This window comes from Microcoleus sp. B3-D7 (genome assembly GCF_036705305.1).
Classification (GTDB): domain Bacteria; phylum Cyanobacteriota; class Cyanobacteriia; order Cyanobacteriales; family Microcoleaceae; genus Microcoleus.
In genome coordinates, this window is the sequence record NZ_JAUBUE010000003.1 from 130,973 (window position 1) to 246,315 (window position 115,343).

Consider the following 115,343-nt stretch of genomic DNA (forward strand, 5'->3'; position numbering starts at 1 on the left):
GTGAAAATCACTAACTCTTTGCCAGTAATGTCAGGATTTGAACCGCTTACACCGTCAAAGTTAGTCCTCGTCAAATTGCCGAAAGCGCTCGCGCTAAACTCGAATTTGTCTACCCCAGAGGTAAAGTCAGTAATCGTATCACCGCCTTCGCCTGTTGCTTTGTAAACAAACAGATCCGCACCAGAACCGCCAGTCAGAATATCTGCACCGCTGCCGCCGCTGAGGATGTCAGCAAACTCAGTACCAGTGACGCTGTTAGCATCAGCATTTCCGGTAAACAAGACAGGAGTGGTGAAGTTGTAACCGCCAGCACCTGAACCGAAATTGTTAACTCCGGTCGGGTAAGTGTTCCCAACAGCAGTTAAATCAACAACGCTGCCTGAGTTGGTAGTAGTACCAGCAGGAGAGGCGATCGTACCTGTAAATACAAAGTCCGCCGTTCCCAGATTGCTAGCAGCCGTACCCAAGGAAGCAATAAGCGTCGAACCACCTGCCACTGTACCGTTCGAGTCAAAATACAACACAGTCTCGTTCGACGCATTCGTAAAGGCGAAGAAACCAGCAGTTGTAGAATTGCCCAGGGCTTTAGCTTGTGCAGCTTCCAAAGAGGCATAACTGCCGCCTGTGAAAATCACTAACTCTTTGCCAGTAATGTCAGGATTTGAACCGCTTACACCGTCAAAGTTAGTCGTAGTCAAATTGCCGAAAGCGCTCGCGCTAAACTCGAATTTGTCTACCCCAACAGTAAAGTCGGAAATTTTATCGCCGCCTTCTTTAGTTGTCCTGTAAACAAACAGATCCGAACCAGTGCCACCGCTGATGACATCCAAACCGACGCCGCCGGTAATGGTATCGTTGCCGTCGCCGCCCTTGAGGCTATCGTTAAAATTGCTGCCGACAATCTTGTCATCGCCTGCTAAACCATCGTAATTAACTGGGGCCGGAGAAGTGGTGAAATCCACATTGTCAGGGCCGGCAGTACCGACAGGAATATTTAGTGGCGGGCCCGTGAAGACAAAGTTACTGAGTTGCAGGCGAATGCTCGCCGAGAAACTGGTGACAACTTCAAAGCGCCCCTCAACAGAAAATACCAGTACGGAACGGCCGGTCTCGGCATCTATAAACTGACAGAAAGTAGGCACGTCTCCGTTGCCACCCAAAGCTACAAACCGCGCTTGCAAAGACGCGATGCTGGTAACAGTGATATCCGTGGTGAAGTCGAGCAAATTAGCGCTGCCGATCGACCCAACAGCAGTAGTAGCAGTAATATCCAGTCGGGTCAAGCTAGAAACGGTGAGATTACCAAAAGCTGCCGTAGAAAGCTCTAAAAGATCGCCATCGACCTTAAAGTCAGTAATTAAGTCAGCTTCTGCAACTGTTTGAATCTGTTGGCGGGAAGTGCGGTAAACATAGCGATTGTTTCCATCACCCCCACTTAGAACATTGGTTCCGTCGCCGCCTTCGATCGTGTCATTGCCCTCATTTCCAGTTAATGTGTCATTCCCAGGACCGCCTCTTACTGTGTCATCGCCGATGCCACCGTCGATATCGTCATCGTCAGCGTCGCCCTCGATATCGTCATTGCCAGCGCCGGCTTTAACTGTGTCCTTGCCGCCGCCGCCGATGATTGTGTCGTTGGCCTGACCGCCTGTAATGTTATCGCCAGCATCGCCGCCTTCGATGTCGTTATCCAGCGTCGCAGAACCGACAATAACTTGAGGTGCTGTATTGCCACCAAAATCAAACAAATTTTGCTCGATATTCAAGCTAAAACGCTGGTCGATGAGAGGTCTTTTGCCGTTGGTAGCTTGAAAACCAAAAGTAGCCGTACCTACAAAACCTACTGCCGCTCGGAAAGTTACCCTGCCTGCGTTAATGTCTGCTTGAGTGAAGGTAACACCCGGTTCTGTTACGGGGACTCCATTAACAAGTAGTTGCCCGGTTGTAGCAGGGGGCAGCTCGGTTAGCGTGAAGGTTATGCCGCCAGGACCTTGCTCGGGATCGACAACACTCAACAAGTCAGGAGTAATAATTACCTCGCCGCCGCTGGAACCAGCAGTCAGGGTATCATTAGCTTCCACTTGCGGAGGGTTAGAAATCGGAGTTTGAGTTGGAGTTGGACTTGGAGTTGGGCTTGGAGTGGGAGTTGGAGTTTGAGGATCAACTCCTAAAAAGTCGCTAGCATCGATCTGCGTTGCCCTGACCTTCAACAATCGCGCCAGCGCGACGTTATTGGCCCGAATTTCGGTATCGTCACCGGCTTGTACAAACGTCAAGTCGGTAAATTTCAAGTCGCCACGCAACTGAAACTTGTCCTTGCCATCTTCGTAGTCAGTGATGACTGCACGGCCGTCGCTGGGAGTGGTAGGTTTACTCAGGACATAAACGTCATCTCCAGCACCGCCTTCGCAGGTATGGTTGCCAGTACCGCCCATCAGCGTATCGTTGCCGTTGCCGCCCATCAGCGTATCGTCGCCGTTGCCGCCGCCGCTAACGCTGTCGTCGCCGTCGCCGCCGTCTGCCGTGTCATTGCCGTCGCCAGTAACGAGGGTATCCTTGCCGGCACCGCCCATCACGCTGTCGTCGCCGGCACCGCCCATCACGCTGTCGTCGCCGTCGTCGCCTTCACACTTGTCGTTGCCGTCGCCGCCCATCAGGGTATCGTCGCCGGTGCCGCCGCTAACGCTGTCGTCGCCGTCGTCGCCTCCACAGTTGTCGCTGCCGGCACCGCCGAGCACGGTATCGTCGCCGATGCCGCCGCTAACGCTGTCGTCGCCGTCGTCGCCTCCACAGTTGTCGCTGCCGGCACCGCCGCTAACGGTATCGTTGCCGTCGCCGCCGCTAACGTTGTCGTCGCCGTCGTCGCCTCCACAGTTGTCGCTGCCTACACCGCCGCTAACGGTATCGTTATCTTTGCCGCCGTTAATGGTATCGTTGCCTGCGCCGCCCTCACAATCGTCGTTGCCCTGATCGCCCCTGACGACATCGTTGCCTTCGTCGCCCTCACAATCGTCGTTGCCTTTGCCGCCATAGACGGTATCACTGCCGGCGCCACCCTTAACGTCATCATCTCCTTCGTTGCCGTTGGCCAAGTCATCCCCGTCATCGCCTTCGCAGGTGTCATTGCCGGTACCGCCAAAAAGGCTGTCGTTCTCTTTACCGCCATTAACCTTGTCGTTGCCTTTGTCGCCCTTAACCTTGTCGTTTCCTTTGTCGCCCTTTATTACATCGTCGTCCTCGCCGCCCTCGCAATCGTCGTTACCTTTACCCCCGAAGATTGTATTTTTTCTGCCACGGTTTCCTTTGATTGTGTCTTCGCCTTGATTGCCGAATATCTCCTCGTTTTCGTCGGTGGCGACAATTAAGTCATCGTCATCGCTACCGAGGACGGTTCGGCGGCGGGGAGGGATGTCGCTGCCATCGTCGAAGTCATCGTCATCTATGTCGCCCACACCTTCTTCTAGTACGCCGGTAGATTCCGCCATTTGGCTGTCATCAGCAGCACCTGTTTCGGGTGTACCGTTAGACTGATCCGGAATTAAGGCGTTAATGTCGGCGGTGTTTTCGCTGAGCGCTGCGTCAATTAAGTCCTTTAACTTCTCATCGGAAGGAGGGCTGTTGTTGCCTAAATCCACCCCGTCACCGATGGGGATCGGTGTAGTAAACAACTTGGGATCTGTCTCTGTCATCTCAGGAATTCCTGTTTCATCTTGTTGAAAGGCAAAAAGTGTTCCCTGTTCTTCTTCAAGTAGTTCCATCGTTGATATTTCCAAAAAAATGGTAAGCTTCTTAGAATCAATTTATCAGCAAACAGGACGCTGCAGAAGATTGTTTTTTTAACTTCATGCTTTCGCCTGCTATAGGAGCTGGTTTCCTCATCTTTACTATTATAGATGCCACTTAAACGGCAAGGTTTTTTTCGCTCTGTTGCGAGTTTTATATTCTGCAATTGCCTACCAAAATTAATTGATCCGCAACCTACACTGTAATTACTGCGCCGAAGCGCCGAGCATTTGAGATGTTCTCGGTAATTTCTACAGTAAGCTGGACCGAAGGGCCCCTGATTGTAGATTATCTACGTAATTTCTACAGTGAATTAGCTGAACTTAAACTCGCAACTGACAACTCCTAAATAACTACCCAAAACCTGTATCCCCCCAAATTTTTCCCTTGCATTTTTTCCGAGCTTGGCTGGGTGTATGGAAGTTTTGTAACACTCCCAGCTTTGACAAATCCTTCCCTGACTTAGGATTTGAATCTCTTGACTAAACGACTGCACGCTTCTAATTTTAGTTCCCGATGATTAATTAGAAATTTAGATAATTCGCCCGGGCAAATATTTGTTCTAATTTTTAGTTGCACAATTTTTTCTCGATTCTAGGAAACATCGCGAACTGAGAAAAAATTTTTTTCGGATCAATACTAAGAATTCTGCCAAAATATATCAATCTCAAGACAGATTGCAAAAAGTGCCAAAAAGTAGTAAAGGGGCAGAATTCGTTTTTGGTGACAGTTGCAAGCTCGATCTGCATTTTGAGCGGGGACGACCCACGGCGAGGCTGCCCAACCCTGTTGTTTTGTAGAGGCTTTGTTACCAAATCCAATAATTCTCCGAGAAACCGGCCTGATGAGGCTTAATCCTCTAGATGCCAAAAATGATGGTTGCTGGAGAGTACCGGAATAATTTGATTGCCATTGTATTGTTGAGAGTTCTTGGCTGCTTACGTTTATTTTTGCTGCTTAACTTTAACTAGATTAAGAGAGTTAAATTAAAATTTTTCTATATCATAAAAGCGGAAAATTAGCAATAAGTTATTGGCAATTATCGATGGTCAACTATCAATTACCGATCGCCACTGAGGTCTTAAGGATGAGGGCGGAGGGCTTACGGATGAGAACCCAGGGCTGACCAATTAATTAATTGACACAAAATCAAGATTACACATGGGGGGTTGGTGGTAGAGGATAAGCGGTAAAGACCGATCGACCGATCGCCAAAAAAAATAAAATACTCAACTTTCCCTGCGATATTACCCTGAAACCGGTTGGCGAGAGCCGAAGTAATTTTAATAAGAACTAGAGATCCGCCTGGTAAAGTGCCTCCAATTTAACTTTACTCAGCAATGAGAAACTCAAGTTCACGACGAATCTAAAGGGGTCTGCGGTAGAGGTGCAAAATGTTAAAGATACAAAGATTGCAGAAAATTCGGCTTTCACCGAGCCACAGGGCAATCAAAACTAATAAACTGTTATTAAAGTACAACTTTTATATCCTCAAAGTGTTTGAACAAATATATATGACCCTAGCGATCGCCCGATCGGGGGAAGCGCATTCAGAAACTTTGATTGAAAAAGTAAAAATTATTTTGCCGATCGCTATTGCTAGCCGCAAAAACGCAGGCAAATTCAGAATTAAGGCGGGAGGGCGCTAAATCCGTGAGCCAGGAATTTCAACTCTCAGTCACTCCAGTTGGAGACGACGAATATCTAGTGCGGACAGAAAGGGTTGCACCCGGTGTACCCTTAGCCGAACAACAAGTCCGCTGGCCGATCAATGAATGGCTTGCACTCTCTGCTCAACTGATGAACGACCCGCTGGTGGGCTTGCTCCAAGGAAAAGCAGTACAGGGAAGCAGTTTTGCTGGTCGCGGGATCTCCCGTTCGGGACACAACTCAGCGCCGAATTTAGTAGCGCTCGGGCAACAATTATACAGCGGGCTGTTTCAAGGAAACTTGCGCGATAGCTGGACTTGCGCTCAAGGCATCGCCCAGCACCGCCGAGAAGTGCTGCAACTGCGACTCGGACTCAAAGGCCGGCGCTTGCCGCGGCTGCCGTGGGAAGTTCTGCACGCCGGCGATCGCCCTTTGGCAACCGGCACCGATGTCGTGTTTTCTCGCTACCAACCAGGTACAAGTTTGTTCAAACAAACCCGGATACTGCCTAGTAGCGGGCCGCTAAAAATTTTAATGGCGATCGCCTCTCCGAGCGATCGAGACAGCTTGCAGCTCAAGCGAGAAGTGCTCCACCTGCAACAAGAACTCCAAAACCGCACGGGTAATCCTCTCAAAAACAGCCCCCATTCCCCGGAAATTCAACTGACGATTCTCGAACAGCCCGATCGAGAACAACTTACCCAAGCCTTAGAACAAGGACACTACCAAGTCCTGCACTACGCAGGTCACAGCAACTTAGGTTCCAGAGGTGGCGAACTCTACCTAGTCAGCAGCCGCACCGGCTTAACCGAAACCTTGAGTGGCGACGACTTAGCTGGATTGCTTGTTAACAACGGTATTCAGATGGCCGTGTTCAACTCCTGCCGCGGCGCCTACGGCGACCCCTCCGATCTCGCGGACGACAGCCCGGAACGGAACTTAACCGAAGCTCTAGTGAAGCGGGGCATTCCGGCAGTGCTAGCAATGGCAGAAAGCATCCCCGACGATGTAGCCCTAACTCTGACGCGGTTGTTTTACCGCAACCTCAATCAAGGCTATCCAGTTGATCTCAGCCTGAGCCGGGCCAGAGCTGGGCTAATTTCTGCCTACGGTTCTCACCAGCTATACTGGGCTTTGCCCATTCTCTACCAGCACCCGGACTTTGACGGCTATTTGATCGGCGCCCCAGCCCACAGCGCGACATCCGGTTCTATGGTGCACATAATCGCGTCGGGAACGCAACCGGCGCTCGCGGGTACAGAATGGAAGGCTCCGTCTTCGGTTTCGGCGATCGCCCCATACCCCCCAATCCCAGCAAATCGATCGCATGAGTCAGACAATTCTGACGGCGAAGTCTGGGAATATTTTCCCGACCAATTAAAAGATCGCAGGGATTGGGTTCACCAGAACGATCGACCCGATGCTACTAATTCACCAAACTCACCGACGGCTTCGCCGTCCTCTATTCCTAATTCTGAGTGTTCGGCGATCCAAGCAACTCACGCCGCTGCAGCGACTCAGAAACCGTTAAAAAAACCGGGGTTGAAAAAATCTGTCGCCCTGATGCTTTGCTTGTTCCCCGTTGCTTTGAGTGCTGGCTTTTTTGGGTGGCGGTACTCGAACCAGCGAAGCACGAAACCAGAAGAGTTACTGCCGGCGGTACGGACTCCCCTGTCGCAAAATTACCTGCAACAACGTCACTAAAAGCGATCGCCCACTGGAATGCGGAATTTAGACCCTCTTGGCCTGGCTCCAAACTGGGTGGGGTTTTTGCTGGCCATTCGTTATAGGCTCCCGCTGGAAAAGTGATCAAAAGTATGCTGCTCGATCGAATCTCGGACTTACCTTCATCAAGCCGGTTTTTACCGAAAATAAGCAGTAGCGCAACCAAGCATCTAGGAAGAAACCGGGTTTCTCGTCGAGAGAGTAAGTCCGGGACTGCTTGATATGAAATTCGTCAGTCGATTGTAGATTTTAGACTTCGGCTTGAACCCTGAGTCGAAGGATTTGAGATTTTAAATTTACTCGACAGACAAATCTGGGAACTGGAACAAGACTCTAAAATTTTGATCTCTCCACGACAGGAGTCGGTGGCTTGTATATGTTTTTGGGCGGGCTGATTCGGCAGCAGGAGCATTAGTCATTCGGTACAAGACAATAAAAGCCACAGTTGCAACCATTAAGAAGGTCTTCACCGTCAGCGCGCTTGCTATATTTCACAATAATTAATTATGGAAGTGCCTGTGAGTTTGACGCGCCCCTCCAGTTGGTACATAAATTTTGAGAGTATGGCAGTTTACAGGCCACGAGTCGAAACCAATACATTTCCATCGAAACTCCATGCCGGGAACCGCCACTAATTTGTAGTGCATCAAACATTTAAGCAGTTGTGCATTTAACTCGGTCTTTTTCAATTCCCCTGTGGAAATAACCTCAAATTTTCTGGATTGGGGCCGGAGGAGGAGGATTTTCCCGAGTTCCCCCTAGAAATCTACAGAGTCCTGGCGAAGTGTTAAGAGTCGCGAAGCAATCTCACCCGATCAAAACTATTCCCCTCTTAGTGGCTGCCCGATGTTTCTGCCGCGCCCATTGAGTCGGGTTTTAGCTTAAACCCGTTCAAAGAAGAGGTGAAATTTCCTTCAATTTTTACCTAATTGCCTTCCCCACACTGCCTTCTGTGGAAGTTATATGCTCAACACCTTAATAGAAGATTGCTCGTTGGTATTTGGGGTTTTGAGGGGATTTCCAGCCCGAAAAATAGAATTTACAAGTAGCTGGCAGTGACATTGAGAACAAGTGCTGCCTCGTCTTGTTGAGGTAAAAGTTAACCCCGCGCCGGTAAATGCTTTCGGCAGATTTGCAGTGGCCGCGTTCTAGGTATTTCCATTCAGGGCTGTCTTATTTTGACCTTGACCGCAGACACAATCGCGGATTGGTGAATGCAGGGAACAGACTTTAGTGTAAAAAAGTAAAGCATTTAATTTGCGACAATAATTCCCCGCGCGATCTGTCCGAGGCTTACACAAGCATTTGGGCCGCGAGGTGCAAATTGATCGGCCTTCGAGCATCCTTACTTGCACCCCCGGTCTTGAGACCACAGAAATTTATCCAGAATCTTAATATTCAGAATTCTTAGTATTGACAGTGAAACAAAGTTAATCTAATGTGTTGTAATTGATATAAGTAAAGTCCAATAAGCGAGGTACGGTCAATGGCAGAAACAGCTACAGCACCCTTAACAGGAAAAGGTCTGCTTCAAAAAATCAAAGGCAGTGATTTGCCACGCAGAGAACTTGCAAAGCTTTGCGGCTACTTCACGGTCAGCAAAAGTGGAGAAACCCGGATTAATCTGGCTGAGTTTTACGATGCAGTGTTAGCTGCTAAGGGCATTGAGCTAGAGAAGTCTAAAGCAGACGGACGCGGGCGAGAAGCGAGTTATCGAGCTAGCGTTCACAAGAATGGTTCGATCGTGATCGGGGCAAATTATACCCAAGAAATGGGATTAAAGCCGGGAGACGAGTTTGAAATTAAGCTCGGATACAAGCACATTCGCTTGATTCAGATCGATGTGGACAGACCGGATGTGGATGTGGATGATGAAGAGGAGGATACAGAAGAATAGAGGCGATCGCGATGCAGTCAGCCGATAGCAAGGCGACTGGATTTGGCTTCGCTACACGAGTATTTGCGCGCCACCCTTCGATTTAACTGATGAGCTGTCTTGACTATTTCTATTTTCTCTTGTCCCGCAAAGACTACAGTGCCTCTGAACTTCGCAAAAAGGGGCAAGAGAAAGGTTTTGGCAATGAGGAAATATTGGAGGCGATCGCGCAAATTCAAGACCGCGGCTATCAGTCCGACACTCGCTTGGTGGCAAACTCGATCGCCTCTGCAGCAGGCAAATACGGGAAGTCGGCCATCAAGCGCAAGTGCCTGCAAAAAGGAATTACCAACGATTTGTTCGAGCAAGTCTGGGAAGAAGAAATTGCCGAAAATCAGGACTCCGAAGCAGAAAAACTGGCCGAATTAAAAGCCAAAGTCATGCGGAAATACAAGATCGATACTTGGGGTAAAGCAGATCCGAAAACCAAGAGCAAAGTCTTGAATTACCTGCAATACAGGGGCTTTAATGCCTTTGAAATTTGGCGACAGTGGCAAACAGAAGAAGATGACGAGTAAATAGTAGGGCCACGCAAATAGGTGCGGCCCAGATAGGCAAGCACAACTACACCGCTGCCGACGGGGCTAAAGTGTAAGTTCTGAGTTTTTGTAAATGTATGTCAATCCTCAGCGTTGACTAAATAAGATTCGTACATCTGCCGGTGTCTGGCTAAAAGCTCGAGATATTTATCGTTGATTTTAGCCAGCATCCATTTTTCTTTAAAAATGGCGGCAGATTCTGCTTTCACCGGATCTGCTTGTAGGGGCAAAATATCTTTTCGAGCTGCGGTTTGCTCTGCAACAGACTTCAGCTTCTGAGGGTTTTGCTGGTATTTTCGACCGCTTTTGTGGTTGGCGTAGCGACGCGATCGAGTATACCCCATCTGCAAGAACTTGCGGGCCATATCGGCTCCCACAAAATCTTCACGATCGAGATACTCTAAAAACAAGGAGTAAATTTTGCTGCTGGACTCCCTGGCAATTTCAGGAGTCTTAAATCTCCAGAAAGGCAGAATTTCTCCTTTGTAGGGTTCCACCAACAGCACTCCCTGTTCTCCTTTCCCTACCCGATAAAGTTCAGGGTGCTGTCGAAAGTCGATGTTCTTAAAATCCAAAGAGTAGTCGAACTGCTTCATCGGGCATTTTCTGTTCTATCGGGAACTATAGAAGCCCGGGGTTTCCCTTCGTCTGGTTGGGTATAAACCCAGGCCCAAGCAATCAAGACGGCTTGAAAAGGCAGCCTGAACCAATACAGTAATTGGTTGTGGGGAATCCCTTCTATGGGAATGTTGTTGACGGCTTGATTGATATTAGCTGGAAACACGGCAATAAACAAGGCAATTAATCCCCACGCCGCCGCCCTGCTCACAGGAGGAACTAACAGCCCAATTCCCCCCAAAATCTCGAAAAAACCGCTGATATAAACCAAGGCTTCCGGGTAAGGAAGCTGGGGTGGCACAATTCTGATAAAAGGTGCGGGTACTGCAAAGTGCAGCACGCCTACAATACTGATAGCTACTGCGAGAATAACTCGCCAAATTTCTTTTTGACTTTTCATGGGCAAGGGGAAATTAATAACTGTTAAAGTGCTGCGATAATGCTTGCCAAAATTCGCTATCTGCGAGCGATATGACAATAAAACTGAGGCCCAAAAATTCCAGCTTTCCGGCTTTGTCTGCTCTTGCTGATGGCTGTAACGATTTTATTTCGTATAAACACCAGGTTTCTGGGTAACTCCCAGACAATTTTTCACCCCCCCAAACTGGAGGAAGTGAGAACTGGAATCGAAGGCCTGGGCGTTGACTGCCAAAAACAGATAGCGCACATTTTGATAACAAGATTTTAATGTCTAGTGCCCTGTTGCTGTCTCTATCTTCGGGTAGTGAAACATGATTTTTGTTCCGGCTTTGGCTTCGTCACCAGCCAAACCAGGGGGGGATTTTCTTCATCGACAAATGCACCATCGCTTAACATTAAATAAATCATCGCCGCAATTGATGAGTGCGATTGCTGCTAAATTTGACCTAGCCTTCCAGGCGCTTCCCTAACCTTCGGGAACCCTAGCGGGAAGATAGCTTTGCTAGCCCGTACCTTGAGTAGCCCAATTAAGGCGAGTAATTTGTCAAGAACTTTTAGAATTATTTAATATTTGCGCTTTTAGAATTATTGGGAGAGGCAATTCGGGAACGCTCTGTAATTAAAATTACTATCTAAAGTTTGAATTTTGTCAACTTCCGACAGATGTTATAATGAATGAAATTATTGAATTTGCTAAAAAGTCGATCGTCGTAGCAACTCCCCAACCATCCTGCTGGAATTCAAAATAAGTCACCAACGGCAGGAACTTTTTAGCCACCACATTATTCAAAAAGATTGAGCCTCCAAGCGCTGTGTCATTTTTATCTACACGCAATCAATCACCGACGACCATGAACACCTCAATAAACACCTCTAAATTTGGCATAAACCGGATGCTGCGACAATCGCTGTTGCTTGGCATCTTTTCTGCAGCAGCTTTAGCTAGCGGATGGGCGCCCGGTTTGTACACACACTCCCCAAACCTCGTTTTCGGAGCAGCAGCCCAAGCTCAAGAAATTAGCAGCGAAGAAATTACTAGCTACGCTCGTGCTGTGTTGGCAATAGAACCCAGACGGGTGGAAGCTTATAACGAAATTAAAGGAATCGCTGGGGGCTCGGTTCCCAGAGTAGTGTGCAACGAAACTCAGGAAATAAATAGGTTGTCTGGAGGTGTTCGCGGCATCGCGGTGAATTACTGCCAACAAGCTAAAAAAGTTATCGAAACCAATGGTTTGACAGTTAGTCGCTTCAACCAGCTTACTTTGCTCCAGCAAGCGGACCCGGCAGTCAAACAGCGAATTCAAGCCGAGCTCCTGCGACTGCAACAAGCGGGCAATCAATAAGCTTGATGGTTTGAGTCTTTCTTCCTCTCCCGTTCTATTAGACTTCTCCATAAAAGCTTGTTAAGGGCAGGCAGGATGCCTAACCGCTACCTCCCCCCAACAATATATTGGAGATTTAAATTGTTCGAGTTCCTAGACGGTAGGCAAAATTTTTTGAAAAAAAAGCGATCGTCTGTGTTCAAGTGCTTGACAAAATAACATAAATTTGGTAATGAGACCAGAACGGGAGCGGTCAGAGAGATGAATATTTTTCAACGGGCTGTAAATCGCAATGAGATATAGCGATCGCCAACACGATTAAGACGTTTTTAATTTCTGAAACATGAGCTGAAGATTGGAAGTTCAGTCTTCCTTATTCCTTCGGCTATAAAAAAGATATTCCTCAAAAACTCAAGTTCAAGTGAATTGCTCTGAGGAATAGAATATAAAAATGCTAACCTTCACAAAACATTTACCTGCAAATCCCGATGCTGTTGTCAGCTTTACTGTACCAATGACAGCGGACGATCGCACTCGCAGTCGCCACCGATTCGAGACAGAAACGGGGGAAAGGCTGCACCTGAGTTTGCCCAGAGGTACGGTACTGCGCGATCGAGATTTATTGCAGTCGGAAGACGGTAGCTGTTTGGTACTGGTAAGTGCAAAACCAGAACCGGTGCTGACAGCGCGGGCTTCAAGTCCGCTGCTACTGATGCGGGCGGCTTATCATTTAGGAAACCGCCACGTAGCTTTAGAAATTGCCGACAATTATTTAAGACTTTCTCCCGACTCTGTGTTGCAGGGAATGCTCGAAAAAATGGGTTTGGAAGTAACAGAGGAAATTGTGCCGTTTCAGCCGGAAATGGGCGCTTACGGGCACAGCCATTAGATTTTAGATTTTAGATTTTAGATTTACTCCCACCGATGAGTCCGAGTGCTTATGACTAAATTGCTTTCGGCCATTAAAGAAGCAAGAAGTCAACAGTCAACAGTCAACAGTCAACAGTCAATAGTGAACAATCAACTTTTATCTTTGTTGCAGCTAGCTTTTGCACCTGTGGGAGCTTATAGTTATTCTGAGGGAATCGAAAGTCTGGTAGAAACCGGTGCGATCAACAGCGAGATTACTTTGAGGAATTGGTTAGAAAATTCGCTGCAATTCGGGGCTGTGCGAGTAGAAGCCGCTGTGGTGGTACGCGCTTTGAGGGCGGCACAGATTGGGGATTTGACCGCTTTGAGTTACTGGAATGCTTGGGCGACTGCTGCTAAAGAAACTGAAGAATTGCGCTTGCAAAGTTGGCAAATGGGGCGGACTTTGGTCAGGTTGCTGCTGGATTTGCGTGAAGCGAAGCTATCCCGCAGGGAATCGCCCGTAGCTTCTGGGTTAACCACAATTGTAAAAGAATTCGTGGAATCTGGCAGCAATCAGTGCAATTTTGCGATCGGCTTTGGCATTGCCGCCGCCAACTGGCAGATAGAAGAGGAAGCGGCCGTGTTAGGATATTTGTACAGTTGGGCTGCCAATTTGGCGAGTGCGGGGGTGAAACTGATTCCCCTCGGTCAAACAGCCGGTCAACAGTTGTTGTTAGATTTGCACTCGCAAATTAGCTGTACGGCCCAAGAAGTTTTAAAATTAGAAGATGATGATATTGCTAGTTGCAGTTGGGGGTTAGCCCTAGCTAGTATGGCGCACGAAACTCAGTACACTCGGCTATTTCGGAGTTGAAAATCAGAAAATCTAAAATCTAAAATCTAAAATCGCTATGGGTGCTTTTCGTCTAGGAATTGCTGGGCCGGTTGGTTCGGGAAAAACTGCTTTACTTGATGCTTTGTGCAAGGCGCTGCGGCAGCAATACCAGATTGCTGTAGTTACTAATGATATCTATACTCAGGAAGATGCCCAGTTTTTGGTTCGGAGTCAAGCTTTGGAGAGCGATCGAATTTTGGGCGTAGAAACGGGAGGCTGTCCCCACACAGCCATCCGCGAAGATGCTTCCATTAACTTAGTAGCGATAGAAGAGTTAGAACACAAATTCACTGATTTAGATTTAGTCTTTGTAGAAAGCGGCGGCGATAACTTGGCTGCCACTTTTAGCCCGGAGTTAGTAGATTTAACAATTTACGTAATCGATGTTGCAGCAGGCGATAAAATTCCGCGCAAAGGCGGGCCGGGAATTACTAAGTCGGATTTATTAGTAATTAATAAAACAGACCTCGCACCTTATGTAGGAGCAGATTTAGGCGTGATGGAACGGGATACGAAAAAAATGCGAGGCGATAAACCTTTTGTTTTTACTAACTTGAAGACTCAAGAAGGATTAGAATCAGTAGTTAATTTCATCCGCTCCCATATCGCGTAAAACATCAGTCTTCATCTGCGTTCATCTGCCTTCATCTGCGGTTAAAAATCATAAAAAATATCACCTCACCACCAATTGTTTGACCAAATTAGCCAAACGTTCTGTACTGTCTCTCACTGCTAGTTCAGAAGCTGCTTGAGACATTTTTTCCAAATATTCGGAATCTCTTAACAAATACAACACTTTGCTTTGCAACACATCTGCTGTCAGTTCGCTTTGACGGAATACCACGGCGGCGCCGGCTTTAGCAAATACTTCCGCATTAAATCTTTGGTGGTCGTCAGCGGCGTGAGGAAAAGGAATTAAAATAGAAGGTACTCCCGTCACTGCTAATTCTGTCAGAGCACTCGCGCCCGATCGACTAATTGCTAAATTTGCTCGCTGCAACAAACTCGCCACATTGTCGTAAAAGGGCATCGACAAATATTGCTCGTGTTTCAAACTCTCAGCATCCGGGTCATTATTTCCGGTGAGGTGAACCACCCAAGCACCCGCCTCAAACCAAGCCGGAGCACACTCGCGCACTAACTTATTGACTGCGACAGCACCTTGAGAGCCGCCCATGACTAAAATTACAGGTACACTGTCAGGAATTGGCAAATTTAGAGGTTGGCGAGTCAGGAATTGCGATCGCACCGGTGTACCAGCAACCACAGTTTTGGCGCGGGGTAAATGCTGGGCTGCTGCTTCAAATCCGATCGCCACAGAAGTGCACAAAGGACTAAACCAGCGCGTCACCTTCCCCGGAATTGCATTAGATTCGTGGAGAATTACCGGCAAACCCAAAGAACGGGCCGCTAGAATTGCCGGTGCTGCGATGTAACCCCCGGTAGTAAAGACTCCCTGAAAATTTCCCGCTTTGAGCAACTTCCGCACCTGAAGGATCGATCCGGCGAGCCCGCCCAAAATTCGCAGTGTACCGAGCCCAAATCCCTGCTGAAAGCCTTCAACGGCGATCGTGTGGAGGGGGTAAAGGGATGAAACTAACTGGGTTTCCATGCGGTCTGGGACTCCTAGCCATTCGATCTGACAGTCGTTCAACTGCCCAGCGGTGGCGATCGCGGGAAATAAATGTCCACCAGTGCCGCTAGCTGCAACCAACAACCGGAGGGGGGCTTTTGTCAAGGTATTTGTTTCTTTTTTTACAAGTACAAGTTCCACAGGTCGATCAATTTTATATTTGAGGTTTTAGATTATTATGCTTATTATTCCGGCAGTTTCAGCCAATTTTGAATCAGCCATCTAAAATTAGATTGTGCCGTGTCCCTGCTTCCGTTGTCAGTTTTCGTTGCAGGCGAACAGTTGCCCAAGCTACGACCCCTGACAAATAACCAAATTATCATCTAATGCGTAATTTTTTGAATTTAGTGCCAAGTGCATCTGAGTATTTTTCCAGCCCTCGGGACAAAAAACCCGATCGGGCGATCGTTTTTGGCTTTAACTGCGGGCAGTCGATCGCTCAAATGTTGTTATGTTTAACAGTGGTAAGTGCTGGCGTGCTGCATCAAGGTGCGGCAAGAGCGATCGGTGCGATCGCGGCGACTCCCCGAACGATCGCCCAAACCCCTGCAAATGCGCCTGCCCCACTCACAAAAGTGCTAACAGAAATTGACGCAGCGGCCAACCGGCGTGATGTCAAAGCAGTCATGGCATTTTACAGCCCGAGTTTCACTCATTCTGACGGCTTAAACAGCCAAAGCATGGAAAAAGCCCTCACCCAACTCTGGGATCGATATCCGAGTTTAAATTACCGCACCGAGATCAAATCTTGGAAAACCGAAGGTAGCGCGATTATCGCAGAAACCATAACTACAATAGCCGGCACTCAAAAAAAGGATGGCAGAGAATTAACTCTCAAAGCTACCATCCGTTCCCAGCAGCGCTTTGAAGGTGAAAAAATAGTTAGTCAAGAGATTTTAGCAGAACAAACTCAGCTTAGTTCTGGGCAAAATCCTCCCACAATTCAAGTTAATTTTCCGGATCAAGTTAAGGTGGGCGAAGAGTACCATTTTGATGCCATTGTGCGAGAGCCGATCGGCGATGATATTTTAATAGGGACTGTTTTGGAGGAACCCATTACCGAAAAAACCTTGTTTAATCCCTCAGAAGTCGAGCTGGAGTTGTTAAATTCCGGGGGAATTTTTAAAGTAGGTAAAGCTCCGGCTACGCCCGAAAATCGGTGGGTTTCAGCAGTTTTGATGCGACAAGGCGGAATTGCAACAGTTAGTGTGCGATTGCGGGTTGTCAAATAATAAAATAGGTGTTATGGGTTATTTGGGTAATTTCTGTAGTGGCGGTTTAAGTAAAATTTCTAACACCAATGAGAGTACAAGTTAAACCTGCCTCTACAATAATGATGGTTAATTGACCAGACTTAATCTTATACCAACTAAAATTTTTTCCCTCTTCCCTCTTCCTTCTGATTATTAAAAATGATTTCTATCCAAAACCAAATTGTTTTCATTACAGGTGCGAGTAGCGGTATCGGAGCAGCCTGTGCCAAGATATTCGCCAAAGGAGGAGCCCAACTAATTTTAGCAGCCCGCCGCCTTGAAAAGCTCGATCGACTGGCAAACGAACTTGTAGAAACAAAATTGATTGCGTCGGCGAACGAGATTTATTTGCTCGAATTGGACGTGCGCGATCGCCTGCAAGTGGAATCGGCGATAACTGCGCTTCCCGATGCCTGGAAAAGCATCGATATTCTGATTAACAATGCGGGATTGAGCCGTGGTTTAGACAAACTGCATGAAGGCAACTTTCAAGATTGGGAAGAAATGATTGATACCAATGTTAAAGGCTTGCTTTACATGACTCGCGCGATCGTGCCGGGAATGGTAAACCGAGGCCGCGGTCACGTAGTGAATATCGGCTCCATAGCAGGTCGGCAAGCTTATCCGAAAGGTAATGTTTATTGCGCTTCTAAAGCAGCAGTGAGAGCTATTTCCGAAGGGTTGAAACAAGACCTTTTGGGAACACCCGTGCGCGTGACGGAAATAGAGCCGGGTTTGGTGGAAACAGAATTTAGCAATGTCCGGTTTCACGGCGATGCAGAAAAAGCCAAAAATGTCTATCAAGGATTGACACCGCTGACTGCTGACGATGTAGCCGATGTCGTGTATTTTTGCGCGACACGATCGCCCCACGTCAATATTAGCGAAGTCTTGCTAGTTCCGACAGACCAAGCTAGTGCTACTCTGGTGCACCGAAAAGAGTTTTGAGTTTTTAGTGGTAATTGTCCGGATTGCGCTCGAATTCTCAGGAAGCTTAATTGGTAGATGCACCCTGATTAATTAACTCCCGACCAATTTTGGCCGGGTTTTTTTTGGCGATCGCACGCTGAGCAAAAAATTATCCCAAATTCTGCCAAAGTGTCCTGAAAGAGGTGCTGTGAGGCGGGAGATTAAATTAGTAGATGCACCCTGATTAATTAACTCCCGACCAATTTTGGTCGGTTTTTTTTTGGCGATCGCACGCTGAGCAAAAAATTATCCCAAATTCTGCCAAAGTGTCCTGAAAGAGGTGCTGTGAGACGGGAGACTAAATTAGTAGATGCACCCTGATTAAATAACTCCCGACCAATTTTGGTTTGGGGTTTTTTTTTGCGGTATCCAAGGTGATGCTGAAGAAAGTTTGAGGTTGTCCGGATTGGGCCTCCAATTCTCAGGAAGCTTAATTGGTAGATGCACCCTGATTAATTAACTCCCCGCCAATTTTGGTTTGGGGTTTTTTTTTGCGGTATCGAGGGTGATGCTGAAGAAAGTTTGAGGTTGTCCGGATTGCGCTCGAATTCTCAGGAAGCTTAATTGGTAGATGCACCCTGATTAATTAACTCCCGACCAATTTTGGTTTGGGGTTTTTTTTTGTGATCGCACCCTAAACCAAGAATTTTAGCAAATTTTCCCAAACTGTCCGGAACAGGTGCACCTCGAACCGGAGACTAAATTAGTAGATGCACCCTGATTAATTAACTCCCGACCAATTTTGGCCGGGTTTTTTTTTGCCGATCGCAAGCTGAGCCACAAATTTCCGCAAAGTCTACCAAAGTGTCCTGAAAGAGGTGGTGTAAAGCCGGAGACTAAATTAGTAGATGCACCCTGATTAATTAACTCCCGACCAATTTTGGTTTGGGGTTTTTTTTTGCCAATCGCACGCCCTCGCCGCCAATGTTCGCAAATTCTGCCAAAGTGTCCTGAAAGAGGTGTTTTGAGGCGGGAGATTAAATTAGTAGATGCACCCTGATTAATAAACCCCAGCCAATTTTGGCCGGGGTTTTTTTTAGCTCAAAAGCTGCATTAACCAATTAGGCTAAATCGCCTCAAAAGACTGCACCTCAAGAACCGGGCCGATCATAGCAAAAGTCATCACATCCTTGCGGACTTCACCTTTAACACTGACTTTCAAACCAGCTTTTTTCAAGTCAGAAGGAGCATCCTTAAGTTCGTAAGTTTCCCCATCTTCGCCGACCAAAGCCCAAGTACCGGGACCCAATCCTTTGCGTTCAATTTCACCTTTGACAGTAATACTCATGCCGATCGCACCTCTGTTTTAATTGCTAAACGCGCCAGTCCGAAACACAGTAAAGCATTGACAATCAAGAATGTTTGTGATACAAAACCTGTGCCCAATCCCCAGACTGTGGGAGACACAAAAGCATTGACCGCTAAACTGCTGGCAAAACCGATCGAAATTGCGATCGCGATCCACTTCCACTGTTGATGTCCCAACAGCAAAGCAATCAAAATCCCAGGAATTAAAACGCTAGCAAAAAAGGGATTCAGCATAATGCTGCCATTAATTGCACCGCCGAGTTCGGGAATAGAACTGCCCATCACCCGCATCGGCCACTGCGGCAAGTCAAATACAAACAAGTTCCGCAGGAAAAAGAACCCAGAACTACCAGCAATCAAGCCACCGGAAAAGCCCCAAGTCCAGGCGAAGGGGAAATAATTCCGCATCAAGAAAGCCAGCAGGTAAGAACCGAGCACCATTGCAATTTTAGGCAACAGGGCGACTGCACCGCCGTCAATCCAAAAGCGGGGGTTGAGATAGCCGTTATCGCGCAGCCAGCGGAAGAAATCGCGGAAGTTAATTTGTCCGCGCTGGGCTAGCTGAACTGCTGCGGCTGCGTCTAGGTGTCCCGAACCAAAATGGTTTAACGGATCTTCAGTGACAGTTCGCGAGGATTGCAAGAGTACGCTGCGAATTTCGTCTGGTTCTGTGATACCGGAAGCCTTGACAAGGGCTGCAACGGCTGCAACGTGGGGAGAAGCCATGCTAGTGCCTTGGTAGCCTTCAAAGACTTCGGCGCCGGTTTCCGGGTCGATCGTACTTTGCAGGATTTTGCCCATTTCAGAACCGCCGGGGGCTGCAATATCAACCCCTGCGCCGAAATTGGAATAACTGGCTTTTTCGTCGTCGGGGCCGAGGGCGGAAACGCCGATGACATGGGGATAGCGGGCGGGATAGGAAGCGGAACTGTCGCCGGAGTTGCCGGCGGCTGCGATGATGACAACGCCTTTAGAGTGGGCGTAGTCGATCGCCTCTTCCATTAACTGACTTTCGCCACCGCCACCTAAACTCATGTTGATGACATCTGCGCCGTTGTCAGCAGCAAATTTAATCGCTTCGGCGATGTCGGAAACCGTGCCGCCACCGCTGCCGCTTAACACTTTTAGTGGCATTAAAGCTGCTTCGTAGGCGATGCCCGCAACGCCGTAATTGTTGTTAGTTGATTGGGCGACTGTACCTGCGACGTGAGTACCGTGGCCGTTGTCGTCGTAGGCTTCGGCGCGATCGTTTACAAAGTCGTAGCCCGGTACAAATTTGGTTTCTTTTAAGTCAGCGACTGGAGTAATGCCCGTGTCAATTATCGCTACTGTTGTGCCGCTGCCTTTGGTTTCGTTCCAGGCAGATTCTACGTTGATACTGCGGAGATTCCACTGCTTGGTATACATGGGGTCGTTGGGAATCTCGAAAGCGCTGTAGACAAAGTTCGGTTCAATGTATTCGGTATCTTTAGCCAAATTTGATTTTCTCAGGGCGTTTAGCAAAGTGCGATCGCCCTTAACTACATATACATTGTCGCCCGCTGAGAATTCGCTGTTGAGTTGGGGTGCGACTTGGTACTGTTGGGCGATCGCATTTACTTCTTTCGCAATCTCAGCAGCACCCAAATCTTCGCGGAAATCCAGCACAATCGAGTCGTAAGTGCCTTGAGTAGCAAGTCCTGGGAAATTAGAAATCGCCCAGCCGAGCCCGATTAAAAATAAGCACAGAAGGAAAAACTTTTTCATGGCCGATCGTCCGTTTAGGGAAGGCTTGTTCCCCACAATAACCCAATTTTCACCGCCAGCGCCAGTTTTCCTTGCTGCGACTTGTGGGGATCTCGCACGCGGGCGTTTGGTAGTTTTCGGCGGTGGCTGTTGCTAGATCAAAAATTGCTCTAATTTCTCGTTTAAATGGCAGAGCAAGTTTTAGGACTTCAATTAATTGTATCATTAGAGAAGATGAGAAACAGAACAAGCCAGTATTTTTAACAAGGGTATTGCATGGAAAGAGGTTTAATGTGGCTGCCACTGCTGGCAATTTTTATTGGGCTGGCTTGGGCTGGATGGAACGAGTATCAAAAGCTGGAAGCGTATCGCGTCTGGGCCGAAAAATTCGCTAAAGCCAAGTACGATATTTATGCTGTACTCGGTCAGCAAGAAGACAGTTTAACTTGGGGAAAACCTACTCGCAGCGGACCTGTGAATTTGCAAACTTTTTCTTTAAAAGACGTGGAGTCGCTGCGGTTGTTAGTCAACTCTCAGGCAGTTGATTTAGAGTCACCGCCGAATTCGGGAAGTCCAATCGCCCTCGAATTTTTGTTGAAAGATGCTGCTGCGGTGCAAGTTCCTTTTACAGAAATTCCTCTAGCGACTAAATGGGGAAAACACTTGCAGCAAGAATTGCAGCGCTTTAGGTAAAAACACTCTCCGGTGGGGCACCGTATAAGATGTGAACTCTGCGGCTTTAAGTTACAAAAGTCTGTAAAGCTAGTAGAAATAGAACTTACGCAACAAATCCTTTGAGCTGCTATCTATAGGGGTGAAGTACCCACGGATCACCCGGAGGACATGAGTTCTTGCAGTAAGTAGTAGGAGTAGTGTCCCCGTACCTAGCCCGCTCAGGTTCCGTGCTTACCTTATAGTTAAAGTTATTGACCAGCGCGTCCTAAAACAGCTAAATTGCCAGCCCCCCAATCAGCGGAATGCAAACACAAGAATTTTTACAGCGCTATCAACAGGGAGAGCGCAACTTTGGTCACATTGACCTTAGCGGCGCTAGTTTAAGCGGTGTTAACCTGCGAGAAATAGACCTCACTGGTGCTAACTTGACCGGTGCTAATTTGAGCTGGTCTTTTTTGAGCAATGCCAAGTTGATAGGGGCTTGTTTGCGGCGCGCGGATCTCCGCAGTGCGGGGCTGGCTGGGGCTAATCTGAGCGGGGCAAATTTGAGCGGGGCAAATCTTGCTAAAGCGGATTTGCGCCTTGCTTGTTTGGAAGCAGCAGAACTCAATTGGGCCGCGTTCCCGGAAGCGGATTTGGGCGGTGCTAATCTTCAGGGAGTTAAATCTGACCAAATTAATTTTGCCGGGGCTAAACTCGACGGCGCGAAGTTGATGGCGGCGGAATTGATGGAGGCTAATCTCAACCGCGCCAGTCTTGTTGGTGCTAATTTAACGGGCGCTAATTTGCGGGAAGCGCATTTAGTGGAAGCGAATTTGCGATCGGCAATTTTAATCGGTGTAAATTTGATTGAATCTGACTTGAATGGCGCTCAAATGCGATCGGCAAATCTGACGGGCGCTGACTTGCACCGATCTGTTCTGGCGGGGGCGGATTTGACTGAGGCGGTGCTGGATAACGCTGATTTGAGTCGAGCTAATCTGGCGGGTTCTTATTTATTGAAAGCGAGTTTCAAGAAGGCCCTTTTGTTGCGAGCTAACCTGCAAGGAGTGTATTTGCTGCGGGCGGATTTGAGCGAAGCTAATTTGCGAAGTGCTGATTTGCGGAAAGCTGATTTGAGTGGCGCTTATTTGATGGATGCGATGTTGGGTGAGGCGGATTTAAGAGAAGCTTGTTTGATTGAGTGCCGTTTGATTCGGACGAATTTGGAGGGGGCGCAGCTTACGGGTTGCTGCATTCAAAATTGGCAAGTTCAAGATGTCGATCTGTCGAGAGTTGACTGCAGCTATGTTTTTACTCAGTTTGATTATACTGCGAAAGTGGCGGCAAATCGCTTTCCGGTCGATCGCGATTTTGAGTCGGGGGAATTGGGGCGGCAGCATCAAGAGGACAGTTCTGTTGTCAAGGTGTCTTTTGAGGAAGCTCCTAATTGGGAGGCGGTGGTTTTTACGCTGCGTCGGGTGGAGTTGGAAAGCCGCGAACTCAAATTGAATGTTCAATTTTTTGAGTCTGCGGGAGAACAAAATTTACTGAGGCTGAGCGCGAACCGTTTGGTGAACGGCAAGATTTTGGGCGATCGCATTTTGGAGCTTTATCCAGATATGTTGGAAAAGGTTTTAGCCAAGGGCGCTGAAATTTTGAGTTTGCTCGACTTGGCTGTTCCTAGTAACAATGCGGAGCCGACGGAGCCGAGTCACAAAGAAATACTGCTCAGAAGACAGGAAATCTACCAGCGAATGGTGCGCCAAATTTCGTTTATTTTGATGTCTCAGACGCCGGATAAATTCTCCGAAAGCGTGCAGCGGCTGTTGGATTATTTGAAGCAGCAAGGTATCCCGACAGAGCAGATTCAAAAGAAAGTCATCAGTCAGGCGATCGTGCAGCGGGCGAAGCAAGACCCGGGTTTTCGGGAACAGTTGCTCGCGTGGGAGAAAACGGCTTCGGATCGCGTTCGTGGTTCGATGATGGGGGAAGCGGTCCGGTATGCAATTACCCTTTTGATCGATTATTAACAGTTAATTGTTAAGATTTTAAGCCGGAGAGTGGCTCATACCCGCACTTGCTCCTCGGCGTCGGAAACGGAAAGCGATCGTGCATTACTGCCCAGCAATACCCGGTGTTTCGGGAACAGTTGCTCACGTGGGAGAAAACAGCTTCGGATTGCGAGCGTTGTTCGGTAATGGGGGAAGCGGTGCGGTTTGGGATGCCCTGTTGTGGGAATGAATACACACAAAATCTTACCCCCATTCAAAATCTTACAACCGTATATCGATTTAACGGTGCGGTTAATTAGAATAAAGTTCAGGCTCCTCCTTCAAAAGCTTACACAACTCATCCAAATCTTTCTTACTGTGTTCAATTAGTTTTTCACCTCTGTTCTCTAGGTACTCAATATTACTGGGACTGGCGTTGTCGATTTGATCGTGACCATTATCGCTACTCAATTGAAGTTGAAAACGATAGTAGTTGCGGTTATTTTCTTGATTTCTTTTAGTCACCATTAGCTGAGCAAGTTCATACGCAACCGATTCACTTTGGCCATCTAGAACAACGTTAAGTAAGGGAATAGCCCATTTTATTTGACCCCAATTTTTTGCTTCTTTATACTTATATTTCTTAGTTAGTGATCCCGTACCCAAAGAAACAACAAGGGTCTCAGTACGTTGTAGTTCTTCACCAGTCTTTTTCTTGTAAGAAATCATCGCCTCCATCATTGCAAGTGAGGAAGGATTATTTGCAAAAATTCCGCCGTCTACCAAAGCGTAATATCCCTCCTCGGTATGATGTCCCGTTTCGAGTTGGTAGGGTGGAAAGAATGTCGGTGCAGCAGAAGTTGCCATTGCTGCTTCCCACATTTTGAATCCCGTACATACTTTCCGGCTATCAAAACTCTTGATTTCCTCTGCGTCCCGATTGCTTGTAAAAAAAATTGGTGCTCTGAGTTCGATATCATAGCTCGGGATGAAAATTTCTCGTAATGCCTCTTCAACCTTAGCTTCACCTAAAAGCTCCTTTAAAACTTGTTGCCTACCTTTTGGGTTGTGCTTGGGTTGTAACAAATCATCAAAATCCAGTGGAACATACTCATTAAAAATCTTTTTTCCATATTTGCGATAGAAATTTACAAGTTCGGCAGCGGTATACTCTGGCTCACTATTGATGCTAGAGTCTGAGTTCTTTCTAGTTAAACCAAGTGCTAAAATTCCTCCTGTTGAAGTGCCTGCAATAAAATCAAACATTGTTGCTATGCGTTTTCCTGTGCGCTCTTCAATGTAGTTGAGAACGATCGCAGGAATAATACCCCGGATACCACCACCATCAATTGAGAGAATTCTTCTCTTGAATTTAGTCGCCATCACATTTACTCCTTTAGATATTGCTTAAGTTGTCAAGATAAATGAAACAAACTCATACAGCATCAAAATACCAATAACCAACGTCATCATATGGTTTCCGGTTGCCTCGGAATCAGAAAATCGAGTCAACAGTTAACACTCAACCATTCAGTTTTTGGCTCTCGACTAAACAGTCAACAGTCAACAATCATGAGGAGTGCAACCGGAATTGATATGAATCCAACCCGTTATTAGTGCGGTAAATTGCTGAGGGCGTGCCAAGTTCTATAGCCTACAATTCCATCTTGCGGTAAAGCCTTGCTCAGTTGCAATTGTCGCACGGCTACATCTGTCATCGGCCCGAAGAATCCGTCACTGAATCCGAAATAGTATCCATTGATTTTTAAGACATTTTGAACAATTTTAACAGCATTACCAGAACTGCCCTTCATGACGACCGGCATATTCACAGGTGCACCAGAGTATAGTGCTTCCCAAGTGATAGGGCCGACAATCCCATCTTCTTTTAAAAAGACCCGGTGTTGATAGCCTTTGACCGCGTTCTGAACTTGGACACCGAAGATACCGTCAATCGGGCCAAAATAATAACCCCAATGATATAGAAGCTGTTGTAGTTCTTTGACAGCTTGACCTGTTGAACCCATTTGTAAAGTGGGTTTGTTTACTCCCGTGGTTTCAGCAAATGCAAGAGTTGATTGAGCAGTAGTATCGGCGACGAGAGCCATAGTTTCATTGTTCAAGCTTCTTTCTTCGGTGTACATAATGTGCTTCCTCTCAACATTTAAGTTTTGATGTTTGATATTTCAGGTATAACTGGTGGAATTTGTGGATGCACAGTCACTTTTTCGAGTGTCACTCATTTGAGTGTCACTCGTTTGAGTTAGTCCCAGTGTTAACTGTTAATATCTCTTCCGGCTGCGGCGGAATGATATTCTGAAAGAATGTTAAGAGTGCAAGGAGGACAAGTTATGTCTAAACGCCTAAAGTTGGAGCCTCCTCAAACTCCAGAAAGAAGAGCAGGCATGATGAATTTTTCAGGGTGTCTAAAGGATTATTTCCACTTACCAGTCTTGGCTACGTAGCCGGCGGCCCGCTAATGCCCGCACTTGCTCTTCTGCGTCGGAAACTGCAAGCGATCGCAACAGCGGCACAACTCCCGGATTTTCGGGATAATGTTCGATAATCGCTTCGAGCGCTGTAAATCGGGGATTGTAAGGAAAAGAACCGTTTTGATTGTCAGGATCGCTCAAAGTTTGATCGCGCAAAAACTCAAACATTCCCGGCTCATCTTTCCATCCCCGCATTAACTCTACCAGGGCGATCGCCCGCACCTGCGAATCTTCATCCTTTTGAGATCTACTTTTGAGCCACTCGAAAGTTTGAGACTGATTTGTCCGTGCCCGGGCTAACTTTTGCAAAGCGATTTGCCTGACAGCGGGACTCTCATCGCCCTCTGCTTGAGCCTCCAGCAGCATCCAAGTTTCAGGATTGTCCGGCCAGTTGTAAGCGAGTTCAAGCACCGCCGCTTGCCGCACCAGCGCTTCCCCAGAATCGAGCTGAATTTTCAGCCAACACAAGGTTTCCGGGTCGTCTGGCCACCCCCGCACGATCGATCGCACAAGCACGCTCAGCAAGTGAGAATCATGCTCCAACTCGACCCTGCTTTTGAGGAAAGGCAGCGTCTCGCCCCGGTGAGACCAGCGTTTTGCGATCTCTTCCACCGCAGTTTCTCGCACGTTGAGGTGTCTGTCAGACGCGGCGAGATTTTGCAACCAGCCAAAGACTTCGATACTTCCTGATGCCACTGCGGCGACAGCCTCCACTACTACTTGTCGCACAGTCCAGTAATCCTCGGAATCAGCTATTTTTTGCAGCAGGGGCAGGGTTTCTGGATGGTCGGGCCAACCTGCGGCTATCTGTTGTAGGGCTATTTCGCGCAGGTCGGCGTCGCGATCGCCCAATGCTATATTTTTCAAAAAAGTCAGAGTTTCGGGGTTCCCGGGCCAGCCAGAGGCAATTGCTTGCACTGCGGAGCGCCGGACACTCGAACTCGCGTCGGACTCGGCTTTAGTTTTCAGCAGTGGGTAAATGTCTGGTTCGTCGGGCCAGTGCGAGGCCAATTCTTCTAAGGCTGCTGTCCGCACTTCTTTGCTGCTGTCGGATTCGGCTAGGCTTTTCAGCAGCAGGCCAACGTCGGCTGCGGCGGGCCAGCCCGCTGCCAACTCCCGCACCGCTACGGTTCGCAGGATAGAACTTCCTGTCTGGGCAAGGTTTTTGAGCAGGGAGGCCGTGCCTAAAAGGCTGTGCCAACCTCTGGCTATTTCTTGCCACGCACAGACTCGCACTCCCAAATTTTCGTCGGATTCGGCGGCGGTTCTCAGCAGCAGCAAGGTATCTGTGCGATCGGGCCAATTAGAGGCCAATTGTTCGAGTGCTGCGGTGCGAACTGCGGGACTTTGATCAAACTGAGCCAAGGCAGTCAGCAGCGGCAAGGTATCGCTCGTGTCTGGCCAACCACAAGCCATTTCTCGCACACAGGTCGATCGCACTGCCCAGCTTCCATCTGATTTGGCGAGGTTTTTGAGCATCAGGTAAATTTCAGGCTGCTCTGGCCAACCACGGGCTATTGCTTCGACTGCTGTGGCTCGGACTTCGCCACAGTCGGTGGAGTGAGCGAGTATTTTCAGCCAGGGCAGGGTTTGCGGGTCGTTTTTCCAAGTTTGGGCGATCGCCGCGATCGATCGATTGCGAATTTGATAAGTTTCCTGCAATTCTTGAGCGCTTTGATAAAGAATCAGGAAACCCGTACCGTATTGCGATAACTTTTTTAAAGCATTTAACAGTTTTTTGGCGGTTTTTTTATTAACATCATTTTTAACTTTTAACAGGCATTGTGCTGCTAAAAACAAATTAATAAATTTTTCTTGTTGACCGTTTTGATCTGTGAGATATTCTATAATTTGGCTCGCTGTTTCTTTGTCGAGCTTAACTGCAATTTCTCTGAGGACTTCGTGCAAAGATTCGTCCCGCCAGTGCTGGCCGAAAACTTGTATGTTGAGTTCGCCCCAAGTCAGTTGACCGATTTTGAGTTGGGCATGGATTAACTCTGCTACAGTCTGGGGATTATTTTCGGAAACAAGTTTTTTTAACAACATACCGATACCCTGCCCCTGAAGTTTGTTTGCATTGAAAATCCTCGCATCAGCTCGGATATTAGTTGAGATTTTTTGAGCGATGCTGGAGTATGGAACCAATCGACTCTATTTTATACGAAAAATACTGAGTCGGGAGGGCCCCAAGGCAAAATCCGCCAGCACCCACAGGAATGTTAGGTGGTGGCGGATGGCGATCGAACAATTAAGCCCCTGAATCTAACTAACAGCTACTTGGACGCGACCGGCTACAACCCGAACCGCAAAAGTAGGAATCTTTACCGTTTCATCATCCAGACATTGCCCGGTAGTGAGACTAAAGTTTTGCTTGTAAATGGGAGAAGCAACTTTGAGAGTGCCGTTGCGATCGCCCACAAGTCCCCGCGACAAAACAAAAGCTTTGCTAAACGGGTCGTAATTGCTAAGCGCATAAACTTCATCCCCGTTTCCCACTCGGAAAATCGCGACTTGTTCGCCTTTAACTAAAGCGCAAACTCCAGTATAAGGGGCGATCGCATCGAGAGAACACACATCTACCCAAGTTGTTACTGTATCGGAAACTTGTAATGATTGAACCATCTTCTTTTCCTGTTAATTTACTTCAATCTCGTTCCCAGTCTCCGGCTGGGAACGTAGGTTTCGAGGCTCTGCCTCGCCGAAGGAGGCTCTGGCTTACGGTTCGAGGAGGCATAGCCTCCGGGACTTCATTCCCAGGCAGAGCCTGGGAACGAGATTAAACGAGATTAAATCTTGCTCGCTCCCCTTAGCAAGGGGAGGGCTGGGGAGGGGTTATTCCGAAACTCCAACCAGAGCCTTTTCATGTTCGTTAGCAGGCCGCGTTTGTCCCCGTTCCGCAACACGAACAATACTCGGATCGGGCAAATCGGAATTCACAAAATGCTGGAACCGCTGCACCTTTTGTGGGTCTTCAATCGTCGTTTTCCACTCACATTGATAAGTATTCACTAAATGTTCCATCTGCGCTTCTAATTCAGCACAAATGCCCAGAGAATCCTCAATTATCACCTGTTTCAAGTATTCAATGCCGCCCTCAAGCTTGTTCAACCAAGTAGCAGTGCGTTCCAATCTGTCGGCGGTGCGGATGTAGAAAACCAAGAATCGATCGATATACTTAATCAGCGTTTCCTTATCGATATCCGTCGCCAGCAAAACCGCGTGCTGTGGCTTAATGCCGCCATTGCCGCACACGTACAAATTCCAACCATTCTCTGTCGCAATTATCCCAAAATCCTTGCTTTGAGCTTCCGCGCATTCGCGAGTGCAACCAGAGACAGCAGATTTGAGCTTGTGGGGCGATCGCAAACCACGATACCGCAATTCAACCTCGATCGCCAAACTCGTTGAATCCTGCACCCCAAAGCGGCACCAAGTGCTACCAACACAAGATTTTACAGTACGCAGAGCCTTACCGTAAGCGTGTCCCGACTCAAATCCCGCATCAATCAACCGACGCCAAATATGTGGCAATTGATCCACGCGAGCTCCAAACAAATCAATCCGTTGCCCGCCAGTAATCTTAGTATAAAGCCCAAAATCCCTGGCAACTTCACCCAAAACAATCAACTTATCGGGAGTGATTTCTCCTCCCGGTATTCGCGGCACCACCGAATAAGTACCGTCGCGCTGAATGTTTGCCAAAAAGTAATCGTTCGTATCTTGCAAACCGACGTGAGACTTCTCTAAAATATGGTCGTTCCAAGTAGAAGCCAGCATCGAACCAACAGCAGGCTTGCAAATTTCGCAACCCTTACCTTTGCCGTGTCTTTCAATCAACTCCTCAAAGGTTTTAATCTCTTGAGATCGCACTAAATGGTACAATTCTTGACGAGAATATTCAAAATGTTCGCAGAGATTATTTTTGACTGCAAACCCAGCTTTTTTCATCTCCGACTTGAAGATATCCGTCACCAAAGGCACGCAGCCACCGCAGCCAGTCCCAGCTTGAGTGCATTTCTTGACGCTGGCAACATCTGTTAAATTGCGATCGCGAATCGCTTCACAAATCTGCCCTTTAGTAACATTATTGCAAGAACAAATTTGAGCCGAATCCGGCAAACTGTCTACTCCAAAACCCGCCGGGACTCCCCCTTCTCGCGGTGGCATTAACAAATCTTCGGGATGCGGCGGCAGAGCAATTTCATTTTGCATGAATTGCAGCAACGTGCCGTAAGCCGAAGCATCTCCCACGAGAATTCCGCCTAAAATTCGGCTGCCGTCTTGATTTAAAACTAATTTTTTGTAAATGCCTTGGAAGGTGTCAGTGACAACAATTTCTTTAGCATCGGCTGACTTGGGAAAAGGATCTCCAAAACTAGCGACATCCACCCCCAATAATTTGAGTTTAGTGGACATATCCGCACCTGTAAAAGTGCTTGTGGAACGGGCATCCTGCCTGTCATCGGCTGCACTGCCCAAAATATCTGCCGCTACGCTTGCCATTGTATACCCAGGCGCAACTAAGCCGTAGATGCGATTTTGATACAGCGCGCATTCTCCGATCGCATAAATGTCAGGATCGGAGGTTTGGCAGCTATCATTTATGATTATGCCACCGCGTTCTCCTACTTCTATACCGCAACTTCGGGCAATTTCGTCGCGGGGGCGAATGCCAGCAGAAAACACTATCATATCTGTTGCCAATTCCGAACCGTCAGCAAACAGCATTTTAGTAACTTTGCCATCTTCGCTGACAATTTCTGTGGTAGATTTGCTGGTATGAACCGAAACCCCCAACTCTTCTATTTTGCTGCGGAGAATTGCCCCGCCAATTTCGTCAACTTGCACGGGCATCAGCCGCGACGCAAACTCAACAACGTGAGTTTTTAGACCCATATTTTGCAGAGCGTTAGCACACTCTAGACCTAACAAACCGCCGCCAATTACTACACCAGTTTTGCAATTTTTAGCGTAATCTGACATCGCCTCCAGGTCATCAATTGTCCGGTAAACAAAAGTTCCTGTAGCGTCTTTGCCTTTAATTGATGGCACAAATGGATAGGAACCAGTCGCGAGAACAATTTTGTCGTAGGAAACTTCTAAACCGTTGGCTGAATAAACTATTTTTTGTTCCCGATTGATGGCGACTGCTTTGTCGCCGATGTAAATTTGGATGCCGTTTTCTTGGTAAAATCCCGGTGCAACTAAAGATAAATCTCCCGCTGTTTTGCCAGAGAAAAATCCGCTGAGGTTTACGCGATCGTAAGCAACGCGCGGTTCTTCACAAAAAGTAATTAAATTCCAGTGTTTGGCAGCATCCGAGCTGACCATTAACTCTAGGAACTTGTGACCTACCATGCCATTGCCAATTACAATGAGGTTTTTTTTGGCTGTCATTAGAATCTCTTTTATCCCGTTTATCAGTCGTTGGGTTTATTAATATAAGACTTTATTGTAAATTTTTGTACTTATATATACAAAAAATGGATGTTTATGCAATTGTCGAATACTCCCGATTGCATTTTTGCATGATGTCTGCGATCGAGGTAAATACGGTGCTTCACCTAAGTCTTTTTGACAAAAAGATTAGTATTATACTAGGAAGGACTCTAGACTTTTATAATTTTTAATTATTATTTAACTAACAAGCGGCAAGTCCCGCGCCCAAAACCGTACGAGTGAAGTGAGGGGATGAAAACGCACAAATTAAGTGAGTTGAATGCCCACTTGATTTATAACTATTCTCGCATATGAGGAATACTGTAGCATCAGCGCTGGGTAGTTCACGCTCCCATGCCCGAATACTGCTTCAATCCCTGCCGCCAAAGCCAGCGATTCCACACAAAAAACACCGCACTCCAACCCAACATTACCAACAAACCGCGGCCTACATCTACGGGTAATCCTATCAAGATTGAAGCGGGAAAATGAATCAAATAAGGAAAAGGCGTCCACAAAACTACTTCGCGCACGGGTGCAGGAAACACTTCTAGCGGCGCGATAAGTCCCGATAAAAACAGGTAAATTAGAAACCAGAATTGCTCGATCGCACTTGCCCTTTCCAGCCAAAAAGCAAACAGCGCAAAGGTATACTGTATAAGAAACCGCAGACAAAAAGCCAATATAATAACCAGCGAAAAAAGCAAAAACCTGCCCAAACTCGGCAGCCAAAAAGACTGCGGGTAAAGTGCAAAAAACAGCAGCACTAATCCCAATACAAACGGCAGCCTCGCAAACCTTTCGGAAATGTGAGATACGAAGTGGTGCCATACGGGATCGAGAGGCTGTAACAATCTATTAGATAGCCTGCCTTGCACTACTTCCTTTTCAAACTCCCAAATCACCCAAACTACATTTGTTTGCCTGACAATGAAAGCAGCTAAAAAATAACGGGCAAAGTCGATAGAATTCAGCCCAAATTGACCCGTTTCTGCCGCCTGCATCCAGACACCCATCAAGATAAACGGCAAAGCTCCCGACAGCGCCCACAAAAACAATTCCGCCCGGTATTCGAGCATATAAGCATAGTAGGTAACTAGCAAAGTTTTAGCAATTCTAACAATTCTGTTCATATCAATTTTAGAGTTAATTTTGAGGTGTTAGTAACGGGCTAAAAGCCGTTCCACAAAAACACTGAATCTCTACTGAAACAGGCATCTTGCCTGTTTTTTGGGGTTAGCAACGGGCTAGAACCCCGTTCCACAAAAACACTAAATCTCTAGTGTAACAGGCATCTTGCCTGTTCTACTTTATCAGTCTAGTAGAACAGGCAAGATGCCTGTTATAGAGAATGATCTTATCCAAAAAACCTTACACTTTTCCCGTGCGAAAAACTCTACCAATTACCTCTTCAATTGGCGGGTCGGTAACAGTTAAATCTATTACGTCCAAGTCCGCCAAAATCTTCGCCACGCTTACCGTCAGCTCTTCCCTTTTCACCAAAAACCGCACCGATTGTCCCTCAATAGATTCTACCTCGCCGTAAGCAAAAGCACTATCTTTTGCCAGCGGCTTAGCTAATTTTACCTGAACTTCCCGATAAGGTGCAAACCTGTCGAGCAATCCGTCTAAACTGCCATCATAAACTAATTGCCCTTCATGGATTAACAAAACGCGCTTGCACAAAGCAGTAATGTCAGCCATGTAATGGCTCGTCAACAGCACCGTTGCTTGATAGCGCTCGTTATATTCTCGCAGAAATTGCCTGACGCTAAACTGTGCGTTTATATCCAAACCTAAAGTCGGTTCATCTAAAAATAATACCTCCGGCTGGTGCAGCAGGGCCGCCATCAATTCAGCTTTCATCCGTTCGCCTAAAGAAAGCTTTCGTACCGGCTGATTCAACTTGCCTTCTAGTGACAGCATCTCTGTTAATTCTCCGACTCGCCGTCGATAATCTGTATCGGGAATGCCGTAGACTGCGGCATTGATTCGTAGAGAGTCAAGCACGGGTAAATCCCAAATTAACTGCTGTTTTTGCCCCATCACTAAGGTAATTTTTTGCAAAAAATCGGCTTCGCGACGGAAAGGAGTACGATCGCACACTCTCACAGTACCAGCCGAGGGATAAATCAAACCAGTCAGCATTTTCAGCGTAGTAGTTTTGCCCGCACCGTTAGCACCGAGAAACCCCACCACTTCCCCCGGTTCAATACTGAAAGAAACGCCCTCAACTGCTTTGATATTGCGGTAAGTGCGACTAAAAAAGTGTCGCACTGTTCCTTTAAGCCCCGGTTCTTTAATCGCTACCGGATAAACTTTGCTCAAGTCTTCAACTAAGATAATTGGCATCGGTTCAAATTTTAACTTTTATTTTAATCTAGGGTATTTCCATCAGGCTTGTGCCAAGATGGAGCGATCGAGCTGTCTATTAGGGTGCGCCAGCGATTGCTCGATCGCGAGTCAGGAAGTAACTATGTTCTGGCGCACCCTAATAAGCTGTAGAATATTGCACAATATCCATGCTCACATCGCACAAAGTTTACAATTATGGTACTCACCCCAGATAATTCAGACATCCCTCGTTTGGTAGGAGACAATTCTCCTGAAAATATTACACTTGCACCAGGACAACTTGCTAGTTTTCCTGGGGGACTTTGGATGGTGGGCGGCAATGATACTGTCAGGGGCGCGTCAGATGCAGAACGGATTTTCGGTAACGATGGTAAAGACAGTCTGTTAGGTGGTGTCGGCAGTGATTCTATTTACGGTGGCAAAGATGATGACGATGTTTTGGGAGAAATTGGCGAGGATTTCTTGACAGGAGATAGAAATAGCGATTTCCTTGATGGGGGTGCGGGAAATGATTTGCTGCGTGGAGGACAAGGTGTTGATTTGTTAGTGGGCGGTGACGGTAATGATACTTTAATTGGCGATAGAGAGGTGGATATTTACCAAGGTGGTGCAGGGAGCGATGTCTTTGTTTTGCGAGTCGATCAAGCGGGAAGCAGATTAGTTGGAATAGAAGTTTCTGACGCGGTAATTGTGGATTTTGATAAGTCTAGCGATTCGATTGGCATTAGTGTGGCATTTACCAGTAGCAATATCTCCTTGGAAGAGGTAAGTTATAGCTTGAACGATCCGAGACTGCTGCTGATCGATCCTGCAAGTATAGCCGGTGGAACTAGCTTATTAGCCAAGGGCGGCATCTCCCAGCGAAGTCTCGATCCCGATGGCAACGGCCGTGTGGAAGCTACTAATATTAGATTTGGTTTTACTAATGCTTTGTTGGGTACTGTGTTGAACGTGACCCCAGCCGATTTAAACGGTCGTTTTATTAATGCTAATGCTTTGCTTTAATTCGTTGCTTATATATTTTTAGTAGGGTGCGCCTAGCGCACCTTACCCATTACGCATTATCTAACTCACCGTCAAAACTGCGCGATAGCGCACTTGATTGTCCCGGACTTTCTGCACTGCTTCATTCGCTTGTGCGATCGCAAAAACTTCGATAATCGGCTCAATCCCAAACTTCTCTGCAATTGACAGCATTTCATTAATCATAGCGCGACCGCCGATCGGCGAAGCCATAATTCGCCGTCGCTTCATCAGCAACGGAAACAAGGGAATGCTCAAAGGTGCGTCGGGAACTCCCACAAAAGCAAGCGCACCGTCAGAATCGAGAAAATCAATGTAAGGAACCCAATCTAAAGCAGCAGGAACAGTGCTCAACAAAATATCTAATTTGCTGCTGGGCGCTTGAGGAATTTCGCCTTTTCCTACTACAATAGCTTCGTCCGCCCCCATTTTCTGTGCAAATTCTGCCTTATCTTGGGAAGTAGTAAAAACTGTAACGCGGTTGCCTAATTTTTTCGCAAATTGCACTGCCATGTGTCCCAATCCGCCGATGCCGAGAATGCCAATTTCTTGCCCGGAACTCATCCCCGCATTCCGCAAACCAGCGTAAACCGTAATTCCGCCGCACAACAGCGGCCCCGCTATTTTGGAATCGATGCCTTTGGGAATAGGAAAAGCAAACCGGGAATCTACCATCAAATAATCGGCAAAACCGCCCGGGCCTGTAACAATTAATCCCTGGTTTTCATCGCAGAGATTTTCGTTACCGCGCAAGCAGTCGCGGCACTGCAAACAAGACGACCTTTGCCAGCCGACACCAACGCGATCGCCCACTTTTAAATGAGTCACTTGCGGCCCTATTTCTGCCACTTCTCCGATAACTTCGTGGCCCGGAACGAGGGGATATTTTGATTGACCCCAGTCATTGTCAATCATGTGTAAGTCTGAGTGACAGATGCCGCAAGTTAAGACTTTTATCAGACATTCATGTACTTTGGGAGGTTCAACATCGAATTTGTATTCTTCAAGCAATCCCCCTGTTTTTTTAGCTGCCAGTGCTTTGATTTGCATGGTGGTGTTTCCTGGTTTGTTTGCCATTATAGTGTTCGGGGCGGGTTTAGCAGTCTCTTTCTTTAGTTGTATATATTCAAGGGAAGCTGCCACTAGGACTCAGGCGCGTTACTAATAATTTGTCTGGTGCGCCCTGGGTACCTTACCAGTTACCAATTATCCATTACCAATTAGTCTCACAACTTGCCTTTTTCCATTGCCCACTGCATCAAACCGGGGAACAAACGATAAGCTTCCGATGCCAAAAAAGCAGGGCCGACGGTAACTTCTGCACGCTGATTTTTCACAGCATCCCAGATAGCTTTAGCAATATCTTCTGGCTGAGTTGCCCACTCAGATTTCAGCATTTTGCTCATTTGCTGACGGCGCGATTCGACGGCGGGTTCGTCTCGATCGCGAAATTGAGCTCTTTCTAAAAAATCACTGTTAATCAGGCCCGGATGCACGGCGCAAACGTGAATACCTTGAGGCGCTAATTCCAATCGCAAAGTTTCTGTTAAACCGGTTACTGCATATTTGCTGGCACAATAAGCAGTCATTTGAGGCAAAGGCATTTTGCCACCAATAGAACCAACATTGACTATTGTCCCTGTTTTTCGTTGCAAAAAATGTGGCAAGATTTCTTGAATTGTGTTAACGCAACCCCAAAAATTGGTATTCATTAATTGCTGCCAGTCTTCGGAGGTAGTGTGCTCGATCGCCCCCGTGAGACAAATGCCAGCATTGTTAACTAAAACATCTATGTTACCGCAGGCATCTAGGGCTTTTTGGACGATCGCGCGCACTTGTTGACTGTCGCCAACATCCCCCGGGATAGCGACAGCCGAAGTGCCTTCTCGCTGCACTTGAGCCGCTGCTGCTGCCAATCTCTCTGGCTGGCGAGCTACCATAACTACATCGTAACCTTTACTTGCAAATAAAATTGCTGTTGCTTTGCCGCTTCCTTGAGAAGCGCCTGTAATCAAAACTGTAGGAGCCATAGATAGTTATAAATTGTAAGTGGGTAATTTGTTTTTTACGATATTGAAACTATAACAGAGGTCTGGTAATTTTAGGGGGGCTCTATATTAATAATTATTGACTATAGGAATTCTTTGTGCTTCGGGAATAGGCTTTTTTTAACGAACCGCGTAAGCGCTAGGACACGAAGCAAGAGAGGAGAGGAGAGGAGAAGAAGAGAATAGAAATTATTCATAATTTGTGCGAAAATTGCTTTGTAAATTTTCCAAATGCCCAATGCCCAATGCCCAATGCCCAATGCCCCATGCTTAAATAATGAATCTTCCGAAACAAACGCCTAATTGGTCGATCGCCCTAGTGTTAATTATCGGCGTTTTAGCCGTCTCAACTTCCTCAATCTTAATTCGGCTGGCTAACTTTTCAGCAGGGGCGGGCGGTTTGGGTTTCAGTTTGGTACTCGCGGCCTCTCGTCTGACTTTATCTGCTTTAATTCTGCTTCCGGCTTGGCGGAAAATTCAGTGGAACGCGCTGGAACCGGGAGCTCGGCGCTATGCTGCTGCTGCGGGTTTGTGTCTCGCCCTGCATTTTGCCCTCTGGATTACCTCACTTTCTTATACTTCGATCGCCGCCTCGACGGCCCTTGTCACCACTAATCCTGTCTGGGTAGCGCTTTTGTCGCGCTTCTGGTTCGGGGAAAAACTCAGCAAAATGTCGATCGCTGGCATTACTATAGCCCTGACTGGGGGAATGGCGATCGCCCTCGGAAGTGCGGGCGCAGCCCATGCTGGCAGCAGCCAACTGCTGGGCGATTTCCTGGCTCTGGCTGGTTCCTGGGCTGTCAGCTTGTATTTGCTGCTGGGCCGGGAAGCTCAGCGGCGGGGACTGGGAATTGGTGGATATATCGCGATCGCCTATACTGTTGCTGCGATCGTCCTGCTGCCTCTCCCCTTCGCCTTCGGCACTACTTATACTAATTACCCCGACATTGTATATTTTTATATTTTGTTAACGGCTGCTTTGCCTCAGTTAGTCGGCCACACCATTTTGAACTGGGCGGTAGTGCAGATTTCCCCAACTCTGGTAACTCTTGCCATCTTGTTTGAACCGGTTGGGGCGAGTTGGTTGGGTTATTTGCTGTTTGGGGAAGTGCCGGCGCCGGCGGTACTCGCAGGTGCTGCGGTGCTGCTGTTGGGGGTAGCAACCGCTACCCTCGGAGCAAAAAAAATTACTGTCAACAGTTAAGAGTTAACAGTTTTCGACATTGCCACTACACTTGCCGTGAGTCAGAATAAAACAAATTAGGGCTTAAAAACCCCAATAACTCATCAGTGAAATATCGATTCAAAACTATCAAAGGTCTGAGTAATGACTAATAATACTCGGCGGCCTTTAGGAGAATAAAATTATGCTGCCAGAACAACTACAGCGGATCATCGGCTACTTTATCGAAGAAGCCACAGAACAGATCCAAATTATCGGGCAAGGCTTGCAAGGTTTGCAAAACACCGTGCCAGAACCCCAAAGAATACACCAGCTCATCCGAGCCTCGCACTCGATTAAAGGGGGAGCAGCTATGCTCGGATTTAGCAGCATTCAGCGCATTGCTCATCGGTTGGAGGATTATTTAAAGCTGCTTAGAGAATGTCCGATCGCCATTGATAGCAGGCTACAATCGCTCTTAACCGAAGTTTTTGATATTTTAGCCGCCCTCGTGTCCAAGGTTTCTAAGGGTTTTGGGCTCAACCACGAAGACGCAAACCAAATGCTCTCCCTCGCCGAACCGGTTTTTGACGAACTCGACGCTTACCTGAGATTGCGAATTCCTACTCGCCTGACTGTGAGAGCTACTACGGACGAACATATTCACGTTTTCTCCGGTTACTGCACCTCCCTGAGCGAATTTTCCTCGGCTATCGCTTCGCGCGTTGGTTTGCTGGGAGGCACTATTACCCGCCACGATCAGGATAGCCAGGGGATACGCCTGTGTATTGACATTTACCTGCCGCCTTACACCAGGATCGAAAACATCCGCCAAGCTGTCGAACTCTCGGGCGCTATTATCGGGAATGTTCAGACGCAGCGGGACTTTTCGCTGCTGGCGACTGCAGATTATCCGGTTTACCAAAGTGCGATCAAACCTCCCGCAATTTGCATCGGATGCCGCTACTATTACGGCAGAAGCGACGGCGGCTACCTGCTCAACTGCACGATCCATCCCCGCGGCCCGGAAACCGAAGATTGTCGCGATCGCGAACCGGAATAAGCGCTGAAAACTCAGCCCTCGGAACTACGATTGGCCACCCGAAAAACTTTCTTCTGAAACCAATATTTTCCCGGAAACATTTCACATTACCCCTGCCTATTTTTTTTTGAGTTGCTAGATAATTAGATCTTTCTCTGTTAGACAACTAAATCCTTGTTCCTTCTGAAAGCTCCCCTAACAACTGATACCGCAACTCTAATTAATTGCATCATGCTTGCAGGATGAGCTATCGCCCAGACATTGATTGTCAGACAAGTGATTCCCATAACTAGCAAGATGTATGTCGGAGGCATGACTACCCCGATCGCGAACCAGGTAAAAACGTGAAATATCATTGCTGTAGCCCAAAGGCTGGCGACAACTACAGACGCCCAAATTTGCATTCGAGGTCGGTTTAGTCCTATCAAAATCGCTGTCTGCAAAGTAGTCAGCAAGTTTGCCGGAACTAAAAAGGCACAGATAGCTATGCAGTAGGTATGAGAAAATTCAGTAATTGTATTGAAGTCGATCATCAGTCTAATTGTCGGGCCTGTTGGGTATACTTAAAGAGCTTAGCGTGACTTGACTTTCAGATCTTGTCACCCTTACCTTAACTTAATATTTCAGTAAGTAGGCCGCTCTGGAGACGCATTTCTCTCCCCCTTTTGCAGCCGGCAAAATCTTACCACAAATATTAAAGTTTTGGGAAATTATTAAACATACTTGAAGAATGGCAACAATTGCTATGATAATTAACATCGGGAAACGATAGTATAGAAGAGCCAAGTCGATAAATTTTCTAGAAGGCTGAGGCGGCTTGAACAGCCACACATAGGGCAGGCTGATTTTCGACTAAATCATTTTGATGCGCTGATTCTCGGATGATTGATTCTCAGTGTCCGTCCAGGGCTCGATCCATTATGCGATCGAACAATATGAGATTATTATGGAAAAGCCAATTTGCTCTCAAATCTCCAATCATTAGAACCCTCTCGACATTTTACAGCGGAAGACAAAGAAAATGGATCTACAAATCACAATTCCCGCACTCGAAGAAGTTGACTTGACAAACTGCGACAGAGAACCCATTCACATATCGGGGCACATTCAGCCACACGGAGTGCTACTTGTTGTACGAGAACCTGAACTAGAAATACTGCAAGTCAGCGAAAATACGCAAGATTTGTTAGGAGTAGAGCCGGAAAGTGCGATCGGTAGAAATTTGAGCTTATTCTTCAATCGAGTTCAACTAAAAAAACTCAAGCTTTGTTTGTGTAATGAAAACTTAAAAACCGTTAATCCCATTAAACTCTCTGTCATAAACAAAGGTAAATATTTAGAATTTGACTGCATCCTCCACCGAGTAGAAGAAGTATTGATGGTCGAGTTGGAATTAGCCACCAGCCCAGAAAATCTTTCTGTTTTTAGTTTTTATCATTCAGTGAGAGCCACAATCAGCAAAATTCAAAGCGCCAAAAATCTCAAGGAATTATCTCAAATAACTGTAGAAGAAGTCAGAAAAATATCTGGTTTTGATAGAGTGATGGTCTATCAATTTGACCACGAAGGCAACGGCGCTGTAATCGCTGAAGACAAAGCAGAAATGCTGAGTCCTTTCTTAGGATTAAACTACCCAAGTTCAGATATTCCAAAACAAGCCCGACAACTGTATGCGTTAAATTGGCTGAGGTTAATCCCAGATATTAATTATCAACCAGTCCCCCTTGTTTCAGGAAATAATGCTGTCACGACCCAGCCCCGAAACCTGAGTTTCAGCGTATTGAGAAGCGTTTCTCCCATTCACATAGAATACCTGCAAAATATGGGCGTTGCAGCTTCGATGTCAATCTCATTAATCAAAGACAAAAAACTGTGGGGATTGATTGCTTGCCACAACTATACACCAAAACACCTCAACTATGAATTGCGCGCAGCCTGCGAATTTATCGGGCAAGTAATGTCCTTAGAACTGCAATCAAAAGAAGGAAACGAAGACTACGACTACAAACTCTACTTAAAATCCATTCAAACCAAGATTTTTGAAGACATATCCACGTCCGAAAACTTGTCAGAAGTGTTAGTTAAATGTCAGCATAATTTGCTAGAAGCAGTCAACGCCCAGGGAGCAGCAATAGTATTTGGAGACAATTGCTATCAAGTAGGGCAAACACCTCAAGGAGAAGCGCTCAAATACTTAACTAATTGGGTGCAAGAGCATTTAAATAAAGAAATTTTTTATACAGACTCGCTCACCAAATGCTATCCAGAAGCTGAGGAATTTAAAAACACAGCCAGCGGGTGTTTAGCCATAGCAATATCCCCGACTCAGAAAATATACATTTTGTGGTTTCGCCCGGAAGTAATTAAGACCGTAAATTGGGCGGGCAACCCCAACAAACCACTTGAAACCGATGAATATGGCAACCCTCGACTGTCTCCTCGGAAATCCTTCGAGCTGTGGAAAGAAAATGTGAGGTACAAATCGTTGCCTTGGAAACAATGCGAAATAGACGCTGCATTGGAACTGAAAAAAGCAATGATTAATATAGTGCTGTGTCAAGTCGATAAACTCGAAAAATTAAATAGAGCACTAGAAGAATCAGTCGCCCGGGAACGGGAAAAAACTGCTAACTTAAAAACAGCGATGTCCGAGCTTAAGCGGGCGCAAACTCAATTGGTGCAAAGCGAAAGAATGTCAAGTTTGGGACAGTTGGTGTCGGCGGTAGCTTATGAAGTCACTAACCCGATTAACTTCATCTACGGCAATCTTAGCTATGCTAATGAATACAGTCAAAAAATGATCAATTTATTGCAGCTTTACGATCAGCACTATCCGTCGCCTTCGCCCGAAATTCAAGCACAAATAGAAGCAGTAGAATTAGAGTTCATAGTTGAAGACTTACCGAAGTTGCTGGGTTCAATGAAAGTAGGAGCTAACCGCATCCGCGAGATAGTTCAGTCGCTGCGAAATTTCTCTAGAATTGACGAAGCAGAGATTAAACCCGTTGACATTCACGACGGATTGGACAGCGCTTTGCTGATTTTGAGCAATCGACTCAAACCGAAGCCCGATCGCCCTGCAATTCATCTCATCAAAGAATATGGCTCTCTGCCTTTGGTGGAGTGTTACGCAGTTCAAATCAACCAAGTATTTATGAATGTACTGGCCAATGCAATTGATGCTCTCGAAGAGGCCTTTGTCAACAATAATTTATCCTCGCAAGCCGGGGACAAAGAAGAGCCAGTTAAGTACGGACAAATTCGGATTGTGACTGAACTTTGTCCGGGAAAAAAAGCCGTAGCAGTTCGGATCGAGGACAACGGTTGGGGCATGACTCAAACAGTTCACCAGAAAATTTTTGAGCCGTTTTTTAGCACAAAACAGGTGGGCAAAGGTGCGGGGATAGGTTTGGCGATTAGCCACGAAATTGTGGTAGAACAACACGGTGGCAAATTGACTTGCATTTCTGCCCCCGGAGAGGGAACCGAGTTGATTATTGAGATTCCCTTGAGCCAAATTCATCCGACACCAATTGTCAAATGAAAAAAAGTCCGCCCTAGCGAAGCTATCCCAAAGGCTAGGAAATCGACCAAATTCAAAAATCGAAAATTAGATTAAAATACAAAAGCAGCTAAGTAGATTTGAGCCAATTCAGAGGAAGCTAGTATGACTGAAAAAAAAACCGCCCAATGGGATGCCGGCCGGTTTCTCAAAACCTTGGCTTATTTCGGCGTCATTCCCTTCATTGGCAGCATTAGCTGGCTGCAACAACTCTTTGGAAGCAGCAGCAAAACTAAAAAAGACCAATCCAAACTGGTACTGGTAGCCGGTGCCACCGGCGGCGTCGGGAAGCGAGTTGTCAAGCGGCTGCAACAGCGGGGATATAAAGTACGCTGCCTGGTCAGAGATGCTAAAAGAGCAACAGAAATTCTCGGCAAAAATGTCGAGTTAGTCGAAGGAGATATCACACTCCCAGAAACCCTAACACCGCTAGTAACCGAGGGCATAGAAGCAGTTATCTGCTGTACCGGCACTAAAGTTCAACCGATAGAAGGAGACACCCCAACCAGGGAAAAATACTATCAAGGCATCAAATTTTATATGCCGGAAGTTGTGGATGTTCCCGAAATTGTGGAATACAAAGCCATCAATAATTTAGTGCAAGCTGTTCGCCGCCAGCTAATTCAAGCAGGCGAAAAAACAATTTTTGACTTTACAAAACCCAGCCAAGATTTAAAAGAAACTTGGGGTGCGCTCGACGACATTGTGATGGGCGGCACCAGCGAAAGTTCGATCCGGCTGACAGACAATACCGCTATATTCACAGGCAATGTTTCTACCGCCAACTCGGGCGGCTTTGCTTCGGTGCGTACCCGCAACTTCGATCCTCCGCTCAATCTCACAGGATTTAGTGGCCTCCAACTACGTGTGAAAGGGGACGGCAAGCGCTACAAATTGATTGTTCGCAACGAAGCTAAATGGGATGGAATTGGCTATTGCTATTCGTTTGATACTGTTTACAATATCTGGATTACTGTCACTGTTCCCTTTGATGAGTTAATTCCAGTATTCCGCGCCAAAACTGTCAAAGATGGCTCTAAATTTGATGGCAGCAGTATTTTTTCTTTTCAGTTAATGTTGAGCAAGTTTGAATATGATGGCGCGCTCAACCCGAAATTTACACCTGGTATTTTTCAACTGGAGTTAGAGTCTATTAAAGCTGATGGGGGACAGACTTTGCCGCGATTTGTGATGGTGAGTTCGGCAGGAGTTACCCGCCCGGGCCGCCCTGGAATTAACTTGGAAGAAGAACCGCCTGCTGTCAGAATGAATGATATGTTGGGGGGGATTTTGACTTGGAAGTTGAAAGGGGAAGATTGTGTGCGATCGAGCGGCATACCTTATACTGTTGTCAGACCCTGCGCTTTGACTGAAGAACCGGGAGCCAAAGCTTTAATATTTGAGCAAGGAGACAATATTAGGGGCAAAGTCAGTCGGGAAGATATTGCAGAATTGTGCGTGGAGGCTTTGGAACAACCTCAAGCTTGCAACGTTACTTTTGAGGTGAAAGAGGGGGAAAATGGTAGTTCTCCCGGAGACTGGCAGGCTTTGTTTTCTGGAGTTAAATAACATATCGCACTTCTTAGTAAAATGAGGTACGCTTGGTGATTTATCAATGGTTCCCAGGCATAGCCTGGGAATCAATATCCAGAGGCTCGGCCTGGCTTGTTAGTAGGAAAAGTGGAGGTAGAACCTCCGGATATGCGTTACCAGGCAGAGCCTGTTAACGAGTAAAGTTACCAATTACCAATTACTATGTCTGTGACTTTTTCCCGACGCTCCTTGACGCCTTATTTGTTTTTGCTTCCGGCTTTATTTATTTTGAGTTTGACTGTTTTATGGCCGGCGGTGCAAGCTTTTTATTTGAGTTTTACTAATTACGAATATGATTTAACTCAAATGCCGCAGTGGGTGGGTTTGAAGAATTTTAACAGGTTGTGGGGCGATCGCACATTCTGGCAAACGTTGACGAATACGCTGCTGTATCTCGCTTGCGTTGTGCCTGTATTGGTTGTTCTACCGTTGGGAATGGCGATTTTGTGCAACCAAAAACTTAAGGGGATGAACTGGTTTCGAGCAGCATACTACACGCCGGCGGTGATTTCAATGGTTGTCGCCGGGATTGCTTGGAAGTGGCTGTTTGCTGAGACTGGACTGCTGAATCAGTTGGGGGAATTGTTGGGTTTACCTCCTGTTTCTTGGCTGGCTAATCCGAAGTTAGCAATCTTTAGCGTCATGGCGGTTACTATCTGGAAAGGATTGGGCTATTACATGGTGATTTATTTGGCAGGGTTGCAAGCTATTCCGGCAGAACTTTATGAGGCTGCTGCTATTGATGGTTCTGATGGTTTGGGAAAGCACTGGGATATTACTGTGCCGCTGATGAAGCCTTATTTAGTTTTAGTTGCGGTAATTTCTGCGATTTCTGCTACTAAGGTTTTTGAAGAAGTTTATATTATGACTCAGGGCGGGCCTCGCAATAGTTCTAAGACTGTGGTTTATTATCTTTACGAACGGGCTTTTAAGGATTTGGAAATTGGCTATGCTTGTACGATCGGGCTGGTTTTGTTTTTGCTAATTTTGGGTTTGTCGATTTTGCAAGTTAGCCTTCAGGGTTTGACTCGCAATGATTAAGATTTATGACGGATTAGAAATGACGCGCTCCGGCCATCATAAACTTTGTTTCTCGTTCTCATTCCTGTGATTACCAGGAGTTTGTTAGATTCAGAAACCGGGTTTATTGGTCTAATTTCTACTAATTTTAGACTGGAATCTCGAAGTAATGCGATCGCTCACGGTTTTGGGCAGGTCTTATTGGCGAAATCACAGGTATAAATATAGGGTTTCTGCCAGTTCAGAGGAATTTCTAATAAATCCCTGGTTCCGGTCATTCCCTGTCCCAGAAAGAGCAGCACAGCGATCGAGCTCAAGATGACATGGATAGTGCGCCAGCGATTTGAGCGGTCTTTGTAAATGTCTTCAATGATGGCAAGCGAGAAAACCATAATTAGCGCAGCGGTGATGCCAATGTAGTAGTGAGACCAATACCATTCATTGGTTCGCCGATAAACGCCATCTTGGGTGCCAAGAATCACCAAACCAGTACCTGTTAGGGTGGCAAATATGCCGCGCCATAAAGCGGGTGTAGCTCGATATAGCATGACCAAAGAGGCGACAGTTGCAACAAACATCAGCACAATGAAAATGACCTGAAACGAGTTTTTGCTCCAAACATCCTTGCTCCAAATATGCTCAAAAATCGGGTAGGCTAGACCCAACAGCGTCACTCCTACCACAGAACCTGACAGAATTCGACCTGCTTTGACGTGTTCTGGACCAACTACAGGTGGAATTTTGCTCTTGGTGTCGATCGCAATTTGCTTCCGACGCTGCATGGTTTGCCACCCCATATTGAGAACAATACCAAGCATAGGAAAAACAATCGCTACAGCTAAAATAGGATGCAGCAAAGCCAGAAAATCTTTAAATTCCATAGAGCACCTTTTTGTTGAAGAGGGTTGGCTTCATCAACCCGGTTTTTGCGATACATAATATCATACCCGGCGATCTAAGCACAGTAAGTTTGCAGTCAGGACTAATAGTTATTATTCACTGGCATAGAGAGGATTGAAGTCCTGACTACAAACACGCTTTATGAAAGGTAACTCACCAGAAATGTTGATAAATCAGAAGCTAGGATATAGCAGTTGTCAATTGCGTGAGGTACAGCTTTCTCAATTACAATTACCTTGTTCTCAGGGAAATGAAAACTGCTGGCGGTAAGGTCAGGGGCGCTTAGCGACTAATTACCTGCATCACTTTGAGCTTAGCTGAACAGTTCTTTGTTATTCACAATAATAGGCTAATTTTTGTTCGCTAAAGCAATGTCACCGGGGATATCGCCCATCCACTGTGCTTGTACTTTCTTGTCGTAGTTGAGATAAAGCTTCCGATTAACGATTTTCTAGGCGTCACAAGGGTTGGCTTGTGCAACCTTATTGAAGTGTATATTCGTGCGTTACGGATTAAATTAGAAGCAAGTAACTCAAAACGCCTGCTGCATACTGTTCGGGGAGTTGGATATGTGCTGCGAGAGCAAAAGCGATGAGGGGCGGATTTACAAATACTTGGGATATGAAGTATGGATACTGGTGAACCCGCTCCTATTATACTACCTATTTTTTTTGTAAAAAATAGACTTAGAAATCCGGCCGTTCCTGATAATCTTCCGCAGAACTCGGGTCTAATTCCCAGCGACTTCCATCTCGATGTTCAAGCATATTTGTTGTGTTCAAAATAGCACCATCGGCCATCTCTATGCCCGCAGCGGCTCCGAGTTCGTCAACCATATCCATGTCGGGAGTAGGCGCTGTTCCGCCCACGGATTGCTCGCCAGTGGCACTTTCTTGTTCCGCAGCAGGATCGCCATCCTCGCCGCCGATTTGGGAACTGGTGGAAGAGTATTCCGAACTGCTGTCCTGCAGGGTTGTTATGTCGTCTTGGCTCGCTCCCGGTTGATCGATGACGCCGGTACCGTAAGATTCGGTAATTTCTTGAGGCAATTCGCCCAAATTATCGCGTTCTGTTGTAGTTTTTTCGTTGCTTTTCTTTTGCTGTGCCACGATACTTGCTCCTGTTTGTTTTTGAACTACATTAAATTAAAGATGTCCGAATTTGGCTTTAACAGAATTGTTTTTATTATATTGCCATTGGCTATAATTAAGTCGTATTATAATTGCTATTTAAGCTTTTAGCTTCTATCCCAGGAAATATATTGAGTCGGCTCAGCTATTTCATTGGGAATACAAAAAGCGATCGCCCTTTTGCAACGGGCGATCGCTTTTTAATGGGGAGGGTAATTCTATTCAGGAAAATCAGGAATTATCCATTTGGGGGGTTCCGTCCGTTTCCTTCTCACCGCTTCCTCTGCTATTTCTAGCATTTTATCCAGAGAAGTATTTTCAATAAAGTTGGACGTTGCTTGTGCGTATTCCCGCTTCGGGCACTTGTCGCCCAGAACGCAGCCATTGACGCAAGCTACAGCACAATCGACAGTGTTCTCCACCATAACTTTTTTCCTTTCACGGTTCCAACAACTAATAGGCAGGTACTCTGGGGGAATTTGTCAAGAGACTGCTCTATATCTTTATTTTACTTCACAAATTGTCATCAAAGGTCGATCGCCAGGGCAAAACTGTTATAAAATCAAAGCAACCTACCTAATCTGCCGATCGTGAGTAATTTTCTGCGCCGCTTAAAGCTTTTACCTTGGCGAGAAATGCTGCAAATTGCCGCCCTCGTCAACTGCATCGTGCTTGGATTGGAGTTATTTTTAGCCTGGGGTTTCACGCAATCGCGACCAATCCGCAACGTCGTGACGCTTCTTTACGGCCCCTCCCTCGGGACATTGATACCTTTCGCTGCTGCAGTGGGAATGGGAGCTTTAGCAGTGTACTTTTTAGAGTATTGGCAACAACAATTTTTGCTCAACCGAATTAGTTTGTGGGTTTTAGTTTTCTGCGTGCTCTTGGGTTTGGTGTTAAAGTCATTCCTACCCATCCCTCCTTTATTAGCAAGTTTATCGGAAGCTGCACTAATCGGAGTTACTGTGGGAGTTTTTTGGAAGGGCCGGCCTTATTGGCGATAGTCATGCCATTTTAGATTTTAGATTTTAGATTGGCTATGACTGATGAAGATTCCGGTTTCGAGCTTGTCTACAGTTGCATTTTTTTGTGAAAATAGTATCATTAGTCATTGGTCATTGCTTATTAGTCTATATGTAGGGTGCGCCGGGCCGCGCACCTTACCGCTTCAAGCAAGAAATTCCTTATTCCTTCTTCCTTCCCTCCGTTAAATCCGTTGCCGAACTTCCTTCTTCTTATGGCAGCCAAAAATCTGGAATGAATGTTTTAGTCAAACTGCGAGTAAACTGATTAATCTTTCTCCCGATTTGAATGTGCGGTTCGTCAGCTTCCACGGGAATAATTGCCGCTTTGTTGCCGATTATGAAACGCGAAATTACCAAATTTGCCGCTTCTAAACCAGTAACATAAGCTTTTTCCTGCGACCAAGAACCGTGGCGGGTCACAACCCAATCGCCGCTCATGAATACATTATCATAACTTGTTACCGCAGGCAACAAATATTGATAGGTGCCTGGGGCAAAATGCGTCACCGCCCGCGACAGCCGAATCGCACTGCTGTCAATTACTTTGGCCTCCCGAAAAGCGGGAATGCAAGTCGCTAAATCCCGCTGAACTAAGGAAACTATTTCCTCATCTTTTAGGGGAATTAATTGGTTTGCGTGATAAAAGTCAGCTTCGACAACTGTTCCCGGCTCGTCTCGAAATTCGTCGTGCAAAGCATTCAAATCAAAAAACGTCCAACCTGTAGTCGAACTAAATCCAAAACAGGCATTAGAAGGCAGGGGAATGTCAATTTTTCTGTCAAACCACAGGCGAACAGCTAACACGTCAACGGCACCCAAATTCATCGCGTCCCGAAACTCTTGGCGACTTTGCAAAGCTGGGCTGCTGCTGATAATTTTTTGCATTCCCGTGACGCCAACTGCAAAAATAACTGCATCTGCCTCAAAGGTTTCTTCGCCGCAAACAACGCCTGTGGCTCTGTTGTTGCTGTCAACAATTAAATCAGTAACTCGCCGCTGAGTCAATACTTTTGCGCCGATTTTTTCAAGGCGATCAACCCAGGGACGAAAGATTTTTTCTCCGACAGTGCCGCGACACCAAACTACATCAAAATCAGGTTGGTGTGCTAATATGAAATAATACAGCATTCCCAAAGCTGCGGCGGCAGAACATTGTTCTCCTGGTGCAAATAAACCTACTAATAACATCGGTTCAAAAGCATCGCGGTACAGTCTTGCAGAAACGCCAAACTGTTTGAATAGTTCGCGGGCTGTGACGCGATCGTACCTGCGCCAAGCTTCGTCGGAATTGTCGAAATCTAGGACGGCGTAGAGTAAGGGTAAGGCTGAAAGCCGATCGACTAATGGCAGCCTTTTAAATCGGGTGTAAAGAAAGGTTCCTAACGGTGTGGGAAGGCGCGGTTCGTCCTGAAAAATCGGCGATTCTACTTCCAATCCGGCGGGTGAATACTGACAAGAACGAGTCCAAGGCGTGAAGGGATCGAGTCCTAATTCCTTGACTAAGGAAAAGATATTTTTGTAGGGATACCAGAAGCCATGAATACCTGCTTCTACGGAACGGCCGCCGGCGGTTTTCCACCCCGCAACTAACCCACCCGGATAAGGGCCTGCTTCTAGCAGGGTGACATCATAGCCTTGCTGGGCTAGGTGATAGGTAGCGCCTAAACCGGCCCATCCTGCACCGACGATGACTATTTTTGGGGTTGACGATTCTGCTGACATTGCGTACCTCTTGATAATTTATTAATGATGACATAATTCATAAAATCCGGATTTGATATAAAATGTGTTGGATTATGTCCTAAATTTCGCTTGAGTGAATAATGAGTGTCAAAAACCGCCAGCAAACTAACCTGTTGCTGCTCTTATTTCCCGCTACGGCATGGCTGATGGTTTTCTTCATTTTGCCCGTGCTAATTGTACTGTTGTACAGTTTTTTAGAACGCGGTACTTACGGGGGCGTTACTTGGATATTTACTCTCAGCAACTACCAGCGTTTGTTCAGCGGGCTTTTCTTAGGAGTAATTGGGCGATCGCTCTGGCTGGCTTTTCTGACAACCGCCGCTTGCTTGTTAATTGGCTATCCCCTAGCATTCTTCATCGCCACCCGTTCTCCTCGCTGGCGAAATGCTTTGCTTTTACTGGTAATTATTCCATTTTGGACTAATTTTTTAGTGAGAACCTACGCCTGGATTATACTCCTGCGTAGCGAAGGAGTAGTTAACACCGCCCTGCAAAGCTTGCAAATTATTAGCGAACCGTTAAACTTGCTTTTTACGCCTTTCGCTGTGGCGATCGGTCTTATTTACGGCTATTTACCTTTCATGGTTCTGCCTTTATATTCTAGCATAGAACGCTTCAATTTTTCACTGGTAGAAGCAGCTCACGATTTAGGAGCAAATGATATTCGCACTTTTTGGCGCGTATTTTTACCATTGACAACTCGCGGTATTGTTGCAGGTTCAATTTTGGTTTTTGTTCCAGCCGTAGGCGCTTTCATCACACCGGATATATTGGGCGGTTCTAAAACAGTTATGGTGGGAAATTTGATTCAAAATCAGTTTATGAAAGCCCGCGACTGGCCTTTTGGGTCGGCGCTTTCTATGCTGTTGACTGTAATCATATTGATTCCGGTTTTAATTTACTTCCGCGTGTCTGATGAAACTCAATAAGGTAAGGTATACACAAATCGTTGCAGCCTGCGTTTAGGTTAAGAGGCGCTAATGACTAATGACTACTGACTAATGCTACTGACTAATGACTAAAACAAAACTAGATTTACTCGTGCGGGCGATCGGCAAAAAGTGGCTTTGGGTACAAGCTGCACTAGCATTTGCCTTTCTTTATTTGCCAATTCTCATCTTAATTATTTACTCCTTTAACGCCTCCAGATTCAATGCCGTTTGGCGCGGCTTTACCCTCGATTGGTATCGCAGTTTGTTTAGCAATGCAGGCGCGACGATTGCTACGAGTAGCAGCGCCGGAATCTGGACAGCACTCAACAACAGCTTGCTAATTGCAGCTATTTCGACTGTGCTAGCAACCGTTTTTGGTACAATGCTCGCCCTAGCACTGGAACGCTTTCATTTTCCGGGGCGCAAAGCAGTAGAAGCTTTACTGTTTTTGCCGATTATTATGCCCGAAATTACGATCGGCATTTCGCTGCTAGTTTTCTTTACCCTAGTATTTCGGATCGTAGAAAATCTCACTGGAATTCGCCTCAATCTCGGCTTACCTACTGTAATTATCGGTCACATTGTCTTTAATATTTCCTTTGTGACTATTACTGTCAGGGCGCGTTTGGCGGAACTAGATCCTCAATTAGAACAAGCAGCTTTTGACTTAGGTGCTAACGAATGGCGGGCTTTTTGGCGCATTACTCTCCCTCTCATTTGGCCCGCTATTTTCAGCGCGGCACTGCTGGCTTTTACTCTGTCGCTGGACGATTTTGTCGTGACCTTTTTTACCACAGGCGTCGGTTCGATGACGCTGCCCTTATTTGTTTATGGTCTGATAAAATTCTCAGTGACGCCAGCGATTAATGCCATTTCAACTTTGATGTTGTTGGCTTCCTTGTTGTTGGTTGTATCATCGTTAAAAGTTCAGAAAAGTTAAAAGAATTGCTTTCTGTGTCATAATTATTTTTGTCTGCAACTAACAAAACCTATGAAACGCCTCCTGACTTTCCTACTTTTGTTCGTGATGAGTGCAACGGTGGCTTTCGGCTGTAGCCCCACAGGTGGCAACCAACAGCAAGTGCTCAGCATTTACAATTATGCAAGTTATATCGCCCCAGAAGCGATCGCCCAATTCGAGAAAGAGAACAATGTTAAAATTCAATATGACACTTTCGAGAACAGCGACGCACTCTATGCCAAACTCAAACAGGGCAACCCCGGTTACGACTTAATATTTCCCGCAGATTACATGGTGAAAATCCTGATCGCAGAAAATATAATTGAGCCGCTGAACTTAAACAATATTCCCAACAAAAAGAACCTAGAACCTAAGTTTATAAATCAAGCTTTTGACCCGGGAAATAAATATTCCCTGCCCTACCAGTGGGGAACGATGGGAATTGGCTACAACGTGAAAACTACCAAGGGCGATATCAACAGTTGGGCGGCGATGTTCGACCCGAAATATACCGGAAAAGTTGCGTGGCAAGATGATGCCAGATACACATTTGCAGTAGTTTTAATGTATTTAGGATTTGACCCAAATACAACCAATCCCGAAGAGATTAACAAAGCCCGCGATTTGCTGATTAAAAGTAAAAATATCATTGCCGCTTTTGTCCCGGATACTGGTCAAAATCTGCTGGATCAAGGAGAAGTAAATCTGACAATGGAATGGAGCGGTGATATTTTCCAAGTGATGACAGCAAATCCCAATATCCGTTACGCTATTCCCAAAGAAGGAACAATCATTTTTTCTGACAACATGGCAATTCCCAAAGGTGCGCCCCAGAAAGAGTTAGCGGAGAAATTTATTAACTTTATTTTGCAGCCAGAAGTAGGCGCTAAAGTTTCTAATTTTATCCACTATGGATCGCCCAACAAAGCAGCAATCGATCAAGGTTTAATCGACCAGAACGATTTTAAAAATTCTCAAATTTACCCGCCTGCTGAGGTGTTTGGCAAAATGAAATTATTGGAGGATGTCGGGAAAGCAACTGCGTTGTACGATCGAGCTTGGACGGAAGTTAAAGCAGGGGCTGGAAAGTAGATATAAAACAGGTTTCTGCCCGGGCTGGTTTACTTAAATTTTTAGCTTGTATTGGAGTTGCACCATGGTCAAGAACGGGCAAGATGCCCGTGAAGCGAGAAAATTAAGTTTTGTGGAACGGGCCGGAGAGCCCGTTCCTAAACAAGTAATTGAAAATGGTGCAAGATATCAGTTTAACCGGACTCGAACTCAGATTTTTATCAATCATACATACTAACACAATGCACGCTGTCGAAGTTTTAGAAGTTTCCAAAGTATTTAAAAGTGTCCGCAGTCAAGATTTCTTAGCTGTAGACAACATTAATCTGCAAATTTACGATCGAGAATTCTTTTCTTTACTCGGCCCTTCCGGCTGCGGCAAAACTACAACTTTGCGAATGATTGCCGGTTTTGAAATTCCCACAGCGGGCGAAATTTACATTCACGGTCAACCGATGCAAAATCGCCCGCCATTTCACCGCCCTGTGAATACGGTATTTCAAAACTATGCTTTATTTCCGCACATGACAGTAGCACAAAATGCCGCTTTTGGGTTGGAAATGGAGAATATGCCTCAGACAACAATTCGTGATCGCGTTGCTGATGCCTTAGCATTAGTACAGTTAACCGAGGTAGGAAAACGCTATCCCCGCCAACTGTCAGGAGGACAGCAGCAGCGAGTAGCATTAGCAAGAGCATTAGTCAAACAGCCGTCTGTTTTGCTATTGGATGAACCCCTAGGAGCGCTGGATTTAAAATTGCGTAAAGAGATGCAATTAGAATTAAAAAAAATGCAGCGAAAATTGGGAATTACGTTTATTTATGTAACTCACGATCAGGAAGAAGCGCTAACGATGTCGGACAGAATTGCAGTGATGGATGGAGGAAAACTGCAACAAGTCGGCACGCCTGTTGATATTTATGAATATCCTAAAACGCGGTTTGTTGCTGATTTTATTGGCGACAGCAATTTTTTAAGTGGTCGAGTAGTAGAAAAGCAAAACGGTAAAATAATCGTGTTGGTTGACCAGCAGTTGCCAGTGTTAGTTGCGACAGCAGAAGATATGCCCGCTGGCAAAGTTGTCACCCTGGTGTTGCGGCCAGAAAAAGCTGGTATTTATCCGGCTAATTATGATGATGAAAATAGCTGGCCGGGAATAGTAGAAGAGGCTATTTATATTGGCACTGATACGCGCTATACGGTGCGGTTGACTGCTAAAAGTTCGATCGCCCTTCGCCGACAAAACTTGCACAGAGATGACTTGCAGCGACACCAAGTCGGCGACAGCGTTCGAGTCGCAGTGCCGCCGGAAAGTATCTACATTGTTTGACACTCAAGCGGGCTGAAGCTACTGAGATTATGCAGACAGAGTAAGATTAGGTACTGTCCGAAGTCTAACTATCGCTACGGTCGTCAAGCACCCTCTAACCAGTAAGGTTAAGTCCAAGCTACATGACAGTGGAAGACTTAGTTGAGATTTTGGAAGATTGAGGGGCAGACTGAAGATGCGATTCCTTCCCGGTAGAAGATAATCTACTTCTTACTTCTGCTTCCTCCTTCTTCCTTCGCGTCTTCGCGGTTCAATAATATAGACAGTATTGGTGCTAAACTCGCGTTTGACTTTGCAAAATTTCCTCCAACAGTCGCTCTTGACTTTTCGCAGGTTCCTTGCAAGTCAAACACTCGCAAACTAACCCGATAACACCTTCAGGCAAATCAGCCTCAATCTGACAGACAGCAGTCGGATAATACTGCGAAATCAACCCAGTAATTTGATCGGGAGTCGTGCGAATCAGGGTAGAATGCTGATACCAGTCGATCGCCGAAAGTAGACTCGGACAAGCTTGCGGAGCATCTTGCACAATACTGCTGAAAGCTTGCAAACCTTGCTCCACGCGATCGAGATATTCCAAATTTTGCCCCAACAGTGCGAGACGAACCAAAGAGGCGATCGCAATTCCATTCGCCGCCGGAGTTGCATTGTCTATATAGCTGCGTTCCCGCACCAACAAATCTCCGCTAGCATCCTTAGCAGTATTGTAATATCCTCCCAATTCCACGCTCCACAAAAACTCATCAAACTCTTCTTGCACCTGCACAGCTTTCTCCAACCAAAACTGAGAATTTGGCAACTGTTTTCCCTCTTCCCCGTTGCCTAAAGTCAAACTCGCTTGGTGCAAATCCAACAAAGCTTTCACAAACAAAGCATAATCTTCGGACTGCGCCGTTACAGCAGAGTGTCCGTCATAATTCAACCGCTGAAACCGCCCATCCGTCCACTGATTGTCTAAAATAAAATTAGCAGTTGTCACAGCTAATTCTAGATATTCCCAATTTCCAAAAACCGCTGCAGCGCGCGCTAAACCAGTAATCATTAAGCTATTCCAAGCAGCAATCATTTTCGTGTCAGTAACGGCGGGAATTCTACCCGGCCAACTGTCGTTTTTAGCTTCTTGATTGTTGCGGGCTGGCGGAAAGGTTTTTACACTATCGGGATTGCCACCGTAGCGAACAGCAAAGAGTTTAGCCAAAGCCGTTTCTACCGTGTCGCTCAGTTTTCCTGGATGGCGGCGCTGTAATACATTCTTGCCTTCAAAATTGCCGCTGCGGCTAACAGTAAACTGTGCTTTAATGTCGGCCAATTCCTCAGCAGTTAATAGTTGTTCCAGTTCGGCATAACTCCAGACATAAAACGCTCCTTCTTCCGGTTCAAATTCTTCAGAAGTGTTAAAGCTGTCCGCATCCTGTGCAGCATAAAAATAGCCTGTTGGCGCGGTCATTTCTCGCTTCAACCATTCTACTGTCCCCGCGATCGCAGTTTCAAAAGCGGGTTCTTGTATTCCCGCGCTCCACAAATTTGCTAAATACTCAACAATTTGACCGTTGTCATAGAGCATTTTTTCAAAGTGTGGCACAGTCCAAGTCGCATCAACCGTATAGCGGTGAAATCCGCCTCCTACGTGGTCATAAATGCCGCCCAATGCTAAGTCTAATCCGCGCTGAGTGCAGACTTGTTTGCTGTCGTGTTTTGATTCAAAATTAAATCGCGTTCCCCGCAGAGCTAGCTCTGCATAAGGTATCATCGGAAAACTGGGGCCGGGGTTGCTGCCCGCAATAATTTCGGTGTTGAGTTCTAAGCCTTTTTGAAAGAGTTCGTGATTTAATTCGGCGGTTACTCCTGACAGCGCTGCCGACTGTTGGAGGTTGCCTAAAATCTCTGCTTTGAAGGCTTCTACTTTGCCTTTTTCTGTGTCGTAAAAGCGGCGAATTGCTTGCAAAACTTCTAAAAATCCCGGCCGTCCATATCGCGGTTCTACGGGGAAATAAGTGCCTCCGTAGAAGGGAACTCGCTCGTCTGGAGTGAGAAAAACGTTGAGCGGCCAACCGCCTTGACCGGTCATCATTTGCAAGGTTTGCATATAAATGCTGTCGATATCCGGGCGTTCTTCACGATCGACTTTTATCGGTATAAAATGCGAATTCATGTATTGGGCGATCGCGCGATCGGAAAATGCTTCTCCTTCCATCACCGTACACCAGTGGCAGCTAGAGTAGCCAATTGACAGGAAAATCGGTTTATTTTCGCTTCGGGCTGTTTCTAGGGCTTCGTCGCACCAAGGCCACCAGTCGATCGGATTTTCGGCGTGTTTCCGCAGGTAAAGGCTTTGGGATTGAGCAAGACGGTTGACCATAATCAAATCCACTTTAACTCGTGCTGAGTAAGCTTGTCAGTTCTCTAGCAGTTTAGCGCGAGATGTTTTAGTTGAGTTGTCGCTGATAATTATGTTTTAATATTAAGGCTGATTATCTCGATCTAATATGAGCTTATCATCTCGGAGAACCTTCAATCAACAGCTCGGACAATTTTTGCTGAGTGCTGCTGTTCCTCCTGCTGTTATCAAACTGAGCCAAACTGAATCCTCGGAGCAAGCTTTATTAGAAACTAATCTTAACAATTTTCTGGCTAAAGCAGACCCAGAAATAGAATTATTAGTCCCAACATTTTTAGGTAATGACAAGCGCCGCTTTTACGGCAGAGGTGTTCCGAAAAGCTTGAATTTAATCGACAAATTTCAACTAGGCGGCGGCCGGACTTTTCTGGGAAGGCGGTCTGTAGTTTGGAGCGGTGCCGGTTGGACAGGACAGCCGACAATTACCAGAGACGGGGAAAAAACTTATTTAATTATAGGTGCTTATGACCACAATTTGCGAAAAATAGATATTGCTACCAATAAAGAAGTTTGGCGCTATAAATTTGATGATGTGATCAAAGGATCATCAACGATTTATATCGATGCAAAAGCGAGCGCTGAAAACAGAATTGTGATTTTGCAAGGTAGCCGCAGTGGCGGGGGTGGCAAAAAAGTAGTGCCGAGTTTTAGGGCAATATCTTTTAGAACTGGCAAGGAACTCTGGAAATTGGACATCAGGAAAACGCCCAGCTACAGCCGGGATAATGACAGCAGCGCCTTGGACATCGGCGGTGGAGTTTTGTTCAATGCGGGGGAAAATGCGATCGGCTATTTTCTCGATAGTTCCACAAGCAATGCAAAAATCAAACAAGGCATCAAGCAGCCAAATATCTTGTCGGAAGTACAGCTTTATGCAGCAGCAGATATCAGCAAGCACCGCGGCAACTTGGTAGCGGAATCATCGCCATCAAGGCTCAAAGATAGAATTTTTATAGCTGCTGGTTCCGGTCATATTTACGGTATTAGCATTGCAACTAAAAAGATTGTCTGGGATTTCTATACAGGTTCTGATTTGGACGGAAGTGCTGTAATTTCTAAATCAGGTAAACTGTTCTGTGCCATTGAAAAACAATACATTCAGGGCAACGGCGGAGTGCTGAAGCTGAATCCAAATAAAGAACCGAATGCCAGCGTCGAATGGTTTTTGCCTACCGGAAATCGCCGAATTTCTAGCTGGGAAGGCGGGATAATTGGCTCGGTGGCGTTGAATGACGAGTACAATTCAGGGGAGTTTCCGGCGCTGTTTGCCACAAATGCACTCGACGGCAATTTGTACATCGGTTCCCAAGATATGATTACAGGTAAAAAAACTTTTGTGCCTTGGCGAAACCAGTCTTACGATACTCCGGTAATAGTATTTAAAAAAGCGATTGGTTCTTCAATTTCGACTCCGATTTTTACCGATGGCAATAAACTGATCAGTGCGGGATACAACGGTGTTTATTTGTTCAATTTGAATTGGGAACGAGCGAAGTCGGGGGATCAGAATGCTTTGAAAAATGCTAAAGGGGAGTTTTACCGTTTGAAAGTAATAGAATCGGGGAGATTTAAGCCGGGTTTGTCATTTGAGGCGACGCCTGTAGTTTGGGACGGAATTGTGAGGATTTGCGCGAGGGATGGCTGGATGTATACTTTGGGGTGAACTACCTACAGTCTTGGCGACTGTCGGAAGTGCGATCGCATCCTCATTTTCTAGATGTTGAAATCCGCCAATCCCACTACCTGCAGCTTAACTGCGCTTATCGGAAACCTGTTAGAGCAATCCTCGCATCATTTGTGAATTTCTTACTCCCTCCCCTTACTAAGGGGAGAGTTGGGATGGGGTAAAAAATTTACGACTTATTTAGGATTGATATAGCAGCAGTGCACGAGCTTGATTGGTCGCTGTTGATTTTATTTACTAACGTGGGGCTTAGGATTGTGGCTGAATGCTTGGAATGTCGATCGAACTGAAGGGGAAGAGTACGAACAAGCGTTTCAGCGGTGGCTGTTGAAGAAACAGGTGGGACAGTGAAAAGCGCTTTTTATCGGTATAAAGTGCGAATTCATGTATTGGACGATCGCGCGATCGCAAAATGCTTCACCTTCCATCACCCTACACCAGTGGCAGCTACAGTAGCGAATTGAAAGAAAAATCGGTTTATTTTCCCTCCAGGCCCTTTCTCAGGCTTCGTCGCACCAGGCCCACCAGTCGATCGGATTTTCGGCCTGTTTTGGCAGATAAAAGGTTTGGGATTGAGCAAAACGGTTGACCATAATCAAATCCACTTGAACTTTTGCTGGGTAAGCTTGTCAGTTCTCTAGCAGTTTAGCGCGAGATGTTTTAGCTGAGTTGTTGCTGATAATCCTGTTTTCAGATGATCGCTGATCATTTATATGTCAAATTAGTTGAGCGTCTCGGAGAACCTTCAATCAACCGCTGGGAAAATTTTAGCTGACTGCGACGGTTCCTCCTGCTGTCCTCAAACAGTGCCAAACTGAATCTGGAAATTGACGAGTGAGAAACCCGCTCAAACCTTGATATTTAGAGGGTTTAGGCTCTTGAAGATCCCTCAAGAGAGTAGTAATTATCACAAGTTTATTGACAATTTTGATGGTAGCGAACGCGAACGATCGTGATTAGACCCTGAAAAAAGTCTAAAAATTAGCGATCGCACACACACATTTTTTTGATGACAAGCTACTCAAACCCTTACTGTGTCAAGTATTTCTACTTGCTTATCACCCGTTAAATCTTGGAATCGAGCTTTTTCGGAAAAATAATATTAACCAATTTTTAGCGAAAGCAGACCCAGAAATAGAATTATTAGTCCCAACATTTTTAGATAACGACCACCGCGCCTTCTACGGTAGACGCAGGACAGTTTCATTCTCTTGTAGGGGCAGCAAAGAGTGGCTGCCCCAATCCCACCAAATGCCTAACAAATCCTGGATGGGTCGGGTCGGCATTCTGGGCACGACCCGTACAAAAAGCTGGTTTCCGTGAGAATGAAACAGCCCTGACGGTAGAGGTGTTCCGAAAACTATGTCCCAGAAAGTCGAGTCGTCCCTTTACTGGGCCAAAGTTCCGGCGTCACAGATAATAACGACCACCGAAACCATTGGTCTCTAAACTTAGATGTTGCACCATGATCAACAAGCCTGTTTTGGGCGGCCTCTCCTGCCCAACCCCTACTCCCCACAAGAAAACTCATTCTTTGTGGAACGGGCCGGAGAGCGGGTTCTTGATAATGGTGCAACATATAAGTCTAAATGGCGCTGGTTGCTGAATCCGAAAGCGAGAATCGACGCACCGAATATGCTCCAAGATTTTGTCCTGAGTTATAGTCCAGATTCCGCAGATTCAACTGTCACCATCGGTTATTACCTATTTTTACCCAGCAATCAAGCTATCACTTAAACTTTTCTACCGTACATTAACGGATAAAACACTTTTTAAGAGCATAAATCAGAGCTTTTAAACACATTGATCAGTAATTATGCTGTGTGAAAACCCAGGTTAGGAAGGTGGGTTATAGCTTTTTGAAATAGAAAAAAGTCAGGAGTAAAATCCGGGTGGCAGCACCCCTATTTTTTGATGCACGCCATAGGAAAGAGCTAGCTAGAAGCCATCAATTTAGGCATTTTGCCTAAATCCAATCAGCGTATTCTCAATCTTCATGGAATCTTTATCAAACCTACTTGCATTAACTTGTGCTTCGGTTTACATTGAATATGTGAAGGGAAAAAACCTGCTTCCAGTCAACTTAAAAAAATAACGGTGTCAACCATGAAATTCCAATTAAACTTAGTCAAATCTATTTTAGCTGTTGCCGGTGTCGCCGCTGTTAGTGCAGTCTCCGCAGCACCTGCCTCCGCCATCGGCTTTGGCTTTAGTAATATCACTGGTGGGGCTACGAGTGGAGATGCTTATGCTAGCAAGTTTAGCTTTGATGTCACAGATGGTGGAGCAAATAACGTTCTTTTCAAGATTGCAAATAACACATCAGTAGCCAGCATATTTATTGGTTCAGTTTACTTTGACACAGGTTCTAATACCAATTTATTGACCAACTTTGGCGTTAATGTTGGTAATAGCGCAGGAGTGCTTTTTAAAAATGATGGAGCTAAGAATATGTCACAAAGTACCCACCTTCAGGACGCTTGGTCTACTGATTTTTCAGCTACGAAAAGCGGTGGTCAAGGCGGTGTCGACACGGGTGAGATGTTGGGGGTGAGTTTTACTGGAAATTATGATAAGGTAGTTTCCGCGTTGACTGCTGGTACTTTGAGACTAGGGTTGCACGTCCAGGGTCTTCCTCCTCTTCCTGGTCAGTCCACTAGCGATTCTTTCGTCAGCAGCACTAGCAACACTGAAGCTACTCCTGAACCTTTAACAATGCTTGCTGCTGGAGCCGCTGTTGGTTTTGGTGCTATGTTCAAAAAGCAACGCGCTCAGGCTCAAAAAGCTGAATAGGCGATCATTTGAACTGGTTTTCGATTCGGGCTTGATGCCAAACTGATTATTTTATGTTCGAGCTAAAAACCTGGTTTCACCAAGAAACCAGGTTTCTTAGTATCTGATAGCGCGCCACCGTGAAAACCCCTGACTTGAAAGCCTATCTCAAGGGAGCATCTCATATTTGTTGTAAAAACACTTATTCTGGCTCCTTCCTTCTTCCTCTTTTCTCCTAGCTCCTGGCTCCCATTTCTAGCTTGGCTGCAAAAGTGAGATGCTCCCCATCTCAGTCAAATCCCTCTAGACAGCGCATTTAAGAACTACCGTAAGGCTATTTCTGAAGCATTTCCGATATATACCAATCCTTGCAAAAGTCGTAAATTTTTTACCGCACCCCAACCCACCCCGAACCCGCTCTGAGGAAGAAATTCACAAATGATTTAGGATTGCTATAAAGACACTGACATTCTTGAAAAGCAGAGAATCACCCTTGAGCATGGCTCGAACTCTAACTCGCTCAGCCGTATTTACTCAAACCTCAGTGTCACACCATGCGCGGTGCTAATTGCGTCTAGTCTCAAGAAATCCAACCCTCAATGAGGCTACTTATTTTTAATTTTTGTTGATTCACTCCCTTTTTAGTATTTGCTTACAGGGGCCAAGTAAGTAAGCGCTAGGCATCCAACCAATCATTTCCAGTAGCAGTCTTTTCAATAGGTGTCCTAATGCTGAGCTATGCGTTGCCTCTGAGTCTCACCATCCATCAAATTCCAGAGTGTCTACTAACATCATCTCCCAGATTTACGGCTTTTAAAATCCCCCTAGTCCTTTCCGTAGGAGGGGTTCAATCTACTGAGTTGTCCACCTCCCCTACTATTTTTATGATATGATCTAACAAGAGTCTGGACTGTTTTTAGTTCCTAGTCTGAAACCCTGGATTTTCCGTTGGTACTTCGATTGCCGAATCGCCGGGAAACCCTTATTCTAGGGTTTGCAATCAAAAACTGTCCCCAGTATGGCTCTCCTCAATCAACTAATAACTAATATCTAAAATGTTCAAGAGAAAACTTTTTTGGCTCATCATTATCGCCACAGCTTTAGTAACTCTGAATATGACACTCCTGTGGAAACTGGGGGATGTTGCTCATTTTTGGATGAGTATAGTTTTTTGGTTCGCTGTGGGTTCCCTGCTTTGGGACAACCACCATTTTCTCAAACAGAGTGAGATAAAAAGTGACTTATTATCGACAGTAGCAGGGACGCTATTAATAGCTTTTATTTTATTTAAAAGTGCTGGGGTTTCCAGTAAATTCGATCCTTTTTTAAGACTTGCACCTTTTTTGTCGGGTTTAGGTTTGAGCCTAATTGCGGTAGGTTTTCAGAACTTAAAACTATATTGGCGTGAATTGGTAATACTATTTTTTCATGGCACCCCCAGTGTCCTTACGTTACCTTTAGTGGATTTTGTTACCTCGCTTACTGCTAAATTTGCTTATTATTCTTTGTGGTATGTCGGTTTTGATGTAACACGTGACGGTAATTATGTTGCTTTACCGACAGGAAGGGTGTTGGTAAATGGGGGTTGTTCGGGTATAGAGGCAATGAATTATTTATTAGGTTTAGCTGTAGTTTGTTTGTTGATGTTTCCTACTAAACAAAATAAGGCTTTGGTAATAGGTGTCGCTGTCATTTGTGGTTTTATTATTAATGTTTTTCGAGTGGCGGGAATGGCATTGTTAGTTGCATCTCATCGCCTAGATTTGTTTAAATATTGGCATGAGGGTGAAGGTTCTTTAGTAGTGGGAATGCTTGCGGTGGTGTTGTTTGGGCTCTTTTATCAATTTATGTTGAAACGAGATAGCAAACTTAGTCAAAGTTCGGGAAATTAATTAGTTGCACTTTGAGGAAATATATGGGTTCTTCGATTTCCCCTCCCATAGTCAGGAGTCTCGCTCACTCAAATGTCTGGGTGTTGAAATCCGCCAATGTCACTACCTGTCGTTTAACGGCGTCTATATCTATCATAGAAAGGATGTCAGAAATTATAGGAAACCTGTTATGGCGACAACTGAAAGTCAAATAAATCAAATTTACGGTTCAGAGGATGCTCAAGGTATTTTACAGCTTGCGATCGCGCGGCGACAGGATGAGGGGGAATTATCCAGAGTGCAGCTTTTCGAGATTGCAGCGGAATTGGGCATTTCCGAACAGGATATTGTAGCGGCGGAACAGCAATGGTTAGCAACTAGAGGAGAATTTCAAGAAAAGCTGGTTTTTAACACTTTCCGTCGTCGTAAATTGCAGAAAAATGTAACAAAGTACGGCATTATCAATACTTTTTTAGTTTTGTTTAATCTAGCAGGAGCGCACGAGCTTTCTTGGTCACTGTTCATTTTACTAACGTGGGGATTGGGATTGTCGCTAAATGCTTGGAATGTTTATCAAACTGAAGGAGAAGATTACGAAAAAGCGTTTCAGCGGTGGCGGTTGAAGAAACAAGTCGGAGAGTCTATTGGTACTGCGACGAATAAGTTTAGGAAGTGGTTGCAGTCGTGATTTTCTCTTAAGAAAAAAGCGATCGCTTTTTCTTCAAATCAACTATCGCCCATACAAACAAATAGCAAAAGATAACTATTATGCCGGAAAAAACTGGGGCAAATGATTAATAACTGCTGTAATTTTATCCGATATTTAAGTTAGCTCCGACATTCTTAGCTGCCCTTCTCCCGCCATTTTCATACATCATTAGTTCGTACTTTTGGCAATTATTTCCAAACTACTGAGAACAAAATTGTGAGGGAGTAGCTGATCAAAAGCAGCGCGAGATTTCCGGCAGGCCTCAGCAAAATCGTCATCCGAAAGTTTATCGTGAAAAGCTTGGACATAATCTCCAATCCGATGCACTTCCGAAAAAGGAACGATCACGCAAAAATCTTCCCATTTCATACCTCTCAACTCCGGTAACGATTTATTGGTATCAATGAAAACCGGAATTCTCCCTGCTGACATCACCTCCCCGAGATGGTAACAGCCATTATCGTCTCCCCTCATCGCCAAGATATAAGCATTATTCTCGATATTTTCGATATACTCGGCTCTTTGGCGGTTTCTTTCTTCCACTGGGAGACTAAAAAAATCTCCCTTTCTTTCAATCACAGATATTTGTAGATTTTTCGCTTTTCGCACTTCTTTAATTATTTTTTTTCGGACTAATCGTGCAATCAACCTTCGCATTCCCAAATTCAAATTACGATTAACAAAAAGGTTGCATGCCATCCAGTTAACCATAGAATCCGAAAATTTAATATAACGTAATATCAACGTATTTAGTCGGGATGGATATTCAACATTTCCCACAAAACCGACAGTAGGTATTGATGGTTTTGGCATATTTACCTTCTCTCCCAGGTCATAAATCCATGGGGGTGTGGGTATGGATTTTTCTTTTTTATCACGGTAAGTTGCCGAGGCAAACAAGATTTCTCCTGGATAAGCCTGACACTCCAAACAGTTTGCAAAGGTGACGAGCGTCCTTTTTGATCCTAATACTTGGCGCCGGAATTTATTTAATTCAGCTTCCTTATGAAGGCCATAATAACTTGAAATAAAATGTGGAGTTACCACAATCTTGCCTGCATCTGCCAAGTCTGTAAATCGGTGAATCTTGACTACCTCCGGTAATTTATCCCTGAGCAAATTCCAAAACTGTAACTGTGGATTAGTGTCCGGCGGGCTGAGGTGCATTAGCAGTGGGGCTGGGCGTACCCCAGGAAGTAGTAAATCTTCCTTGATCCATATTTCCAGAGGTTTGTTCAGTTGGTCACTCATTTTTTTCTTCAGAGTAAATTTTTGTTTACTTTCAACCCAAATATTGACAGGCGGGGGACTCTCCCCGCCGCCACTGAATTTTAACATAGGCAATCAAAATTTTAAGAGCAGGGGGTAGGGTACCGCTAGTATAGAGCGTCTTACGTTTAATTAGAACGAGCTACTTCTGTGTTGCTTGCAGTTGCACCCAAAGTGCGCCCAAGTTTAACTGCAAACCCACTAAAATTACTGCGGCGAATCTTGCTTAGCCGCATCTTCAACCACAGGATGAATTAAAGCAGATCGCAAACCTTGCCGCATTTCCGAATTCAAATACCTGCGTTGCAAAACCTGCCATTTTTGCCAAGCTGCGTAGCGATTTTCGGCCAACAAACCCGCCAACTTGGGCAACTCTTTTTTCAGATCGCGATCGACAAAATCTGTCAGAAACTCGCCTAAAACTTCACTGTCTTGAATATCGCCCAAACATTCCTGAATAGCTTTCACATCTTCGACATAAACTTCGTAAGTCTCGCTGTAAAAATCCCCAAACAGATTCATCAAATAGCGAACCCGCTTCGCTTGCTTCCGCAAATCGTGCAGAATAGTTCCCTCGGCTGCTAACTTCTCTTCGACAGCCTCAGCATTTAAATCATCAACAACTTTAACTTTGCCATCTTCATATTCTGTACCCAACAGCCAAGCCGGATGTAGGAAAAACTCGCTGACTTGAGGTAACAGTAAATCTGGCAAAACCTCAGCAATTGGCAAATGTTCGATCGCCTGAAACTTCGGTTTTTCCAGCCAATCCTCGATCGACTGCTTCAGCGATTCGTAGCTTTTGTGCTCTAAAATCGCCCTCACCCCTTTCAAAGCCCGCTGGCGCTGTTTGAGCAAATTCAACAAAGCCTTATCCAAAACTTCCTGTTCGTCAGCCGGCAAATTCGGGTAATAGCGGTTTTGGAGACTTTCGAGCATCACATCCAAATCCCTGAGCGTTCCCAGAATCCGCCCCACCTTACCAATTTTACGTTCAGAACCCTCTTTTGGCCAATCTAAAACCGGAGCAAAACCAGTCACAGCCGATCGCAAACGTCTTAATCCCACGCGCATTTGATGAAGTTCTTCCGCGTCTTTGTCTTTGATAACTTCAGCCTCGTGTGCTACACTTTTGCGGAAATATTTATCAATCGCTCCAGATGCAGCGTCTCCGAGAGTTTTAACTTGAGTTTTAACTTTTGCTGATGTTTTTACGTTCATGGCAGGTGTAGATTCCACTTTGCAGATCGACTTTAATCTCGATTTCAAAGCTTTGTTAATAAGGGGTTATATCCTAGCACACACTTTTAATTTAGGAAGCGCAACCCGAATAAATCTTAATATAAAGTGCTTGACAATTTCTACTTAATCAGCATTTAGTAATCTAAAATTTTCAATCTAAAATCTAAAATCTAAAATCTAAAATAGAATTACCCTCCCTCGCCCTTGAGCTAATAAAAATTGGATTTCTAGCGCGCTTTCCCAAATAGGTTAAGATCGCTGCAAACCGATATTTATTCGCCAAAGGGTGAGAGAGGGTGCGATCGGGAGGACAAGTTTTAAATTAAATCAAACCCGCCCAGGCTGCCCGACTTCAAAGAGGCAGTTTAGCCTTTCCAGTCTTTCTCAGATTGCTCGAGCACGTAGGTTGCTACATCCTCGATTTGTTCGGGCTTCAACTTGGCGCCGAAAGCAGGCATAGCATTTTTGCCCTTAGTTACCTGAGTGGTAATAGCTTCCAGAGAATTCATACCGTACTTCTCAAGAGCTTCCTTTTTCAAGGTTTTCATGGCCATAACCACGTTGCCGCCACCGATGTGACAAGCAGCACAGTTCGAGCTAAAGATTTTAGCTCCTTTAACCGCATCACCTGCCAAAGCAGGGCGACCAAAGCCGACGGTAAAAATTGCGAACGCTAATAGGGCGATCGATAAGAGTCTTTTCAACGCAGTTCTCCTCTAATGGACACGCAAATGGTGATTCTTTAGATATTTTACCTGTTAAAACAGGCGCGATCGCGCAGTCGTATCGCCTTCTTTCGAGTAATTTACCACTTTTTGGCAGTGGCAGTTCAACTCTCAAAATTCTCCACGCCCCAGCCCGGAGCTTTCTGAGCAGCCCGGATCACAAAAGCCGCTAAATTTTCAATCTCAGCCTGTGGCATCCAGCTTTCCGGCACTTGGCGGCACCAAAAAGTCTCCTCAGTACCGTCATAAGTCATCGGTTCTCTCAGATACCCCACCAGACTATTGATGTTGTTGCGGGGAGGCGTTGCCCCTTTAAGGTCAGCCAAAGACAGAGATATCGTCGGATCGGGCAAATTAGCTCCTCCGACGTGACAATTAAGGCAATTTTGCTCGAACAATACCTTGCCCGCAGACAAATCCTGAGCCGAAAACAAGCGAGTATGTCCCTCAGAGTCCAACTCCAGAGCCACAGGTTCGCTGGCTTGTAAATACCTATTCACGTAAGAATCGGCAGCAGCCAAAACAGGTTGAGGAGGCAACAGCACGATCGGCAAAATAATTAACATCCCCAACAGAAAGCAGACAAAAGCACCACGACGCAGCATGAGGGACTACAACCTTTTGCGAGAATCAATGAGCCGGAGGTAAATTTTAGATTTCAGATGTTAGAGCGAAAAACGACCAGCCAGCAATTCTTGCCGAACTTCAGCCCTCTCCCAATCCAACATCCAAAATCTAAAATCTAAAATCTAAAATCGATTAGCGAGCGCCTTTGCCACCAGCCCACTGCTTGGAGACAATTTTCGGCTGCAACAGAATGTGACCGGCAATCGCGTACAAATCGTCATCCGAGAGATTTCTCATCTCAGCGAAAATATCCGCACTCTTCATGCTCGGATGCAGTTCCGAAATTTCCTCAAACCCGTCATAAGTGGTGGGATTTTTCATAAAGTCCACCAGCGACTCAATATTATTCCGGGGCGGGTTAGCCAAAGCCAGAGTTTCCGGGCTCAAATTCACGTTCGGGTCAGTTTTGGTCATCCCCGCAGCGTGACATTGAGCGCAAGCCGAATTGAATAGGCGTTTGCCTTGCTGAACTTGTTTGAGGCTCAGCACCACTGGAGCACCCTTGTCATTCAAAGTCACAGTGCGAAGTTCAGGACTCAGTTCGACAGCCATCGCACTGCTGACAAATAACTGAAAGCTCAAGAATACAGCGGTCAGAGCAATGAAATATCTTTTAAGCATGGTTCTCCTTAAAAAAATCCGGCAAATTATTGAACGCTAAGAGAGTATAGCTGGCAAACAGATTTGTGTTCAAAATTCCCTCTTTCTGCAACAACTGGCGAAAGTTGGTGCAGCCATACCTTTAAAGGTAGAGGAATTTTGCGATCTAATCTGCACGAAGTTTTGAGTCGCGCCTTTTTTCGAGAGTGGACATAATTGCCTTAACATCCTCCAAAGCCAAACGGGTTTGAGGGTGCTTGTAGGCAATTTCCAACTCATCGCACAAGCGGATCACATCTTCAACAGGGACGTTGAAGTCCTCTGCTATTTCTGCGATGGACAGGTCTGCAAAACCCATAATTTTTAGGTCGCTGACAGGTCAAAATTGAGTTGACGGCTATTAACTGAAAGCCGGACAATTTTAGAAAGCGCTGTTAGCTTGTTCTGTTAGTTTGTTCTGAGATGTTGTTCGATCGCAAGCTAACTAACCGCTAACTGCGACTAGGCATTTTTGCCCAGCCTAACTTCAGGGCCAATCAACTTCCGATCAATATCATCCCACTGCTGCGTCGTTATTACCAATAGGACTTGCGCGGGCGGGGTTAAAAACCCCGTGTCTGCGTGAACGTCTCGTTAACAAACTCAATATTTTTGGTATAAGCCAGGTTTTTCGCAATTCCTCAGCAATTTCCTCTGTGCCCCGCACTCACCAACAGACAATCCTCCGGCGCAGCAGCTTAGGGAGAAAGTTTGAAAGCGTGAGTCTGCGGGGGCAAAGCGTGGTTATCGCTGGCTTCGAGGGCGGGGAATTCCGAGTCTGCCAAGAAAGGCTGGGGCTGGTGGAGGCTGATGAGCTGACCGAGAGTTTTCTTTAATTGAGTCCGGGGTACAATCAAGTCTACAAAACCGTGGGCGAAGGAGTATTCGGAAGTTTGATAATTTTCCGGCAGCTTTTCCCGCAGAGTTTGCTCGATTACCCGGCCGCCCGTAAAGGCCACAGTAGCTTTTGGCTCTGCAATTATAATGTCTCCCAGCATGGCAAAACTGGCGGTGACGCCGCCGGTGGTCGGGTGGGTCAAAATCGGGATGTAAAGCAGTCTCGCTTCCCGGTGGCGTTCCAGAGCCCCGGAAATTTTAGCCATTTGCATCAAGCTGAGCATTCCTTCTTGCATTCTTGCACCACCGGAAGCGCAGACAATGATCACGGACAAGCGTTCCCGCGTGGCGTGTTCGATGAGGCGAGTCAGCTTTTCTCCGACAACTGATCCCATGCTGCCGCCGATGAACTGAAATTCCATGACTCCGAGGGCGACTGGCAAATTTTCTAGTTTGCCGATGCCTGTTTCTACGGCGTCTAGGTGGCCTGTTTTTTCTTGAAATTCTCGGAGTCGATCGCTATATTTTTTTCGATCGCGAAATTTCAGGGGATCGGTGGCGTGCAGTCCTTCGTTAAGGGGCACCCAGGTATTGGGATCGATCAACTGCTCGATGCGATCGTCACTGTAAACTCTGATATGATGCCCGCATTCCAAGCAAACCATTTGATTTGCTCGCAGGTCTTTGGTATAACTCAGGGCATCGCAAGCTTCGCATTTATTCCAAAGTCCGTCCGCAATTTCTCGTTCCGGCCGTTCTTGGGAGTTGGGTACTGATTTTCGTCGATTTGCAAACCAATCAAATAGAGACATTAAAACTTGGTAATTGGTAATTGGTAATTGGTAATTGGGAATTGGTAATTGGTAATTAGTAATTGTTAGTTGTTAGTTGCTAGTTGTCAATTGCTAGTTGTTCAGTGACTAATGACTAATGACTAATGACTAATCACCAGATTCTGGCTCATCTTCAACTGGACTGATGAGGAGCGATGCTGTTCGCTGGTGTTCTGGAAGAACTTGCAGGGCTGTAGCACTTCCAGCCCCGAAATAAGATGCTATGCCCAAGTCTACAATCCGGGCCGGGATTTCATGAGCAGCTAGGAGCTGCTGCATTAATTCCGCTTCCCAACGAAAGCTAGTAGTTGTAAGTGTAATCCAAGACACGGAACAATTTTACCAATTTTTGAGACAATGTTATGTTCGATCGCGCCTGACTACGGGCACATCAGAAACTAAAATTCGGGAAAAACAACTGCCAGTAACTAGATAAGATCGCTTCGCCCCACAGAGCAGTAATTGCTGTACCGAGAGCCAGAAACGGGCCGAAAGGCATGGGTTGACGCCGATCGAGTAACCCGATAGCGATCGCCCCGCCACCGACAAAAGCCCCGGCGACACAGGCGATAAATCCCGCTAGCAGCAAGTATTTCCAACCCAGCCAAGCTCCCATCAAGGCGGCCAATTTTGTATCTCCGGCGCCCATAGCATTCTGCCCCAGCCCGATCGTCCCGGCAAGTCCGATCGCGTCAAACAGCCACAACCCGACAACTGCTCCCGCGATCCCATCGAGTACCAGATAGTGTATCGAGTCGATCAAACTAAATGTCGGCCACCAACCTTTCGCCACCTGGAAAACCAATCCGAGCACCAAACCCGATCGAGTTAAAGAATTAGGCAAAGTCATTGTATCGCAATCAATCAAAGACAAAGCCAACAGCCAGCTAAACAAAGCCCAAAAACCAAGAGTTTGCACTGTTACGCCAAACCGCCAAAAGATTAGCAAAAATAGCAAACCCGTAGCTGCTTCCACCAGTGGATAACGGACAGAAATCCCACTGTGGCAGTGATTGCAGCGTCCCCGCAGCCATAGCCAACCGAAAACGGGTATATTTTCGTAATTTCTGAGTTGATTTAAACATTTGGGACAGCGAGAAGGAGGGTGGATCACCGACAAACCCGCAGGCAACCGATAGACTACCACATTTAGAAAGCTGCCAATAGCCGATCCGACAATAAAGACGATCGCCGTGACAAGGCAATTAAAGATTATTTCCATTAAGTTGACTGTTGACTGTTCACTTTTGACTGGGGTTATGTATCAGTTGTCAGTTGTCAGCAGCGCTGTTTCATTCTCTTGTAGGGGCAGCAAAGAGTGGCTGCCCCAATCCCACCAAATGCCTAAAAGATCCTGGATGGGTCTGGTCGGCATTCTTCGCACGACAAGAGTCAAAACGTGGGTTTTCCTGAGAATGAAACAGCCCTGAGTTGTCAGTTGTTAGAGCCTGTACGGTCAATTACCCATCATAAAAGGTATTAATAGTCAAAAATGCAAGTTTTCATAAAATCCTGAAAACATGGCTCTTCACGAGAAACCTATTTTAGTGCGACCGTTGGAGCGGACATAATATTAGTTACTAATTACCAATTCCCAATCCTCAATTATCAATTATCACCAATGACCAATTAGCAATTAATACATTTGAGATTCAATTTCGTCAAAAGTAACAAAACGTTCACCCGGCAATAAAATCGGCTGCGAAGCAAAAATTACCTGGCCTCGATCGCTTCCTTGACTGACAACTACACCCGCCGGACGCTGCATCTGCTCGGAATGCACTTTCAGATACATACCATAGGCCGATCGAGCAGCTCGGATCAAATCGGGAGCTAGCAAGCTGTGAGTCTCGGAAGTTTCTATAGTGGGTTCTGGGTTGGGCTGGTATGGAGTCACTGGAAACTTATCATAATGGTATAGGTCGAGTTATTGGTGTAGCATCTCGATTGATCGAACTTACCCTATTTTTTAAGAATAAACTTAGGTGGAAATTATTAATAGATTAACCTACAATCCTCCCTTGGCTGCGATCGAACTGCGACTGCGATCGCTCCTTTCGGCTCAACTGTACGCTGCTGCGTGGGTAGATCCGTCCCCCGCAACGCTAATGGGGGTTTTCGATCACCTGCGAACTCTGCGCTACATCCTCCACGACTACGTGCCCAGGCCAGTGTCCGAATCTCCGCCCAACCCGGGCGAGGTGCGCTACCAGTGGCAAACAGGCACCTTGCTGTTCACCGATTTGGAAGGGTTTACGTCGCTGTTGGAAGCAAACGCGGCCCAAGGACGCAAGGGAGCTGAAACGTTGCTGGGCGTGATTAACGACTATTTTGCCTCGATGATTGAAATTGTCAGCAAATCGGGCGGGGATTTGCTGGAGTTTACCGGAGATGCCATGCTGGTGCAGTTTCTGTCAGGAATTCACCAAGAGGATACAGCCAGGGCGGTGCGGGCTGGTTTGCGGATGCAGCGGGCGATGGCTGAATTTGCGAATATTGAAACGGCGCGGGGTGTTTTGTCTTTGAAGATGCGGGTGGGCATCCACTGCGGCCGCTACATTAGTGCTGACATCGGTACACCGCAGCGGATGGCTCACGTACTGCTGGGACATTCAGTCCAGCAAGCCAAGCAAACTGAGGGTTCTGGGAGTGTGGGGCGGGTGTGTGTGACTGAAACTGCTAGAGAGTCTTTGGGAGAGCAATTTCGCTTTGAACCCGGGAAACAGGGTTATTTTTTGGTGGCGGACGATTTCACGGACGATCGACTCGGAGAGTATGATATCACTTTGACTGGGCGGCGGATGCCGAGTTCGGTATTGCTCGATCGCAGCGTTGCGGGCTTGGTAAAAGAAATCGGGGAAGCTGTGAATCGGCTTGAACCTCTTGCTAGTTATATTCCCAACACTATCCTGAGACTGCTGGTGGAAAATGCAGACAGGCGGAAAATTCCGCCGGATTTTCCTGAACCGACCGTGATGTTTGTCAACTTGATAGGTTTACCGGAGTCTGTGGAGAAAGCTTCGCCGGAGGAAGAAGTCAACCTGGTAGTGGGTTTTTCTCGGGTGTTTGCGTTGATCGATGCTGTAGTCTCAGCTAAAGGGGGCGTGTTGCAAAAAGTAACGGCGCACTTAGATGGTTCGGATATGCTGATTTATTTTGGCGTGCCCGACGCTCACACGGATGACACCAGCCGCGCGGCTAGTGCCGCGATTGCAATCCGAGATATCATTGCAGGTTTGCCTCTGGTAATTATCGCGGGTGAAGAAATAAAAGTAAGCTGTCAAATTGGGCTGTCCCTGGGGCCGGTGTTTGCTGCTGAGGTTGGGGAACCGCGAGGGCGCAGGGAGTTTAATATCCTCGGGGATACGGTGAATACGGCTGCTCGGTTGATGAGCAAGGCGGGGGAAAACCAAATTTTGATTGCTGAAAGGGTGTATGAGTCGATCGATCTCAACTTCATTTGTGAGGCTTTGGGATCTGTTGCTCTGAAGGGGAAATCTGCTCAAACTCCGATTTTTGCTTTGCAAGGTGCAAAAGGGGAGAAGGGAAAAGGGGGCGTTTAAATAACTTTGCTGGCTAATAATGGCATACTACTCGTCAATTGAGAGCATGACAAACCATTACCGCATCATTAATAATGATGCGCGAGCGTACCCCAAAATATTTAAATACGGTAAATCGATAAAATTAGCGTATATAGCCTGTAATACTCCAACAACGATCGCGATCGTTGGTGCTGGCTTTAGTGGTTCTCTAGTAGCGACTAACCTGTTAAACGGAACTTACCCCCTGCGAGGGTAGTTCTGGGGGCTGTATTCTTTGTCCCGTCTCGGTTTTAGCGACTTGACTGCCGACAAACCGTAGTCATTTATTTAAGATTTTCTTAATATTTAGGCCCAGAGTATTGTTCTGTGATGAATTTAAGCAAAAACTCCGCCACATAAGGGTTGTAAGAGATTGTAGTCATGTAAAAGACTTGGACGCTCCGGGCAAGTCTCACCTCGCAATGGTTTCAGACGGAACTTACCCCGCACACGGCGTCAGTCCCGGTTAAAAACAGCTAACCGCCCCCTGCTAATCAAGCTGATTGAGCGCGATCGCCATATTGGCAAGGGAGTTGCCTATAGCACCACCAAAAGTCGAGTTGGTTTTTTTAACCATCCATTGATCTTGAGTGTGCCTTGCTGTAAGATAAAATTCAGCTATACTACGGTAAACCAATCGATTTATAGTATAAAATGCGTAAGTCCTAATTAAACGAGACATTTAGCAAGGAATTGAGGAGACGAATCATGAGCAAGTGGTTTGCCATTGCCGGACGTAGGTTGCTGCTATTTTTTATTTCTGGGGTGTTTCTAGCGGTATTAGTCAATGCCTGTACTAATTCTGCCTCTCCTGGAACTGGCACTACAGCAGCATCGCCAGGCTCATCTCCTACGGCAGTTCCTACGGTAGTACGTTTAGATTATGCCTACTACAATCCTGTCAGTCTTGTGTTGAAAGAGAAAGGCTGGCTGGAGGAAGACTTAGCCAAAACCAATATCAAAGTGGAATGGGTGCTCAGTCAAGGTAGTAACAAGGCATTAGAGTTTCTCAATGGCAGCAGCATAGACTTTGGCTCGACTTCTGGTGCTTCCGCACTGATTGCCAAAGCCAATGGCAATCCCATCAAGTCTATTTACGTTTACTCGAAGCCCGAATGGACAGCATTAGTAACTACTGCAAATTCTTCCATTCAAAAAGTCGCCGATCTCAAAGGCAAGAAAGTTGCAGCAACGCGCGGAACAGATCCGTTTATTTTCTTGTTGCGTGCCTTGGATCAAGTCGGTTTGACTACCAAAGATGTAGAAATTGTGCCTTTGCCACACGCTGACGGTAAAGCTGCCCTTGAGAAAGGCGATGTCGATGCCTGGGCTGGTCTCGATCCATTTATGGCACAGACAGAAGTAGAAAAAGCCTCGAAACTCTTCTTCCGCAATCCCAAACTAATTAGTCAAGGCTTTTTGAATGTCCGCGAGGCATTTGCCAAACAATATCCTGAACAAGTTAGTCAAGTGCTAACCGCCTATGAGAAGGCACGGAAATGGGCGATCGCAAATCCTAGTGAACTCAAGCAAGTGGTGATTAAAGCATCGAAGCTGACAGAAGCGGTAGCAACTAAACAATTAGAGGAGCGAACTGATATATCAAACTCATCGATTGGTGACGAACAAAAAGCCGTTATTAGTGCTGCTGGGGATGTCTTGAAAAAAAGCGGCGTGATCGAGGATTCCGTTGATGTCATTACAGTAGTTAACAATTTAATCGATCCGCAGTATGTGGCAAAGGTTGCCAAATCATAAGTAAAAAAAATCTGCTGTGGATATACACCAACTCACCAACGCATATCAGAAATTTAAAAATTAAAAATTAAAATTTTAAAAATAAATTCATCATTTTTAATTTTGCATTTTTAAATTTCAATTCCGAGCCAAAGCTATCTATGCAGAACAGCAAACACTAAGTTATGGAACAAAGACTTGCGATCGCAATACCACGCGCACAAACAGGTAATATTTGGCAATTCCTCAGTCGTCTGGGCAGAGCAAAAGGCTTGCTCTTGCCAGTCTTTCTCTTAATATTGTGGGAAAGCCTGTCTAGGTTTGGCTTGGTTGCTCCTAACTTGTTACCTGCTCCCTCAAATATTCTTACAACAGTTTGGCAACTCGGTGCAGCAGGGGAACTATGGCAGCACATTGGCATTACACTCTATCGAGTCTTTGTTGGCTTCCTAATTGGTACATTTTTTGCCACTCTTCTAGGAGGATTAACAGGCTATTCTTGCCTAATTCACGATTTACTCGACCCGCTTTTGCAATCACTTCGTAACATTCCTTCGCTGGCATGGGTGCCACTATTTATCCTCTGGATGGGAATTCATGAGCCTTCCAAAATTGCTTTGATTGCCGTTGGAGTCTTCTTCCCCGTTTACTTAAATCTCATGAGCGGCATTCACAATGTCGATCGCAAATTGGTTGAGGTTGGCAAAATCTATAGACTTAATGATTGGCAGCTTATCAGTCGCGTGTTCTTACCCGCGACATTGCCGGCCTACATAGTCGGTTTGCGAAGTGGCTTGGGTTTGGGCTGGATGTTTGTCGTAGCGGCTGAATTGATGGGAGCCAGTCAGGGCTTAGGCTTCTTATTGATCGATGGGCAAGCGACTGGACGACCCGCCATCACCCTCGCCAGCATTCTCTTGTTTGCGATTTTCGGAAAAGTGACTGACTCAATTATTGGCATTGCATCGCATTGGCTACTCCATTGGCAGGATGTTCACGCTTCCAACCATTAGTTCAAAGTATTAATTTCAAGCATTCATTCAAAGCGCCAAGGAGGAAACATATATGCTAATCATCGAAGGACTGCATAAGCGATTTAAAAATGGTTTTGTAGGATTGGAGTCTATTGATTTAACTGTTAATCGTAGCGAGATTGTTAGTTTAATTGGTACGAGTGGTTGCGGCAAAAGTACACTTTTACGGATCGTTGCCGGATTAGATATGCCAACTTATGGAGATGTGCAAATTGACGATATTCGCATTAACAAACCTCATCCAGAAATTGGTGTAATATTTCAAGAACCTCGGCTGATGCCTTGGTTAACCGTCTGGGAAAATGTGCAGTTTGGTTTGCATCATTTACCGAAGGATGAACGCAAGGCACGGGCAAGTGATGCTCTAGTTAAGGTTGGATTACAAGATTTTGCTCGTTTGCTGCCACGCCAATTATCAGGAGGAATGGCTCAACGGGTGGCGATCGCCCGTGCCCTCGTCACTAATCCTTCTATTTTATTGCTAGATGAACCCTTTAGTGCTCTCGATTCCTTTACTAGAATGCAACTACAGGATCGTCTGTTAGAAATTTGGCAATCCGATCGCCAGACTATTATTCTTGTGACCCATGATGTTGAAGAAGCACTGATTTTAAGCGATCGCGCGATCGTTATGCGTGGCAACCCTGGACGCATCCATATCGAGCTAGATATCGATATTCCCCGTCCCCGCAGGCGTACCGATCGCAATTTGCAATATTGGAAAGAAAAATTATTGAGTACCTTGGATTTATCCAATACGCAAACTGTTCCTTTAGAGGTTTAAATCCCAAGCTAGAGCGCAATTAATATCTAAGAAAGTTAAATCATGACTGCTAAATTATTCCCAAACTACGATCCTACGCTCTTTCAAGGAGCTATTTCTTATTACTTGCAATATCGACCGCGCTACCCAAATGCTCTTTACGATTTAATCTCACAGGAATTTCAATTAGACGGGCAAGGCAAGCTTCTCGATCTCGGCTGTGGGATTGGCTTGGTAGCGATCGCCTTACACGATCGATTTAAATCTGTTTTGGGTATCGATCCCGATCCAGAAATGCTCGAAGTTGCCAAGCAAGAAGCTAAACTGGCTCATGCTTCAAATATCGCTTGGGTAAAGGATTTAGCAGAAAATATTTCCCCGGGAATTGGTACATTTTCCCTTGTCACCATTGGTCGTGCTTTTCATTGGATGGATCAAGAATTGGTGCTACAGCGTAGCTACGATTTGCTCGATCGCACCAGTAACGCTAATAAGGGGATAGCGATTATTCAAACTGAAAAAGATATTTGGTCAAATGACTCTGTTTGGGCACAAAATGTGCTAGCTACGATTAAACGGTGGCTAGGAGAAGAGCGCCGTGTGGGATCGAGTAGCGTTCCTTTGCTCTACAAGTCTGATTTAGAAGTTTTGGATCGATCGCCATTCGTTCGGATTAAGCGCCATAAGATTGACTTTCAAAAACACTGGACGATTGATAATTTTATTGGTTATCTCTACTCCACCGCTTACTGCCGTCGTGATTACTTTAATGGCGATACTTCCGTATTTGAAACGGAAATTAAAGCAGCAATTCTCAGTGCAGAACCTTCAGGTCAGTTTGTTGAAGATGTACCTATTTCTGTTTACTTGGGTTTTAAGGACTGACCAACCTACAGGAATCCTAAATCATTTGTACCTCATTACTTCCCTCAATTTTGTATCATCAATATGAAAACATCCCTTGCAGACTCGAAAAGCACAGCACAACAAGACAGCAAGCAAGATTATGTAGCGATCGCGAGATCGCTTGCTCAAGAATTTGCTGCTACTGCCATCGAACGAGATCGTGTTGGCGGTACGCCAAAGTATGAACGCGATCGCATTCGTTCTAGCGGTTTGCTCGGTTTGATTATCCCTAAAGAATATGGCGGTATTGGCGAAACGTGGATTACTGCACTCCAAATTTCCCGCGAGTTGGCAAAGACTGATAGTTCTCTAGCTCATGTTTATTCCTATCACCATTTAGGGGTGGTTATCCCGCATCTTTTTGGCACGGAGGATCGCAAGGCACAGTTCTACAAAGACACAATGACAAACAATTGGTTTTGGTGCAATGCTCTCAATCCTCTCGATCGCCGTGCCACTTTAACTCCTGATGGTACAGGCTTTTTACTGAACGGGATAAAAAGCTTTTGCTCTGGCTCTAAAGATTCAGATATCTTACCCATCACTGCGGTTCGTCAAGATACATCTGAACTCACAATTATTGTAATTCCCACTCAAAGAGAGGGTGTAAAAATCCATGACGATTGGGATAACATCGGGCAACGTCAAACCGATAGCGGTAGTATTAGCTTTGACCAAGTGCGCGTTTATGACTCGGAAGTGTTTGGCGATCGCACCCGTGCTGATATTCCTTTCCGTACTTTACGAGCTTGCTTGACGCAAATCAATCTTGCCCATATTTATCTGGGTATTGCCGAAGGAGCATTTGCTGCGGCCAAAGACTATACTTGCACCCAAGGACGACCCTGGTTGACTTCCAATGCTGCTAGTGTGACGCTTGATCCCTACATTCTGAAACACTACGGAGAAATGTGGGTCGATCTGCAAGCGGTTAGCAGTTTGACGGATCGAGCCGCGGCCATTGTGCAAGCAGCTTGGGAAAAAGGCATAGATTTAACAACAGAAGAACGTGGAAAATGCGCGATCGCGATCGCCACGGCAAAAATTGCTGCCACAAAAATAGGTTTAGATGTGACAACTCGCATTTTTGAAGTGATGGGGGCGCGTGCTACCACCAGTAAATATGGTTTCGATCGCTACTGGCGTAATCTCAGAACGTTTACGCTACATGATTCTGTTGACTATAAAATTCACGATCTGGGTAACTGGGTACTCAACGATCAGCTCCCCAATCCCAGCTTTTATACGTAAAAAACATCCTTTTTAAAGGATGTTTTATCTTCACTCGGCGGTATCTCAGCTTTTTATGCAGATAGCAGCAGGGCTAGATGCTACTTTTTCTTCTGGGGGTGCAACTGATACATTACCACTGAATATTAATCATTCAAGTAACTAGATAAGTCAGACAAGCAAAAATTTACACAATGTGCTTGCATTTTTGAAGTCCTTTGTGGAATAATAGGAGCTTGTTAGCGTAAACTACGGTTAATCGGTCGCTTTATAGTAGTTTACTCATCAATAATGATTAGTTCAGCTTTTACATGGTTATTGCGTTTTTTTGTTTTCAATACTTGAAGCTTAGGAAGGAACAGTGTTAACCCGATTAAGAGAAAACCCATTTTTAGCTAAATTGAGGCATTTTGGGAGCAAACTCAAACCTAGTTCAATCAAGACCTTTGCTTTGCTTTTTGCAGTTGGCTTCAGTTTGAGTTTAACCGTTTCTGCCTGTAGTCCTACTCAGCAAACAAATACAACTACTGCCCCGACTTCTGCTGCCACATCGGTGGCTAGTTCTAACTCACAACAAAGCAATGTAATTAGGATCGGCTATCAAAAATATGGAACCCTAAGTATCCTTAAATCACGGGGAAGTTTAGAGAAACGTTTGGCTTCCCAAAGCACTTCTGTACAGTGGCTTCAATTTCCCGCTGGCCCTCAATTACTGGAAGCTTTGAATGCAGGCAGTATTGACTTTGGCCATACAGGAGAAGCGCCGCCTATTTTCGCACAAGCTGCTGGCGCACCATTGGTATATGTTGCTAATGAGCCTCCTAATCCTAAAGGTGAAGCTATCGTAGTACCGAAAGATTCTCCTATTCAAGATGTGGCTGGGTTGAAAGGCAAAAAAGTTGTATTTAACAAAGGTTCAAATGTGCAATACCTCGTGGTAGAAGCATTAAAAGCCGCCGGATTAAAATATAGCGACATTCAGCCTATTTATCTGCCCCCAGCAGATGCGCGGGCAGTTTTTGAACAAGGTAGTGCTGATGCTTGGGCAATTTGGGACCCGTTTTTTACAGTAGCGAAACGAGCTACAGAATCTCGCGTTCTTAAGGATGGAGAAGGGCTGGTAGCTAATCGGGAATTCTATCTAGCTGCCAAACCTTTTAACGAGCAATATCCTGACCGGATTAAGGCAATTTTAGAGGAACTTCAAAAAGTAGATGAATGGGCGGCAGCTCAACCAACAGAAGTGGCAAAAATGCTGTCTCCTGAGCTTGGTATTGATGTTCCAACTTTAGAGGAAATCTCACGGAGACGGCCTTACGGTGTACAGCCAATTACGGATGAAGTCGTTACTTACCAGCAAAAAGTTGCTGATACTTTCTTGGATTTGAAGCTGCTTCCCAAACAGGTAAAAATTAGCGAAGTGGCTCAGGTAACTAAACAATAAATAGTGATGGAGACTCAGGAAAATGGAATTATTTTGGTTTATACCAACTCACGGAGACGGACACTATTTAGCGTCAGGAATTGGAGGGAGAGCTTGCAGTTTCTCCTACTTAAAGCAAATCGCCCAAGCCGTTGACCATTTAGGATTTACGGGTGCTCTGCTGCCGACTGGACGCTCATGCGAAGACGCATGGGTAGTAGCTTCATCTCTAATGTCTGTAACGGAAAAAATGCGCTTTCTAGTTGCGATTCGTCCGGGATTAATGTCTCCTGGGGTAGCAGCACGGATGGCAGCAACGTTTGATCGGTTATCTAACGGACGCTTATTGATTAATGTGGTGACCGGCGGCGATCCGGTAGAATTAGCAGGAGATGGAGTGCATCTCAGTCACGATGCTCGTTATGAATTAACGGATGAATTCTTGACAGTTTGGAGAGCGATGCTTGAAGGTAGTAACTCCAATAACGTGCGAGATAAAGAAGTCGATTTTAGCGGTGAATATCTCCAAATTAAGGGCGGTAAAGTTCTCTTCCCACCTGTACAAACTCCCCATCCTCCCTTGTGGTTTGGCGGTTCATCGCCCATAGCACAACAAATTGCGGCTAAGCATATTGATGTCTATCTGACTTGGGGAGAACCGCCGCAACAAGTGGCAAAAAAAATTGAAGCTGTGAAAAAATTAGCAGCAGAACAGGGTAGAACTGTGCGGTTTGGGATTCGCCTTCATGTCATTGTGCGCGAAACTGAAAGCGAAGCTTGGGAGGACGCAAATCGGTTGATTAAATATGTCGATGAAGATGCGATCGCAGCCGCCCAAAAAGCTTATGCCAGAATGGACTCTGAAGGGCAAAAGCGGATGACAGAACTGCATGCAGGCAACCGCGAAGCTCTAGAAATTAGCCCCAATTTGTGGGCTGGAATTGGGTTAGTAAGAGGCGGTGCCGGTACTGCCTTAGTGGGAGATCCCGATACCGTTGTTGCACGAATGTTGGAATATTGCGAATTGGGAATTGAAACTTTCATTTTTTCCGGTTATCCCCACTTAGAAGAAGCGTATCGAGTCGCTGAATTGCTATTCCCCCGCTTGCCGTTGAAGAACCAACCACCTGCAAATCAACCGCAAATGTTTAGTCCTTTTGGCGAAATTGTTGCCAACGATAAGTTTATCCAACAAAAACAAGTTATTCCTACGAGCGCATCATGAACAAAAAATGGCTCAAAAATCCCTATTTTCAGCAGGTAATTCCCTGGATTGTACCGATTGTGCTGATTGTTAGCTGGCAACTTTTAGTGCAGGTGGGTTGGCTTTCGACAAGAGTTTTACCCGCACCAACAGGTGTTTTAAGTGCAGGAGTTAGATTGGCAATTACCGGGGAACTGTTTCACCATATCGGAATTAGTGCTTGGCGTGCCGTCGTTGGTTTCATCATCGGCGGAGGAATTGGTTTAACTCTTGGTTTCCTCAGCGGTCTTTCTCCAATCGCCGAAAAGCTGCTAGATACTTCTGTACAAATGGTTCGTAATGTTCCCCACCTCGCCTTAATTCCCCTAGTAATTTTATGGTTTGGAATTGGCGATGTAGCTCGGTTATTTTTGGTGGCTTTGGGTGTGTTTTTCCCCATGTATATCAATACATTTCATGGCATCCGCAGCGTCGATGCCGGATTGATTGAAATGGGAAAAGTCTATGGTTTGAGTCCTACATCTCTTTTATGGCAAGTTATTCTGCCTGGGGCTTTGCCTTCAATTTTGGTAGGCGTGCGATATTCTTTGGGGATTATGTGGCTGACGCTGATTGTCGCAGAAACAATTGCTGCGGATTCTGGTATTGGTTACATGGCAATGAATGCTCGCGAGTTCTTGCAAACTGATGTTGTGGTGTTGAGCATTATTATGTATGCTTTGTTGGGTAAGTTTGCAGATGCGATCGCCAGGAAGTTAGAAGAGAAATGGCTGGCTTGGCATCCCAATTATCAGCCAGCTTAGCTAGAAAAAACCACGAATAAGAAAGAAAAATGAGAGTGTCCCCTTTTTCTTTCTTAGTTCCTCTAGAAATGCTGTCCTTCACGATCGGCTCAGTTAGTGTTTTTTACGTATAAAAGCTGGGATTGGGGAGCCGATCGTTGAGTACCCAGTTACCCAGATCGTGAATTTTATAATCAACAGAATCATGTAGCGTAAACGTTCTCAGATTACGCCAGTAGCGATCGAAACCATATTTACTGGTGGTAGCAGGCGCCCCCATCACTTCAAAAATGCGACTTGTCACATCTAAACCTGTTTTTGTGGCAGCAACCTTTGCTGTTGCGATCGCTGCCTGCTCCACAACTTCAATGATCTCCAGTCCTAATACACGATCCATGCTGAATGTTTTCTCCTATTGCACCTCCTGGCTACTCCACGGCTTTGGAGGCGCTCACTGCCTGTGAGTCGGATTTTGAGCTTTTTAGCCAACAGGTCTATGAAACTCACGACCGTGAGAGCGAAGACTAGGAATTTTCTATCCCATCATGGTTTTGACGGCGAGGATTACAACAGTCGCCAAAAAAATCCGACGTAACCAGCGATTGCTAAGTTTGAGAGCCACCTGTGAGCCGATGATGCCCCCAATAAACATGGCAATACCTAAGATGATGCCCAATCGATAATCAACTATGCCAGCCGCTGTGAAAACCCCCGTTGCAACGAGCGAGGAAAAGATATTCACCAGCTTGGTTGTAGCGATCGCTTCCACAAAAGTCATCCGAAAGAGCGCCACATAGGCAGCCGTTAGCAAGGTGACGTACCCGCCACTGAAAAAACCACCATAGATACCCAGCCCAAACGTTGCCAAATAACCGAGTACTTGGGCTGCCCGTGATGGGCGATCGGCTGCCGGAAGAACGCCAGCTCGATGATTCGCGATCGAGAAAACAGCAACCGCAATCATGGCAGCCGAAACAATCTGCGGTAAGGACTTTGACGGTATTACCAGGACTAATCCTGCTCCTAGAATTGAGCCAATCAGAGTCAGCCCAATCAAGAGAGGCAAGCGTCTTAGATTAATCGTCTGTTGCTTCAGAAACGGTAACGTTGCACCAATACTCATAAACGTGAGTGCCAGCATATTAGTGGCTAAAGCCGTGCGCGGTGCAATGCCCATCTGCAACATTACAGGCACCGTAATTAAGGAGGTGCTGCCTGTAATCACGCTGATCGTGCTGGTCGCTAAAAAAACTGTAATTAGGATCAGTAGTTGAAGGGAAACCATATAGGTTCTATAAGTTCCCTTACGCTAATTGGGCAGCCGAAACAAAGGTCGTAACCGCACCCCGATCGCAGTTCCCAGGAGTGCAGCCACAATCCACAGCCAGCCGTGCAAACTGGTAGAGGCGATCGCCCCAAAGAACCCACTCACATTGCAACCGTAGGCAAGAAATGCACTGTAGCCCATCAGTAAGCCACCTAATATCGCCGCCGCTAGAATCTGTTTGGAAGGCCCAAAAGTTGGAACCCATCGCCCTGCTAACCCTGCAGCCAGCAGCGATCCTAGAACGATCCCACCATTCATCACCGAACTGGCATCTGCAAACACGCCATTCGTGAGAGCAGCCTGAGCGTTGGCAGTCTTCCAAAATGGGCTGCTGGTAGAGTCCCACCCCAAAAACGATGCAATCTCAGCCGCCCACAGCGCAAAGCCCCAGGTAATCCGCCAGGGTTGGCCAGACACGATCAGCGTCAGCCAGTTGAGGAGTGACAGCGCGATCGCACCTGTGAGTAGCGACCAAGGGCCGTAAATTAGCTGAGTTAGCGAGGAGGGGAAAAGCGGAGGGGAAGAGGTTAGGGGAGGAGAAGAAAGAGCTTTTGCAGAAGGGAAAATGCGCCCGAGAGCAACAAACAAAGCAGCGAAAATTGTTAGTTGCAAAACCACTGCCCAAAACCAGCCAAGATTATCGGCCAAAGAAATCGCCGGCAAAGCAGGCAAATTCACCCACAACTGTCGGGTTAAGCTGGCTGCAAATGCTCCAATGCAAAATGTTACCAGCGTCATCAGCAGAGTGAGACTACCGGAACCAACGGTATACAAAGTCCCACAGCCGCAGGCTCCCCCAAGCTGCATCCCAATCCCAAACAGGAAGGCACCGATCGCCCCTTGAACGCCTACAGGAGAAACAGCACCCCGCACTTGCTGCCCAAATACGGTTCCGGCTGCCAGAGTCGGTGCAAACAGAACGGTAGCGATCGCCAGCATGATAATTTGTGCGATCGCTCCCCGCGCGTCTCTGTGCACAAGTAACTTGCGGTAGGCACTGGCAAAGCCAAAGCTAGAATGGTAAAGTGTTAGCCCCAGCAACCCACCAATCAAGAACAATAGGCTTTGCTGCCAACCATAACGATTGAGTGTAATTGCCCCAACAGTAAAAAGTGCTAAGGCGATCGCAATTATCAAGCGATCGGGACGAAAAGGAGCCCATAACGGCTCACCAGAAACTGATGAACTCATTTTTACTACTTCTTAGGTGGGCTCTTCGGTTGTTCCGGTGGCGGATCGCAACTGCCTAAAGCGGGTTGACTTAGCGGTACAAAATCCAACCCAAATATTACTGCCACAGTAGCAAAAACAACAAGTGATGAAATCCAAACTTTCATACATTACACCTTTAAATGTTGAACAGCTTAGCACCAAATAACTAAACTTTTTCCGGCCCAGTTTCCACTGGCAAATTAGACGTACTGTACTCAGTCCAAGAACCGTCGTAGATCCGAACTTTAGGATATCCCAAAAGATGTTTTAGCACAACATACTGTAATGTCGCTTCACGCCCAGTGCTGCATGACACAATCACATCATCTGAAGGCTTAATCTTCTTGTCCGCCAGGATTTTGCGAACCTGATCCAGTGACTTCAACTGATGAGGGTTTTTGAGATCCTCCTGAGAGTTTTCAGCTTCCGTAAACGCAGGCCAGGGAATATTTTTCGCACCAGGAATGTGCCCATTGCGTACCCAGATATCTTTCTCACCTCGGAATAAATCACCTGGTCTAGGATCGATAAAAACCACACCTGGTTTACCAATTAATTCTCCAACCTGTTGAAGGTTAACGCGAAGTGAGGGATTATCTTGAACCGCAAACTGTGTAAACTTGTATTTGGGATATTCCTTAACAACAGGTTGCCCAGAGGCTTTGTATCCTGTATATCCCCCATCTAAAACTGCAATATCTTTTACTCCCGATCGCTCTAGTAAATAGGCAACCATTGTCGCTCCCAAAATATCTCGTGCATCGGAATAAACTAGAACGCGACTGTTACTGCTAACACCCGATCGAGAAAAGATCGAAGATAATTTCTGGGTATCCCAATACTGCACGGGCAAAAATCCGTCGGGGCCACGAAATGCAGTATCTGCAATGTGTACTGCGTTCGGAACATGGCCTCCAATATACTCCAGAGGCGCATTTCGCACATCCAAAATTCGCAAATTTGGATCTTTGGCGTTGGCTGTTACCCAATTGGGAGAAACAAATTGAATTTTGGCACTGGGGGTTGCAGTCAGCGGTGAAATCGAGAAGAGTGAAACTCCCAGCAAGGTTGCGATCGCCACTATTACCAAAACAGAGGGCTTGAGGGATCTTTTCCAGATTCCCCGCAAAAATCTCAAATTCATAACTATAAATCTCCTTAATCAGATGCCATCAACAAGTCAATAACCCAACATTCATTAACCTCAAAAGAAGGCAGGAGGCAGGTGGCAGTTCGTTAGAAACACCCCAGAAATCAAAAATAGCAGTAACCTACGTCTGGCAATGGCAAGCCACTTGCTCATGATTCGCCTCCTCAATTCCTTGCTAAATGTCTGGTTTAATTAGGACTTACGCAGTTTATACTATAACTCGATTGATTTACCGTAGTATAGCGGAATTTTATCTTACAGCAAAGCACACTCAAGATCAATGGATGGTTAAAAAGACCAACTCGACTGTTGGTGGTGGTATGGGCAACTCCCTTGCCAATATGGCGATCGCGCTCAATCAGCTTGATTAGCAAGGCGCGGTTAGCTGTTTTTAACAGGCGAGTCGCTACTAGAGAACCACTGAAGCCAGCACCGACGATCGCGCGCTCGTTGTTGGAGTATCAGAAATCATCAGTATTGTCGGAACCATATCAACATCAAATAGAAGAGTTCGGCTTGTCAGTATTTGAAGTTGTCACAGTCATTCACTGACCTACACCCCAAATCGGCGGTGTTTTGCCGATCGCTTGCAGAATATGGTCGTGGGCTGCCATCACTGCCCTCAAGATGCAAAAGATATCTATAGGAACAATTTAATAACGGTAATAGTGGTAAAATACGGTTTACTTACCGAGATACAGTATTTTAACATTGCTTGCCATCATAATTCAACAATTTGGGAAAATTCAAGCATGAGTCAAATTCTGCAAGAAGTGCTGTCTGCTAACCAGGAATATGCTGCGACCTTTGGCAACAAAGGCAATTTGCCCCTACCTCCTGGTCGTCGCTTTGCCATTCTAACCTGCATGGACGCTCGCCTCGATCCAGCAAAATATGCTGGGCTGGCAGAAGGGGATGCCCATGTCATTCGTAATGCTGGAGGACGGGCAAGCGATGACGCAATTCGATCGCTCGTAATCTCTTACAAGCTATTGGGAACTCGTGAATGGTTCGTCATTCACCATACGGATTGTGGAATGCAACTCTTTACCGACAGCATCATCCGAGAACTATTGACAAACAGCCTGGAAACCGCTGTAATCGACGAAAATGGTTGGCGAGATGTAGGGCAGGGTTCAGGTTCGACAGAAGGTGAATTTGTCGATTGGTTAACGTTCAAAGATTTGGCAGAAAGCGTGTTTGTGGATGTCAAACGAATTCGCAACCATCCCCTTGTGCCACCAACTATTCCGATTTATGGCTTTATATACGATGTGAAAACAGGGCAATTGATTGAAGTCCCTAGCGCAACTGAAGTCGGTCGAGCAACAGTTCCAGCGATCGCGTCATCGTAAGGGAGGAACGCAAAAATGCAGAATGCTTTGCGGTTTTCTCAACTATGAATTAGTGCTTTTCACCCTCTCACCTTTATTGCAACTATGAGCCATTTGATTGAATACGAAGACGCAAATGATGAAGTACGCGCAGTGTATGACGACATTCGTGCGACACGCAAAACCGAGTACATCAACAACTTTTGGAAAGCGATCGCCAACCATCCGCCTACCCTGCAACGTACGTGGCAGAATGTAAAGGAGGTGATGACGGCTCCGGGAGAACTCGATCCCCTGACCCGCGAGTTAATCTACATTGCTGTCAGCGTGACAAATGGTTGCCCCTACTGCATTTCATCTCATACCGCCTCCGCGCGAGCCAAGGGAATGGATGATGCCATATTTGGGGAACTGATGGCGATCGTGGCAACCGCAAACGCTACCAATCGACTGGCAAATGGCTATCAAATTCCGGTGGACGAACAATTTAAATTATAAAAGGCGTTCAATCTTAACTACTTATAATCCATCTCTATGGCAACTGAATTAACCGTAGATGTTTCTCAGATTCCCGTTATCGATATCAGTTCGTTGGTATCGGGTAATCCCGTAGATACAGTTGCAAACCAAATTCGACAAGCTTGCTGCGACACAGGTTTTTTTTACATTGTCGAGCATGGTGTAGACCAAGGCTTGCAAAACCGTTTGGAGCAACTCAGCCGTCAGTTTTTTGCTCAAGATTTAGAAACAAAAATGCAAATTCGGATGGGGCTGGGAGGTCGGGCATGGCGCGGCTACTTTCCGGTTGGAGGTGAACTGACGAATGCTAAACCAGATTTGAAAGAAGGAATTTATTTCGGATCGGAATTGAATCAAACCGATCCGGCTGTTCAAGCGGGCGTTCCCATGCACGGAGCAAACCTGTTTCCAGATATTCCTCTTTTTCGCGAAATAATACTAGAATATCTGGCGGTGATGACTCAACTGGGTCACGCAGTAATGGCTGGAATTGCCCTGAGTTTGAACTTAGAAGCATCTTACTTCCGCGATCGCTATACGACAGATCCCCTAATTTTATTTCGCATCTTCAACTATCCACCACAAAGCAATCCGCAAGGGCAATCCTGGGGAGTGGGAGAGCATACCGATTACGGTTTGCTCACGATTCTCAAGCAGGATGATTTAGGTGGGTTGCAAGTGAAGACAAAATCAGGCTGGATTGATGCTCCCCCGATCGCCAACTCATTTGTTTGTAACATTGGCGATATGCTCGATCGGCTCACAGGTGGACTTTATCGCTCTACTCCTCATCGAGTCAAGAATGTGTCAGGACGATCTCGCCTCTCATTTCCCTTTTTCTTCGATCCCAATTTCAATGCTGAACTCCACCCGATTGAAATCAAGGGAGCGAAAGTCGATGACAACAAGAACGAACGTTGGGATAAAGCCAGCGTTCACGAGTTTCGCGGCACTTACGGCGATTATGTCCTGAACAAAGTTGCAAAGGTTTTTCCCCAATTGCGCCAGGAAGTTTTTTGACCAATTTTAGTGGTTGGAGTGTCAGATTAATAAGTCCAGTTTTGCTTGGTTTGCAAGCTACAGGATTAGATGTATCCACCCACCTGCCTCGACGGGTGACTCGTGAGGAATTAGTTGGGGCTGTGTCCCTGGTTTGTGATGTGAGTGATTTGGCTCCTCCTGAAGTGGCGATCGATCGATGAGATGACTGCGCCCTCCCAGCTAGAATTTGATGGCAGCACGGGATGTCATTCTTGAAGACATTGAGAAATTAATTGGTGAACTGAAACAAACAAATTAGAGAATTGAGTAGAGATTTAATCTATGACTAATGCTGCAGAAAAACAGGAACCGTCTTCATCAGAACTCGCGAAACCATCGTACTCACTTTGGCAACTGACGCTGTATTTCCTCAAATTAGGCAGCTTAGGATTTGGAGGACCGATAGCCCTTGTGGGTTATATGCACCGCGACCTGGTTGAAGATCGGAGGTGGATTTCCGAGGCAAGTTATCAAGAAGGATTAACCTTAGCTCAGGTTGCCCCTGGTCCACTGGCTGCCCAATTAGGGTTCTACATGGGCTATGTCCATTACGGCATTATTGGTTCTACCCTCGTTGGTATTGCCTTTGTCTTGCCCTCCTTTTTGATGGTTGTGGCATTGGGATGGGCTTACACCAATTATGGGGGGCTGAGTTGGATGCAGGCAGTATTCTACGGGGTTGGAGCTTGCGTCATTGGCATCATTGCCCTAAGCGCCTACAAATTGACGAAGAAGACCATTGGCACAGATTGGCTACTTTGGGCAATTTATGTGGTTAATGCTGTCTCGACCATCATCACGCAATCGGAACGAATCGAACTCATCCTGGCAGGAGGAATTCTCACCTGGTGGATCGCAGCACCACCTAAAAACTGGTTCAAAAATAAGAACCTCAATAGTTTCATTGGCTTACCTCTGATACCAATAGTTGCATCTGTGCCATCTGCCTCTTCTGCTTTGCTTTGGCAAATCTTCACCTTTTTTGGTATGGCGGGTTCATTTGTGTTTGGCAGTGGGTTAGCGATCGTTCCGTTCCTCTACGGTGGAGTGGTTAAGCATTATCAGTGGCTTGATGCTCAACAGTTCCTCGATGCAGTAGCAGTGGCGATGATTACGCCAGGTCCTGTCGTAATCACAACTGGGTTTATTGGCTTTTTGGTGGCTGGTTTTCCTGGCGCTTGTATGGCGGCGTTGGGAACGTTTATCCCCTGTTATCTACTCACCATTATTCCCGCCCCTTACTTTAAGAAGCATGGCAAGAAGCCCGCGATTGCTGCCTTTGTCAACGGTGTGACGGTTGCTGCAACAGGCGCGATCGCTGGAGCCGTTGTGGTTTTGGGACGACAATCTCTGCGAGATATTCCAACCGTTCTGATTGCTGTGGTGACGCTGGCTCTGCTATGGAAATTTGGCAAAAAGTTGCCAGAGCCTATTATCGTTGTAGTCTCCGCGATCGTTGGATTAGTGATTTATCCGCTGACGCATCGAGTGTAGATGGCATCAATCCTGAGTGGAGTTGAGAGTCGATCGCAACAGACAGGGCGAGCTATGAGTGTTAAGGGAGCGATCGTCGATGACAACAAGAACGAACGCTGGGATAAAGCCAGCGTTCACGAGTTTCGCGGCACTTACGGCGATTATGTCCTGAACAAAGTTGCAAAGGTTTTTCCCCAATTGCGCCAGCAAGTTTTGTAAACAGTCACCCATTGGTGACAAGTTAAGGCTCAAAGCCAGTTGTCAAGGGGATTTTCGGAGGTAGCTCAAAGAAAAAAGGTTCTCCACTGCCGACATTATAACTCTAATGTCAACTGGGGCTTAAATCCCTGCCAGATGAAAGGATAAGAAGCAAGTTCTTATCCTTGGTAGTCAGCGATCGCTTTTTGCCCTATAACTACTGCAACTATTACCAGGGGAAGACACTCATCCACTTGGATAAATGATTTTATTTCAATCGCTGCTGGCTGGGCGATCGCGCTTATTCTAAATTCCCTGCTTTCTTAACAGCTTGTTTCAAGTCTTCAAAGGTAATATTACCCTCTTCATCTCGATACGTCGCTAGCAGTTCCGCGGGGCTAGTACCTGTTTCTGCTAAAATGACTGCATTTAACCCAGGACTTAAAAAAAGCTCATTACTCGATATTTTGCCATCTTGATCGCCATCCAAGGCATTAAAAAGAGATTGAAGCTCTTGCTCAGTTGCCATAAGTTTCTATTTGAATTAGTTTTTTCAATTCAATATCCCATAATGTTGAAAAAGATGCAAGGAAAGTTACCTTTTACCCTGGCAGATACAAGCTGTTGCTGTCCTTTGGGCCTGTGCGTGTAGATACCTGGAAGTAGTCGCTACCGATTCATGCCCTAACGTCTGCTGCACCAAATGAATCGGCGCGCCCCTGTCTAGTGAATGCGAAGCGTGGGCGTGACGCAACCAATGGGGCTGACCTTTCCTGTAATCCCAGCGCGGTTCCCCAGCATCGTCTTCACCCCCGCTATTTGGAAGGTAGAAGATATCAGGTGTTTTGCTTTATCCAACATTTACCCACAAGCGGGGATTTTTAATTACCTGGTTTCCAAACTACTTCTTCAACTTTGAGCTGCTTGGGAATTAAGCCTAGTTCAAAAAAAGTATCCGCAATTTCCTGTTGCTCGGCAACCATATCAGCTTGGATCGGTTCAAATCCATAACTCCGCCGTCGAGTCACTACATCTAAGATAGAAGCATCAATTTTCAGAATGGGAGCGAGAATCTTGACTACTTCTGCGGGATTCGCATCCGCCCAAGTCGCTACTGCTTGAGTTTCTTCTCTAATTGCGTCAATAATTTTGGAATTAGACTGAGCAAATGAGCGATTAGCTAAGTAAAAATCTCGGTTAGCTGCTAGTCCTTTACTATCTTTAACAACACGAACATCTCTTGGTGCTTGAGCTGCTGCATAAAACGGGTCCCAAATTACCCAAGCATCTACGTTACCTTGTTGGAAGGCAGCTCTGGCATCGGCTGGTGTCAGGTTTGCCGGCTTAATTTCACTCCATTTTATCCCTGCGGATTTCAATGCTTTTGCTAATAGGTAATTGGCACTTGAACCTTTGGTAAAAGCTATTTTCTTACCTCGCAAATCCCCAAGGGTTTGAATTGCCGAATTAGCAGGGACTAAAATAGCTGAACTGCGGTCTTTGGGCGCGCTACCGCCAATGTACAGCAGAGGTGCGTTAGCAGCTTGGGCAAAGACTGGAGGAGCGTCCCCGGTGCGGCCGATGTCGATGCTGCCGGCGTTTAGCGCTTCCAACATCGGGGGGCCTGACTGAAATTCTTTCCACTCAACGGATATGCCTAGAGGCTGCAAGCGTTTCTCTAAGCCGCCTCTGGCTTTGACTAGCGTGAAGGGGTCTAATTTCTGATGGCCGATGCGGACTACCTGAGCTTGAGTTGCTGCGGAGGAAGCGGCGGGGCTTGCAGATCCCGTAGGGGTGGGAGTATTGCAGGAGGCGATCGCCCAATTTAAGCTGATTCCCAATAGAAATAGCGCTGCTAGGGAAAGGTGCGATCGCCATAATTGAGCAAGGAATGAAATCAGTCTTTTGAGCATAAACAATAATATTGTTTGTTGGTAACTTTCCGATCAGAGACTTCCAACTAATTCGGGTTTGCCAGTTTGCAGGGCACCAACAAACTCTTGCAACTGCGATCGCAATCTTTGTTCTGTTTCCTCTTCTAGTTGTACGCTTGTTTCGTCATAACTTTGGATCTGCGTGTCTAAAACATAGGCACCAGCCAAGATATGACTAGCGCCCAGCTCGGATAACACTGGTTTGAGGGCGTAGTTAATTGCTAATAAGTGACCCAGCGTACCTCCGGTGGCTATGGGGAGAATAACTTTACCAGCTAAACTCTTCTGCGGGAGCAAATCTAAGTAAGCTTTGAGTACGCCTGTGTAGGCTGCTTTGTAAACAGGTGTAGCGATGATTATGCCCTTGGCTTCTACTACTAAATCATTGACTGCTTTTAAGTCTGGGTTCGCGAATTGCCCGTAAATTAATACCTCTGGCGGGAGATCGCGGACGTTGACAGAGGCCGTACTCAGTCCCTCTTTCTCGACAGCACGGCGGGCGTATTCCAGCACGGCAAAGGAGCGGGATGGATGAGACGGGCTACCTGCGATCGCAACAACATTAGGCATTTAATAGTCCTCCTATTTTTGACTCATTTAAAAATGAACGATTTACGGCATTGCTAGCAAGTACGGTAACTTGGTAGAGTTACCGTATTTTATAGATAGTAAGCTAGCACGCTCAATTTTAAAAAGCAAGTAAGTTGAGATGTAAAGTTGGATAACTCTTATACAAATTTTGTGCGATCGCGAATCTCGGCGGGAATCAACTGTCAGGTTTTTTCTCCCAGATACAGCATAATCCCACCGGACTCAAAAACAGAACCTTTACAGGAACAGGGTTTGCTTGTTCTTAACAATTATTTATCAAAGCCCCAAAAGTTGGGCAAAAAATTATCTTGCTTTTTGTAGATACCTATGCAATAATCTTGTTTAATTAAAATACTGTAACTCGACTGATTTACCGTAGATTTAATCAAGAAATGCTAATCTGCTATTCACCAGCACCGGTGAGTAGGAGACGAATTGGGATTTGCTCAACAGCCACCTTTGACAGCGGAAAAGGTTTTGAGCCTGTGGCATAGATCGCGATATGGAGGTTTTTTAGAATGGAATCACCACTCTCAGGAATAGGTCTAGAATTAGTAGAACTCCAGAAGTCATTTGGAAATATTAAAATTTTGCGGGGTATCAACATAGAAATAAATCCCGGAGAATTTGTAGCAATTGTAGGTCGCAGCGGATGTGGCAAAAGTACCTTACTGCGCTTAATCGCCGGACTAGAAGTTCCCACTCAAGGCACTGTCTTTCTAGATGGAAAGCCGTCCCGCAAACTCAACTCTAAAGTGACAATGATGTTTCAGGATGCACGGCTACTACCTTGGCAAAAAGTGGTGGCAAATGTGAAATTAGGGCTACTGACGACCAAAGAAAACACGCACTGCAAAGCGATGCAAGTCCTTCACGCGGTAGGGCTTGGCGATCGCGCCAACGATTGGCCGGCGGTACTCTCCGGCGGTCAAAAGCAGAGAGTTTCTTTAGCAAGAGCCCTTGCCTGCGAACCTCATTTACTGCTGCTTGATGAACCCCTCGGCGCGTTGGATGCTTTGACTCGCATTGAGATGCAGCAATTGTTAGAAAATTTATGGCAAGAAAAAGGATTTACCGCGCTACTGATCACTCATGACGTAGAAGAAGCAGTGGTGCTAGCTGACCGAGTTATTTTAATAGAAAATGGTCAGATTGCAATGGACTGTTCTATTGATATGCCGCGACCGAGGCAGAGAGGAAATGCTCTATTTGCTGCGAAAGTAGAGGCGATTTTACAGCGCGTTATGGGTCAAAAAGAAAGTAGCAAAGATGCAGAGAAAGTTGCAATAGGTAGGTACCAAAAACCCAACTATGTAAAGATAAGTAAATACGGATAACGGATCTACCAAGGTAACTCAGATATGGGCGCTCGTTTAATAATTTTTCTGACTCGCGAGCTCTTCGTCAGCCAATCCGATGCACCCGGATTTGATATCACTCGCATAGACTAAACTCCGATCGATACTTCACCGTTCCGCTGCAATCCTCCAATGCTCCACTTTCTAACTCCAACACCATAAAAGCCTCATCGGGTACATCGTATTCACATCCCAAGCTCTTTCTACTAGCAGGAATGAACCCAAAACGCGGATAAAAATCTGGATGACCAAGCACAACCACTGCCTGAAATCCCGATCGCCTGCACTCTTCTAAACCGTGCTGGATCAACAGCGTTCCTATACCTTGCCGCTGATAGTTGGGTAGAACTGCGACTGGCGCCAACCCCAGAATCGACAAATTCCTAGAACATTTTCCTTCGACGACAACCGGACTGAAGAAAATGTGTCCGACAACGCGATCGGATTGTACCGCAACGAAGGAAAATGTAGATGCAATTCCCCGCAATCGATCCACTAAGTTAGCCTCATTTTCTCGCCCGAATGCCGCAATATTAATGTTGCGAACAGCTTCTACATCTTCTGGATTTTCGGTACGGATATCCATAGCTTAGATTAATGGTTGTGTGGCCGCCCTGGCCGACAAATTACTACAGAAACTGTTTCTATCTTTCGATCGCGATATTAATCAAATTATAGCGCCCCTGAAGCCTTTTTCCTGCTTTCGAGTTATATATTTTTGCCTACCAATTATACCACGACTTGCAGATGAATGCCAAATCGTCGCCCAAGTTGATCGCTTCCAATCTTCACGCCCGATTCGGAACCGCTTAACTGTCATTATTGCGGTACAAGCTGACCGGAAGACAATCGCTTAATGCCCTCCATCGCTGTAGTTTCTCCGGCTTTATCACCGCCCTCGCGGGCAATTTTTAAAGCTCCCTCGTAGGATTCTAGAGCTTGAGGATATTGACCAAGACTTTCATAAATTGCGCCCATATTGTTGAGCAAGCGTCCGATACTTGTCTTGTCACCGATAGATTCTAACATCGGTATTGCTTGCTGAAAATAGATCAGCGCTTGAGTATCTTTGCCGAGTTTGCGAGAGGTAAGTGCCATGTTGTTGAGGAGGCGGCCGACGCCAGCCCGGTCTCCGATTTCCCGGCGAATTGCTAAAGCTTGGTGATAAAATTCCATCGCTCTATTAAAGTCGCCGATGTTGTAGTAGACGCCGCCCATGTTATTGAGGGTACGGCCTAAATCGCGCCGATCGCCCGATGCCGTGCGAATCGTCCGCGCTTGCTGGTAAAATTCGATCGCCTTGGCGTAATTGACCTGTTCTGCGTAAACGGCCGCGATGTTGTGGAGGGATTCTCCAATTTCAATTTTGTCGTCGGTAGTTTTGGCAAGTTCCAAAGCTTCTTGGTGCAGTTTCATCGCTTCGGAAAAATTGTCCCCAATCCGGTTCACGAAACCGATGAGATTGAGAGTGCGCGCGATACGAGGCCCTTCGCCGATTTCTCGGTGAATGACTAAAGCTTGCTGCAAAACTTCCAAAGCTTTGGGCTGCGAACCCATTTCGGCGTAAACTTCCCCCATCTTATTGAGGGTTTCTCCGGTTCCCGGTTTGTCACCTAGTTGCTTGCGAATTGCCAAAACTTGCTCAAAAGTCTCGATTGCTTCTCGAAACAAACCCTCGCGATGTTGTTTTACTCCTGTTTCAAAGAGGTCGTCTGCTTGCGTTTTGGGGTCAGTTGCCTGAGCGTGATCGCTCGCTTGGGTGCGCCTCGCATTTATAATTGGGCCATAAGCCCGGGCGTCTGAAATTGCCAGCAAGCTGAGTGCGGGCGATAAGACAATACTTATAGCTGCGAGATAGCTGAAGTGATAAGAGCGGCAGTCCACCGATCGAGTCCTCCAATAGCTAAGTGATAACTATTAAGATAGAGCTTTTTGGGGTGTTCCTGCCGCATTTTTTCTTAATCTCTAGGTTCTGACTGGGTTTTTGTCTTGCCAGACTGCCATAATCAGCGGCATATTGTTGAGAGCGGATATGACAGCAAAGTTTTTGCTGGGTGGAAGCGATGCTTTTTCAGAACTTGGCAAGATGATGTCCTGTTGGTCAAGCGTGATCCAAGCAATTCCTGACAAAACTTGAATTTCTCGATGAGTTTGAGGCAATCTGTATACCTCGTTTTCCATCAGAATAATGCGATCGGGCGCTGCACATTCGGAAGATATTTGAAGCATAGCATCTCCTACTTGGTAATGGGTAATTGCTAATGGGTAATTGCTAATCGAGGGCTGTATTTCACTTCATTTCCACGCCGCCCACACACTACTATTGGCAATAACGCCGATCGAGCCAAGCGCGCATTTCCTCATCCGTCGCCACGCAGGTAGAACGACCAGTCGCCCGATCGCAACCGTGCCACCAAGTGTTACCATAGCGATCGCACGTCTGCCAAATTCTCAGTTCGTCCTCACTAGAAATGAGGTAGAGCCAAAACTGCCCAATTTTTTTTATAGCTGAAAAGAGAGATAGCCCTTTCTGTTTTTCGGATGGTTTAGCTCGAACAGCCATCAAAAAAAACATCATTATTCGGGGGTTGCTCCGACTGTTGTAAGTAGACATAGCCCACACCTTAAAGTGATAATTTTCACAAAAATTGCACCCAGAAAATTACAAAAAATAGCTTTAAGCTGCAATAAATTTACCGCAACTACACCACAATATTGTTGTCGTGCAAGTCCTGTAAAAGTCTATCTGTTACCTGATAAATTAACCTTAACTCTGCGGCAATTGACAATCAAAGCATTGCTTGCATAGGTTGTATGAATAAAATCGATATATCGAAGCCCTTGTGACAATGTGGGTACTACTGGCACAAACGCTATGAACGAAATCAATACGCGGCGGATGAAACTCTCTCAGATTCAAGCTTTGATAGCTGTAGCAGACTGTGAAAACTTTAGCGAGGCGGCTTTGCAATTGGAACTGTCCCAATCCGCCGTCAGCCACGCCATCGCCTCTTTAGAAACAGAATTGGGAGTGCAATTGTTCCACCGGGGGCGACACGGTGCTCAACTGACGCCAGTGGGGGAAAGGGTAGTGAGTCACGGGCGTCAAATAGCCTGCGCCTTAGAAAGGATGGTCAAAGAAGCGGATTTAGAAAAAGGTTTGCAGGGAGGCCAGGTACGGATAGTTACTTTTCGGAGTGTCGCAACTCATATCCTACCGGGTATTATTGCTAAATTTCGCAGTTGCTTTCCCAAAATTACGGTTAGCATTACCGAAGTTTATTATACCCAAGCTGTGGAAGAGGCTTTGCGATCGGGCAAAGCAGACATCGGTTTTGTCTCTCTTCCGATCTCCGATGAATTTGAAACTAGAGAAATTTTGCGGGATAAATATGTTGTATTGCTGCCGCCAACTGCCAAAGTGTCAAGTGCTAAGATTACCTGGAAAGAATTAGCGGCTTATCCGTTGATTTTGCAGCCGGTAGAAAATGCTTGTTCTGTACCGCTGCGAAAATATTTGACAACTTCGGGGTTTCCCTTAAATATCGCTTACGAACTCAGCGAAGATTCAACGATTGTCAGTATGGTAATGCAAGGTTTGGGTACAGCAATTCTTCCCCGTTTGGCTGCGGAACCGATACCTACTTCGGTGAAAGTTTGCAGTTTGCCTGCGGATTTTGAAAGGGTAATTGGGGTGGCTGTTTTGAGGGATGGGTTGTTGATTCCGGCCGTGTTTGCGTTCTTAGATTTAGTTAAAAGTGCCGCAGAGGTTGATAGTGAGGGTGATTTTCCGATTAACCCTTCATGAGAAACCTAAGTCAGTTGTTATTGGTTATTGGTTAGATTGAGATTTTGTTACCGCAGATATCAGCAGATGAACACAGATGAACGCGGATGAGATTGTATCTGCGTTCATCTGCGTTCATCTGCAGTTTAAAAAAATCGCATAAAATAGTACGATCGCTGATTGCCTACTTCATGCGCTTAGCCACAAGACTAGAACTATCGCCTTGGTGGAATTTGACTCGACCATCTACCGAGTTTTTATCCTTTAATTTGAGCCAACCGCTACTGGAAGCAGGATCGCATTCGTCATTACCGTCCCAGGTAAACTCAAATCGCCGATCCTTTCCATCTTTTACGACTTCGCCGTCAATTTGACCTGATACTAAACCGAATTGAAATTCTCCTGAAACCGTAGGTTCAATCTCGATATACGCTTCAACTTCCATGTCCAAGTAATCACTATCCCACAATTCCATCTCCGCGCTCCGCCATTTACCGCAATATTCCATTGCTTTTATCCTCCATTTGTGTTAATGGAACAAAACCAATATAGTCGAAACAGTTACGCTCAAGCAGTACGCAAACGCTCAATATCCCGGATCGGCGGCGCACCGAACATCCGAGAATATTCGCGGCTGAACTGTGAGGGGCTTTCATAACCCACCTGATACGCAGCATTTGTGGCATCGGCGTTTTCGGCAAGCATCAGGCGACGTGCTTCTAATAGTCTTAATTGCTTTTGATATTGAAGTGGACTCATCGATGTCACTTCCTTAAAATGGTGATGAAAAGATGAAGGAGACATCTTGGCTTGTCCTGCCAAATCCTCAACACGCATCGGTTTTACAAAATCAGTTTTAATCAGTTTGAGCACCTCAGCGATGCGCTGCATATTGCTGCCAGATGTTGCGATTTGGCGGACAGCTTCGCCTTGTTCGCCTATTAAAAGACGATAATAGATTTCGCCGATAATCATCGGTGCCAGGATAGGGATATCCTGCGGTGTATCCAAAAGTCTTGTCAGTCTGAGGGCGCAATCGAGCAACGGTGCATCGGCGGTGCTGACGAACAAACCTCTAACAGAGTTTTCTTTCTTATTTGCACTTGGGTTGGTTTGGGCAGTAATAATGTCACAGAGTTGGCGTGGATCTAGATTCAGCTTGAATCCTAAATACGGCTTGTCTGGGGTAGCCTCTACAACAAATCCGTTAATAGGTAAATCAACGGAGATCACAAGATATTGAGCCTCGCCATAACGATAGGTTTCCTCACCCAGCAACGCTTCTTTTTGACCCTGAACGATGATGGCGAGAAGAGGTTCATAAACACCATGTAGTGCTGCGGAAACTGAAGATTCTCGCGTCAATTCCAGCTTATCTATAGCTGTTTTATGCAAACCGTTACCCTTGCCTTCAGTGTGCCGAGTTACTAATGCCGCCAATTCTTTACATTGATTAGCGATCGCATCTTGGTTTATTAGTTGGTTGAGCATTTCAATTGCCCTGCTAGTTTTTTGATTGATTTAACCATTTCCTTTTGCTGATCATAGAGCATCTTGAGCCATTCAGAAAATATGGCTTTGGAGGATTAGGCAATAAATTGCGAGGTCTGTGTATTCAACACCCTTGCTTTTAGTCATAGGATGAACACATCCCAATAAACCAATAAAAGGATAAGGTAATGACCAAAGACAATACGAAAATCGCATTGGTAACAGGGGCGAGCCGAGGACTTGGCAAAAATACCGCTTTGACCCTTGCCAGAAAAGGAGTAGATGTCATCGTGACTTATCACAACAGCGATGAGGATGCAAAAAATGTCGTATCTGCGATCGCCGATATCGGAGCTCAAGCGGTTGCACTGCAACTGGATACTTCAAACACGAAAACCTTTGACGGTTTTGTGGAACAAGTCAAGCAGTCACTTCAAGATAAATGGCAGACAGAGCATTTTGATTTCCTCGTGAATAATGCTGGTATTGGGGTTCATGCGTCTTTTGCTGATACCACCGAAGATGATTTCGATCGCTTGATGAATATTCATGTAAAGGGCGTTTTCTTCCTCACGCAGAAACTTCTGCCTTTGATAAATGATGGAGGACGGATTGTCAATATTTCGTCGGGACTTGCCCGTTTTGCTCTACCGGGCTATGCAGCTTATGCAAGCATGAAGGGAGCGATCGAAGTTTTGACCCGATACATGGCGAAAGAACTGGGACAAAGACAGATTGCCGTGAATGTGGTGGCCCCCGGCGCGATTGAAACGGATTTTAATGGCGGTGCGGTGCGTGACAATCCTGAGATTAACAACTTTATCGCTTCGCAAACCGCCCTAGGTCGCGTCGGTCTTCCTGATGATATCGGCGGTGCGATCGCCTCTTTGCTATCCGAAGAAAACAGATGGGTGAATGCACAGAGAATCGAAGTCTCTGGCGGTCAGTTTATTTAATTGAAATCAACTTTAAGAAAAGGGAAAATAACCATGTTGAACGTAGAAAACAAAGTTGTTGTTATCACCGGGGCCAGTAGTGGAATCGGTGAAGCCAGCGCTAAGTTGTTGTCCAAAAACGGCGCAAAAGTTGTTTTAGGCGCACGTCGCACCGATCGCCTAAAAGCGATCGCCAAGGACATTCGTGCGGAGGGTGGAACAGTCGAATACCAGGCTCTTGATGTCACGCAACGCAGTCAAATGGAGGCGATAGTTCAATTTGCCCAGAGCAAGTTCGATCGCGTAGATGTCCTGATTAACAATGCTGGAGTCATGCCCCTATCTGCACTCGAACAACTGAAAGTTGAGGAATGGGATCGCATGATTGATGTCAATATCAAAGGTGTTTTGTACGGCATCGCGGCGGCACTTCCTGTCATGAAAGCACAAAAATCTGGTCAGATTATTAATCTTTCCTCGATCGGCGGACACGCGGTTTCTCCCACTGCTGCTGTTTACTGTGCTACTAAATTCGCCGTTAGAGCCATCTCAGAAGGCTTGAGACAAGAAGTTGGGGGCGACATTCGGGTGACGGTGATTTCTCCTGGAGTAACGGAGTCTGAGTTAGCCGAGAGCATCACTGATGAAACTGCAAGATCGGGAATGCAAGAATTCCGCAAAGTAGCTATTCCTGCTGCTGCGATCGCGCGGTCGATTGTATTTGCGATCGAACAACCTGACGATGTTGATGTTAGCGAAATTATCGTCCGACCAACAGCCAGCCCTTACTAAGCAGGTCAATTTAATTAAAGCTAAAAGGCGAGGGTTATTAGATACCCAACTTCTTTAAAAAGTCGGGTATCTGGGTATTCTGAGTTTTTATTAGGACTTAGTTAGCTTACCAATTCCCATTGCCAATTCCCAATTTTTCTTTACACAATTTAAAACTATTCCCCGTATCTCTGCCGCAAAATAAATTCAGCTAGTGCTAAATCTACGGGCGTTGTGACTTTCAAATTCGTCTCTTCTCCCTCCACAATTTGCACTGGTAAACCGCATTTTTCAAACAAAGCCGCATCGTCTGTAACTTCCCAACCTTTCTGTCGCCCTTCTTGGTGACACTGCTTTAACAATTTCACTTCAAATCCTTGGGGAGTCTGGGCCGCCCACAAATTGCTTCTGTCCGGGGTGTCTCGCACGATCCGACGCTCATCTACGACCTTAATCGTATCCTTGACCGGGACGGCGACAATCAAGCCCGCACAGGTCAACAGGGCCTCTGCTGAGCGATCGAACAATTCAGCAGTTGCCAAACACCTAGCCCCGTCGTGAATCAACACTCGATCGGCATTGGGGGGCAAAGCCTGCAAACCGTTGTAAACTGACTCTTGCCTGGTGGCGCCTCCTTTAATCAGTTCCACGGGCTTGACCAAAGATAAATCGCTCAGAATTGCTTTAAAATCAGGAAAATCGTCTGGCTGGCCCATGATGCCAATCCAGCTAATGTGCTGCGAAGCTTCAGCCGCAGCCAAAGTCCAACTCAGCAGAGGTTTAGAGAGCAAAGTCAGCAGCAGTTTGTTCCGCTGACTCCCCATCCGTCGCCCCGAACCCGCTGCAGGAATTAATAAGTGCATTTACTAACCGTTTTTAACCCAACTAGATATATATAATAAGAGCGTCCTGTACTTTTGAGTCAGTTGTTTAGCTGTCAGCCAGTAGATTTTAAGGTCTAGAAATACTATAAGCTGATAGTTGAGAGCCGATCTCTGAGAGCTACCTCGATCAATAATAGCCCGATCGTTTATGATGCGAATACTAGCACTTGTCCCTGGCGGGATTGGCGACCAAATTTTATTTTTCCCCACTCTTGATGACCTCAAGCAGTCTTATCCCGACGCGCAAATTGATGTCATCGTGGAACCGAGGGCAAAGGGTGCTTACCGAGTCTGCAAATCCGTCAAAGAAGTCTTGACGTACAATTTCAAAGACCGCAACGCTATGGCAGATTTGGGCAATTTACTGGGCGTAATTCGCGATCGCGAATACGAAGCAGTGATTTCCCTCGGCCAGCGGTGGACTGTAGGACTGCTGCTGTGGCTGACCGGCATTCCGCAGAGAGTTGGCTATTCGGGAACCAACGGCGCTCGATTTCTCACTGCTGCTGTACCGCTGAAAACTGAACAGTACGCCGCTTCAATGTACCATGATTTGCTGCAAGGATTTAACATTACAAATCCTTGTCCGGCGATCGCAATTAATGTACCAAAACAGGACATTCAGTGGGCAGAAGCCGAACAGCAGCGGTTGGGCGTAAAAGAAAGCGGCTACATTTTGATTCACGGCGGTTCGAGTCAATTAGCTGTGTCTAAAGGTATTGACAAAATTTACCCTACAGACAACTGGAAGCAAATAATTGAAGATTGTCAGCAGCGGCAGCCGAATTTGCCCGTTGTTGTTGTGAAAGGCCCCGAAGATGCAGACTTCGTGACAAAGTTAGTCGAGTCATGTCCAAATGTAAAAGTTATCTCGCCGGATGATGTCGGCAAGTTGGCGGCGACAATTGCTGCTGCTAATTTGATGATATGTACTGACAGTGCGCCGATGCACTTAGCTGTGGCGGTTCAAACTTATACAATAGCTTTGTTTGGCCCGACTGAACCGGCGAAATTGCTGCCAAAGAGCGATCGATTTTTGGGCATTAAATCTCCTACTGGCAAAATGGCAGACATCTCTCCTCAAGATGTTTTGAAGAAGGTTTGGGGCGGCTAAAAACTAGAATATCTAAGTCAGGACACGGCCGTGCCGTGTCCCTACAATTTAGCTGGTTTCCAGACCTGGGGACGAGGAAAGTCGGGCATCTAAAACTCGATGTTAGTCTTCCCAATCATCCATCATCTGCTGTCAGCTACATTCCGCCCCCTCAGCTTTCACCATCGGTTTTTACCTATTTTGATCGAGCTATAAAGCTCTAAGTAGTATCCGGCAAATTCCAATCGAGAATTACTAGCAGTGGGTTTAATTTCTCAAACAATGCTAAACAAGTCTCGCCATCTGCTGCCGAATATACTTGGTATTTATGATTAAAAAAGCGATGAATTAAATTGGGGATGGATGGGTCATCATCCACAACGAGAATCTTGGGAGTAGTATCGGTAATCACCACAAAAAACTTCCTTTCTGTTGTCCAGGGAAAACTGGCAATCTCAGAACAGCTTTAGTGAAGAGTAAAGGCCAGGTCGTTCCAACTAAACAGAGTTTTTTCGGGCAATTCTTCTTTCAGCTTGGTCTTGAGGTCAAAAGGCTTGCCCCAATCCCATATTTCGATCTCTAGGCGTTTGTTAAATACTGCGATCGCCAGTTCTATTTTTGGAGTTTTCAATGACTGATTTGTGTGGGCGTGGCGAACCGCATGGGCAAAACCCTCGATCGCAGCAAGCTTACAAAGCTGCAAAACTGTTTCGGGAATGGGTAGAGGCTCTAAAAAACTGCTCGACCCACCATAAAACTTGAGTAACAGCCTGGAGCTCGCTACTTACTTGAATTTTAATTTTGTGAAGTGGCTGGTTATAACTTGGCTCGGATTGGGAATTCCGTTGCTCTTGAAGCCAGTTAAAGCTGTGTAAAACGTCGATCGCACGCTTAAAAATACTAGCTTCAGTGCTAGGTTGGGGTGGTACTAGACCGGGCTGAAAATATTTTACAATTAACAGACAGTTTCGACCGGCAGACGTGCGGGTATAACTTAGCTCATCGGCAATTTTGCCAATAAGTTTTATACCTATTTTGCCTATTTCATCGATTTCGCTAAAATTTTCGTCACGGTGCGAATTTTCTAAGTTAGAGTTCATAATGGTTTCCTCTGCTAAATATTGAAGTTTTTTGTTTCTACAGATGTCCTACTGAGGCAAAAAGGGAGAATGTAGGGCAGAAAATGTGAGTTTTAATTTGCGCTATGCCCTGATTTTTAGGGCAAATGTGGCAGGAAATTAAAACCTATCGATCCTAGTCACGCAGAACTAATTAAAGAAGGATTTGCAGATGTAGCCATCTTTGCTAAAACATAAATTGCAGATCCTTTAAACCGAAGGTATCTTTTGCTGGCGATTGTTCACTTTTAACTTTGGTTGGGAAATTAAGAGGGTTTCCCCAATCCCAAATTTGAATTTCTATGCGTTCGTTAAATACTGCGATCGCAAGATCGATCGGAGTGTTTGATGGCATATTTTTGTGGTGGTGAATAGCATTGATAAACCCCTCGACCGTCGCAAGTTTACAAAGCTGCAAAACTTCTTCGGGAAGTGGTAGATTCTCTAACTGTTCGACCCACCATAAAACTTGAGTGACCGTGGCAACCTCACTATTGAGCTGAAGAGTTATTTTTTGCAGTGGCTGGTTAGAACTGCGATCGGATTGGCTAGTTTTTTGCTCTTTCAGCCAGTTGAAAATGTTTAAAGTATCGGTCGCTCGCTTAAAACAATCAGCTTGAGTGCTAGGGTGAGGTAGTACAGGCTGAAAATATTTTACAATTAACAGACAGTTTCGACGGTCAGAAGTGTGGGTATAACTAAGCTCATCGGCAATTTGGCTAATAATTTTTATACCTATCCCAAGTGATGGGATTTCATCCATTTTGCTATTATCTTCGTCACGGTGTGAGTTGCCGAATAAGTTAAGATTCATTTCTAGTGACCTCTAATGTTTATCAAAAATTGCTTTTGTGCTTCTGATCAAATCATCGCATCACTTTAATTGAGTGAAGTTGACCAGAGGTATAAAGTTAGGTCTATTAGAGGTCGGTATAATCAAAGTATACTCAAGGTATAATTAAACTACTGTCATGCAGAGTCCCTATCCTTCGCAAAGCTCAGGACTGGCAAGCATCCCAGCCGTCTAAGAGCTCCTTGGCAAGGCTCAGGATGATTTAAGTGCGTGATGCGTAAGTTGTAATAAAGTTAAATGAGGGGTTAACCTAGATGGATTGGCAAGAATTCCTTAGAGGCGAATCTGGGAGACATGGATTATCGATGGAACAAAAAGAAACATTATTAGCAGCACTCTTCTCTCCTGAAAGAGCACCCCTCAATAAGGCACAGCTTTCAGTAAAATTCAGCATATCAGAAGCTGCTGTAACACAGCGACTGGGAGAGATTTACAAGAAATTTTCAAAGAGTTTCCCTGAACTTTATGACCAACAAGGCGCAGGAAAGTTGAAGATTCTGCAGACTAAATTGATACAGAAGTATTATCAACCATCACAACCATTAGTTGACACCCAAAGTTCTAACTCATCTCCCTACCCTGAAGAATTTCGCTCTTTAATAGAAGAAAAAATTCGGAGGTTTTGCGGGCGCGGATTTGTTTTTGAGACTTTTCAGCAATTTATCACCGAAAATCCTCACGGTTATTTTACGATCGTCGGGGATGCGGGAATGGGCAAAAGCTCGATCGTTGCCAAATACGTGTCTGAACATAAATCTCCCTGCTATTTCAATATTCTCGTCGAACGTCGCAACAGACCCGAATTGTTTTTGAAGAGCATTCGCCGGCAATTAATTGACCGCTATCAATTACCAAAATCAGAAGACGCCGATTTACCAACTTTACTGGCACAGGTGGCGGGAAAACTCACGGCGGGCGATCGTTTGGTAATTGCAATTGATGCACTGGATGAAGTCGAACAAGAACCGGGAGGTAATCTTTTACATTTACCGAAAAATCTGCCCAATCATGTATATTTTCTGCTGACTAGGCGACCCTATAGCCTCGATAAAAAGCGGCTGTTAGTAGATGTTCCAGAAAAAGAGTTAGATTTAAGAGACGAAAAGTATGTTAACTTCAATCAGGAGGATATCAAAGAATATATTCGCTTTGTTATAAATACCGATTCTGACTATAAAGATGGTCTGAAAAACTGGATTCAAACCCGCAAGGTTCCCGATACAACTTTTGTTGAGGAAGTGGCAAATAAAAGCGAAAATAATTTTATGTATTTGCGGTATGTTTTGCCGGCAATTGCTAAGGGTGATTACAATGACTTGAGTTTAAGGCAATTGCCCGATGGGCTGCAAGAATATTATCAAAACCATTGGGTGCGAATGGGGATAGATGCTAAGCCGGGGCAATTGATGGAGATTGTCTTGTATATTTTGCTAGAAATTGCCACGCCCATTCCCTACGACATGATTGCTGGAATTGCCAAGGTGGATCAATGCGATGTGGGAAAGGTTTTAGAAGATGAGTGGGTTGAGTATTTGAAAAAGCAGAATGTAGAAGGAGAAATCTGCTATACCATTTATCATGCTAGTTTCCTTGACTTTCTGAAAGCTAAACGGGAGATGGATTCAAATCGGAGAATTTTTCTGGAAGTAAATCAACGGATTGCTGAGTATTTAGAAGAGGGGATAGTGTGACATGGGAGAATTTGCTGATAAGTTAGCGGCTAAACCACTTTCCTATCAACGTGCTTATCTGGGCAGTTTACTGCCAAATTATGTTAAGTCAGGGAATTTAGAAAAATATTATCAAAGACTGACAGATTTTAAATTTCTGATGGCAAAGCTTCAACATTCTGAATTTGGAGTACAAGCACTTATTGATGATTTTAATTTAATTGACAATTCAGAAGCAGTAATTAACCCCGAGTACAACCCAGAAAAAGTGAAAGCCCTGAACTTGATTCAAACGGTACTCTGGATGTCTGCAGATATTTTAGAGCGAGATAGGACGCAACTGGCAGGGCAATTGTTAGGGCACTTACTGTACTTTGAAATGCCAGAAATTCAGGCAATGCTGGAGGCAGCCAAGCAGGGGAAAGCAGCACCTTGGTTGCGTCCTTTGACACCATGTTTAACTCCCCCTCGCAGGGGACTACTACGCACCCTCATAGGTCACAGCAAATCGGTAAAAGCAGTAGCCGTTACTGCTGATGGTAAGCGGGTGATTTCTGGTTCATCGGACAATACCCTGAAAGTCTGGGATTTAACAACTGGAAAGGAAGAGTTTACTCTCAAAGGTCACAGCGACTGGGTAAATGCAGTAGCCGTTACTGCTGATGGCAAGTGGGCGATTTCTGGTTCATCGGACAATACCCTGAAAGTCTGGGATTTAACAACAGGGAAAGAAGAGTTTACTCTCAAAGGTCACGGCTATTTGGTAAATGCAGTAGCTGTCACTGCCGATGGCAAGCGGGCGATTTCTGGTTCATCGGACAATACCCTGAAAGTCTGGAATTTAACCACTGGAAACGAACAGTTTACTCTCAAAGGCCACAGCAAATCAGTCTATGTAGTAGTCGTCACTGCTGATGGCAAGCGGGCGATTTCTGGTTCAATAGACAACACCCTCAAGGTCTGGGATTTAACAACTGAAAAGGAAGAGTTTACTCTCAGAGGTCACAACGATTTGGTAAAAGCAGTAGCCGTCACTGCTGATGGCAAGCGGGCAATTTCTGGCTCAAGAGACAACACCCTCAAGGTCTGGGATTTAACAACTGAAAAGGAAGAGTTTACTCTCAGAGGTCACAACGATTTAGTAAAAGCAGTAGCCATTACTGCTGATGGCAAGCGGGCAATTTCTGGTTCAAGAGACAACACCCTAAAAGTCTGGGATTTAACCACCCGAAAGGAAGAGTTTACTCTCAAAGGTTCCAACAAATCAGTAAATGCAGTAGCCGTCACTGCTGATGGCAAGCGGGCAATTTCTGGTTCAGATGACAACACCCTAAAAGTCTGGGATTTAACAACTCGAAACGAACGGTTTACTCTCGAAGGTCACAGCTACTCAGTAAATACTGTCGCCGTTATTGCTGATGGCAAGCGGGCAATTTCTGGTTCAGATGACAACACCCTAAAAGTCTGGGATTTAATTACTGGAAAGGAACAGTTTACCCTCAAAGGTAACAGCTACTCAGTATATGGAGTAGCCATCACTGCTGATGGCAAGCGGGCGATTTCTGGTTCGTGGGATAACACCCTAAAAGTCTGGGATTTAACAACCCAAAAAGAAGAGTTTACTCTGAAAGGTCACAGGCAAGCGGTATATGCAGTCGCCGTCACTGTTGATGGCAAGCGGGCAATTTCTAGTTCGTGGGATAACACCCTAAAAGTCTGGGATTTAACCATTGGAAAGAAACTGTTTACTCTTGAAAGTCACAGCAAATTGGTACATACAGTTGCCGCTGATGGCAAGCGGGCAATTTCCGGTTTTTTCTACAACATTTTCAAAGACTGGGATGTAATAATTGGAAAAGAACATTTTACTTTCAAAGGTCACAGAAAATCAGTCTATTTACTAGCCGTTACTGCTGAGGGCGAGCGGGCAATTTCTGGTTCATTTGACAATACCCTAAGAGTCTGGAATTTTACCAATGGAAAGGAACTTTTTACTCTCGAAGGTCACAGCGAATTTGTAAATGCAGTCGCTGTCACGGAGGATGGCAAGCGGGCAATTTCTGGTTCATCAGACAAAACCCTCAAAGTCTGGGATTTAACCACTGGAAACGAACAGTTTACTCTCAAAGGTCACAGCAAATCGGTATATGCAGTCGCCGTTACTGCTGATGGCAAGCGGGCAATTTCTGGTTCGTGGGACAAAACCCTCAAAGTCTGGGATTTAACCACTGGAAACGAACAATTTACTCTCAAAGGTCACAGCGACTCGGTAAATATAGTAGCCGTCACTGCTGATGGCAAGCGGGCAATTTCTGGTTCAGATGACAAAACCCTCAAAGTCTGGGATTTGTCGAGTGGAAATGTCATTGCTAGTTTCACCGGTAAAAGTTCGATCGCCTGTTGCGCCATTGCACCCGATGGAGTCACAATTGTGGCAGGCGACGCATCCGGCCGCGTATATTTCCTGCGACTAGAAGGGATTACTGAGTATTTAGAACAGGGGATGGCGTGAGATGGGAGAATTTGCTGACAAGTTAGCTGCCAAACCACTTTTCTATCAACGTGCTTATCTGGGCAGCTTACTGCCAAATTATGTTAAGTCAGGGAATTTAGAAAAGTATTATCAAAAACTGACTGATTTTAACTTTCTGATAGCAAAGATTCAGCATCCTGAGTTTGGGGTACAAGCACTTATTGATGATTTTAATCTGATTGATGATTCAGAAGCAGTAATTAACCCACAGTACAACCCAGAAAAAGCGAAATCTTTGGAGTTGATTCAATCGGTCTTGTGGATGTCAGTGGATATTTTGGAACTAGATAACAATAAGCTGGCCGAACAATTATTGGGTCGCCTACTGTACTTTGAAATGCCTTCTATTCAAGCAATGCTGGAGGTAGTAAAAAAGTGGAAAGCAGTACCTTGGTTGCGTCCTTTAATCCCTTGTTTCATTCCTCCCCAAGGAGGATTAATACGTACACTTGAAGATCACACCAGTTTAGTAAATGCAGTTGCCGTCACTACTGATGGCAAACGAGTAATTTCTGGTTCAGCAGATAAGACCATAAAAGTCTGGGATTTAACAACTGGGAAGGAACAGTTTACTCTCAAAGGTCATAGCGACTCAGTAAATGTAGTTGCTGTCACCCCCGATGGCAAGCGGGTGATTTCTGGTTCTTGGGACAAAACCATAAAAGTTTGGGATTTAACAACTGGAAAGGAAGAGCTTACTCTAAAAGGTCACACTTACTGGGTAAATGCAGTTGTTGTCACTGCTGATGGGAAGCGGGCAATTTCTGGTTCCAGAGACAACACCCTCAAAGTCTGGGATTTAGTAACTGGAAAGGAAGAGTTTACTCTAAAAGGTCACACTTACTGGGTAGATGCGATAGCGGTCACTCCTGATGGTAAACGAGCAATTTCTGGCTCGTGGGACAGCACCCTCAAAGTCTGGGATTTAGTAACTGGAAAGGAAGAGTTTACTCTAAAAGGTCACAGTTACGCGGTATGGGCCATCGCTGTCACTCTTGATGGAAAACGAGCAATTTCTGGTTCGTGGGATAGAACCCTCAAAGTTTGGGATTTAACAACTGGGAAGGAAGAGTTTACTTTTGACGCTCACAGTGCTTCAGTAAATGCAGTTGCGGTCACTCCTGATGGAAAACGAGCAATTTCTGGCTCGTATGACAGCACCCTCAAAGTTTGGAATTTAACCACTGGAAAGGAAGAGTTTACTCTCAAAGGTCACACTGATTGGGTAAGTACAGTTACTGTCACTGCTGATGGTAGGGCGATTTCTAGTTCCTATGACAAAACCCTAAAAGTTTGGGACTTAGTAACTCGAAAGGAAGAGTTTACTCTCAAAGGTCACAGCAATTGGGTAAGTGCAGTTACCGTCACTGCTGATGGTAGGGCGGTTTCCGGTTCCTATGACAAAACCCTAAAAGTTTGGGATTTAAGAGCAAGAGGGGAAGAGTTTGCTCTCAAAGGTCACACTGATTGGGTAAAAGCAGTCGCCGTCACCCCCGATGGCAAGCGGGCAATTTCTGTTTCAGAGGATAAAGCGGTAAAAGTTTGGGATTTAAGAACTGGAAAAGAAGAATTTACCCTCAGAGGTCATAGCTACTTGGTAAATGCCGTAGCGGTCACTACTGATGGCAAGCGGGCAATTTCTGGCTCAAGAGACAAAACTCTAAAAGTTTGGGATTTAAGAGCAAGAGAGGAAGAGTTTACTCTCGAAGGTCATAACAACTCGGTAAATGCGGTAGCCCTCACCGCCGACGGCAAGCAGGCAATTTCCGGTTCATCGGATAATACCCTAAAAGTCTGGGATTTAACCACTCAAAAGGAACTGTTTACTCTCAAAGGTCATAGCGACTGCGTAAAAGCAGTGGCGGTCACGGAGGATGGCAAAATAGCAATTTCTGGTTCATCGGATAACACCGTAAAAATCTGGGATTTAATAGCTAGAAAGGAAAAGTTTACTCTCAAAGCTCACAGCCAATTTGTAACAGCAGTCGCCCTTACTGCTGACGGCAAGAGAGCAATTTCTGGTTCGTGGGACAACACCATCAAAGTCTGGGATTTAACAACTAGAAACGAACTTTTTACTCTCAAAGGTCACAGCGACTCGGTAAATATAGTAGCCCTCACCGCTGAGGGCAAGCGGGCGATTTCTGGTTCATCGGACAAGACCATCAAAGTTTGGGATTTGTCGAGTGGAAAGGTTATTGCTAATTTTACCTGTGAAAGCCCGATCGCCTGTTGCGCTATTGCACCCGATGGAGTAACAATTGTGGCAGGCGACGCATCCGGCCGCGTATATTTCCTGCGGCTAGAAGGGATGGAGGCACTAACATGAATTCCTCACCTTTGCCAACACCCATCTATACCGCTGCTTACCCAATAGAATTTCAGCAAGTCCTGCGAGAAAAAACCGAGAATTTTGTCGGCCGCAAGTTTGTTTTTTCTGCGATTTCCCACTTTCTGGACTCCCACAGCCGCGGTTATTTCACAATTGTCGGCACTCCCGGCTGCGGCAAAAGTTCCATCCTCGCCCAATATGTTACCGCCCATCCTCGCAGTATCTATTACAACGCTGGAATTGAAGGCAAAAATCGAGCTGAAGATTTTCTCGCTTCTGTCTGCACTCAACTGATTGACAAATACCTTGCCGCCAATGGGGAAACATCCGAAATCCTCAAGCTAAAATCTCAACTTCAAAATCTCGAATCCCATGATGGGAGTTGGTTTCTGTCTTTGTTGCTTCAGCAAATTAGCGATAAATTAGCCGATCGCCAAAAGTTGATAATTGTCATTGATTCTGTAGACGCGATCGCCCGCACGAGCCAGCCTCCCAGCTCAAATCTGTTTTATCTGCCGAGATATTTGGGCGATCGTACTTATTTTATCCTCGCCCGCCGCCCGTTTTTGAGAGAGAAATCCGGTTTGTTAATTGAAACGCCCTCTCAAACCCTCGATTTAAGAGATTATCCCGCCCAAAATCGCGAAGATGCCCTGAACTACATTCAGCAATACCTATCAACCGCACCGGATTTAACTGCACCGGAATTGGGCCAACAACTCGCCACTGTCAGCGAAGACAATTTCATGTATCTGAGTCAGATGTTACCTGCCATTAACGAGAATTCACGCCCCGATGCTAATCTGGGGGAATCCTCACTTGTCTCTGAACTTCCTCCCGGTTTAGCAGCGTATTATCAAAACCACTGGCTGCGGATGAGAGGTGATGGCTTATCGGCGATCGAGTTGTCTGTGCTGAATGTTTTGGTACAATCAACAGCAAGTTTATCTGTAAGTGCGATCGCCAATATAATTGATCAAGATGAATACGATGTTGAAAAAGCGTTAGACAATTGGATCGAGTTCTTAAATAAACAAGAAATGGGAGGAGAAATTTGCTATAGTTTGTATCATAATAGTTTCCGCCAATGGTTAGGCAAACAATCTATTTTAGAATGATGATGAGTACAGGGCAGTGTCCCTTGGAGTCAACTTAACGTTACAGCGATAGTCCGACAGGGGTTGAAACCCCTGCCTCAAAGCTGAAGTCCTCTAAAAGAGGACTAATGAATGATTCAGTCCTCTTTTAGAGGACTTTGGCTATTAGACAGGGAATTCATTCCCTGGCGGACTGGCGGGTAGGTGGGAGGACTAGCGGACGAAAAGCTTAAGTTGACACGCCTTGGGCATTGCCGTGTCCTAACTGTGGGTAATATCAATTCCGATGCCACCGAGTTTTATATTATATAAAAAACAATACAACAATGAAACGAGCAGTATTTCTTGACAGAGATGGCGTTCTCAATATCGAAGCCGGCTACATCCACAAAGTAGAAGATTTGCATTTAATCCCCGGAGTCGCCGAAGCTGTACGCCGTTTAAATGACAAACAAATATTTTGCTGTTTGGTTTCCAATCAATCGGGCCCGGCGAGGGATTATTATCCGGTTAGTCACGTAGAAGCTTTGCACAAACGCCTGTGTCAGTTATTAGAAAATGAAGCAGGAGCCAAGTTAGATGCTCTTTATTACTGTCCTTATTTAAGCGCAGCCGAAGGCGGAACTAACCCAGAATTCACGCGGTATACGACGTGGCGAAAACCAAATACAGGGATGTTGGTAGCGGCGGCTTGGGAACAGGATTTAGATTTGCGAAATAGTTTTATGGTGGGGGATAAAGCGACTGATGTTGATATGGCTCACAATGCCGGCTGTACTGGTATTTTGGTGCAGACTGGTTACGGGGAAAGTGTGTTGAGTGGGGAGTATCAGCACCATACTAAACCGGATTTTATTGCAGCAAATTTAGCGGTGGCTGTGGAGTGGATTTTGCAACACTTTGATTAGTGTTTGTAGTGGCATTTAACTTGTTTCTCGTTGAGTCTTACAGGAAAGTGCTACGTAAGGAAGGGCGACTGTGAAGGTGGTACCCACGCCCATTTTGCTTTCGCAGGCGATCGCGCCTCCTTGCAATTCCACAGCTTTTTTAACAATTGTTAATCCCAAACCGTTACCTTTAATCTTTCCCGTATTCTTGCAGCGGTAAAACATTTCAAATATTTTCCCTACTTCGGTTTCTGGGATGCCGATACCTTCGTCTCGAATACGCAGAATTAGTGAGGGAGAGTTAATATTTGTAAATTGGGAATTGCCAAACAAACACTGAGGAGATAAGCAGAAAATAGCTTCTTTGTCTCCCTCGCCTGCTTGACGGCATTCCAATTCTAAGGTGACTTGCCCGCCGTTTGGGGAATATTTGATGGCGTTGACGATTAAGTTAGAAATAATGCCGTGCAGCAATTGTTGATCTAATATTGCACTGGTAACATCTGAGGGGATTAATGTCAGTTTGTGCTTGGCTTCATTTCCTAACAGCAATTGAGCGAGCAAGTCTTGACAAAATTCGACTAAATTTATCGGTAATGGATTGCATTTGAGTTTGCCTGCTTCTGCCCTGCCCATGAACAGCATATCGTCGATTAGCTGGTTCATCTTTTGGGTAGCTGAGTGCACCAGCCGCAGGGTTCTAACTTGGGATTCGTCCCTGCTGCGAGTGCGATCAAGATCGAGAAGTTCCGCAGAAATTAAAATCGCGTTGAGGGGATTCCGCAATTCGTGAGCGGCCATTGAAATATACTGGTTTTGGCGGTGCGATTTTTCTTCCACCGACTCTCTAACTGCTTCCGCAGCTTTGAGAGATTCTCGCATCTTGGTTTCGATTTCGTGTCTGTGCAGGGCAATCTCGATCGCCACCCGCAAATCATTTTGTTGAAATGGTTTGATAATATAACCGAGTGGGTCTGTAAGTTTCGCTCTTTGCAGCGTTTTATCGTCGGCATAAGCTGTTAAAAATACTGTCGGCACATTCCTATTAGTTCGGATTTTTTCTGCCGCTTTTACCCCGTCTATCTCACCTTTAAGCACGATATCCATCAACACTAAATCTGGCGGGTTTTCTAGAACTTTTTGAATTGCTTCTTCTCCTGAAGAAACTGTAGCTGTTACTGCATATCCCAGTTTTTTTAATCGGCCTGCTATGTCTTGGGCTACAATAACTTCGTCTTCGACCACCAAAATTTTTATAGGGTTCATTTTTCTTTAAATGCGTCGCCGATAATTTAACTCTTTAAAAATTAGAGTGTAGCAGGTTCCACACTGACTGTCAATTGCAATACTCGCCTCTAATTGGTCAGACAACATT

106 protein-coding genes and 3 pseudogenes (1 of these 109 cut by a window edge) are annotated in these 115,343 nt (G+C 45.8%); 55 read left to right on the forward strand and 54 right to left on the reverse strand.

Going from position 1 to position 115,343, the window contains the following annotated elements; all coding sequences use genetic code 11:
- Positions 1 to 3,758 (reverse strand): cadherin-like domain-containing protein (locus tag QUB25_RS03710; RefSeq protein WP_333182049.1); only part of this gene is annotated, 3,758 nt, incomplete at its 3' end.
- 1,419 nt (positions 3,759 to 5,177) lie between these two features.
- Here QUB25_RS03710 and QUB25_RS03715 point away from each other — a divergent pair.
- The 4 genes from QUB25_RS03715 (at position 5,178) to QUB25_RS03730 (ending at position 9,612) form a co-directional block, all read left to right on the forward strand.
- The gene (locus tag QUB25_RS03715; RefSeq protein ID WP_333035660.1) at positions 5,178 to 5,432 is read left to right on the forward strand and encodes a hypothetical protein; all 255 of its coding nucleotides are present in this window, start codon (positions 5,178 to 5,180) and stop codon (positions 5,430 to 5,432) included.
- 4 nt (positions 5,433 to 5,436) lie between these two features.
- Positions 5,437 to 7,137, forward strand: a complete 1,701-nt coding sequence (locus QUB25_RS03720) for a CHAT domain-containing protein (RefSeq protein WP_333182050.1) — start codon at positions 5,437 to 5,439, stop codon at positions 7,135 to 7,137.
- A gap of 1,507 nt (positions 7,138 to 8,644) precedes the next feature.
- Positions 8,645 to 9,055 (forward strand): AbrB family transcriptional regulator, encoded by a 411-nt coding sequence (locus QUB25_RS03725; RefSeq protein ID WP_172184952.1) that lies wholly within the window; start codon positions 8,645 to 8,647, stop codon positions 9,053 to 9,055.
- Positions 9,056 to 9,144: 89 nt separating this feature from the next.
- On the forward strand, positions 9,145 to 9,612 hold the full coding sequence (locus tag QUB25_RS03730) for a regulatory protein RecX (RefSeq protein ID WP_333182051.1): 468 nt from the start codon (positions 9,145 to 9,147) through the stop codon (positions 9,610 to 9,612).
- Positions 9,613 to 9,713: 101 nt separating this feature from the next.
- On the opposite strand, the gene QUB25_RS03735 is transcribed toward QUB25_RS03730, so the two are convergent.
- Together QUB25_RS03735 and QUB25_RS03740 are read right to left on the reverse strand one after the other, a co-directional pair.
- Positions 9,714 to 10,229 (reverse strand): DUF4385 domain-containing protein, encoded by a 516-nt coding sequence (locus tag QUB25_RS03735; RefSeq protein ID WP_333182052.1) that lies wholly within the window; start codon positions 10,227 to 10,229, stop codon positions 9,714 to 9,716.
- Complete coding sequence (locus tag QUB25_RS03740) at positions 10,226 to 10,651, reverse strand: DoxX family protein (protein WP_015177615.1); 426 nt, start codon at positions 10,649 to 10,651, stop codon at positions 10,226 to 10,228. The genes QUB25_RS03735 and QUB25_RS03740 overlap by 4 nt, the downstream gene beginning before the upstream one ends.
- Before the next feature lie 871 nt (positions 10,652 to 11,522).
- Here QUB25_RS03740 and QUB25_RS03745 point away from each other — a divergent pair.
- The 4 genes from QUB25_RS03745 (at position 11,523) to ureG (ending at position 14,353) form a co-directional block, all read left to right on the forward strand.
- The gene (locus tag QUB25_RS03745) at positions 11,523 to 12,014 is read left to right on the forward strand and encodes a DUF4168 domain-containing protein (protein ID WP_333182053.1); all 492 of its coding nucleotides are present in this window, start codon (positions 11,523 to 11,525) and stop codon (positions 12,012 to 12,014) included.
- Between the two features lie 430 nt (positions 12,015 to 12,444).
- Positions 12,445 to 12,882: an urease accessory protein UreE gene (gene ureE, locus QUB25_RS03750; RefSeq protein ID WP_333059311.1), complete on the forward strand. Its 438-nt coding sequence runs from the start codon at positions 12,445 to 12,447 to the stop codon at positions 12,880 to 12,882.
- Between the two features lie 123 nt (positions 12,883 to 13,005).
- Entirely contained in the window at positions 13,006 to 13,719 is a 714-nt protein-coding gene (locus QUB25_RS03755) for an urease accessory protein UreF (protein WP_333182161.1), read from the forward strand.
- 37 nt (positions 13,720 to 13,756) lie between these two features.
- Entirely contained in the window at positions 13,757 to 14,353 is a 597-nt protein-coding gene (gene ureG / locus QUB25_RS03760; RefSeq protein WP_333059314.1) for an urease accessory protein UreG, read from the forward strand.
- Between the two features lie 60 nt (positions 14,354 to 14,413).
- On the opposite strand, the gene murG is transcribed toward ureG, so the two are convergent.
- Entirely contained in the window at positions 14,414 to 15,478 is a 1,065-nt protein-coding gene (gene murG, locus QUB25_RS03765) for an undecaprenyldiphospho-muramoylpentapeptide beta-N-acetylglucosaminyltransferase (RefSeq protein ID WP_333182054.1), read from the reverse strand.
- A gap of 221 nt (positions 15,479 to 15,699) precedes the next feature.
- Here murG and QUB25_RS03770 point away from each other — a divergent pair, with 221 nt between their 5' ends.
- Together QUB25_RS03770 and QUB25_RS03775 are read left to right on the forward strand one after the other, a co-directional pair.
- The gene (locus QUB25_RS03770) at positions 15,700 to 16,605 is read left to right on the forward strand and encodes a nuclear transport factor 2 family protein (protein ID WP_333182055.1); all 906 of its coding nucleotides are present in this window, start codon (positions 15,700 to 15,702) and stop codon (positions 16,603 to 16,605) included.
- A 180-nt stretch (positions 16,606 to 16,785) separates the two neighbouring features.
- Positions 16,786 to 17,574: an SDR family oxidoreductase gene (locus tag QUB25_RS03775; protein ID WP_333059319.1), complete on the forward strand. Its 789-nt coding sequence runs from the start codon at positions 16,786 to 16,788 to the stop codon at positions 17,572 to 17,574.
- Positions 17,575 to 18,661: 1,087 nt separating this feature from the next.
- Here the strand turns inward: QUB25_RS03775 and QUB25_RS03780 are convergent.
- Together QUB25_RS03780 and QUB25_RS03785 are read right to left on the reverse strand one after the other, a co-directional pair.
- On the reverse strand, positions 18,662 to 18,883 hold the full coding sequence (locus QUB25_RS03780) for a hypothetical protein (RefSeq protein WP_015177626.1): 222 nt from the start codon (positions 18,881 to 18,883) through the stop codon (positions 18,662 to 18,664).
- Positions 18,880 to 20,649: a S8 family peptidase gene (locus QUB25_RS03785; RefSeq protein ID WP_333059320.1), complete on the reverse strand. Its 1,770-nt coding sequence runs from the start codon at positions 20,647 to 20,649 to the stop codon at positions 18,880 to 18,882. The genes QUB25_RS03780 and QUB25_RS03785 overlap by 4 nt, the downstream gene beginning before the upstream one ends.
- Before the next feature lie 255 nt (positions 20,650 to 20,904).
- Here QUB25_RS03785 and QUB25_RS03790 point away from each other — a divergent pair, with 255 nt between their 5' ends.
- Together QUB25_RS03790 and QUB25_RS03795 are read left to right on the forward strand one after the other, a co-directional pair.
- The gene (locus QUB25_RS03790) at positions 20,905 to 21,321 is read left to right on the forward strand and encodes a hypothetical protein (protein WP_333182056.1); all 417 of its coding nucleotides are present in this window, start codon (positions 20,905 to 20,907) and stop codon (positions 21,319 to 21,321) included.
- A 284-nt stretch (positions 21,322 to 21,605) separates the two neighbouring features.
- Positions 21,606 to 23,315 carry a pentapeptide repeat-containing protein gene (locus QUB25_RS03795; protein ID WP_333182057.1) on the forward strand — a complete coding sequence of 570 codons (1,710 nt, stop codon included), beginning with the start codon at positions 21,606 to 21,608 and terminating at the stop codon, positions 23,313 to 23,315.
- Positions 23,316 to 23,588: 273 nt separating this feature from the next.
- On the opposite strand, the gene QUB25_RS03800 is transcribed toward QUB25_RS03795, so the two are convergent.
- From QUB25_RS03800 to QUB25_RS03830, 7 genes are all read right to left on the reverse strand, one after another.
- Positions 23,589 to 24,659: a patatin-like phospholipase family protein gene (locus tag QUB25_RS03800; RefSeq protein ID WP_333059323.1), complete on the reverse strand. Its 1,071-nt coding sequence runs from the start codon at positions 24,657 to 24,659 to the stop codon at positions 23,589 to 23,591.
- A 230-nt stretch (positions 24,660 to 24,889) separates the two neighbouring features.
- Positions 24,890 to 25,420: a peptidoglycan-binding protein gene (locus QUB25_RS03805; RefSeq protein ID WP_333059324.1), complete on the reverse strand. Its 531-nt coding sequence runs from the start codon at positions 25,418 to 25,420 to the stop codon at positions 24,890 to 24,892.
- A gap of 300 nt (positions 25,421 to 25,720) precedes the next feature.
- The gene (locus QUB25_RS03810; RefSeq protein WP_333182058.1) at positions 25,721 to 27,814 is read right to left on the reverse strand and encodes a HEAT repeat domain-containing protein; all 2,094 of its coding nucleotides are present in this window, start codon (positions 27,812 to 27,814) and stop codon (positions 25,721 to 25,723) included.
- A 216-nt stretch (positions 27,815 to 28,030) separates the two neighbouring features.
- Complete coding sequence (gene nirD, locus QUB25_RS03815) at positions 28,031 to 28,390, reverse strand: nitrite reductase small subunit NirD (protein WP_333182059.1); 360 nt, start codon at positions 28,388 to 28,390, stop codon at positions 28,031 to 28,033.
- A 210-nt stretch (positions 28,391 to 28,600) separates the two neighbouring features.
- Positions 28,601 to 31,165: a nitrite reductase large subunit NirB gene (gene nirB / locus QUB25_RS03820; protein WP_333182060.1), complete on the reverse strand. Its 2,565-nt coding sequence runs from the start codon at positions 31,163 to 31,165 to the stop codon at positions 28,601 to 28,603.
- 386 nt (positions 31,166 to 31,551) lie between these two features.
- Complete coding sequence (locus tag QUB25_RS03825) at positions 31,552 to 32,340, reverse strand: ABC-2 family transporter protein (protein ID WP_333182061.1); 789 nt, start codon at positions 32,338 to 32,340, stop codon at positions 31,552 to 31,554.
- 238 nt (positions 32,341 to 32,578) lie between these two features.
- Positions 32,579 to 33,559, reverse strand: a complete 981-nt coding sequence (locus QUB25_RS03830; protein WP_333059329.1) for an ATP-binding cassette domain-containing protein — start codon at positions 33,557 to 33,559, stop codon at positions 32,579 to 32,581.
- 198 nt (positions 33,560 to 33,757) lie between these two features.
- Between QUB25_RS03830 and QUB25_RS03835 the strand changes: the two genes are divergently transcribed.
- Positions 33,758 to 34,567: a calcium-binding protein gene (locus QUB25_RS03835; protein ID WP_333182062.1), complete on the forward strand. Its 810-nt coding sequence runs from the start codon at positions 33,758 to 33,760 to the stop codon at positions 34,565 to 34,567.
- Positions 34,568 to 34,627: 60 nt separating this feature from the next.
- On the opposite strand, the gene QUB25_RS03840 is transcribed toward QUB25_RS03835, so the two are convergent.
- Together QUB25_RS03840 and QUB25_RS03845 are read right to left on the reverse strand one after the other, a co-directional pair.
- Positions 34,628 to 35,662, reverse strand: coding sequence for an NAD(P)-dependent alcohol dehydrogenase (locus QUB25_RS03840; RefSeq protein WP_333182063.1), 1,035 nt, complete (start codon positions 35,660 to 35,662; stop codon positions 34,628 to 34,630).
- Between the two features lie 149 nt (positions 35,663 to 35,811).
- Positions 35,812 to 36,615, reverse strand: coding sequence for an SDR family oxidoreductase (locus QUB25_RS03845; RefSeq protein ID WP_333182064.1), 804 nt, complete (start codon positions 36,613 to 36,615; stop codon positions 35,812 to 35,814).
- Between the two features lie 295 nt (positions 36,616 to 36,910).
- On the opposite strand from QUB25_RS03845, the gene QUB25_RS03850 reads away from it, so the two are divergent.
- The gene (locus QUB25_RS03850) at positions 36,911 to 37,837 is read left to right on the forward strand and encodes a DMT family transporter (protein WP_333182065.1); all 927 of its coding nucleotides are present in this window, start codon (positions 36,911 to 36,913) and stop codon (positions 37,835 to 37,837) included.
- 163 nt (positions 37,838 to 38,000) lie between these two features.
- Positions 38,001 to 38,858 carry an Hpt domain-containing protein gene (locus QUB25_RS03855; protein WP_333182066.1) on the forward strand — a complete coding sequence of 286 codons (858 nt, stop codon included), beginning with the start codon at positions 38,001 to 38,003 and terminating at the stop codon, positions 38,856 to 38,858.
- A 137-nt stretch (positions 38,859 to 38,995) separates the two neighbouring features.
- On the opposite strand, the gene QUB25_RS03860 is transcribed toward QUB25_RS03855, so the two are convergent.
- The gene (locus QUB25_RS03860; protein WP_333182067.1) at positions 38,996 to 39,370 is read right to left on the reverse strand and encodes a hypothetical protein; all 375 of its coding nucleotides are present in this window, start codon (positions 39,368 to 39,370) and stop codon (positions 38,996 to 38,998) included.
- 488 nt (positions 39,371 to 39,858) lie between these two features.
- Here QUB25_RS03860 and QUB25_RS03865 point away from each other — a divergent pair, with 488 nt between their 5' ends.
- The 3 genes from QUB25_RS03865 (at position 39,859) to QUB25_RS03875 (ending at position 45,033) form a co-directional block, all read left to right on the forward strand.
- Positions 39,859 to 42,381: an ATP-binding protein gene (locus QUB25_RS03865; protein ID WP_333182068.1), complete on the forward strand. Its 2,523-nt coding sequence runs from the start codon at positions 39,859 to 39,861 to the stop codon at positions 42,379 to 42,381.
- Between the two features lie 123 nt (positions 42,382 to 42,504).
- On the forward strand, positions 42,505 to 43,968 hold the full coding sequence (locus QUB25_RS03870) for a CIA30 family protein (RefSeq protein ID WP_333182069.1): 1,464 nt from the start codon (positions 42,505 to 42,507) through the stop codon (positions 43,966 to 43,968).
- Positions 43,969 to 44,154: 186 nt separating this feature from the next.
- Positions 44,155 to 45,033 (forward strand): sugar ABC transporter permease, encoded by an 879-nt coding sequence (locus tag QUB25_RS03875; RefSeq protein WP_333059338.1) that lies wholly within the window; start codon positions 44,155 to 44,157, stop codon positions 45,031 to 45,033.
- A gap of 158 nt (positions 45,034 to 45,191) precedes the next feature.
- Here the strand turns inward: QUB25_RS03875 and QUB25_RS03880 are convergent, their stop codons facing one another.
- Positions 45,192 to 45,893, reverse strand: a complete 702-nt coding sequence (locus QUB25_RS03880) for a DUF4079 domain-containing protein (RefSeq protein ID WP_333182070.1) — start codon at positions 45,891 to 45,893, stop codon at positions 45,192 to 45,194.
- A gap of 494 nt (positions 45,894 to 46,387) precedes the next feature.
- Here QUB25_RS03880 and QUB25_RS03885 point away from each other — a divergent pair.
- A pseudogene (locus tag QUB25_RS03885) lies at positions 46,388 to 46,507 on the forward strand (winged helix-turn-helix domain-containing protein); the annotation flags it as partial.
- Between the two features lie 91 nt (positions 46,508 to 46,598).
- On the opposite strand, the gene QUB25_RS03890 reads toward QUB25_RS03885, so the two are convergent.
- Both QUB25_RS03890 and QUB25_RS03895 read right to left on the reverse strand, forming a co-directional pair.
- Positions 46,599 to 47,021, reverse strand: a complete 423-nt coding sequence (locus tag QUB25_RS03890; RefSeq protein WP_333059341.1) for a DUF6335 family protein — start codon at positions 47,019 to 47,021, stop codon at positions 46,599 to 46,601.
- A gap of 239 nt (positions 47,022 to 47,260) precedes the next feature.
- Positions 47,261 to 47,467, reverse strand: coding sequence for a hypothetical protein (locus QUB25_RS03895; RefSeq protein ID WP_333035607.1), 207 nt, complete (start codon positions 47,465 to 47,467; stop codon positions 47,261 to 47,263).
- Between the two features lie 165 nt (positions 47,468 to 47,632).
- Between QUB25_RS03895 and QUB25_RS03900 the strand changes: the two genes are divergently transcribed.
- On the forward strand, positions 47,633 to 48,046 hold the full coding sequence (locus QUB25_RS03900; protein WP_333035606.1) for a peptide chain release factor 1: 414 nt from the start codon (positions 47,633 to 47,635) through the stop codon (positions 48,044 to 48,046).
- Between the two features lie 231 nt (positions 48,047 to 48,277).
- On the opposite strand, the gene QUB25_RS03905 is transcribed toward QUB25_RS03900, so the two are convergent.
- Complete coding sequence (locus QUB25_RS03905) at positions 48,278 to 49,789, reverse strand: FAD-dependent oxidoreductase (RefSeq protein ID WP_333182071.1); 1,512 nt, start codon at positions 49,787 to 49,789, stop codon at positions 48,278 to 48,280.
- Positions 49,790 to 49,890: 101 nt separating this feature from the next.
- On the opposite strand from QUB25_RS03905, the gene QUB25_RS03910 reads away from it, so the two are divergent.
- The 4 genes from QUB25_RS03910 to QUB25_RS03925 all read left to right on the forward strand — a co-directional run bounded on the left by QUB25_RS03910 (position 49,891) and on the right by QUB25_RS03925 (position 54,105).
- Positions 49,891 to 50,739, forward strand: a complete 849-nt coding sequence (locus QUB25_RS03910) for an ABC transporter permease (protein ID WP_333182072.1) — start codon at positions 49,891 to 49,893, stop codon at positions 50,737 to 50,739.
- A gap of 85 nt (positions 50,740 to 50,824) precedes the next feature.
- Positions 50,825 to 51,682 (forward strand): ABC transporter permease, encoded by an 858-nt coding sequence (locus tag QUB25_RS03915; RefSeq protein ID WP_333182073.1) that lies wholly within the window; start codon positions 50,825 to 50,827, stop codon positions 51,680 to 51,682.
- Between the two features lie 51 nt (positions 51,683 to 51,733).
- Positions 51,734 to 52,795, forward strand: coding sequence for a spermidine/putrescine ABC transporter substrate-binding protein (locus QUB25_RS03920; RefSeq protein ID WP_333182074.1), 1,062 nt, complete (start codon positions 51,734 to 51,736; stop codon positions 52,793 to 52,795).
- 221 nt (positions 52,796 to 53,016) lie between these two features.
- The gene (locus QUB25_RS03925; RefSeq protein WP_333182162.1) at positions 53,017 to 54,105 is read left to right on the forward strand and encodes an ABC transporter ATP-binding protein; all 1,089 of its coding nucleotides are present in this window, start codon (positions 53,017 to 53,019) and stop codon (positions 54,103 to 54,105) included.
- A 274-nt stretch (positions 54,106 to 54,379) separates the two neighbouring features.
- On the opposite strand, the gene QUB25_RS03930 is transcribed toward QUB25_RS03925, so the two are convergent.
- Complete coding sequence (locus QUB25_RS03930) at positions 54,380 to 56,467, reverse strand: thioredoxin domain-containing protein (protein WP_333182075.1); 2,088 nt, start codon at positions 56,465 to 56,467, stop codon at positions 54,380 to 54,382.
- Between the two features lie 127 nt (positions 56,468 to 56,594).
- Between QUB25_RS03930 and QUB25_RS03935 the strand changes: the two genes are divergently transcribed.
- Positions 56,595 to 58,169, forward strand: a complete 1,575-nt coding sequence (locus QUB25_RS03935) for an outer membrane protein assembly factor BamB family protein (protein WP_333182076.1) — start codon at positions 56,595 to 56,597, stop codon at positions 58,167 to 58,169.
- 380 nt (positions 58,170 to 58,549) lie between these two features.
- Here the strand turns inward: QUB25_RS03935 and QUB25_RS03940 are convergent.
- Positions 58,550 to 58,783 (reverse strand): annotated as a pseudogene (locus QUB25_RS03940) (DUF255 domain-containing protein); the annotation flags it as partial.
- A gap of 862 nt (positions 58,784 to 59,645) precedes the next feature.
- Between QUB25_RS03940 and QUB25_RS03945 the strand changes: the two are divergent.
- The 4 genes from QUB25_RS03945 to QUB25_RS03960 all read left to right on the forward strand — a co-directional run bounded on the left by QUB25_RS03945 (position 59,646) and on the right by QUB25_RS03960 (position 63,521).
- Positions 59,646 to 59,927 carry a hypothetical protein gene (locus QUB25_RS03945; protein ID WP_333182077.1) on the forward strand — a complete coding sequence of 94 codons (282 nt, stop codon included), beginning with the start codon at positions 59,646 to 59,648 and terminating at the stop codon, positions 59,925 to 59,927.
- Positions 59,928 to 60,296: 369 nt separating this feature from the next.
- Positions 60,297 to 60,983, forward strand: a complete 687-nt coding sequence (locus QUB25_RS03950) for a PEP-CTERM sorting domain-containing protein (RefSeq protein ID WP_333182078.1) — start codon at positions 60,297 to 60,299, stop codon at positions 60,981 to 60,983.
- A gap of 1,034 nt (positions 60,984 to 62,017) precedes the next feature.
- Positions 62,018 to 62,854: a cyanoexosortase A gene (crtA, locus tag QUB25_RS03955; RefSeq protein ID WP_333182079.1), complete on the forward strand. Its 837-nt coding sequence runs from the start codon at positions 62,018 to 62,020 to the stop codon at positions 62,852 to 62,854.
- 169 nt (positions 62,855 to 63,023) lie between these two features.
- A complete protein-coding gene (locus QUB25_RS03960; RefSeq protein ID WP_333182080.1) occupies positions 63,024 to 63,521 on the forward strand; it encodes a 2TM domain-containing protein in 498 nt (165 codons plus the stop codon).
- A 189-nt stretch (positions 63,522 to 63,710) separates the two neighbouring features.
- Here the strand turns inward: QUB25_RS03960 and QUB25_RS03965 are convergent, their stop codons facing one another.
- From QUB25_RS03965 to QUB25_RS04010, 10 genes are all read right to left on the reverse strand, one after another.
- Positions 63,711 to 64,880: a hypothetical protein gene (locus tag QUB25_RS03965; protein WP_333182081.1), complete on the reverse strand. Its 1,170-nt coding sequence runs from the start codon at positions 64,878 to 64,880 to the stop codon at positions 63,711 to 63,713.
- Positions 64,881 to 65,018: 138 nt separating this feature from the next.
- Complete coding sequence (locus tag QUB25_RS03970; protein WP_333182082.1) at positions 65,019 to 66,032, reverse strand: CHAD domain-containing protein; 1,014 nt, start codon at positions 66,030 to 66,032, stop codon at positions 65,019 to 65,021.
- A gap of 386 nt (positions 66,033 to 66,418) precedes the next feature.
- A complete protein-coding gene (gene petJ / locus QUB25_RS03975) occupies positions 66,419 to 66,757 on the reverse strand; it encodes a cytochrome c6 PetJ (protein WP_333035581.1) in 339 nt (112 codons plus the stop codon).
- 125 nt (positions 66,758 to 66,882) lie between these two features.
- Positions 66,883 to 67,383 carry a photosystem II cytochrome PsbV2 gene (gene psbV2, locus QUB25_RS03980; protein ID WP_333182083.1) on the reverse strand — a complete coding sequence of 167 codons (501 nt, stop codon included), beginning with the start codon at positions 67,381 to 67,383 and terminating at the stop codon, positions 66,883 to 66,885.
- A 154-nt stretch (positions 67,384 to 67,537) separates the two neighbouring features.
- Entirely contained in the window at positions 67,538 to 68,026 is a 489-nt protein-coding gene (gene psbV / locus QUB25_RS03985; RefSeq protein WP_333035576.1) for a photosystem II cytochrome c-550, read from the reverse strand.
- A gap of 145 nt (positions 68,027 to 68,171) precedes the next feature.
- On the reverse strand, positions 68,172 to 68,363 hold the full coding sequence (locus QUB25_RS03990) for a translation initiation factor IF-2 (protein ID WP_333035575.1): 192 nt from the start codon (positions 68,361 to 68,363) through the stop codon (positions 68,172 to 68,174).
- Between the two features lie 379 nt (positions 68,364 to 68,742).
- Entirely contained in the window at positions 68,743 to 69,693 is a 951-nt protein-coding gene (accD, locus tag QUB25_RS03995; protein ID WP_333035573.1) for an acetyl-CoA carboxylase, carboxyltransferase subunit beta, read from the reverse strand.
- 129 nt (positions 69,694 to 69,822) lie between these two features.
- Positions 69,823 to 70,044 (reverse strand): hypothetical protein, encoded by a 222-nt coding sequence (locus QUB25_RS04000; RefSeq protein ID WP_333035572.1) that lies wholly within the window; start codon positions 70,042 to 70,044, stop codon positions 69,823 to 69,825.
- A 61-nt stretch (positions 70,045 to 70,105) separates the two neighbouring features.
- Positions 70,106 to 70,936 (reverse strand): prepilin peptidase, encoded by an 831-nt coding sequence (locus tag QUB25_RS04005; RefSeq protein ID WP_333035755.1) that lies wholly within the window; start codon positions 70,934 to 70,936, stop codon positions 70,106 to 70,108.
- Positions 70,937 to 71,350: 414 nt separating this feature from the next.
- Positions 71,351 to 71,611: a hypothetical protein gene (locus QUB25_RS04010; RefSeq protein ID WP_333035570.1), complete on the reverse strand. Its 261-nt coding sequence runs from the start codon at positions 71,609 to 71,611 to the stop codon at positions 71,351 to 71,353.
- Between the two features lie 88 nt (positions 71,612 to 71,699).
- On the opposite strand from QUB25_RS04010, the gene QUB25_RS04015 reads away from it, so the two are divergent.
- The 9 genes from QUB25_RS04015 to ssuC all read left to right on the forward strand — a co-directional run bounded on the left by QUB25_RS04015 (position 71,700) and on the right by ssuC (position 82,398).
- Complete coding sequence (locus QUB25_RS04015) at positions 71,700 to 73,277, forward strand: adenylate/guanylate cyclase domain-containing protein (RefSeq protein WP_333059364.1); 1,578 nt, start codon at positions 71,700 to 71,702, stop codon at positions 73,275 to 73,277.
- A gap of 729 nt (positions 73,278 to 74,006) precedes the next feature.
- On the forward strand, positions 74,007 to 75,056 hold the full coding sequence (locus QUB25_RS04020) for an aliphatic sulfonate ABC transporter substrate-binding protein (RefSeq protein WP_333182084.1): 1,050 nt from the start codon (positions 74,007 to 74,009) through the stop codon (positions 75,054 to 75,056).
- A gap of 164 nt (positions 75,057 to 75,220) precedes the next feature.
- Complete coding sequence (locus QUB25_RS04025) at positions 75,221 to 76,048, forward strand: ABC transporter permease (protein WP_333182085.1); 828 nt, start codon at positions 75,221 to 75,223, stop codon at positions 76,046 to 76,048.
- A gap of 52 nt (positions 76,049 to 76,100) precedes the next feature.
- Positions 76,101 to 76,853, forward strand: coding sequence for an ABC transporter ATP-binding protein (locus QUB25_RS04030; RefSeq protein ID WP_333182086.1), 753 nt, complete (start codon positions 76,101 to 76,103; stop codon positions 76,851 to 76,853).
- A 42-nt stretch (positions 76,854 to 76,895) separates the two neighbouring features.
- Positions 76,896 to 77,717: a methyltransferase domain-containing protein gene (locus tag QUB25_RS04035; RefSeq protein WP_333059368.1), complete on the forward strand. Its 822-nt coding sequence runs from the start codon at positions 76,896 to 76,898 to the stop codon at positions 77,715 to 77,717.
- A 63-nt stretch (positions 77,718 to 77,780) separates the two neighbouring features.
- The gene (locus QUB25_RS04040; protein WP_333059369.1) at positions 77,781 to 78,989 is read left to right on the forward strand and encodes an acyl-CoA dehydrogenase family protein; all 1,209 of its coding nucleotides are present in this window, start codon (positions 77,781 to 77,783) and stop codon (positions 78,987 to 78,989) included.
- A 340-nt stretch (positions 78,990 to 79,329) separates the two neighbouring features.
- Positions 79,330 to 80,412, forward strand: a complete 1,083-nt coding sequence (locus QUB25_RS04045; RefSeq protein ID WP_333182087.1) for a sulfonate ABC transporter substrate-binding protein — start codon at positions 79,330 to 79,332, stop codon at positions 80,410 to 80,412.
- A gap of 22 nt (positions 80,413 to 80,434) precedes the next feature.
- Positions 80,435 to 81,616 (forward strand): FMNH2-dependent alkanesulfonate monooxygenase, encoded by a 1,182-nt coding sequence (gene ssuD, locus QUB25_RS04050; RefSeq protein ID WP_333182088.1) that lies wholly within the window; start codon positions 80,435 to 80,437, stop codon positions 81,614 to 81,616.
- Positions 81,613 to 82,398, forward strand: coding sequence for an aliphatic sulfonate ABC transporter permease SsuC (ssuC, locus tag QUB25_RS04055; protein ID WP_333182089.1), 786 nt, complete (start codon positions 81,613 to 81,615; stop codon positions 82,396 to 82,398). Before ssuD ends, ssuC begins: the two co-directional genes overlap by 4 nt.
- A gap of 103 nt (positions 82,399 to 82,501) precedes the next feature.
- On the opposite strand, the gene QUB25_RS04060 is transcribed toward ssuC, so the two are convergent.
- The 5 genes from QUB25_RS04060 to QUB25_RS04080 form a co-directional block, all read right to left on the reverse strand.
- Complete coding sequence (locus tag QUB25_RS04060; protein WP_333182090.1) at positions 82,502 to 82,774, reverse strand: acyl-CoA dehydrogenase family protein; 273 nt, start codon at positions 82,772 to 82,774, stop codon at positions 82,502 to 82,504.
- Positions 82,775 to 82,912: 138 nt separating this feature from the next.
- Complete coding sequence (locus QUB25_RS04065; protein WP_333182091.1) at positions 82,913 to 83,662, reverse strand: sulfite exporter TauE/SafE family protein; 750 nt, start codon at positions 83,660 to 83,662, stop codon at positions 82,913 to 82,915.
- Between the two features lie 24 nt (positions 83,663 to 83,686).
- Entirely contained in the window at positions 83,687 to 84,895 is a 1,209-nt protein-coding gene (locus QUB25_RS04070) for a YeeE/YedE family protein (RefSeq protein WP_333182092.1), read from the reverse strand.
- A 187-nt stretch (positions 84,896 to 85,082) separates the two neighbouring features.
- A complete protein-coding gene (locus QUB25_RS04075; protein ID WP_333182093.1) occupies positions 85,083 to 86,060 on the reverse strand; it encodes a sulfurtransferase in 978 nt (325 codons plus the stop codon).
- A 194-nt stretch (positions 86,061 to 86,254) separates the two neighbouring features.
- Positions 86,255 to 86,464: a hypothetical protein gene (locus QUB25_RS04080; protein ID WP_333182163.1), complete on the reverse strand. Its 210-nt coding sequence runs from the start codon at positions 86,462 to 86,464 to the stop codon at positions 86,255 to 86,257.
- Here QUB25_RS04080 and QUB25_RS04085 point away from each other — a divergent pair.
- From QUB25_RS04085 to QUB25_RS04115, 7 genes are all read left to right on the forward strand, one after another.
- Positions 86,382 to 86,618: a hypothetical protein gene (locus tag QUB25_RS04085; protein WP_333182094.1), complete on the forward strand. Its 237-nt coding sequence runs from the start codon at positions 86,382 to 86,384 to the stop codon at positions 86,616 to 86,618. The genes QUB25_RS04080 and QUB25_RS04085 overlap by 83 nt on opposite strands.
- 200 nt (positions 86,619 to 86,818) lie before the next feature.
- Positions 86,819 to 87,421 carry a carbonic anhydrase gene (locus QUB25_RS04090; protein WP_333182095.1) on the forward strand — a complete coding sequence of 201 codons (603 nt, stop codon included), beginning with the start codon at positions 86,819 to 86,821 and terminating at the stop codon, positions 87,419 to 87,421.
- Positions 87,422 to 87,505: 84 nt separating this feature from the next.
- The gene (locus QUB25_RS04095) at positions 87,506 to 87,898 is read left to right on the forward strand and encodes a carboxymuconolactone decarboxylase family protein (RefSeq protein WP_333182096.1); all 393 of its coding nucleotides are present in this window, start codon (positions 87,506 to 87,508) and stop codon (positions 87,896 to 87,898) included.
- A 36-nt stretch (positions 87,899 to 87,934) separates the two neighbouring features.
- Positions 87,935 to 88,939 (forward strand): 2-oxoglutarate and iron-dependent oxygenase domain-containing protein, encoded by a 1,005-nt coding sequence (locus QUB25_RS04100; protein WP_333182097.1) that lies wholly within the window; start codon positions 87,935 to 87,937, stop codon positions 88,937 to 88,939.
- Positions 88,936 to 89,121 carry a hypothetical protein gene (locus QUB25_RS04105; protein WP_333059380.1) on the forward strand — a complete coding sequence of 62 codons (186 nt, stop codon included), beginning with the start codon at positions 88,936 to 88,938 and terminating at the stop codon, positions 89,119 to 89,121. Before QUB25_RS04100 ends, QUB25_RS04105 begins: the two co-directional genes overlap by 4 nt.
- 121 nt (positions 89,122 to 89,242) lie before the next feature.
- Positions 89,243 to 90,454 carry a chromate transporter gene (locus QUB25_RS04110; protein ID WP_333182098.1) on the forward strand — a complete coding sequence of 404 codons (1,212 nt, stop codon included), beginning with the start codon at positions 89,243 to 89,245 and terminating at the stop codon, positions 90,452 to 90,454.
- Positions 90,455 to 90,655, forward strand: a complete 201-nt coding sequence (locus QUB25_RS04115) for a hypothetical protein (RefSeq protein WP_333182099.1) — start codon at positions 90,455 to 90,457, stop codon at positions 90,653 to 90,655.
- Positions 90,656 to 90,935: 280 nt separating this feature from the next.
- Here QUB25_RS04115 and QUB25_RS04120 read toward each other — a convergent pair whose 3' ends face one another.
- The 4 genes from QUB25_RS04120 to ssuE form a co-directional block, all read right to left on the reverse strand.
- Positions 90,936 to 91,163 (reverse strand): EF-hand domain-containing protein, encoded by a 228-nt coding sequence (locus QUB25_RS04120; protein WP_172190219.1) that lies wholly within the window; start codon positions 91,161 to 91,163, stop codon positions 90,936 to 90,938.
- Between the two features lie 66 nt (positions 91,164 to 91,229).
- Positions 91,230 to 91,388: a tyrosine-type recombinase/integrase gene (locus tag QUB25_RS04125; protein ID WP_333182100.1), complete on the reverse strand. Its 159-nt coding sequence runs from the start codon at positions 91,386 to 91,388 to the stop codon at positions 91,230 to 91,232.
- A 127-nt stretch (positions 91,389 to 91,515) separates the two neighbouring features.
- Entirely contained in the window at positions 91,516 to 92,547 is a 1,032-nt protein-coding gene (locus QUB25_RS04130) for a sulfonate ABC transporter substrate-binding protein (RefSeq protein WP_333182101.1), read from the reverse strand.
- Positions 92,548 to 92,580: 33 nt separating this feature from the next.
- Positions 92,581 to 93,138: an NADPH-dependent FMN reductase gene (gene ssuE, locus QUB25_RS04135; RefSeq protein ID WP_333182102.1), complete on the reverse strand. Its 558-nt coding sequence runs from the start codon at positions 93,136 to 93,138 to the stop codon at positions 92,581 to 92,583.
- A 539-nt stretch (positions 93,139 to 93,677) separates the two neighbouring features.
- Here ssuE and QUB25_RS04140 point away from each other — a divergent pair.
- A complete protein-coding gene (locus QUB25_RS04140; protein ID WP_333182103.1) occupies positions 93,678 to 94,496 on the forward strand; it encodes an ATP-binding cassette domain-containing protein in 819 nt (272 codons plus the stop codon).
- A 97-nt stretch (positions 94,497 to 94,593) separates the two neighbouring features.
- Here QUB25_RS04140 and QUB25_RS04145 read toward each other — a convergent pair whose 3' ends face one another.
- The 4 genes from QUB25_RS04145 to QUB25_RS04160 form a co-directional block, all read right to left on the reverse strand.
- A complete protein-coding gene (locus QUB25_RS04145) occupies positions 94,594 to 95,103 on the reverse strand; it encodes an N-acetyltransferase (protein WP_333182104.1) in 510 nt (169 codons plus the stop codon).
- 233 nt (positions 95,104 to 95,336) lie between these two features.
- Complete coding sequence (locus tag QUB25_RS04150) at positions 95,337 to 96,401, reverse strand: tetratricopeptide repeat protein (protein ID WP_333182105.1); 1,065 nt, start codon at positions 96,399 to 96,401, stop codon at positions 95,337 to 95,339.
- An 81-nt stretch (positions 96,402 to 96,482) separates the two neighbouring features.
- Entirely contained in the window at positions 96,483 to 96,746 is a 264-nt protein-coding gene (locus tag QUB25_RS04155; protein ID WP_333182106.1) for a hypothetical protein, read from the reverse strand.
- A gap of 91 nt (positions 96,747 to 96,837) precedes the next feature.
- Entirely contained in the window at positions 96,838 to 97,131 is a 294-nt protein-coding gene (locus QUB25_RS04160; protein ID WP_333182107.1) for a hypothetical protein, read from the reverse strand.
- A gap of 261 nt (positions 97,132 to 97,392) precedes the next feature.
- Here QUB25_RS04160 and QUB25_RS04165 point away from each other — a divergent pair, with 261 nt between their 5' ends.
- Positions 97,393 to 98,325 carry a LysR family transcriptional regulator gene (locus QUB25_RS04165; RefSeq protein WP_333182108.1) on the forward strand — a complete coding sequence of 311 codons (933 nt, stop codon included), beginning with the start codon at positions 97,393 to 97,395 and terminating at the stop codon, positions 98,323 to 98,325.
- Between the two features lie 163 nt (positions 98,326 to 98,488).
- Here the strand turns inward: QUB25_RS04165 and QUB25_RS04170 are convergent, their stop codons facing one another.
- Positions 98,489 to 98,812, reverse strand: coding sequence for a hypothetical protein (locus tag QUB25_RS04170; RefSeq protein WP_333182109.1), 324 nt, complete (start codon positions 98,810 to 98,812; stop codon positions 98,489 to 98,491).
- Positions 98,813 to 98,871: 59 nt separating this feature from the next.
- Positions 98,872 to 99,795 carry an AraC family transcriptional regulator gene (locus QUB25_RS04175; RefSeq protein WP_333060110.1) on the reverse strand — a complete coding sequence of 308 codons (924 nt, stop codon included), beginning with the start codon at positions 99,793 to 99,795 and terminating at the stop codon, positions 98,872 to 98,874.
- Between the two features lie 188 nt (positions 99,796 to 99,983).
- Between QUB25_RS04175 and QUB25_RS04180 the strand changes: the two genes are divergently transcribed.
- Together QUB25_RS04180 and QUB25_RS04185 are read left to right on the forward strand one after the other, a co-directional pair.
- Positions 99,984 to 100,751, forward strand: a complete 768-nt coding sequence (locus tag QUB25_RS04180; protein WP_333060109.1) for an SDR family oxidoreductase — start codon at positions 99,984 to 99,986, stop codon at positions 100,749 to 100,751.
- A 33-nt stretch (positions 100,752 to 100,784) separates the two neighbouring features.
- Positions 100,785 to 101,522, forward strand: coding sequence for an SDR family oxidoreductase (locus QUB25_RS04185; RefSeq protein WP_333182110.1), 738 nt, complete (start codon positions 100,785 to 100,787; stop codon positions 101,520 to 101,522).
- A 155-nt stretch (positions 101,523 to 101,677) separates the two neighbouring features.
- Here the strand turns inward: QUB25_RS04185 and ispD are convergent, their stop codons facing one another.
- Positions 101,678 to 102,364, reverse strand: a complete 687-nt coding sequence (gene ispD / locus QUB25_RS04190; RefSeq protein ID WP_333182111.1) for a 2-C-methyl-D-erythritol 4-phosphate cytidylyltransferase — start codon at positions 102,362 to 102,364, stop codon at positions 101,678 to 101,680.
- A gap of 172 nt (positions 102,365 to 102,536) precedes the next feature.
- On the opposite strand from ispD, the gene QUB25_RS04195 reads away from it, so the two are divergent.
- A complete protein-coding gene (locus tag QUB25_RS04195; RefSeq protein ID WP_333182164.1) occupies positions 102,537 to 103,499 on the forward strand; it encodes a glycosyltransferase family 9 protein in 963 nt (320 codons plus the stop codon).
- A 202-nt stretch (positions 103,500 to 103,701) separates the two neighbouring features.
- Here the strand turns inward: QUB25_RS04195 and QUB25_RS04200 are convergent.
- From QUB25_RS04200 to QUB25_RS04215, 4 genes and pseudogenes are all read right to left on the reverse strand, one after another.
- Positions 103,702 to 103,887 (reverse strand): annotated as a pseudogene (locus QUB25_RS04200) (response regulator transcription factor); the annotation flags it as partial.
- A 57-nt stretch (positions 103,888 to 103,944) separates the two neighbouring features.
- Entirely contained in the window at positions 103,945 to 104,181 is a 237-nt protein-coding gene (locus QUB25_RS04205; RefSeq protein WP_333182112.1) for an ATP-binding protein, read from the reverse strand.
- The gene (locus QUB25_RS04210; protein WP_333182113.1) at positions 104,168 to 104,578 is read right to left on the reverse strand and encodes a hypothetical protein; all 411 of its coding nucleotides are present in this window, start codon (positions 104,576 to 104,578) and stop codon (positions 104,168 to 104,170) included. Before QUB25_RS04210 ends, QUB25_RS04205 begins: the two co-directional genes overlap by 14 nt.
- 205 nt (positions 104,579 to 104,783) lie before the next feature.
- Positions 104,784 to 105,410 carry an ATP-binding protein gene (locus QUB25_RS04215; protein WP_333182114.1) on the reverse strand — a complete coding sequence of 209 codons (627 nt, stop codon included), beginning with the start codon at positions 105,408 to 105,410 and terminating at the stop codon, positions 104,784 to 104,786.
- 344 nt (positions 105,411 to 105,754) lie between these two features.
- Between QUB25_RS04215 and QUB25_RS04220 the strand changes: the two genes are divergently transcribed.
- From QUB25_RS04220 to QUB25_RS04240, 5 genes are all read left to right on the forward strand, one after another.
- Entirely contained in the window at positions 105,755 to 107,140 is a 1,386-nt protein-coding gene (locus tag QUB25_RS04220) for an NACHT domain-containing protein (protein ID WP_333182115.1), read from the forward strand.
- 1 nt (position 107,141) lies between these two features.
- Positions 107,142 to 109,631, forward strand: a complete 2,490-nt coding sequence (locus QUB25_RS04225; RefSeq protein ID WP_333182116.1) for a WD40 repeat domain-containing protein — start codon at positions 107,142 to 107,144, stop codon at positions 109,629 to 109,631.
- A gap of 1 nt (position 109,632) precedes the next feature.
- Positions 109,633 to 111,981, forward strand: a complete 2,349-nt coding sequence (locus tag QUB25_RS04230) for a WD40 repeat domain-containing protein (RefSeq protein WP_333182117.1) — start codon at positions 109,633 to 109,635, stop codon at positions 111,979 to 111,981.
- Positions 111,978 to 113,102, forward strand: coding sequence for an ATP-binding protein (locus QUB25_RS04235; protein ID WP_333182118.1), 1,125 nt, complete (start codon positions 111,978 to 111,980; stop codon positions 113,100 to 113,102). The genes QUB25_RS04230 and QUB25_RS04235 overlap by 4 nt, the downstream gene beginning before the upstream one ends.
- Before the next feature lie 305 nt (positions 113,103 to 113,407).
- Positions 113,408 to 113,989 (forward strand): HAD family hydrolase, encoded by a 582-nt coding sequence (locus QUB25_RS04240; protein WP_333182119.1) that lies wholly within the window; start codon positions 113,408 to 113,410, stop codon positions 113,987 to 113,989.
- Between the two features lie 15 nt (positions 113,990 to 114,004).
- Here the strand turns inward: QUB25_RS04240 and QUB25_RS04245 are convergent, their stop codons facing one another.
- Both QUB25_RS04245 and QUB25_RS04250 read right to left on the reverse strand, forming a co-directional pair.
- Entirely contained in the window at positions 114,005 to 115,234 is a 1,230-nt protein-coding gene (locus QUB25_RS04245; RefSeq protein WP_333182120.1) for an ATP-binding protein, read from the reverse strand.
- A 6-nt stretch (positions 115,235 to 115,240) separates the two neighbouring features.
- Positions 115,241 to 115,343, reverse strand: the 3' end of a protein-coding gene (locus QUB25_RS04250; protein ID WP_333182121.1) for a PAS domain S-box protein. 2,444 nt of this gene lie beyond the right edge of the window; only the last 103 of its 2,547 coding nucleotides appear in the window; its start codon lies off the right edge, out of view — the gene reads right to left on this strand; its stop codon occupies positions 115,241 to 115,243.

Excerpts from the sequence above, each read along its gene's own strand:
- QUB25_RS03715 (WP_333035660.1), top strand. The coding sequence starts at position 5,178 with ATGTTAAAGATACAAAGATTGCAGAAAATTCGGCTTTCACCGAGCCAC.
- QUB25_RS03725 (WP_172184952.1), top strand. The coding sequence starts at position 8,645 with ATGGCAGAAACAGCTACAGCACCCTTAACAGGAAAAGGTCTGCTTCAA.
- QUB25_RS03730 (WP_333182051.1), top strand. The coding sequence starts at position 9,145 with ATGAGCTGTCTTGACTATTTCTATTTTCTCTTGTCCCGCAAAGACTAC.
- QUB25_RS03735 (WP_333182052.1), bottom strand. The coding sequence starts at position 10,229 with ATGAAGCAGTTCGACTACTCTTTGGATTTTAAGAACATCGACTTTCGA.
- QUB25_RS03740 (WP_015177615.1), bottom strand. The coding sequence starts at position 10,651 with ATGAAAAGTCAAAAAGAAATTTGGCGAGTTATTCTCGCAGTAGCTATC.
- QUB25_RS03745 (WP_333182053.1), top strand. The coding sequence starts at position 11,523 with ATGAACACCTCAATAAACACCTCTAAATTTGGCATAAACCGGATGCTG.
- ureE (WP_333059311.1), top strand. The coding sequence starts at position 12,445 with ATGCTAACCTTCACAAAACATTTACCTGCAAATCCCGATGCTGTTGTC.
- ureG (WP_333059314.1), top strand. The coding sequence starts at position 13,757 with ATGGGTGCTTTTCGTCTAGGAATTGCTGGGCCGGTTGGTTCGGGAAAA.
- QUB25_RS03770 (WP_333182055.1), top strand. The coding sequence starts at position 15,700 with ATGCGTAATTTTTTGAATTTAGTGCCAAGTGCATCTGAGTATTTTTCC.
- QUB25_RS03775 (WP_333059319.1), top strand. The coding sequence starts at position 16,786 with ATGATTTCTATCCAAAACCAAATTGTTTTCATTACAGGTGCGAGTAGC.
- QUB25_RS03780 (WP_015177626.1), bottom strand. The coding sequence starts at position 18,883 with ATGAGTATTACTGTCAAAGGTGAAATTGAACGCAAAGGATTGGGTCCC.
- QUB25_RS03785 (WP_333059320.1), bottom strand. The coding sequence starts at position 20,649 with ATGAAAAAGTTTTTCCTTCTGTGCTTATTTTTAATCGGGCTCGGCTGG.
- QUB25_RS03790 (WP_333182056.1), top strand. The coding sequence starts at position 20,905 with ATGGAAAGAGGTTTAATGTGGCTGCCACTGCTGGCAATTTTTATTGGG.
- QUB25_RS03795 (WP_333182057.1), top strand. The coding sequence starts at position 21,606 with ATGCAAACACAAGAATTTTTACAGCGCTATCAACAGGGAGAGCGCAAC.
- QUB25_RS03800 (WP_333059323.1), bottom strand. The coding sequence starts at position 24,659 with ATGGCGACTAAATTCAAGAGAAGAATTCTCTCAATTGATGGTGGTGGT.
- QUB25_RS03805 (WP_333059324.1), bottom strand. The coding sequence starts at position 25,420 with ATGTACACCGAAGAAAGAAGCTTGAACAATGAAACTATGGCTCTCGTC.
- QUB25_RS03810 (WP_333182058.1), bottom strand. The coding sequence starts at position 27,814 with ATGTTGTTAAAAAAACTTGTTTCCGAAAATAATCCCCAGACTGTAGCA.
- nirD (WP_333182059.1), bottom strand. The coding sequence starts at position 28,390 with ATGGTTCAATCATTACAAGTTTCCGATACAGTAACAACTTGGGTAGAT.
- nirB (WP_333182060.1), bottom strand. The coding sequence starts at position 31,165 with ATGACAGCCAAAAAAAACCTCATTGTAATTGGCAATGGCATGGTAGGT.
- QUB25_RS03825 (WP_333182061.1), bottom strand. The coding sequence starts at position 32,340 with ATGAACAGAATTGTTAGAATTGCTAAAACTTTGCTAGTTACCTACTAT.
- QUB25_RS03830 (WP_333059329.1), bottom strand. The coding sequence starts at position 33,559 with ATGCCAATTATCTTAGTTGAAGACTTGAGCAAAGTTTATCCGGTAGCG.
- QUB25_RS03835 (WP_333182062.1), top strand. The coding sequence starts at position 33,758 with ATGGTACTCACCCCAGATAATTCAGACATCCCTCGTTTGGTAGGAGAC.
- QUB25_RS03840 (WP_333182063.1), bottom strand. The coding sequence starts at position 35,662 with ATGGCAAACAAACCAGGAAACACCACCATGCAAATCAAAGCACTGGCA.
- QUB25_RS03845 (WP_333182064.1), bottom strand. The coding sequence starts at position 36,615 with ATGGCTCCTACAGTTTTGATTACAGGCGCTTCTCAAGGAAGCGGCAAA.
- QUB25_RS03850 (WP_333182065.1), top strand. The coding sequence starts at position 36,911 with ATGAATCTTCCGAAACAAACGCCTAATTGGTCGATCGCCCTAGTGTTA.
- QUB25_RS03855 (WP_333182066.1), top strand. The coding sequence starts at position 38,001 with ATGCTGCCAGAACAACTACAGCGGATCATCGGCTACTTTATCGAAGAA.
- QUB25_RS03860 (WP_333182067.1), bottom strand. The coding sequence starts at position 39,370 with ATGATCGACTTCAATACAATTACTGAATTTTCTCATACCTACTGCATA.
- QUB25_RS03865 (WP_333182068.1), top strand. The coding sequence starts at position 39,859 with ATGGATCTACAAATCACAATTCCCGCACTCGAAGAAGTTGACTTGACA.
- QUB25_RS03870 (WP_333182069.1), top strand. The coding sequence starts at position 42,505 with ATGACTGAAAAAAAAACCGCCCAATGGGATGCCGGCCGGTTTCTCAAA.
- QUB25_RS03875 (WP_333059338.1), top strand. The coding sequence starts at position 44,155 with ATGTCTGTGACTTTTTCCCGACGCTCCTTGACGCCTTATTTGTTTTTG.
- QUB25_RS03880 (WP_333182070.1), bottom strand. The coding sequence starts at position 45,893 with ATGGAATTTAAAGATTTTCTGGCTTTGCTGCATCCTATTTTAGCTGTA.
- QUB25_RS03895 (WP_333035607.1), bottom strand. The coding sequence starts at position 47,467 with ATGGTGGAGAACACTGTCGATTGTGCTGTAGCTTGCGTCAATGGCTGC.
- QUB25_RS03905 (WP_333182071.1), bottom strand. The coding sequence starts at position 49,789 with ATGTCAGCAGAATCGTCAACCCCAAAAATAGTCATCGTCGGTGCAGGA.
- QUB25_RS03910 (WP_333182072.1), top strand. The coding sequence starts at position 49,891 with ATGAGTGTCAAAAACCGCCAGCAAACTAACCTGTTGCTGCTCTTATTT.
- QUB25_RS03915 (WP_333182073.1), top strand. The coding sequence starts at position 50,825 with ATGACTAAAACAAAACTAGATTTACTCGTGCGGGCGATCGGCAAAAAG.
- QUB25_RS03920 (WP_333182074.1), top strand. The coding sequence starts at position 51,734 with ATGAAACGCCTCCTGACTTTCCTACTTTTGTTCGTGATGAGTGCAACG.
- QUB25_RS03925 (WP_333182162.1), top strand. The coding sequence starts at position 53,017 with ATGCACGCTGTCGAAGTTTTAGAAGTTTCCAAAGTATTTAAAAGTGTC.
- QUB25_RS03930 (WP_333182075.1), bottom strand. The coding sequence starts at position 56,467 with ATGGTCAACCGTCTTGCTCAATCCCAAAGCCTTTACCTGCGGAAACAC.
- QUB25_RS03935 (WP_333182076.1), top strand. The coding sequence starts at position 56,595 with ATGAGCTTATCATCTCGGAGAACCTTCAATCAACAGCTCGGACAATTT.
- QUB25_RS03945 (WP_333182077.1), top strand. The coding sequence starts at position 59,646 with ATGTTGCACCATGATCAACAAGCCTGTTTTGGGCGGCCTCTCCTGCCC.
- QUB25_RS03950 (WP_333182078.1), top strand. The coding sequence starts at position 60,297 with ATGAAATTCCAATTAAACTTAGTCAAATCTATTTTAGCTGTTGCCGGT.
- crtA (WP_333182079.1), top strand. The coding sequence starts at position 62,018 with ATGTTCAAGAGAAAACTTTTTTGGCTCATCATTATCGCCACAGCTTTA.
- QUB25_RS03960 (WP_333182080.1), top strand. The coding sequence starts at position 63,024 with ATGGCGACAACTGAAAGTCAAATAAATCAAATTTACGGTTCAGAGGAT.
- QUB25_RS03965 (WP_333182081.1), bottom strand. The coding sequence starts at position 64,880 with ATGTTAAAATTCAGTGGCGGCGGGGAGAGTCCCCCGCCTGTCAATATT.
- QUB25_RS03970 (WP_333182082.1), bottom strand. The coding sequence starts at position 66,032 with ATGAACGTAAAAACATCAGCAAAAGTTAAAACTCAAGTTAAAACTCTC.
- psbV2 (WP_333182083.1), bottom strand. The coding sequence starts at position 67,383 with ATGCTGCGTCGTGGTGCTTTTGTCTGCTTTCTGTTGGGGATGTTAATT.
- psbV (WP_333035576.1), bottom strand. The coding sequence starts at position 68,026 with ATGCTTAAAAGATATTTCATTGCTCTGACCGCTGTATTCTTGAGCTTT.
- QUB25_RS03990 (WP_333035575.1), bottom strand. The coding sequence starts at position 68,363 with ATGGGTTTTGCAGACCTGTCCATCGCAGAAATAGCAGAGGACTTCAAC.
- accD (WP_333035573.1), bottom strand. The coding sequence starts at position 69,693 with ATGTCTCTATTTGATTGGTTTGCAAATCGACGAAAATCAGTACCCAAC.
- QUB25_RS04005 (WP_333035755.1), bottom strand. The coding sequence starts at position 70,936 with ATGGAAATAATCTTTAATTGCCTTGTCACGGCGATCGTCTTTATTGTC.
- QUB25_RS04020 (WP_333182084.1), top strand. The coding sequence starts at position 74,007 with ATGAGCAAGTGGTTTGCCATTGCCGGACGTAGGTTGCTGCTATTTTTT.
- QUB25_RS04025 (WP_333182085.1), top strand. The coding sequence starts at position 75,221 with ATGGAACAAAGACTTGCGATCGCAATACCACGCGCACAAACAGGTAAT.
- QUB25_RS04030 (WP_333182086.1), top strand. The coding sequence starts at position 76,101 with ATGCTAATCATCGAAGGACTGCATAAGCGATTTAAAAATGGTTTTGTA.
- QUB25_RS04035 (WP_333059368.1), top strand. The coding sequence starts at position 76,896 with ATGACTGCTAAATTATTCCCAAACTACGATCCTACGCTCTTTCAAGGA.
- QUB25_RS04040 (WP_333059369.1), top strand. The coding sequence starts at position 77,781 with ATGAAAACATCCCTTGCAGACTCGAAAAGCACAGCACAACAAGACAGC.
- ssuD (WP_333182088.1), top strand. The coding sequence starts at position 80,435 with ATGGAATTATTTTGGTTTATACCAACTCACGGAGACGGACACTATTTA.
- ssuC (WP_333182089.1), top strand. The coding sequence starts at position 81,613 with ATGAACAAAAAATGGCTCAAAAATCCCTATTTTCAGCAGGTAATTCCC.
- QUB25_RS04060 (WP_333182090.1), bottom strand. The coding sequence starts at position 82,774 with ATGGATCGTGTATTAGGACTGGAGATCATTGAAGTTGTGGAGCAGGCA.
- QUB25_RS04065 (WP_333182091.1), bottom strand. The coding sequence starts at position 83,662 with ATGGTTTCCCTTCAACTACTGATCCTAATTACAGTTTTTTTAGCGACC.
- QUB25_RS04070 (WP_333182092.1), bottom strand. The coding sequence starts at position 84,895 with ATGAGTTCATCAGTTTCTGGTGAGCCGTTATGGGCTCCTTTTCGTCCC.
- QUB25_RS04075 (WP_333182093.1), bottom strand. The coding sequence starts at position 86,060 with ATGAATTTGAGATTTTTGCGGGGAATCTGGAAAAGATCCCTCAAGCCC.
- QUB25_RS04090 (WP_333182095.1), top strand. The coding sequence starts at position 86,819 with ATGAGTCAAATTCTGCAAGAAGTGCTGTCTGCTAACCAGGAATATGCT.
- QUB25_RS04095 (WP_333182096.1), top strand. The coding sequence starts at position 87,506 with ATGAGCCATTTGATTGAATACGAAGACGCAAATGATGAAGTACGCGCA.
- QUB25_RS04100 (WP_333182097.1), top strand. The coding sequence starts at position 87,935 with ATGGCAACTGAATTAACCGTAGATGTTTCTCAGATTCCCGTTATCGAT.
- QUB25_RS04110 (WP_333182098.1), top strand. The coding sequence starts at position 89,243 with ATGACTAATGCTGCAGAAAAACAGGAACCGTCTTCATCAGAACTCGCG.
- QUB25_RS04115 (WP_333182099.1), top strand. The coding sequence starts at position 90,455 with ATGGCATCAATCCTGAGTGGAGTTGAGAGTCGATCGCAACAGACAGGG.
- QUB25_RS04120 (WP_172190219.1), bottom strand. The coding sequence starts at position 91,163 with ATGGCAACTGAGCAAGAGCTTCAATCTCTTTTTAATGCCTTGGATGGC.
- QUB25_RS04130 (WP_333182101.1), bottom strand. The coding sequence starts at position 92,547 with ATGCTCAAAAGACTGATTTCATTCCTTGCTCAATTATGGCGATCGCAC.
- ssuE (WP_333182102.1), bottom strand. The coding sequence starts at position 93,138 with ATGCCTAATGTTGTTGCGATCGCAGGTAGCCCGTCTCATCCATCCCGC.
- QUB25_RS04140 (WP_333182103.1), top strand. The coding sequence starts at position 93,678 with ATGGAATCACCACTCTCAGGAATAGGTCTAGAATTAGTAGAACTCCAG.
- QUB25_RS04145 (WP_333182104.1), bottom strand. The coding sequence starts at position 95,103 with ATGGATATCCGTACCGAAAATCCAGAAGATGTAGAAGCTGTTCGCAAC.
- QUB25_RS04155 (WP_333182106.1), bottom strand. The coding sequence starts at position 96,746 with ATGCTTCAAATATCTTCCGAATGTGCAGCGCCCGATCGCATTATTCTG.
- QUB25_RS04160 (WP_333182107.1), bottom strand. The coding sequence starts at position 97,131 with ATGTCTACTTACAACAGTCGGAGCAACCCCCGAATAATGATGTTTTTT.
- QUB25_RS04165 (WP_333182108.1), top strand. The coding sequence starts at position 97,393 with ATGAACGAAATCAATACGCGGCGGATGAAACTCTCTCAGATTCAAGCT.
- QUB25_RS04170 (WP_333182109.1), bottom strand. The coding sequence starts at position 98,812 with ATGGAATATTGCGGTAAATGGCGGAGCGCGGAGATGGAATTGTGGGAT.
- QUB25_RS04175 (WP_333060110.1), bottom strand. The coding sequence starts at position 99,795 with ATGCTCAACCAACTAATAAACCAAGATGCGATCGCTAATCAATGTAAA.
- QUB25_RS04180 (WP_333060109.1), top strand. The coding sequence starts at position 99,984 with ATGACCAAAGACAATACGAAAATCGCATTGGTAACAGGGGCGAGCCGA.
- QUB25_RS04185 (WP_333182110.1), top strand. The coding sequence starts at position 100,785 with ATGTTGAACGTAGAAAACAAAGTTGTTGTTATCACCGGGGCCAGTAGT.
- ispD (WP_333182111.1), bottom strand. The coding sequence starts at position 102,364 with ATGCACTTATTAATTCCTGCAGCGGGTTCGGGGCGACGGATGGGGAGT.
- QUB25_RS04195 (WP_333182164.1), top strand. The coding sequence starts at position 102,537 with ATGCGAATACTAGCACTTGTCCCTGGCGGGATTGGCGACCAAATTTTA.
- QUB25_RS04210 (WP_333182113.1), bottom strand. The coding sequence starts at position 104,578 with ATGAACTCTAACTTAGAAAATTCGCACCGTGACGAAAATTTTAGCGAA.
- QUB25_RS04215 (WP_333182114.1), bottom strand. The coding sequence starts at position 105,410 with ATGAATCTTAACTTATTCGGCAACTCACACCGTGACGAAGATAATAGC.
- QUB25_RS04220 (WP_333182115.1), top strand. The coding sequence starts at position 105,755 with ATGGAACAAAAAGAAACATTATTAGCAGCACTCTTCTCTCCTGAAAGA.
- QUB25_RS04225 (WP_333182116.1), top strand. The coding sequence starts at position 107,142 with ATGGGAGAATTTGCTGATAAGTTAGCGGCTAAACCACTTTCCTATCAA.
- QUB25_RS04230 (WP_333182117.1), top strand. The coding sequence starts at position 109,633 with ATGGGAGAATTTGCTGACAAGTTAGCTGCCAAACCACTTTTCTATCAA.
- QUB25_RS04235 (WP_333182118.1), top strand. The coding sequence starts at position 111,978 with ATGAATTCCTCACCTTTGCCAACACCCATCTATACCGCTGCTTACCCA.
- QUB25_RS04240 (WP_333182119.1), top strand. The coding sequence starts at position 113,408 with ATGAAACGAGCAGTATTTCTTGACAGAGATGGCGTTCTCAATATCGAA.
- QUB25_RS04245 (WP_333182120.1), bottom strand. The coding sequence starts at position 115,234 with ATGAACCCTATAAAAATTTTGGTGGTCGAAGACGAAGTTATTGTAGCC.